This window comes from Fangia hongkongensis FSC776 = DSM 21703 (assembly GCF_000379445.1).
In the GTDB taxonomy this organism is placed as follows: domain Bacteria; phylum Pseudomonadota; class Gammaproteobacteria; order Francisellales; family Francisellaceae; genus Fangia; species Fangia hongkongensis.
The window spans coordinates 57,672-170,993 of record NZ_KB902270.1 but is presented as its reverse complement, the minus strand read 5'-3'; the positions used below and the strand labels follow the sequence as shown (position 1 = coordinate 170,993).

Genomic DNA, 113,322 nt, shown 5'->3' with positions numbered 1-113,322 from the left:
GGTGCAAGGTGTAAGGTCGATTTAAAGGCACTGAATTGAGCATTCAGCTTTTCTATTTCCACATGATTTTGCGTGTTTAAGGAGGCAAAGTTATCTGATAAGTGATTAAGTGCTTCTGATATGGAGCTATGTAAAGCAATAAACTCTGGGTGCTCAGCAAATTCCGCACGCTTTTCTGGATAGGCATGAATATATTCATAGGAAACACAAATATAGCGATAAAGTTGGCGAGTGGCATAATTCAGTGCTTGATAGTCCTTAATTCGCTTTTTTTGATTCTCATACATGATTTCGCTTGTAAGTGTGATTTGTTTATTAAAGTGAGTGAAGATTTGTGCCAGCAGCAGCTCATACTTTCCCCCGTCAACGAGTTCTCTGTGTAGAGTCCTAATTTGAATTAAGCAATCGGAGTAAGAGTGGAATATACGTTTACTTGCATGGATGGGAAAGACAAAGCGCCCTACGATAAAAGCAATAATGATGCCAAGGATAATCTCAAAACCACGAGAGAGTGCAAATTTAATATTTGGGTCGCTGGCAAATAGAATAATGGCTAATGTAACTGCGCCTAGTAAGCCAACATAGGAATATTTGGGGTAGGTTGCAGCAATAAAAGCACCGATATAAATAAATATTAGACAGAGAATAACTTGCATGGCAGGCAAGGTAGAAAAAACAAGCAATATAACAAGTGCAATTAACACGCTCCACAAAGTACCAAGCATGCGCATAATCGATTTATTGGTTAAGCCGCCCATATTAGTTTGTGCTGACATGATGACTAAAATGGTGATAACAATCCAAGAATACATTTCAGGCATATTCATCCAGTCGCCAAGAAAATGCCCAACTAAGAAGCCAATAAAGCTTGCCAGAGTGGTTTTAAAGGCATTAATGAGTGCATATTTATGTTTTTGTAACGTATTAATTAGCATGATTTTAATGGATAAGTTAACACAGTTAGAGTATACCAAGATGCCAGCAAAAACGCTTTAGTTAGCAAGCAAAAGGGTGATAGAATAGAGTGAACTATCATTGAACAGGTGCGGCCTTGAGAAAAAAACGTAAATGGATGCCATCTAAATCCGAAATACAAGAGCATAAATGGCTGAAGTTTCTGCATAGGCATATGCACCATGAGTATTTGTGGCGTTTTGATCAAAACGGCTTGGCCAAAGCAGCAGTCATTGGCATGTTTATGTGTATGATGCCAATGCCATTTCAAATGATTCCAGCAGCAATTTTTGCTGTGTTGTTTCGTGCGAATATTATTCTTGCTGTGGCGCTTGTCTGGGTGAGTAATCCTGTCACAATGTTGCCAATGATGTATGGCTCTTATATTATTGGCTGTTGGTTACTTGGGTCAACCCCTATTTTTCACGATGAAACATTGTCATTGAGTCATATCTTTTCACATTTACACAGCGTATTTCTACCCTTATTATTAGGAAGCGCTGTCATTGGGCTTGTCAGTGGGATCTTATTGGCAGTGCTGATTGTTTTTGGATTTAAAGTGCTTAGATGGACGAAAAAAAATAAAAAAAGCTAAAGAGCAGCTTTCTTGTAAATTGCTTTCTATACTTTGATATAGCTTAAGAGGTGAGTGCGCAAGGAGTCAAAGTTGCAATTCAAAAGTAAATTTAAATTTATTCACTTTATCTATACATGTATGCTCCTTGGGCTGCTTTTGGCTTTTTGGAGTCCGCTTGGGTTTTTATTAGGTGATATTACCGTTGGGATATTAACCTTTTTTTGGCGCGGTATGACAGTTCTTTTTATTTGGGTTGTATTGCTTTTACTTTTTATTATTTCCTCAAAAGGAAAAATGCTGATCGCTGAGAGTTTTTGCGCTTTATCAAAATGGATAAAGCTATTGATCATTGTCTTTTTTATCATCGGGATTCTCTCTGCATCAATCAAAGCATTTAGCCCGCCGACTGCATTTAAAGCCTTGGCAATTGATTTATCAATGTTGCTTTGTGTTTTGTATTTAGCGAGCTACTTTAAGCGTTATCCTGAGGCGATTAACTGGCTTATCGCAACTGTTATCATTTGTGCAATTTTATATTTTCTAATTACAGTCGGTTATTTATATGCAGTGGATTACTTGCTACACGCTCCGATGAATAAAAGTGAATATCTAAGCTTCATACTCAACCAGCTCAATTTTTCCAATAAGCGGTTTTTAGATCATTTTATCAGTTGGTTTTTGCCTCTTTTAGCTCTGCCGCTTATGTCATCAAACTATGTTAAGCTTATGAAAGTATTAAGCTTTATTGCAATGGTTGCGCTTTGGTTTTTTGTCATTGCACATGCCTCAAGGAGCATTCTGGTTGAATATGTGGTAATTCTTCTTGTAATGAGTGTACTCAATTACCGCATGACAATACGTTTTTTCTTTTATCATTTATCTGCAGCTGTTATTGCGGCTCTCCTGTTTATTATTGTCAATAGCTCAGTTGGGCTATTAAGTGTTCTAGAGAGAGATGTGCTTGCCAATGGTGACAGGTGGCTTTTGTGGGCTCGAACCTTAAATATAGCTATTCATAACCCACTTTTAGGTGTGGGAGAGCTAAATTTAGTATTCTATCTTCAAGATTATCCACATAATATTGTATTGGCAGTTTTTGCTCAGTGGGGCGTTGTCGCTTTAGCAGCCTTTTTGCTTGTGGTGCTAAGAAGCTTTATACGCGCAGTTCAGCTTATGAAGGAGTATATACAATCAGAGCTTTATTTTGTCGCTTTTTCTTCGGTATTAGCGGGAATGATTCATGCGCTATTTAGTAATCTATTTAGAATGCCATTAAGTCAAATTAGCCTTATATTTGCGCTTGGATTATTACTGTCATTTATGCGTACAAAAAGTGTGAGTTTAAGAATAGTGCCACTTATTGGCATGAATGTCTTTTTTGTCATATTAATGGCGGTTTTTATTATATTGCCCATGTATTATGTGACCGCAATGTAACTTATCAGTAAGCTAATAGCGCTTTTTCAGTTATCTTAGCAAGCTCATTTAAGGTATGAACCTCAGTGTTTAGTGGTGGCATCCAGTAAATGGTGTTACCAAGTGGGCGTAGTAGGGCGCCAAGTTTTACGGCTTGTTGAAAAACACGATATCCTGATCGGGTAAATTTAGGGGATTTGATATCGGCAGCAATAATGCCACCAATGCTTCGAATATTATGAAGGAGCTTGGTATTGTGAGAGATGTCGTGCATATTCTGAAGCATCGTAGGATGTAGCGTTTGCTGAACATACTCTAAAGTATTTTCCTTTTGAAAGATCTCCAAAACGCTTAAAGCACACGCTGAAGCAAGGGTGTTTCCACTATGTGTATGTGAATGCATAAAGGCTTTATATGTCTCATAATCATCATAGAAAATTTCATATATAGATTCGTGAGTTAGCGTAACACTAAGTGGAAGAACACCGCTTGTGAGCCCCTTTGATAGGCAAATAAAATCAGCTTGAATGTCAGCATGCTCTAGTGCCAGCATTTTACCTGTGCGACCAATGCCTGTCATGATTTCATCTGCAATAAGATAAACATCATTCTCTTTACACCAAAGACCAAGGCGTTTGATAAAATCTTGTGAATAAACAAGCATTCCCCCCGCGCCTTGCACAATCGGCTCAATGATAATGGCATTAAGCATTTGTCTATGCTGATTTAGAAAGCTTTGAGCTTGGAGCCATTCTTTTTCAGCATCATGCCATAAAGGGTCACCTTCCCCTGTAACGTAGGGAATATCAGGAATATATTCACAATCAAAAAGAAGACTTTGATAGGCATTTTTATAAAGCCCAAGATCACTGACACTAAGTGTTGCTGCCGTTTCACCGTGATAGGCATTTTGCAGTGCAATAAATTTGCATTTATCGCTTTGTCCTCGAATCACTCTGGCTTGTATCGACATCTTCATTGCAATCTCAACCGCACAAGAGCCATCACTTGCAAATAATACCTTATCCATTTTAGTAATATCACATAAGCTTTCGGTTAAAGCCTCAATTATTTGATTGGTCGTATTGGCTAAAATAGTATGCTCAAGCGAGTCAAGCTGAGTAATAATGGCTTGTTTGATCTTTGGGTGGTTGTGTCCCAGTGATTTACACCACCAGCTAGAGATAGCATCAATAAGTTTTTCCCCTGTTTGTAAGGTAAGGTAACTTTTTGAAGCGGATTGAATGGAAAGCGGAGTGAAGCTTTCATAGTCTTTCATTTGTGAGCATGGGTGCCATATAGGAGTTGAATACATAGCTAGTAAACTTAATTTAAAAATATTAGTTGACTGATGCAAAAATTATACCTAGATTAAAGCCAATGTAAATAACCGATCAAAAACAATGACAAGCTACACGCTACCTGAGTTACTAGAGATTTATCATCAACCATTTAATCAATTATTATTTCAAGCGCAATCAGTACACCAAAAACACTTTAAAGATGAAGTTGAGCTGTGTACTTTACTCAGTATTAAAACGGGAAGTTGTCCAGAGGATTGTAAGTACTGTCCACAAAGCGGGCATTACAAGACAAATGTAGAAAAAGAAAAGCTGCTCCCTTGTAATCTTATTGTTGCAAGAGCAAAAAAAGCCAAAGAAATGGGCGCAAAGCGTTTTTGTATGGGGGCAGCTTGGCGAAATCCACCGAAGAGTAAAATGCCAGAGTTAATTAATATTATTCAATCCATTAAAGATCTTGGACTGGAAACTTGTATGACACTTGGCATGTTGACTAAAGAAGATTCCGATAAGCTCGCTGAAGCGGGACTTGATTATTACAACCATAATATTGATACCTCCGAGAGCTATTATCCAGAGATTATTACAACACGGACATTTTCATCACGAATTGAGACGCTTAAAAATGTCTCAAGTTCAGGAATGAAAGTTTGCTCTGGTGGTATTTTAGGGATGGGCGAGACAACTGAAGACAGATTAGAGATGCTTATGATGCTTGCCTCTTTAGATACACCACCTGCAAGTGTCCCAATTAATAAGTTAATTCCTGTTCCAGGAACGCCACTAGGGGATGAACTTAAAATGGCTAAAGTGGATAATTTTGATTTTGTTCGTACCATCGCTGTGGCAAGAATATTACTGCCCACCAGTAAAGTTCGCCTTTCTGCTGGCCGCACTGAAATGAACGAGGAGATGCAGGCCTTATGTTTTATGGCAGGAGCAAACTCAATTTTTTATGGAGAGAGGCTATTAACAACGGCAAATCCAGATCAAAATAATGATTTAAAACTATTAAAAAAATTAGGGCTTGGCATCGAAAGTAATATGGAGGCTAAAGCTAAGCGCATTGATCAAATAGACGATGAATCTTTAAATGTACTCTAATAGGCGGGTGTTAGATCAGATAAATGAGATAAACATAATCAAAAAAAAGGCGCTCTATCGACAGCGCCGTGCATTTTATACACAAGAGGCGAGCAAAGAAATTGATGGCCGAAGTTGTATTGATTTTAGCAGTAACGATTATCTTGGTTTATCTCAGCATAAAGCGGTACAAAAAGCGCTGATAAAGGCGGTAAATCACTATGGTTTTGGAAGTGGCTCTTCGCCTGTTGTTAGTGGCTACTCTAAAGCAACAGCAACCTTTGAAAAGGAGTTTGCCGATTTTATAGGGTATCCTTGTGCTATGTTTTTCAACTCCGGATACCAAGCAAACCTTGCGCTTATGAGCTTTTTAGCAAGGAAAGATAAGACAATTATTGCTGATAAGTATATTCATGCATCTGTTATTGATGGGGTAAGGCTTTCAGGGGGAAAGCTTATGCGTTACCGACATCAAGATCTTTTGTCGCTTCAGCGGATATCAGCTAGATCCAATGCTGATTACTGTGTGACAGAAGGCATCTTTAGCATGGATGGTGATATTGCGCCACTTAGCACTATCTATAAAGTCATTCAGGATAAACAACATCTGGTTGTTGATGATGCGCATGGATTTGGCGTTTTAGGTGCTGGAGGGAAGGGGAGTGTGAATGAAGGAGGGCTAAGCTTTAAAGAGGTGCCTATTTGTGTTGTTCCTTTGGGTAAAGCGATGGGGGGAGCAGGAGCGATGATTTGTGCTTCAAAGGAGATCATTGAGATATTGGTGAATACTGCAAGGGCGTATATTTACTCTACTGCGGCACCTCCTTTTATCAGCGAAGCACTAAGAACATCTTTGGAGCTACTTCATTCAGAAGAGAGATTGAGGCATAAATTATTTGAAAATATTCAATATTTTAACGACTTAGCAAAACAGCATAATTTGCCTTTATACAATGATCAAATGACGCCTGTACGCTCTATTTTGATTAAGGATAATGCTTTAACTGTGACACTACAGCAAAAACTATTGTCAAAAGGAATGTTGGTCTCATGCGTCCGCCCACCAACAGTGCCCAAAGATACGGCAAGATTAAGAATATCCCTGTCAGCTACTCACCAGCTATCACACATTGATGAGTTGATCAAACTCTTGGTCATTAGCCTTCAAAAGAGAGAAGCGTTATGTTAAATGGGTTTGTTTCTAATGAAGTTGCCTACTTAAGTGGCTGGGGGTTTTCAGAGAGCTTATGGCAAGGTATTATCTCTAAAGGTGAGGGGAAGGGTGAGAGGTTTACCATTACAGATTTCCATCATTTAGGAAAAGAGCGTATTTTAGATATGCTTGCCCAAGCGCTTGTGCATATTAAGGTGATATATGCTTGGTCTTTCTCTGCGATCGTTATCATGGAGTTAATAAGAACTCAAAGGTTGACTGCATCTAGAATTTATTTCTATGCGCCAGCATTTAAATTGAATCTCACCGAGAAAGAAAAGCTCGCATTTTATCAGGCGTTTGATAAAACCCCCCAGAAACTTACAAGGCATTTTTTCACCTTAGTGGCAGATGGCGATAGGGAAAAAATAAACTGGTTAAGAGCAAATACAACGCTAGGGAATAAAACACAAAAAGAGAGTCATTTATTTGCACTTAAATGGATGTTTGATTTTTCTGTAATACAAGATGAGTTGGCTATTTTACTTGCCTCTGGCAAGGTTAAGATTTATCTCGCAGAGCGAGATCATATTATCGATAACACATTTCTATTAAATGGCGTCACGTTGCCAAATATTATCATGATGAACGGGCATAATCATTTAAGCTTACTTGGAGAGCGTTATGTTTGATGTAGCAACTCATTTTAATCGTGCAGCTCATAACTATGAAAAGGAAGCAAGTGTTCAGGAGTTGGTTGGTAGTTATTTATTGGAAATGATGGCGAAAGAAGAAGGGATACGTTCTTTTAAAGATATTAGCCTTTTGGAACTTGGTTGTGGGACTGCAAGAGATTGTGCGCTTTTGATAAAGCAATTTGCTATTAAAAACTATCTTGGTATCGATGGCGCTAAAAAGATGTATCTGACAGCAAAATCTTATTATCAACATCATGATGCTATTGATTTTTCTTTGCAAGATTTTGATGATGATCTAAGTGCTATTGGAGAGTATGATATTCTCTATGCAAATATGTCTTTGCATTGGTCAAGAGATTTCAAGGATCTGATTCATCGAGTCAAGTTACAGCTAAAACAACCTGGCTATCTCTGTTTTAGTATTCCACTTCAACACACCTTTAGTGAGTTAAGTGATTTTCGTATCAATCATTTTAAAAGCCATGCTTCAACCATAAAGTTATTGGCAGATTCAGGATATGAGCTGTGCTTTAGTAATGAGTTGTTTGAGCAAGTTTCTTTTCCGAGTCAGCTTTGCCAATTAAAACATTTAAAGAAAACAGGTGTAGATACCTATATTGGATCAAAGGCATATAGCTTATCTTCAGTTCGCCAGTATCTTAATATTAATAAGCCTGCGAGTTTAACTTATCATATAGGAGTATATATTTGTGCCATTAGATGATTTTTATGATGAAAGATTGAATGTATTGATCGGCGATAATCCACGCATTGGTATTGTTGGAACCGATACAGAGGTTGGTAAAACCTATGTAACAGTCAAGCTTTTAGAGTATTGTAATCAACAAAATCATGCAACTTTTGCAATGAAACCCATTGCTTCAGGTGCTTTTTTTCACAATGGTAATCTTGTCAATGAGGATGCATTAGCCCTTATGGAAGCATCGTCTGTCAAGCTTCCATATAATTTGGTTAATCCAGTCATCTACCAAAAGCCAATCGCGCCGCATATTGCAGCAGCTGAAATGGGTGACATGCTGAGTGTTGATGCTATACAAAGAGCTATTGAAAATAGCCTTAATGAGGTCAAATCTGATGTGAGTTTGATTGAAGCGGCTGGCGGAATACTTGTGCCATTAAATCATAATGAGTTATACATTGATGTATTTAAAAGCTTGAACATTCCTGTTATTTTGGTCGTTGGTATGAAGCTTGGCTGTATTAATCATGCGCTTTTAACGGTTGATTATCTCAAAATGCATCAGGTTGAATGCTTAGGTTGGGTTGCCAACCAGATCGATCCTAATATGTCTGTATATTATGAAAATGTTCAGACTTTAGAGAAAATGATGGGGGTTAGCAAGCTTGCAGAGTTTAGTTATTCAAGCTCACTTTGTAAGTTCGCCTGAACTTTATTGGCACTTACCATGTGGTTAATCTGCTTGAGTAAAAAAGCGAATATAACCGTAATAATGATTGCCACCACAGTCATTGCTAAGAAAATGTGTGTATAGGTTGGGTTAGTTGCTGCAGGGGATAAGCTACCTGTCTCATTGGCTGCGCTAAGAGCATAGTTTGAGATGGGGCCTGCAAGATTGATACCAAAGGCAACGTTCATAAATAGATACCCTGTAAAAAGCCCTTGATGTTGAGGGCGAATCATTTCTCCAGCCATCGCGTAGTTAACAGCATTAACATGAATTTCTCCCGCTGCAACGATCAGTAAAAGCAAAATTGGGAAGATAACATTAATTGCATTAACACCACCTGTTACCCAGATACCAAGTGGTATCATTAAAAAGGCAAAAATATAAAGACTTAAACCTTTTGTAACAAGATACCCAGGCGAATAAGGGCGATTGAGTGATTGGCGTCTTCTCATCGCATTTGCAAGGAAAATGCCGAAAATAATGACTCCTAAGCTTTCAAATAAATTAACGGTAGCCGGTTGCATTGGAATGCCAAGTAAAGACTTAGTTGTGTTAAATTCAACAAAGTTCTCAAGTGCGGTAGATTGTAAGCCCTGAACACAGGCAAAGATCATGCTTGCAACGCTAAGAATCAAATAAGAGTAGATCTTCGCGCGATAAGTTGCATCTTGCTTGCGTGCAAGGTTAATCATTAATGCTAAAACAACAAAAAATACAACGTAAATAAGAGATGAGCCGATTTCAGGGTGATGCATAAGGAAAAAAGCAAATACTAAACAGGCAGAAATAATAACAGGGGCAATAAAATAATTATGCTCTCCTTTAGCAAAACGCTCAGCAAAGAAAGTTCCCTTGTCAGTAACATACTTCCAAGTGCGCAGGTGAATGCCCATTGAAATAACAATACAAACTGCCGCAAAAATAAAAGCAACACTGTAGAGATTATGTCCTTGTAAAATTCCTGCAACAATAAAGCTTAGAACAAAGCCAATGTTCATAAAACTATAATTGACAGAAAATGCAATGCGTCTTCTTTTATCATTTTGGGAAAATAACTGAGTTAACATCATATTGATGCAGCTGACATTAAGGCCGGCTCCTGTGATGAATACGGCCATCCCAATCAAAATAATGCTGTATTCATGAACAGCAATAAGACAAAGCCCGATAAACTGTAAACAAAGACTGACTGAAAAAAGCGCGCGAAAACTAAGGTATCTGCCACCTACTGTTCCACCTAGGAAGTGAAACAAAAAGTTAATGGCAAAAAAACTTGCGGTTAATGTATTTGCCTCCATGCGGCTCATGCCACCGTGATTGCTAAGGTAAAAGTTTAAAAGCCCCATTAAAACGGCGTAACCTACTGTTGAAAACACTTGTAGTAGGTTAATATTTATCACCCCTTTAGGCATATCTTTATAGCTTAACATAAATTATAAAATTCCCCTGTAAATTGCAAAAGCTCTCCATGGTAACCATTAAAATTGCTTTTGTCACATAAAATCATCTTTAAAAATCTGTGATTAAAGCAGTTTGATGATCATGCCACTTTTAGCTAGGAAGGGGATGTTTGCCTTTAAAATACAAATAGTTCTAGGCGTAATGGATGTGTCTATTTAAATCGATTCGTTTTTTTGTATCAGGGTCAAATGCATGAAGGTGTTCTTTTCGAGCGTGAAGGTGAATCGTTTCACCAACGCTGCCGCTCCAATACCCATTTATTTTCATCGTAATACGTGTCTGGCTGCTTGGAATAAAACCATATAATAGCGTTTCAGCGCCAAGATGCTCGATGGTGTCAACGGTGACGGTAATATCAACATCATTCTTCTGTTCGCTTAGTTGTAGGTGCTCAGGGCGAATACCAATGATGATATCTTTGCCAGCATCATGGTTATCTTCTAAAACAATATCAAGCTCACCACCATCTTCAAGGCAAATGCCATTGTCGGTTGTTTTTGCATTAATAAAGTTCATGGAAGGCGCGCCTATGAAGCCTGCGACAAAAACGCTTGCTGGTTTCTGATAAAGCATTTTGGGCGTATCAAATTGCTCAATGTAGCCTTTGTTTAAGATCACAATGCGATCAGCCATAGTCATTGCTTCTACTTGATCATGCGTCACATATAAGCTTGTGATTTTTAATTGTTGCTGTAGTCGTTTTATCTCAAGACGCATATCAACACGAAGCTTTGCATCCAAATTCGAAAGCGGCTCATCAAATAAAAATAATTTAGGGTTTCGGATAATCGCTCTTCCCATGGCAACACGTTGACGCTGTCCACCTGATAATGCATTTGGTTTTCTGTCAAGTAGATGATCAATTTGTAATAAAGTAGCGATCTTATTGACTCGCTCTTTGATTTCAGCCTTAGGGCGTTTTCTCACTTTAAGTCCATAAGCAATATTGTCATATACTTTCATGTGAGGATAAAGCGCATAGTTTTGAAATACCATCGCAATATCACGATCTTTTGGCTCTTTGTTGGTGACATCCTGATTGTCGATATAGATTGCGCCTGAGCTTGCGCTTTCAAGGCCCGCTATAGTACGAAGAAGCGTTGATTTTCCACACCCAGAGGCGCCAACAATCACAACAAATTCACCTTCTTTAATATCCAAGTTAATATCTTGTAAAACAGGTGTTTTTAAATAGCTCTTTGTAATATCTTTTAATAATAATGTGCTCATTTTACTTATCCGTCTCAATTAAACCTTTAACAAACCAGCGCTGCATAATAATGATAATCGCCACAGGAATAATGGTCGCTAAAATCACCTCTGCCATAATGTAATTCCAATTAGGGATATTGCCAAGTGTATCAGACACCTGCATTAGCCCCATTACAATAGTATGAAGTGCAGGATCGCTGGAGGTGATAATAAGTGGCCATAAAAACTGATTCCAGCCATAGATAAACATAACAATAAATAGAGCAACAATATTTGTTTTAGACAGTGGCAGCACAACATCAATAAAAAAACGAATAGGACCTGCGCCATCTATGCTTGCTGCTTCTGCATATTGTCTTGGAATGGTCATGAAAAACTGGCGAAACATAAAAGTTGCTGTCGCTGAAGCAATTAAAGGCAGTGTTAATCCTGAAAAAGTATTTAGCATTCCAAGATTTACAACGATGTTATAGGTTGGAACAATGCGTATTTCAACTGGCAGCATAAGCGTTAAAAATATAAGCCAGAAAAACACCATGCGAAAGCGAAAATTGAAATAAACAACAGCATAGGCAGAGATAATGGCAAGTACAATTTTGCCAACAGCAATTGCCATGGCCATTAAAAAGCTGTTCCAAAGTAACAATAAAGCTGGGGGAACGCCAAAATGTGTGCTGCCAGTCAGTGCAATTTTGTAGTTCTCTATCATATGTCCACCTGGGAGCATTGGAATAACACCTTTGGCAGAGTTGATCGCTTCCATAGATTGTGTCGAGGTAACAAAGGCAACATAAAGTGGCAAAGCCATAATCAAAATGCCAAGGATAAGCAGGGCATGTGTTATAAATGTTAATAAAGGACGTCGTTCAACCATCATGCGTAATGCACCTTCTTTTCGATATATTTAAACTGGATTGCAGATAAAACGATAACAATAACCATCAGTACGACAGATTGTGCAGAGGAGCTTCCAATTTGTTGACCGATGAAACCTGTGGCATAAACATTATAAACAAGAATGTTGGTTGCATTTGCAGGCCCCCCTTGTGTCATGGTTGCAATAATACCGAAGGTATCAAAAAAAGCATAAACAAGGTTGATTGTTAAAAGGAAGAAGGTTGTTGGTGAAATTAAAGGAAAGGCGATTTGCCAGAAGCGTCTAAAGGGACCTGCTCCATCTATAGCAGCGGCTTCAAACATTGATTTTGGAATGGCTGCAAGTCCTGCTAAAAAGAAGATAAAGTTATAGCTTATTTGTTGCCATGATGCGCCTAGAATAGTAACAAAAAGTGCTTGTGACCCATTGGAGTAATAATTCCAGTCAACACCAAAATGCGCAAGTATCCAAGTGATCACCCCGACAGCAGGGTTAAATAAGAACCCCCATAAAATACCTGTAACAGCGGTTGCAACGGCATACGGCCAGAGGATAAAAGTTTTATATATCCGTGCGCCTCTTAATACTCTCATCACTAAAACAGCGAATAAAAGCCCAAGTGCCATTGCTAAAAAGGCAACAGCAATCGAAAAGATAGCTGTGGTTACAAATGATTGTAAGTAACTTTTATTGCTAAATAGATCAATATAGTTTGTAAGACCTGAAAAGTGACTGATTGTTCCCCAAAAGTTGCTACTATAAAAAGAGCCTATCACACTTTGTATCGCAGGGTAGATAAAGAATAAAATCGTAATAACGAGCTGTGGCAAAATAAGTATATAGGCAAGTGTACTTGAGCGGTAGAAATTTTGTTGTTGCATAGGTTACCTATTTTGTTGATAAAATTGCATGATTAATCTGTTTCCACTTTCCACACCATCTTGAAGCGCATTTTTTGCACTTTGATCACCAGAGAAAATTTGCTCTAGCATGGCATCGTTCACCTGACGAATCAGTGGAAAATTTCCAAGTCTAATCCCTTTTGTATAAGGTTTTGGTGGTAAGTTGTTAAGTTCTTGTAAGGCAACTTCAGCATAAGGGTTTTTTTTGTAGAACCCTTCTTGTTTCAGAAGGTTATATGCTGATTTTGTGGCGGGAATATAACCGGTTGCCTTTGCCCATTCAGCTTGAATGCTAGCTTTGGATAAAAATTGATAAAAAAGAGCAACACCTTTATAAATTTTAGCTTTATTCGGCGTGTCTTTCGGTAAGGCAAATGTCCAAAGTGCACCACCGCCAATAATGGTGTTTTGGGGGTGAGTATTTGTATTTGTTTTCCAAAATGGTATTGGCGCCACGCCAGTTTTAAAGCTCTTTACCTTTGAAAAATCAGCAATCATAGATGAAGACTGCATAGTCATGGCGCACTTTCCGCTGGTGAAAAGTGAATCGGATGAGCCCAATCTGCCACCATACATAAAAACACCCTCTTGTGCCCAGTGGTATAGTTGCGTTAAGAAGTCAACGACAGTTTTGTTATTGAACAATAACTTTGGTGCTAGAGAATCAAAGCCATTATTCTCAGAAGCATAGGGAAGGTTATTCCATGCGCTAAACTCTTCCAATAAGATCCACGAAGGATAGCCGGTTGTGAAAATACAGCTTTGTCCTACGCCTTGTAGTCTTTTTGCAAAAGCGTCCATTTGTTGCCAAGTACGAGGTGGTGTTTTAATGCCGGCTTTTTCAAGTACATTTTTATTATAGAAAAGCACGGGAGATGAGCTGTTAAACGGGAAGCCTGCAAGCTTATTATCAACACTGTAATAACCGCCAACAGCAGGCCAGAAATCATGAGTGTTGATCTTGACACCTGTCATGTTTAGTAGTTTATACAGCGGGATAATGGCGCCACCTGAGTGAATCATCATTGCAGCACCGATTTCATAAGAAAGAAGAATGTTGGGCTGAGTGTGTGAGCGAAAAGCTGTTGCTGCAGAGGTGAGGGAGTTTTCATAGTTAGATTTATTGACAGCAACGACATAGTAAGTGTTTTGAGTGTTATTAAACTCAGCAATAATCTTTCGAAGCGATGCGCCAAGTGAGCCACCAAAGGAGTGCCAAAACACAATTTCAGTTCGGTTTGGATGTTTGTGTTGATTATTAGAAAATACAGCTTTGGCTTGCTGCCAAAAACTTGTATCTGCATAAGCAGAAGATGTCACAAAAAATGCCAATATGCTTATAAGCACGGCCGCTTTTTTCACCTTATTTCGCATCTATCCCCCACGGTTTGGCTCTTCTCGATGTAAAGTAATCTTAATGACTTTAGTCTCAGACTAAAGTAGCACACTAATGTTACAATTATATTACAGCAAAGTAAAATGTTGTCATAAATGAAAGCGACTGAAGTACAAATCAAAATAACTAAAATCACTTTTGATTAGCCAATGAATCGTATAAGTTAGAAAAAAAGGGTAATAAAAGGAGCAGATGTGAGCAAGATCATTATTCACGGTGGCTGCGGACAACGAGAAAGTGCTGAGAGTACCTTTAAAGACTATCATGAGCATTTATTAATAATTATCAAAAAAAGCTATCAAAACTTACTGAAAGAGGATAATGCGCTTAACGCTGCACTGTATGCTGCTAAGCTACTTGAAGATGACCCTATTTTTAATGCAGGCTTAGGTTCGCGTGTCCAGCAAGATGGTCAAATTCGCATGTCTGCTTCTATTATGGATGGGGAGAAAGAGCGTTTTGCAGGTGTGATGAATATTCAAAATATACGTTACCCTAGCAAGGTAGCCTATGCTTTGCTGTCAGAGAAAAACACTGTTCTAGCGGGAGATGAGGCAACCTCTTATGCACAAAAAAAGCTCGGGATGGAAAAGTGCTCTTTGATGACAGAGTCGCGTTATAGGGAGTATTTGCAATTAAAAACAGGCAGAACAGGCACCGTTGGTGTGGTTGTGATGGATAGTCAAAAAAACATAGTGGCATTAACTTCAACTGGAGGAGCAGGATTTGAAATGCCAGGGCGCGTTAGTGATAGCGCAACGGTTGCTGGGAACTACGCTTCAAGTGTTATGGGAATCTCATGTACTGGTATTGGTGAGCATATTGTCAATGCAGCCGTTGCTGCTAAAGTACATACGCGCGTGAAAGATGGAGCCTCATTGCAAAAATCTATTGAGCTTAGTATTAATGAGAGTAATCAAAAAGGGGATTATGTCGGTTTGATTGCACTTGATCAACATGGGAATATACTTTCTGGTTCTACAAAGGTTGCCCAGACACTATATGCCTATTATGATGGCGATAAAGTGCATAGTTTTTATGATAAGCTGAAATCTTGACTATCCAGTAAAGTAGGTTGTAATGCGTAACATAACACTGTTTAAATATAATTCATGTGTGTTTTTAAATGCGTGTGAGTAAACAAGTTCAATATTGTAGCGGTTTCTTTGCTGATAACCGATTCCAATTTCAGCTGTTGGCATCCAAGAGCGAAGATTATTGCCCCCAGTGCCACGTGTTATCCCATAAGTCATGCCAGCACCTAAATGTGCATTAAACCCATTTTGATTGACATACTCTCCATAGAACATCATTGGGAATACTCCAATCACATTGCCGTAGTTTGTGCTACCTGATATCCCACCTATTCGCCGTGCACCGGTTACACCCGCAGTTGCACCCAGTGCAAAGTTATTATCAACTTTTGCCTGAAAGCCAAGATTAATCCCAAGTCCAAAGTTATTCGAGTAGTTACTGCCAACGTAGCCAAGCTGTTGACTTAAAACAAAGCCAGTCAAGGGTTTTTGCGTTAGAATCGTTTGCTCAAGCTGCTTTTTGCTCATTTCATAGGTGATTTCGCGCGTATCATTATTTACATAGTATTTCTCAGTCGAGTAGCTATTAGAGAGCGTCAGATAGAACAGTACCGGGACAGTTGCTGCAAATGTGACTAATCGTTTCATGTTGTTTTTCCTCAATAAGGTATAGTGCAGGATTATAACTGCCTTGCAAAAGTTCTCTAGCGTACTGAATACCTAATGATCAAATTAAGTTTAAAGGGAGGAGTTAAGTGGAAATCAGCAAGAAACACAGGCTATTTTGATCAATATCTGGGCGTATTCAAGTAAAGCTGATACTGCTTTGTACAGACATGAAAAATGTTTAAAAAAGTGCTTGACCCAAAAGGGCAAATCCGTTTTAATAACCGTCATTGGCCAGATAGCTCAGTCGGTAGAGCAAAGGACTGAAAATCCTTGTGTCGACAGTTCGATTCTGTCTCTGGCCACCATAAGTGATTACTCGGAGCATAGCGCAGTTTGGTAGCGCATCTGGTTTGGGACCAGAGGGTCGGGGGTTCGAATCCCTCTGCTCCGACCATGTTTTAACCGTCATCGAGCGGATAGAATATGCGCCCGTAGCTCATCTGGATAGAGCATCGGCCTTCTAAGCCGAGGGTAGCAGGTTCGAATCCTGCCGGGCGTACCATAGAGTTTGTGGTGGGCGTAGCTCAGTTGGTAGAGCCCCGGATTGTGATTCCGGTTGTCGTGGGTTCAAGTCCCATCGTTCACCCCACAAATGCGGACGTGGCGAAATTGGTAGACGCACTGGATTTAGGTTCCAGCGCCGAGAGGTGTGGGAGTTCGAGTCTCCCCGTCCGCACCACCTTTTTTTAAAAGGTTCCAGCCAAGCTTAAATAGCTATATTTCATCATTCAATCCTAGATCGTATGTGTTTTCAAATACAGAATTTAGGGTTCCTGTTTTTATGGATTGGTTTGATTCTCTTAGAAAAATTCATAATTTTACACTATGAAACTAGAGGTAATAAGCTTATTTTGGCTATAAGGGTGGCGTTGCAGAGTATATTAATTCAAAAATGCAAAATAAAATACATTATATTTGGATGGGGTCTTTGATTCCAGAGAAGTATATGCATAATATATCTTACATATGGTCTCAAAGTTCACATGCCATTTATGTGTGGACAGATAGATTGAATGAAAATAAAAATCGATTTTTTGATTACTTAGGAGGGTATAGTAATCCTTTGAGCCTAAGAGCGGCTAAAAATAGATTGATTTTCTGTGATATTCAGGTTCTAGCGGAGTACTGTGGAAGTGAGCTCTGCCAGCGATTAACACTTGCTCAAAGAAGAATGTTGAGCCAGTGCTTGGTTCTAGAGTATCCAAATTACTCTGACCGATATCGTGGTCACTATGATCTTGAGGTCATTGAAAAGTTGGGGAATTATGCAACGTTGAGTGATTTATTAAGACTAATCATCTTATATAAAGAAGGAGGTGTTTATATAGACTGTGATAATGCTTTTAGAGGGCAGCATCTTCGTCCTGATAGCATCAACAAACTTCAGTCAGCCAGATTTGAAATCAATTTGCCTTGTATGGTTGGTTTATATTCTGATCAAAATTATGCTGGAAATAGTATATTAGCCTGTAATGCACATGCTCTTGGTTGTTTATTTTTATTACAAAAAACGTTAGATGTGATGTATAGGCAGAATAAAGGGCGAGAAACTATAAGTAATTTAGAAAAATATAAAGCAATGATTTTTAGTAAGAAGAGCTATCTTAAAGATATATTTGAATATTTTATGTCAAATCAATATATAGAGCGTGATCAAGATTTAAGAAGGCATGGAAAAGATCCCAATGGATATAAGCTGGATTTTTTAAAAAGAAATGGTGGTGTCGTACCAATGATGGTTAATGAAGGGTATCCTTATGCTGGACTTGCGATTGAGATAGGCCCTGGGGCGCTCACAAGTTTTCAGGCGGAAAATCCAAATTTATCTCGAAGGTTTCCAAGTAATGCGGGCAATATTTTTGGCCAAATAGTAATCAGCTCAGATCAGGCGTGGTTGTAAGCTCTAAAAAGAAGTCGTTTATCTACCAAGTTTTGCCAGAGGCATTCCAGCTTTAAGATTAGACTCGATCTGTTCGAGTGAGACACCTTTGGTTTCAGGGACAAATAGTTTTGTAAAGCCGATGCAAACAAGACACACAACGCCAAAGGCAATAAAGGTGTTACCCGGTGCAAATGTCAGCCAAGTTAGTGCAAAATTGCCTAAGATGGCATTACATAACCAATTTGCTGTTGTTGAGGCTGTAATACCAAAATCGCGTCCCTCTAGTGGTTGAATCTCTGAGCATAATATCCAGATAACAGGTCCCATTGAAATAGCAAAACCAAAAATAAACACAAGACTAAAGATCAGTGTGGTCCATTGTAAAACAGGTGATAGAACGATATGGGATTGAACTGCGCCATTGATGATTTCATAAGAGTAATGCGTTTTAAAGACAGCGCCAACAATAAAGCACGATACAAATAAGAGGAAAAGTCCAAAATATAAAATGGGTTTTCGCCCAAAGCGATCAACATATTTAATTGCAAGGAGGGTTGTAAGCATGTTAACAAGACCAATAATGATCGTTGCCACAGCAGGGTTAGTAAAGCCTGCCATTTTAAAAATGTCTGTTGAGTAATACATAAATGCATTCATTCCGGTGAACTGCTGGAAGGCTTGTAATAACACTCCTAGAATCAAAACTTTGATAAAAAAGCCATGACGCAATAGTTTAAATCCACTGGAGTTCACTGAGATAGAGTCGCGAATTTCATTGAGTTCATTTTCAGCTTCAGCTTCAGTATTTCTGATTTTTTTAAGTACCACCTCAGCCTCATCATTTCTACCAACAAGCACAAGCCATCTTGGGCTTTTAGGCAAAGTTAAGCAGCCAATAAGCATGATAATCGATGGAATAGCAATAGCTGCAAGCATAATACGCCATGAACCTGTTTGTGCTAAAGCTGAGTTGCAGAGGTACATTAGAAAAATGCCGATAGTAATCATCAGCTGATACATAGCAATTAAGGCGCCTCTAAAGTGCCTCGGTGCAATTTCAGATAAATAAAGCGGTGATATAAATGAGGCAATACCAACTGCAATCCCAACGATAAAGCGTGAGACAAGGAGAATTTCAAAGTTTGGTGAAAAAACGCCGACGAATGTGAAAATGGTGAAAATGCTCGCAGCAATAATGAGCACGGTTTTTCGTCCCCATTTTTTTGACAAAGCGCCACTGAAAATAGCACCAACTGCTGCACCGATTAAAAGTGTTCCTGCAACATGTTGAGATTCAGAGAGTGTCAGTGTAAATGATTTGACAATAAACTCTAAAGAGCCATTTACATAGGCAATATCCATCCCAAAGAGTAAACCGGCGAGCGCGGCTATGATGGCAACTCGAATGGTAATTGCATTGAGCTTTGTGTCAGCTGTAGATGTCGACATACGTATAGAACCCCTTGTTTTACTTAAGATGTAATCAATATAAAATATCTTGTAGTAATTTTACATTTTTTATGATTGAGAAGCTTAATGTATACAAATTTCATGTAATTGTATAGGAAAAAGTAAAACGGATTGTATGTTATACAAGAAAATTAGGGTGAAAATTACCCTTTAATGATTGTAAAATGAGACTAGATTGTGCGAGTTTATCTCATTATTAGCAAAGGAAAGCGCCTCTTGGTTGGCTAATGTCATATCATAAACCCACATAAACTCATCTTCATCGATGGCGTGTGTATTGATTAACATAATTTGTGTTAAGATAAATTCAAATTCATAGGCATTAATTTCACCCTCAAGGACTCTTTCAGCTAAAAAATCCAAGCATTCATTTGGAATAATCGCACGTTCAGCATCTGAGAAGACGCGAATGGTGTGTGGGTGAAATGAAATAGAAGTATTTTTCTCTGGTAGTTTAGAGAAGCTTTCAAGCCAAACTAACACAAATTTTAGCTCTTTTGAGTTTAAGCCTGCTTTTCTCAGCTGCTGAGAAATCTCTTCAGGCGTTGTGATTTTTAATATGTCTTCATGAATGGCAACATGATTAAAAAGTGACATCAATATTTGCAAAATATTTAGATTTGTTTTCATAAACTTTTTACTAACCTAGCCTTTATACCCGTTGATATCCACCTGGTATCGTCTGTATCAGCGATGCCATTTCAAGGGTAAACAGTATGCCAGTTATTTGTGCATATGTTAAGCCAGTCGTCGAAATTATTTGGTCAATCGTGGTGAGTGATGAGCCAATAGTATGATAAACCTTTTTTTCCTGCTCATTTAAAGCAATGTTGCTATTGTGAGCTTTAGCTGATTCTAGTGGAAGAGAGTATGTGATGTTGTATTCATCCAAAATATCTTGAGCTGAACTAACCGCTTTTGCGCCAAGTTGGATTAAACGGTTACTGCCTTTTGAAGTTTTGGAAAAAATATTGCCAGGGACAGCAAAGACTTCTCTGTTTTGCTCTAAAGCACTAAAGGCAGTAATCAAAGAGCCACTTTTTTTGGCAGCTTCAACTACTAAAACACCTAAAGAAAGACCGCTTATTATACGGTTTCTTTGTGGAAAGTGGTGACGTTTTGGTGGCGTATCAAGTGGAAACTCAGAAACCAGCGCACCAGATTTTAAAATAGTTTCATAGAGCGATTTATTTTGATAAGGATAGCATTTGTTAATACCTGTACCTAAAACCGCAATAGTTTTGCCTTTTGCATTTAATGTACTTTGATGTGCTAAGGCATCAACGCCATAGGCAAGTCCGCTTGTGATTGTTAGATTTTCAGAGACTAGAGCAGGGATAATATGCTCAATCACCTCTTTAGCGTATATAGAGTGTTTTCTTGCGCCAACAACAGCAATTTGCTTACTTTCTAATAGCATTGGATCTCCAATGACATACAGCATTAAAGGAGGCTTGGCAATTTCTTTTAATTGCGGAGGATAAAGTGGATTTGTGATGGTGATAAGGTGGTGACTGCTATTTTTTTGCCAAAGCATTAGCGCTTCAAGTTGAGTCAGATAATCTTTTTGGCTCAAGGAGTCGATGATATGCTCTGGTAAGATTGAACAATAGTTTTTAGGTGCACTGATTACATCATCAAGTTCAATATTAAGTGATTGCAGTTTAAGAAGGTGATCATAAGAGAATTTTGCGAGCAAAGATAAGCTAATGACAGGATCTTCACTATGCATGTGAAAAAGATCTCATCGTCGAGGCAATACTATCAAGCTGAATTTCTTGGTTAGCACGGGTGATTAATGCAATGGCATGATGACTTGCTAAGCGGTAGATAAAACCCTGACCAAGATATCTAGGCTCAATGCTATAGCCATTAATATTCTGCTCTTTTGTAAAAAAATACACTCGCATACCAAGTTTAAGCTCATTCACTTGCCCAATGTTTAAAAGAACAGATTGATAGCGACCAACAAAATCTCCCTCGCCTTGAAGGTAAATTGTTTTACCGCTGATTCTTTTTGAGGAAATAATCTCTTTTTCGGGCAACATGCTATCAACAGCCCTTGAGCTGATGACTAAATCATTAAGATTAATCTCTTGTGTAATGGAATTGACCTTTAGAATAAGCGTGTTTTTATAGGTTTTTTGATAACGCGCTTTACCCAGCTCTTTAAATATATAATCCTGATCATGTTCATCTTCGGAGAGTTTATCTACCTCATTGAAGATATAATACTGAGGGGCAATTGGCGTTTTCCCAGAACGAGAAACATAGATAGTATCTCCAGTGGTGATAAGCGCTTTACCATTAGATGAAGCGATGACTTTTTCCGGGTGTGTCAGTGAGAGATCTGTTAAATAATAGGGCGTGAAAAAGCTTTTATAACGCTCTTCTAGCGTTTTGGCATATGAGCTAAATGGAAAAAAAGAAATAAGCAGTAATAAAAGAATAGATGGGAATAGGGATGAGTAATGACAAAGAGAGACGCTCTTTGCTGTGGTAACTTGTTGTAAGGAGTGTTTGTGCATTTTTTATAAATCCCGTAAAATACTGGGCTAAGTCGCGCATCATTGCATCATATAGTTAAGTGATAGACAAAATTTAAAAAACAGTCAAGGATCCTAAATGAAGATACAAGCAGATAGCTTTGTAAAAATGCATTTTAAAATTCGTCTTAAAGACGGCAGTATTGCAGAAGATACACGAAATTATGATCGTCCATATATTTTTGAAATGGGAAAAGGAACCTTTAGTAAAAAAGTAGAAACGGAGCTTTGTGGTTTAGAGATTGGGTGTAACCGTAAATTAATGTTGATGCCTGAGGATGCTTTTGGTCAAAAACACCCAGCGATGATTTATGAAGTGCCAAAGTCACGTTTTCCACAAGAGATGGAGTTAGAAGAGGGGTTGATTGTTTCCTTTTCTCAAAAAGATGGTACTGAGCTTCCTGGGGTGATTACCAAAATTGAAAACTATGATGTAACAGTTGATTTCAATCATCCGCTCTCTGGGCAGGTGATTTTGTTTGAGGTGGATATTTTAGAAATATCAGATGAGGAAATCGTGTGATGAAAATCATTTTAGCCAACCCACGCGGATTTTGCGCGGGGGTATCAAGAGCAGTTGATGTAGTCGAAAAGGTGCTGTCTTTAGAACCTCACCCAGTCTATGTTCGCCATGAAGTAGTACATAATCGTGCGGTTGTGAATGATTTAAAAGGCAAAGGTGCTGTCTTTGTTAAAGAGCTAAGTGAAGTGCCTGATAATGCGGTTTGTATCTTTAGTGCGCATGGCGTCTCACAAGAAGTTCAAGAGGCAGCAAAGAGAAAAAACCTTCGTATTTATGATGCAACTTGTCCACTGGTTACAAAAGTGCACAGAGAAGTGCAAAAAGCCAGTAAAAATGAAGTTGAATGTGTTTTAATTGGCCATAGAGGGCACCCAGAAGTTGAAGGTACGCTTGGGCAATATCGTTCTCAAAATGCCAAGATTTATCTTATTGAAAATGTCGAAGATGTGATGAATCTTCAGGTGGATAATCCTGAAAAGCTTATTTATGCGACCCAAACAACACTCTCTGTGGATGAAACGCGCGATATTATTGCCGCGTTGAAAGAGAAGTTTCCTGAAGTCGCCGCGCCTAAAAAAGAAGATATTTGCTATGCAACACAAAATAGGCAAAATGCAGTAAGGAATATTGCCAAAATGGCGGATATTCTACTGGTTGTTGGTTCCAAAAATAGCTCAAACTCCAATCGTTTAAGAGAGCTTGCTGAGGTATCAGGAATTGATAGCTATCTGATTGATAACACAAATGATATAGAGCTTAGCTGGTTTGAGGGTAAAAAAAGCTGTGGAATTACCGCTGGCGCATCGGCACCTGAGTATTTGGTTCAGGCAGTTGTTAACCATTTACAAGCACAGTTTGAACATTGTGAGATTGTTGAGTTAAATGGTGTAAAAGAAGAAATTACCTTTCCATTGCCAAAGCTTTTAAAGCAGCGCCAAAAGGCATAAGTATACAAAAGGTATATACTTAAAGTGACCTTAATTGTATTTACTAAGGACAAAATAATATGAAAAATAATCATCAAGACCCGCGTGGACGCGGGATATATATATTGCCAAACCTATTTACCTCAGCAAGTTTATTTGCAGGTTTCTTTGCTATTATTTCGGCTTTCAACAGTCACTTTGTCGTTGCGGCTATTTGCATTTATCTTGCGGCAATTATGGATTCACTTGATGGCCGTGTTGCAAGGTTAACACATACAGAAAGTGCCTTTGGTGCCGAATATGATTCACTAGCCGATATTGTCTCTTTTGGTGTCGCGCCTGCATTGATTATTTATTTTTGGGCAGTCAAGTATATTGATCAATTTGGCTGGGCCATTGCTTTTGTATATTTGGCTTGTGTAGCACTTCGTTTAGCGCGCTTTAATACGCAGCTTGATGATGACTCATCTGTCTCTAAACGTTACTTTACAGGGCTCCCATGTCCAGCGGCGGCGGCGACTATTGCAGGGTTCGTTTGGTTATGTAATCGCTCTGGTTATCAAGTTGCAGAAGGATGGCTTATTTTTTTCGCGGCTATCATTACACTCTATCTATCAGCAATGATGGTGAGCAATATTAAATTTAGAAGCTTCAAGGATTATGATTTAAAGGGGAAGGTTGTCTTCACGCAAGCGGTTATCGTTGTTTTTATTATTGCCATTATCTTTATTGATCCATCAATTACTTTGTTTATTATCTTTATGCTTTATGCGCTATCAGGAAGCTTTGCAGCACTTTTTTTCAAGCGGCGTCAAAAGGCGCAGCTTGAGGCAATGGCTAAGAAAGATGAAGCTTTGAGACAAGCTGAGTAAGCTCTATTTTAAGATTCCCTGTTGCAGCACCTTTAATGATAAAATCAATATGTAAACATCGCTCAATTAGATCGCTATATGCTTTTTTTGAAAAGCGGCTTACCAGTTTAGTATAAAAGGGTTGTTTCGAGCGCCATATGTTGTGTGTGGTAAAGGTTTTTTGGCGCTCAGCTGTACTTTGCAATGACAACTTAATCCATAAGCGTATTTCCTTTAAAATTGCCCAGAGAATAATGGCAGGCTCAATCCCTTCTTTGAAAAGATGCTCTAGAATTTTAAGTGAACGAGGGTGGTTTTGTGCTGTGATCGATTGCGCAAGATCAAACACATCATAGCTCATAAAATCATCGAGACATTGATGAATATTATGACAGTCAAATGCTTTGATGTTTTGCATCGCCAAAAGCTGCAATATTTGCTCTGCAGCTAACATATTCCCTTCAGTCTTTTGTGCTATCAGCATTGTGGCATCTTGCGTTAAACTAAAATTATATTGCTTAACCTCATCTTTTATAATACGAATGGCTTCAGGTATTGAAGATGGCCACAGCTGAATATGTAATGCTGCGCGTGAAACAGACTCAAACCATTTTGCTCTTTGCTGAGAGGCATTTAGTGACTCGAAGATAAATAGATAGGTGTTCTCATCGCTGTGTTGTTCATTAAAAATTTCAACAAGGATTTTTTGTGCTTGTTTATCTGGTGATTTTGAAAATATCAATAGTGATAAGCGTGATTGAGAGAAAAGGCTTGTACTGGTATGAATATGAAATAAAGAATCGTAGCTTTCCTCTGGGAAGTAATGTCTTGTGAGTTCAGCATTTTGTTGTCGATATTTTAAAGTCAGCGCATCTAGAAGCTTTTTCTTTTGAAAAGGGTTGTTTCCCGTAATAATGTAAGATGGAAAGGCTTTAGTATGAATTAAGCCTAAAGCTTCAAAGTAATTTGTTTTCATTATGACTTTATCAAAGTGAGCAAGTTTAGCTTATTTTAAATCAGCGCTGTATAATTGCTAGGTAAAATTTTATCAGATTGAGTCAACGTGTATCAATACGCCAAATAAACCCTTGAAATTATATTCATCACTGGCGCTATTATACAGATGCGGGCCTTCTGCTAATGGTGTTTTTGCTCATTAAGAGCGCTAAGAAAATACATATGGCAAATGATACTATTAAAAGGGTGAAAATATGTTGATAAGCACCGACATCAAAAATAGCATTATCTGTTGTATTTTGTGCACTTAAGTAAGCCCCAACTATTTGAACAAAGATTGCGCCAAGGAGGATTGAGAAAATATTGGTAATGCTAAGGGCTAAACCTGACACTTCTTTGGTAACTAAACTTGCCGATCGTGCATAAGCAGCAATGATGCCACTATTAAAAAGACCATATAAAAAATAACAGGCGCAGAGCGTGATAAGCGACAAATTGTTTTTATAAATAATTAAAAGCGCAAAGATAAGGCAAAAAACAGCACAAATGCGCATTAAAAATCGTTGTGTAACAACACGTGCCGCAACTCCCATAATCGGGCAACCAATCAATAAACCGATGAAAATTAAACTAACAAGCATCGAGGCATCTTTTTCAGAGAGTGAGCGAAAAGCTTCTGTAAAACTAATCCCCCAGCTTTCAGCAAGAACAACGGTTGGTCCATAGAGCATTGAAATGTAGAAACAATTAATCCATAGTTGCTTATTGGTGAAGATACGTTTAAAGGGCGAGTCTTGTTGAGAGCTTAAGGGTAATGTAACTGGTTGTCGCGGCAGTTTTTTTAATAGTACACCCATCAATAGGGCTAAAAGAAGGAATAAAGCGGCAAAGCTTAGCATTACTCCTGAAATCCCAACATGCGATAAATAAAAGCCAAGTGGTGCGCTGCCAAAAGAAGCGCCTAGCATTCCAGCGGCTTGGGTGAGCCCTGCGAGCATAGAGAATTGTGTCGGGGAAAACCAATTAATAGCAATTCTCAAAGTGCCCACAAAAGCAAATGCTGCACAAAATCCCATGATAGCACGGGAGATAATGGCAAGGTTAAAACTGTTTGCAAATAGAAAAATAAGGCAGGCAAGGCCTGTTAAAAAGCTTGCAAGCACCATGACTTTTCGAGGCCCAAACTTATCAGTAATAATACCAACAGGGATTTGCATGATGATGTAAGGATAGTAGAACATAGATGAGAGCATACCAAGGGCTGCAGCACTGACTGAGTATTTGTCGATTAAATCTGGGTACATCACACCAGGTGAGACACGAAGTGCATACTCGCTGAAAAAGAAAAACGCACCTAAAAACCATACAAAAATGGCATAGAGTTTTAATGTTTTGTGATCTTTTGTTGAACTCTCGTGAGTTGGTATGGGCGTAGTTAGAGATGCAGACATTATAATTTAAGCTAGATGCACTGTACTATTTATTTTCAAGTTCAAAAGAATGTATATCAAAGTACTCTAGTCAGCAAGTATAAAAATGGAAAACCGTGTTTAGTACGTAGAGAAGCTCAGTGCTTTAGGGTGATGGGCTTACTTCTTATGATCAATATGTCTAGCAAGGTAAATGCCTTGAAAAATAACAAAGACAAGGGTAATGCCAAGCATCCCAAAGAGTTTGAAGTCAACCCAAAAATTTGTTGAAAAGTAATAAGCAACAACAAGGTTTATAGCACCGAGAAAGAAGAAAAATAGCCCCCAGATGTTATTTAAGCGTTTCCATATAGGGTAAGGCAAGTCAATATTCTCTTCCATTAATCGTTGAATAATTGGTTTTTTCATTAAATATGTTGAGAAAATGAAAATAGCGCCAAAAAGCCAGTTTACAATAGTGACTTTCCATTTAATCAACGCTTCATCATGAAAATAGATCGTAGCGCCACCGAGAATAAGTACAAGCACAAAAGTGATGATATGCATCATAGATACTTTGCGATAGCGTATTAACTCATAGCCTAATTGAATTGCTGTGGCGATAATAAGCGCAAAGGTTGCAGTGAAGATGTCATACATTTTATAGATAACAAAGAAAATAATAATAGGGAAAAAGTCAAAAAGCAGTTTTCTCATGTTCTCTCCGAAAGAGGTTAGTGATACACTAGCGTATCTGTTAAAATTGTGCACCATTATAGTAAAGAAGCTGCCATGAGCCAATATATTGAGCTAAATGCTTATGCGCCAAATAAGAGCGATATAAAGCGCGTTGTTGATGCCTTGAAGGATGGGGATGTTATCGCTTATCCTACAGATTCCGGTTATGCGCTTGGATGCAAAATGGGGCTGAAAAAACCCCTGCAGCAAATAAAGAAAATACGTGAACTAAGTGACAAACATAACTTTACTTTGATTTGTCGGGATTTATCTGAGATTTCAACCTATGCCAAAGTAGATAATACAGCATATCGCTTAATTAAGCGTTTAACACCAGGTGGATATACTTTTATTTTGCCAGCAACGAGTAAGGTGCCATCGTTAACGTTAAATAAAAGTAAAAAAACAATTGGTATTCGTATTCCTTCCCATCCTGTTCCGCTTCTGCTTTCAGAAGCACTTGGCGAGCCTATTTTGAGCACGACACTTATCCTTCCAGAGGAAGTTTCTCCTGTGGTTTATGCAGAGGATTTGTCACAGGCGGAACAAAGTAGTAAAATTGATATAATTTTAGAAAGTGATTACTGCGGTTATGAGCAAACAACCGTGGTTGATATGACAACATTACCAATTGAAATTCTGCGTTTGGGTAGTGGCGATGCTACACCATTTGAGTAAGAGACTAACATGAGTACAGTAATACAAAATCAAGATTATTATTCTATTATCGAAGCACATTTATTAACCCCTTTTCGGCTAACATTAACCAATTTAAATGATGTTTTAGCAAAGTTTCATCATAAAGAGATTGATTTTGGAGATATCTACCTTCAAAAAAGTATCTCAGAGGGCTGGGTACTTGAAGATGATGTTGTTAAACATGGCAGCTTTAGTATTGAGCAAGGCGTTGGTGTTCGCGGTGTTTATAAGGGGGAGACAGGGTTTGCATATTCAGATGACTTAAAGCTTGATACTATCTCCAAGTTGATAGATAACGCGCTTTATCTATTAAAAGATGCGAAAAAAGCAAAAGGACTTTGTACTGGAAATACGATAACAGCACAAAGACTTTATAGTGCAAGTTCGCCTTTAGATTCACTGAACTCAAATGATAAAGTACATTTATTAAAAGAAGTGAATGCTTATGCAAAAGCGAAAGATTCGCGTATTGAAAAGGTCAGCGCATCTTTAAGCGGCAGCTACGAGATTATTTTATTAATGGACACAATGGGGCTTTGCATGATGGATGTCAGGCCACTTGTTCGCATGAATGTTGATATTTTAATGGAAGATGGTCATAAGCGTGAGAGCTTCTCCTCAGGTGGCGGTGGGCGCTATGATTATCAATACTTTTTAGAGAATGATCTATGGAAAGAGTATGTCGATGAAGCTTATTTTGGCGCAAAAACGAATTTGCAAGCCAAGCCAGCACCAAGTGGCGTCATGCCAGTTGTTCTTGGTAGTGGCTGGCCTGCTGTACTCTTGCATGAAGCAGTTGGGCATGGCTTAGAGGGAGATTTTAACCGTAAAGAAACCTCACATTTTAGTAATAAAATTGGTCAAAAAGTTGCCTCAAGTAAATGCACAGTGATTGATGAGGGCTCTATTGCAAATCGCCGTGGATCATTGAGCTTTGATGATGAAGGAACGCCAACTCAAAAGACAACCTTGATTGAAAAGGGCATTTTAAAGGGCTATATTCATGATAGAATCAGTGCTAAAGCCATGAATGCACATCCAACTGGTAATGGCAGGCGAGAGTCATATGCACATCCTCCGTTACCAAGGATGACCAATACCTACATGTTACCAGGAGAGGATCGTTTTGAAGATATGATTGCGTCGATTGATCATGGTGTTTATGCAACACACTTTAATGGCGGTCAGGTTGATATTACATCAGGACAGTTTGTTTTTGTAATGGATCAAGCATATTTAATTGAAAAAGGTAAAATAACACATCCTGTTAAGGGTGCATCTCTTATTGGGCATGGCCCAGAGGTGATGCAACAGATCTCTATGGTAGGGGCAGATTTTTCTTTGGATAAAGGTGTGGGGGTTTGTGGCAAAGATGGTCAGTCAGTTCCAGTTGGGGTTGGGCAAGCAACGCTTAAGGTTGATGCCATTACCATAGGTGGAATGGAAAGCTAAATTTCACTTTGCGCAAGATTTTTGAGTTGCGGTAAATCTAAGATATTAATCGTTTTATTCTGTACGAAGATCACTTCTTTTTTGACCAAGTGATGTAGTGTGCGTGATATTGTCTCAACGGTGAGATTCAGATAATTCGCAAGATCAGAGCGCTTCATTGGTAATGTGAAATTGTTTGCTGAAAATCCATAAGATTTTTGTCGGCAAGAGAGTTGTAATAGAAATGTACATAATTTTTGCTCTGCAGGTTTATTCTGCTCAAGCTGTATAAGGTGCTGATTGAATTTTTTGCTCATCATTTGTAAAAAATGATGGTTCATGGCCTTATTTTGTGTGATTTTGGCAATGAGTGCTGAAAAATCAAATTGACAAACCACACTATCAACCATTGCAATGCTGCTAACAGTATACTGATCCTTTTCAATACCATCTAAGCCAAAAATATCGCCTTGCAGGTGAAATCCAATAATATTACCCTGTTCTGTTATTGATTTAAACGCGCCACTTCTAACACTGTAAATAGCAGAGAATTGATCATCCTTGTGATAGATATACGTACCTTTTTTGACATTAGATGTGTTTGATACAACTTCTTTGAATAATCTATCTTCTTTGGTGTTAATATCAAGTGCATGGCATATTTCATTAAAATCACAGTGAGAGCAAGTAATCGCTTTGGTCATTAAACTTCTTCTTGAATAAAATAGTTACACTAACATCATGAGAAATTGTAACATATGTTCAGTACATATGAAGCATTTTGCGCTGTTTTGTTTAAAAATGACCTGCTTCAGCTAATGATGTGCGCTTTGAGATTGAATGGCTGTAATTGCAATTGTGTAGATAATATCATCTACAGTTGTGCCACGAGATAGATCATTAACAGGCTTATTTAAACCCTGTAGAACTGGGCCAATGCTAAGTGCGTTGGCGCTTCTTTGCACAGCCTTATAGGTTGTGTTTCCTGTGTTGAGATCGGGAAATATAATGACATTTGCTTTCCCTGCAACAGGACTATTAGGTGCTTTTTGTTTGCCAACCTCTAAAACAGTAGCTGCATCGTATTGTAATGGGCCATCGATAACTAAATCAGGCATTTTATGCTTTACAAGTGCGGTGGCCTCTTTTACTTTTTCAACATCTATACCCGAGGCTGAGCTGCCTGTGCTATAGCTAATCATAGCAACTTTCGGTGTGATCCCAAATGCTTGGGCAGTATGTGCACTTTGTATCGCTATTTCAGCCAGTTCGCTCACATCGGGGTCAGGGTTTACCGCGCAGTCACCATAGATAAGAACTTGCTCCTCAAGACACATAAAAAACACAGAAGATACAAGTTTACATTCAGGTTTTGTTTTAATCAGCTTAAATGCTGGAGAGATGGTTTTGGCAGTGGTATTTAGTGCGCCGGCAACAAGACCATCAACATCTCCTCTAGCAAGCATCATTGTCGCAAGTGTAATACGGTCTTCTAAAACATCATTGGCCATGATTTCATTCATACCTTTGTGCTTACGCAGCTCTACAAGTGGGAAAATATATTGTGATTTGATCACTCTAGGGCTGATAATGGTAATATCTGAAGGAAGGCGGATATCATGTTGCTCAGTTGTTTTATAAATAGCATTAGGTTCTCCAAGTAAGCTGATTTCAGCAATGCCTTGTTGTTGGCAATAGCTTGCTGCCTTTAGAATGCGAGGATCTTCAGCTTCAGGGAGAATAATTCTTTGTCTATGGCTTTGAGCTCTTTTAATTAGATAATGTCTAAATGCAGGGGGAGACATTTTTTTATTGGTCGTTTGTTTTAAACAAAGCTCAATAGGCTCCACTTGAATTTGTTTAGCAATGGAGTGTTTTAGATTTTGTAGCCTTATTTGATCATCTTCAGGGATGCCACTGTAATCAATGGTTGCGAGCTTTAAAATGGTAGAAATGCTTTTGTGATTTGTCGCCAAAATTGGCAGGTTGCAATTTTTCATATTATCAAGGCAAAATTGTATGACTTGATCATTTGCCATCTGTTGATAAGCAGTCAATATCAACGCAGAAATTTGCATGCCTTTTTGGGCTGCTAAAGTAGTTGCGATTATAATATCACTTCTATCTGCCGCTGTAACAATCATCACGCCTGGCTTTATCTCATCTAACACATTATCAATGGTTCTAGAGCACATGCTGGCAGTTTTAACCCGAGCGCTAAGTGTATTGTTATTTCCTGATAAAACATTAAGCTTCAGTGTGTTCTGAATATCACAAACTCGTGGATAAGTTAAATCTTCCTGCCAGAAGGTACAACCTAAAAGCATAAGCTTGTTACTTTGAAATAGTGCCAGCTTTTCAATGTCTTTTACTGTTATACTGGCTTTAGGAAAGTTCGCGCTATCATCATCAATTAAACTAAATGTACTATTTCCTTCAGCGTCAACAGGCGCATTTAATTTAGTAATAATAGCACCAATGATATTGTCTTTATCAATGCCTTGTATGGAGAGAGAAAGCTGTGTTTCTATATCATTGGATTCTTTATTTCCATGACGTGCAATCAAAATAACCTTAGCGCCAAGGGCGCGTATTAAGGTTAGATTAAACTCTTTAATAAACTCATTTAACCAGAGAAATGGGTTATTAGGTTTATGCTTAATAAAAACCCCTGTAATAAGCACAAAGTCAGCTTTTTCTGACAGGGCTTCATACTGATTTAACATTAATTCAAAAAAGGCTTTTTCATTATTGTTTTGAAAATAGCTTTCAATTTCTGTTGCTGTACAGTTACTGTCATTTAACGGGTTGAAAAGTGCAACTTTATATCCTCTCTCCATAAGCGCATATTGAAGCCCATGCTTTAATGAGAATAAGCCAACTCCTTGGCCTGTTGGTAAAAGTACAATTGGAACTGCCATTATGATATTCCTTTATGTTATCTAATTAATAATAGGGTGTATTAGACGGTAACAGTCTTGAGCAATATACAGCTCTTCATCGGTCGGGACAATCCAAATAGGATGAGTGCTTTTTTGATGACTAATTCTGCATATCTGCTGCTTTGAAGAGGTGTTGAGATCTGAGTCGATATAAAAACCAAGATTATTCAGTGTGCGGGTAACTTTTTCTCTGACCAGAATACTATTCTCGCCGATGCCACCTGTGAAAATAAGCCCATCAAGTTTAGTAAAATACAGCATGTAACTTGCAATATATTTTGCCAAGCGGTGACAAAAAATCTCAAACGCCTCTAGTGCATTTTTGTTTTGCGCAGCAATCTCCTTTTCAATATCACGCATATCACTAAAACCGCATAGTCCTAATAGTCCACTTTGACGGTTTAACAGAGAATTAATGTCGCTTAACTCAAGCCCACACTCGCTTTGTAAATACGCAAATACCCCAGGATCAATACTGCCAGATCGCGTTCCCATCACCAAGCCATCAAGTGGCGTTAGTCCCATGGAAGTATCAATGCTCTTGCCATCTTTTATGGCGGTAACACTACAACCATTTCCTAAATGCGCACTAATATAATTGCCATATTTAAGATCAAGTTTGGAGGAGAGTTTTTGACTCACATAAGCATGACTAATTCCATGAAAGCCATATTTTCGCACATGTTTTTGCTGATAGAGCTTGCTCGGAATGGCATATCTATGCACACTTGGTGGAATACTTTGGTGAAAAGCAGTATCAAATGAAGCGCTTTGTGGGATATGAGGCAAATGCTGACGTGCAGTTTCAATTCCTTCGAGATTAGCAAAATTATGAAGTGGAGCCAAAGGTGTTATTCTTTTGATTTTTTCAATTGCATCATCATTGATTAAAGTCGCATCACTAAAATAGCTTCCACCGTGTACAACTCGATGACCAATGCCGATAATGCTATCAGATAAGCCTAGCGTATCAATGTGATGTATAATTTTTTGAATTGCTAACTGATAGTCAAGCTGTGGATAGTGATATTGATCTACCTTGGTTTGATAAGAGAACGTCAAAGTGCACTTATCTGTCGACATTTTATCCGCAATGCCACTTAACAGCATCTCTTTTTTTTGAATATTGATAAGAGAGAACTTTATTGAAGAGCTGCCACAATTAAAGGTAAGTATAGATTGCATCATAAGCCTTATATTTGCGATTACACAAAGCTTTTTGTCATCGTGACATCTATGTGTATCAAATCAACGATATCAACAGAATACACATAAATACCGCTAATGTAATTACGATAGCCTCAAAAGTTTGATGTAGATCAATAGATGGTGATTCTTATCAAAGAAGCATTATTTTTGACAGCAGGAGTTATGTTAATCTAATCATATGATTTAAAACTAAGCGCTTATTGTATATGCATGAGTTTTCACTTTGTCAGGGAATCATTGACATCCTTAATAAAGAGGAAGTACTGACAGATGCTACAGCTGTTAGCAAAATTAATCTTTCTATTGGTAAGCTTTCGGGGGTGGATATTGAGTCTTTAAAATTTTGGTTCCCCGTTGCAGCCAAAAACACACCGCTAGAAAGTGCGGAGTTATTAGTGAGTGAAGAGCCTGCTAAAGCAAAGTGTGAAAGCTGTGAGATATGCTATGAAATAGAACAATATTATAGCGCCTGTCCGCTTTGTGGAAGCTATGAAAAGCATATTCTTTCTGGTCAAGAAATGTTAGTTAAAAATGTGGAGGTAGAGTAGATGTGTGGAACATGTGGTTGTCAAGATGCGGCAAATCATGCACATAAGCACGAGCATACAGATAAAACAATTGCCCTGGAAAAAGAAATTATGCAGGTCAATGATGATTATGCTGGAAAGAACAGGCAAGTATTAAAGCAAAAAAATGCCACAGCCATTAACTTTGTTTCAAGTCCGGGTTCAGGAAAAACCTCACTTTTAGAGGCAAGTATTAAAAGACTGATTCACCGCTATAGCATTAAGGTTATTGAGGGAGATCAGCAAACGCAGTTGGATGCTGAGCGTATTCGAAGGGCAGGTGCCGATGCCTATCAGATTAATACCGGCAAAGCTTGTCATTTAGATGCGCATATGATCGGTCATGCATTTGAACACTTGGATATTCAGCAAGATAGTTTTGTTTTTATTGAAAATGTAGGAAATCTTATCTGTCCGGCGATGTTTGACTTAGGTGAGGCCCACCGTGTGGCATTGATATCAACCACAGAAGGGGCCGACAAACCACTTAAGTATCCTGATATGTTTTATCACTCTGATATCGTGGTGATTAACAAGGTGGATTTGCTGCCATATGTGGATTTTGATATGAAATCTTGTATTAAAAACATCAAGAAAATTCGCCCAAATGCGACAATATTTGAGCTGTCTGTTAAAGATGGCTTTGGCATGAGTGAATGGTGTGAGTGGCTGATTAGTACACTAAAAGTGAAAGAGAATGCAGAGGCTTAGCATTCGGGTCAATGGCATTGTTCAAGGGGTTGGTTTTCGCCCTTTTGTTTATATGCTAGCACAACAGCATCATCTATCCGGTCGTGTGCAAAATACTCCAGATGGTGTTGATATTATCGTTTCAGGCATGAACACAGATACCTTTATTAATGATGTGAAAACAAAATTGCCGCCACTTGCTAAAATTGAAAAAATGGACATTTATGCGCTAGATAGCCGAGCACAGATAGAGGAAGGCTTTTTTATTGTAGAGACAAAATCAGGAAGCTCCTCTACTAAAATTCCAGCGGATGTTGCCATTTGTGAAGCTTGTTTAGATGAACTATTTGATCCATCAAGTAGATATCATCTATACCCTTTTATTAGCTGTACACACTGTGGGCCAAGGTATTCAATTGTTGAAAACTTGCCTTATGACCGAGAGCAAACGACCTTATCAGTGTTTCCCTTATGTGAAAAATGCAAGGCAGATTATAAAGATCCATCAAATAGAAGATATCATGCGGAAAGTACAGCTTGTAATGCATGCGGACCTTCTATAAGTAAGGATTTGCCTTTAGTTGTTAAACAAATTAGAGAAGGGAGCACGGTTGCACTAAAGGGTAATGGAGGCTTTCGATTTGTGCTTGATGCAAAAAATGCAGCAGCTATTTTGCAGCTTCGTAGTAACAAAAGAAGACCTGATAAACCATTTGCCTTAATGGTATTAAATGCAAAAAGTGCAAAGCAATATGTCAGTATGACTGATAAAGAGCATGAGATATTAACTTCTCGAGCACGCCCCATTGTGCTAATGGATAAAAAAAAGAATCACTTGCCTGATGCGATTGCACCCTCTTTAAACCAGTTAGGTATAATGCTTCCACAAACGCCACTTGATTATCTACTATTTTATTATTTGCTTGGAAAGCCACAAGCAAAAGAGTGGCTAGATGAGGAAAATGAGGTGGTTTTAATTGTTACCAGTGCTAATCTCTCTGGTGAAAGCATTATTGCAAAAAATGAAAAAGCGCTAAAAAGCCTTCATTCTATCTGTGATGATATCGTGACAGATACGCGTGAAATTGCAATGAAGTCAGATGATTCAGTGGTGATGTGCTTAGATAACAAAATGCATTTCATTCGTCGCTCGAAAGCCTATGCGCCAAATACTATTCCCTTATCTGAATCACTGTCAAGTGTTGTGGCTTTGGGGGCGGAATTAAAAAATACACTGTGCTTTATTAAAGGCTCGGAAGCCTATGTTTCTCAGTATATAGGTGATATGCAAAGTAGTGCGAATGTTGATTATTTTTGTGAAGTTTTTTCACATTATCAAAAATTGTTTGGCGTGAAATACGAAGCAGTTGCTTGTGATTTACACCCTGATTTTTTTACCACTGAATTTGCCGAAAATTTAAATTTGCCGTTATATCGTGTGCAACATCATCAGGCGCATGCCTTTTCAGTGATTGCTGAGCATAACGTACAAGGGAAAACCCTTGCCGTTATTTTAGATGGTTATGGATATGATTCTGATGAGATAGCACGTGGAGGAGAGCTTTTTATTTGTGATACTCAAAGTCTTAATATGCAACGAATCGGTGAATTTTTGCCTATGATTTATGCATCGGGTGATAAAGTGCAAAAAGAGCCTTGGCGTATGGCAATAAGTGTGTGTGAAACATTTGATATGCCTGTTCCAGCACATTTAAAAGCATTTAAGCAAGCAGATGATTATCAAAAGCTCTTAAAAGTGGGAACGCTAAATAATTTGACAACAAGTGCAGGGAGGGTTTTTGATGGGGTAAGTAGTCTTTTAGATATCTGTCATCAAAATACCTATGAAGCTCAAGCGGCAATGTTATTGCAAGCAAAGGCATCAAATTATAACGATAAAGTAGATGGGGTTAAAATCAATTCGAAAAATCAACTAGATTGCAAAGCGTTAGTGGAGAGGGTTTGTCAGTTGGGCAAGGATAATAGTCATAAGGCAAGTAGCATTTTCCATAGCGGGCTATCCCAAGGACTTGTCAAGTGGATTAAACAATCATCAGAGAAGTACAGTGTCAATCAGGTTGTTTTAAATGGTGGCTGTTTTCAAAATAGGTTACTGCTACAACTGGTATGTGATCAGTTGAAAAAAACAAAGATAAAAGTATATCTTCCGAATCAATTGCCATTTAACGATGGTGGTATCAGTTTAGGTCAGGCTTGGTATGCAGCAAAAAAATATCAAAGAGGTGAGTTATGTGTTTAGCGATTCCAGCAGAGGTGCTTGAGCTTTTGCCTGATGAAAAGGCTCTGGTGAGTATTGGTGGTGTTAAAAAAGAAATTTCATTATCACTTTTATCTGAGCGTGTTGAGGTTAATGACTTTGTGGTTATTCATGTTGGCTTTGCTATCGGAAAGTTAGATGAAAAAGAGGCAAGAAAAACACTGAATGATTTCAATACAATGTTAAAAGAGGATAACTAATGCAATATATCCAAGCCTTTAGACAACCAGAGGTTGCGCGTAAGTTCATAGAGCGTATTAACCTAAAAGTAAAAGAGAATAAAAGCTATCGTTTGATGGAGTTTTGTGGCGGGCATACCCATGCGATTTATCGATACGGGATTTTAAATTTGTTACCCAAAAACATTAAAATGATTCATGGCCCGGGTTGTCCTGTTTGTGTTTTGCCTATTGCAAGAGTGGATCAAGCCATTTTTCTTGCAGAGCAAAAGGATGTTATTTTTTGCAGTTATGCTGATATGTTAAGAGTGCCAGGATCGCACCAAGACAGCTTAATTAAAGCCAAGGCACGAGGCGCTGATGTCCGTATGGTGTACTCAATAGATGATGCACTAAAATTAGCACAAAAATACCCACAAAAAGAAGTCATTTTTTTTGCAATAGGTTTTGAAACCACAACGCCACCAACAGCCTGTGCGCTTAATTATGCAAAATCACACCAGTTGAATAATTTCTCTATCTTTTGTAATCATGTCCTTACGCCTGTGGCAATGGAGGGGATTTTGTCAGGAGATGAGGTTGAAATTGATGGGTTTGTTGGACCTTCTCATGTTAGCATTATTATTGGCAGTAACGCATATAAAAAAGTTGCTGATTGTTATCACAAGCCAATTGTTATCTCAGGCTTTGAGCCACTTGATGTGCTTCAGTCGATTGAAATGTTAGTTGATATGATCAATCAAAATGAAACAGGCATCCAAAATCAATATACCAGAGCAGTCAGTGAAAGTGGGAACCAAAAAGCACAAGCGCTTGTTAGTAGCAGTTTGGAGTTAAGAGATACCTTTGAATGGCGTGGTCTTGGGTTCATTGAAAAAAGTGCGCTTAAGATTAATACAGAGTATGGCGCATATGATGCTGAAGAGAAATTTAGTATTCCTGAAGTGAAGGGATTAGAGCATATCTCTTGTGCTTGTCCTGAGATATTGCGTGGCATCAAAACACCTGCTGATTGTAAGCTTTTTGGTATTGCCTGTACGCCAGAGCAGCCTATGGGAGCTTGTATGGTTTCATCTGAAGGTGCGTGTGCTGCACATTATCAATATCAATTTGAAGGGGCGTAAAATATGGCAGTAAAACTGAATTTTAATAGCGCACTGGTTGATTTGAGCATGGGCGCGGGTGGAAAGGCTATGAATCGCTTAATTGATCAATTAATGCGAAAAGCATTTGCCAATGAATACTTAGCACAAAATGAAGATCAGGCAATTTTACCAAAGCTAAATGGTAAGCTTGCTTTTACAACAGATAGTTTTGTTGTTTCACCATATTTTTTCCCAGGGGGTGATATTGGCTCTTTAGCTGTGTATGGAACAGTGAATGATCTATGCATGAGTGGTGCCAAGGCACTTTATATCTCTGTAGGGTTCATTCTTGAAGAAGGGTTACCGTTAAAAGATTTAAAGAAGATAGTCTATTCAATGGCAGATGCCGCAAAAACCGCAGGTGTAAAGATTGTCACTGGAGATACAAAAGTGGTTGAAAAAGGTAAAGGCGATGGCATTTTTATTAACACTTCAGGGGTGGGTGTTATTGATCAAAATGCCAGTGTATCACACCAAAAAGTGCAAGGAGGCGACAAGATAATCATCAATGGTAATATCGCTGAGCACGGGGTTGCTGTTATGTCAAAACGTGCAAATTTAGATTTCATGACAGATGTAGTAAGTGATGCGATAGCACTTAACGGATTGGTTGAGCATTTGTTGTCACAAAACCTTAATATTAAAATGATGCGTGATCCAACAAGAGGGGGAATTGCAGCAACGCTGAATGAATGGGCAGATAAATATCATTGCTCAATTGTTGTAGACGAAGCGACGCTTCCTATTTCACAAGAAGTAGAGTCAGCCTGTGAGTTATTAGGACTGGACCCTTTGTTTATTGCAAATGAAGGCAAGCTTCTTATCGTTTGTAGTAATGAAGACAGTCAATCTATATTAGCGCATTTACGCAAACATCCACTCGGTGGAAATGCACAAATTATTGCTGAAATAAGTGATACAAAGACGCAAGGCGTACAAATGAAAACAGCTTTTGGTGGTATGCGAAGGGTTGATTGGTTAACAGGTGAACAATTGCCAAGAATATGCTAGGAGAAAACAATGAGTCAATATTATTTTTTAGAACATGAACGCTTGGATGATTTAATTTATTATCTGAGGGGAAAAGGTTACCATATTAAGGCACCTGTTGTTGAGGAAGACAATATTGTTTATGGAGACTTAAATAGTGCTAAAGATCTTCCTTGGGGATATATTGATTCTCAGGAGCCTGCGCATTATTTAACTTTGAAAACTGATAAAAAAATGGCTTTTGGTTGGACTTTGCCTGTCCAATCCATCAAGCCTATGCTATTTGAAGAAAAAGAAGTTCTTTGGAAGGTTAAGCGTAATACAGAAGGTAAACTTGTTTTTGAAGCACAAAAAAATGAGAAGTCATATGCAATTTTAGGTGTGCGCCCTTGTGATTTAAGAGCAATTGAAATTCAAGATCGTGTTTTTATTGAAAATGCTTATCAGGATGTACGTTATAAAGCAAGAAGGGAGCGGTTATTTATCATTGCCGCAAATTGCACTAGTTCACATCACAACTGTTTTTGCTGTAGTCTAGGTGATGGGCCTTATGCAGATAGTGGGTTTGATTTGGCGATGACTGAAATTGACAATGGGTTTGTCCTAACTTCAGGCAGTGATAACGGGCGAATTTGTATTCAATCATTGCAGCTTCAGCCAGCAAGTGCAACACAAACACAAAAGGCGCTAAGTGCAATAGAAAAAGTATCTGAATATCAGGAAAAAACCATTCCCGATGTGAAAACAGTTGAAAAAGTCTTGTTTGAGTCACATGATCATAAACGCTGGGAAGAGGTTGCTGAGCGCTGTTTATCTTGTGGTAGCTGTACTCAAGCATGTCCGACATGCTTCTGTCATACAGAAAAAGAAAATCCAAGTTTAAATGGAGATGAGAGTGAGCATATACGAGAGTGGGACTCTTGTTTTGGTCTTGATCACAGCTATACACATGGTGAGCTATATCGTGCTGAGCCAAAATATCGTTATCGTCAATGGCTGACACATAAGTTTTCAACTTGGCGCGATCAATTTCGTACAAAAGGCTGTGTGGGTTGTGGCCGTTGTATTACATGGTGCCCTGTGAAAATTGATGTAACAGAAGAAATCAATGCGATTTGCCATAAAGGAGATGCTTTATGATATATCCTGAAGATGCTTATTTACCCTATGAAGCAGAGATTGTTGAGTTTATCCAAGATGCGCCAGATATTTTCACTTTAAGGTGCTCACTTGTAGATAAAAATTTGCGTCAACAATATCGTTTCGAACCTGGGCAGTTTAACATGCTTTATCTTTATGGTGTCGGAGAGGTGGCGATTTCTATCGTTAATGATAGAGCGTTTTCAGCAGATATATTTGAACACACAATTCAAGTGGTTGGACGTATCACTAAAGGGATGGCTAAGTTAGAAAAGGGTCAGAAGATTGGTATTCGTGGTCCCTTTGGCAGTATGTGGCCAGTTGATGAGGCAAAAGGTAAGGATGTTGTCATTATGACAGGAGGGCTTGGTAATGCCCCGCTGGTTGCTGCATGTGAAAGAATATTCGCTAATAGAGATGCTTATAATAGAGTCTATGTTGTTCAAGGTATTAAAGAAGCAAAGGGACTGATTTATCAAGATAAGTATACTAGATGGAATAATATTGAGAACACAGAGGTGATTATCACCGCTACAGCTGGTGAAAGCTTTGGTCCTTGGAAGTGGTACCAAGGGTTTGTAACCGAAGCGATTCCCGATTTAGCACTGGATTATGCCAATACAATTGTAATGAGTGTTGGACCTGAAATTATGATGAAAAATGTAGCAAAGTCTTTTATTCAAACAGGTGTGCCTAAGGACAATATTTATATCTCTCTAGAGCGTAGTATGAAATGCGCTATTGGTCATTGTGGTCACTGTCAAATGGGGAAAGAGTTTATATGTAAAGATGGTGCAGTTTATGCCTATCCAATGGTTGAATCATTACTGGAAATTAAAGGAGTGTAAAATGTCACATCATGATAAACTCGCAGCGCTACCTCAAAAGCCGACTTTAGCAGTACATAAGTTTAGCTCATGTGATGGTTGTCAATTAGCCTTTATTAATGATGGCTTGAGGCTGCTAGAGCTCGCAAGCTTAGTCGATATTAAGCACTTTGCAGAAGCAGGTCCTGTTGATGAAAATGCTAAAGTTAATGTGGCGATTATAGAAGGAAGTATTAATACTAAACATGATGTTGAACGCATTCAAAAAATTCGCCAAAATAGTCAATATGTGATTGCAATGGGTGCGTGTGCAACTTCTGGAGGAATTCAAGCCCTACGTAATAATACCATAGAGGCTGAGTTTGAGCTTTGGATGAAAGATGTATATCCAGAGCATACCGATGTAATTCGTAAAAATGAACTTGATACTGCTCAAGCGATTGAAGATTATATTGAAGTTGATTTTGAAGTGCGTGGGTGTCCTGTTAGTAGCGAACAGATGTATCATGCCGTGAGGCAACTCTTATTTAAGGTTGAACCTGAAAAAGTTGTTGATCCTGTGTGTACTTCTTGTAAACACCGTGGAATAAGCTGTGTTATGGTTGCAAAGGGCGAGCCTTGCCTTGGCCCTGTCACTGCAAATGGTTGCGATGCACTTTGTCCATTTATTAATCGAGGTTGTTATGGTTGCTATGGTCCTTCTAAATATGCAAATTTTGCAGCGATGACGAAGAAGTTAAAAGAGCTTGGGTTAAGTGATGAGGAAATTGCACATAAATATCACTTTATTAATAATCAGCAAGCAGGCTTTAAAGAAGCAGGGGATTTGAAATGAGCAGCTCACAGATAAATAAAAAAATTGAAGTGCCAATTCTTGCTCGTGTTGAAGGGGAAGGTGCGCTTGATCTTGAGATTAAAGATGGAAACATTACCAAATGTCATGTCAGAATCTATGAACCTCCAAGGTATTTTGAAAAATTTTTAGAGGGGCGAGAACCAAATGAAATTATTGATGCAGTAGCAAGAATTTGTGGGATTTGTCCAATGGCCTATCAGATGAGTGTGGTTACTTTAATGGAGCGTGCATTTGATGTTGAGGTTACGCCATGGGTACATTCAATGCGAAGAGTAATGTATCTGGCTGAATGGATGGAGTCTCATTATTTACATACACATATTTTGGCTGCGCCAGATTTTTTAAAGTATCACTCTGCTATTGAAATGGCCAAAGATTTCCCAAATGAAGTTAAAAGAGGGGTAAGACTTCAGCATTTGGGAAATGATATTTTAAAACTCTTTGGTGGCAGGTCAGTGCACCCAGGTGCAATTAAAGTAGGCGGTTTTTATCGTGCACCTAAACAATCTGAAATTAATGCATTGATTGTACGTTTAGAAGAGGGGCTTGTTGATGCGGAGAATGTTGTTAAGTGGTTCTCAAAACTGCCTTACCCTGATGTAGAGTTTGAGGGCTTAACTCAAGTAGCGCTAAGTGATCCAACTGATGCTTACCCCGTGATTACAGATCAAGTTGTTACCAGTAGAGGCGAGAGATTTCATATTGATCAGTGGGATGAGTATTTTCATGAATTTCATGCTCCACAGTCAACAGCACTTCATTCAACTAAAGATGGAAAGCCTTATTTAACCTCCCCTTTATCGCGCTTTAATTTGAATTTTGAAAAATTACCGAAAGAAGTGAAACTGCTGGCTGAAAGTACGGGTATTCAATTTCCAAGTAATAATATTTTCCATAGCATACTAGCGCGTTCTATTGAATGCTACTATGCTATTTTTGAGATTTTAAGGATCTTAAGGGACTATCAATATCCTGATAAGCCTTATGTCGATGTGACTTATAAGGCAGGGAAAGCGTGGGGTGCAAGTGAAGCACCACGTGGGATACAAATTGACTATTTTGAATTTGATAGTAAGGGAAGAGCAACTAAAATTCGTATTACGCCTCCTACGGCGCAAAATCTAGCTTGCATGGAAGCTGATTTGCGTCAGTCGTTAAGCAAGTTTGGTCTGGATCGCTCAGATGATGAGCTGCGCCAGCATGCAGAGATGGTTATTCGCAACTATGATCCATGTATCTCCTGTTCAGCGCATTTTCTCACCCTTAACATCAAGCGAAGTTAATATGAAAAGAAGTTACTTTATCAAACTTGCTGCCGTTGTCATGATACTTTGGTGTTTGCTATTAAGCCTATTTGCTAACGAATCAGCCTTATTGGGAATGATTCTTATCGCATTTTTGCTGGGTATTCGACATGGTTTTGATGTTGATCATATCATTGCCATTGACAATGTTACACGCCAATTAATCGATACAAATAAAGCATCACCAAATGTTGGGCTTTTCTTTGCACTTGGCCATTCAAGCATTGTTTTTGCTTTAACCTTACTAATCGTTTTAGGTGTTACGCTTGCCGAATCGATAGGCTCAGGGATGATTGAAACAGGGGCGCTTGTTGGTAGCATTGTTTCGATTGTATTTTTATGGCTAACAGGGGTTTTAAATGCAATTACACTCAGCAAGTTTAAATATAATAAAAGTGCAGGGCACTCTCAATCAGCGCTATTTTTGCTGACTAAGCCGATCTTTAAATTGATTAACAGACCCTTTAAGATGTACTTTGTTGGCTTTTTATTTGGGCTTGGGTTTGATACTGCAACAGAAATTGCCTTATTGTCAATGGCTGCAGTGGGACTTCTATCCGGGGAGAGTATTTGGTTGATCTTGTCATTGCCAGTTGCCTTTGCTAGCGGTATGGTCATTATCGATACACTCGATGCGGCTTTAGTTATGAAGCTTTGGAGTACAGCCAATTACGCCGACACATTTAAAAAGCGGATAAATTTTTGTATTTTGCTCATTGTTACAATTTTCTCTTTTGTAATAGGGTTACTTGAGCTTCTTGATATATTAGAGGTTCAAGTGATGCAATTTTTAGCCAATGGCTTAAATAATTATTCATCTTGGATAGGCGGGTGCTTAGTTATTTTATGCATGGTTGCATTTTTTCTCTATCATAATAGAAGGCGCGCTTTAGTCTATCCCAAAAAAGATGCCCAGATAGAATGAATCCGAGAATCATCATAATATTAAGCGTAATAGTTGCATAGTATAGAAGCGGGCCTTGAGTAATGATAATATCAAATATCATAAACAAGGATTGGAGTGCAAAGTTTGCTAGAATGCTGGAAGCAAATAAAGTGCACCCAAAGTAGTAGCGAGCCTTGCCTACAGGTTTATTATAGTAATGAAACACTTTAGCTTTAATTTTTGTAACAACTTCTTTGCCAGCTAATACAGCACCGAGACAAAACAAAATATCAGGCAAACCAATAATGCATACCAAAGATACAAAAATTTTTAATGTGCTTGGCATTGGGACAAAGGTAAGTAAGATCCCAATTATGGGGAGGGTAAGGGAAAGTACAACCATACAGATGCCTAGTTTGTATTTAACGTGCGCTTGTGTATTTGTGATTTTTCCTTTACATGCTGACAATGTGAATCCCCTTATCATTAAATAGCTTTTGGATATGAGTAAACTTTTCCTCACGGTAGAATTGCCTTGCTTGCTGTGGCAAATCCAGTTTGACACCAAGGTGCTTGGCTTTATCCATCCATAGGGGGTTGTTTTTTAAAATGGCCGCTTTCTTAATACCAACTTGCTGATAAAACTCACATATTTGCATAATGTTTTTATCTGTATCAGTAATATTAGGAATAAGTGGGGTTCTGGTTAAAAGCGTAAAAGAGCCTTTTTTACTTCGCTGATGCAGTTTCTGAATATTTTCTAATATTCGCTCATTAGACTGGCCGCAATAATTGATATGATCCTCTTTATCAACAATTTTCATATCAACATAGACAGTATCTAAATAGGGTAAAATGAGTGTTTCAAAACGCTTGAAATTAAACATGCCACATGTTTCTAACAAGGTGTGTATATTATGTTTCTTCAATGTTTTTAACAGGCTTGAGATAAAGGGCATAAATAAAGTTGCCTCACCACCTGTAATAGTTACACCACCACCTGTATTGTCAAAAAATGGCTGATAAGGCAGTATTTTAGCCATAATATCATCAATACTTAAATTTGCACCAACTGCACTGATGGCTTTTGGTTCACAACTTGAAACACATGCCATGCAAGCTGTGCATTTGGCATGATCAAACAGGATTTTTCCATTGACAAGTGTTAATGCCTTTTCGCTGCAATGTGTAATACAATCACCACAGCCAATGCATTGGCTTTGATCATAGAAAATCTCTTGTTTTACATGCTTGCTTTCTGGGTTTTGACACCAAACACATCGAAGTGGGCAACCTTTAACGAAAATCACTGAGCGAACTCCAGGACCATCATCAAGAGAGTTGCCTTTTATATCAATAATTAACGGCTGATGTTCATGCATTTTAATGTTACAGGGGTTCAGTTTATACACCGTACTCACTCCGTCTAATAATTTCAAGTTGAAGGTCTCGCTGCATTTTGGTGAAATAGCCACAGTAGCCAGATACTCTCACCATTAAATCAGGGTATAGCTCAGGATGAGCCATTGCATCTTTTAGTGTGTCAGTGTCAATCATAATGAGCTGAACCTGCATTCCGCCTTGCTCAAAGTAGGTTTTAACATAGGCTGTGAGTCGGTCAATAATTTCTTCATGTGAATCCTTTTTAGAAGGCGCAATACGCACATTAAATGCAATGTTATTATCTAGCGTTTCAGGCGCAAGTTTAGCAACATCTAGAAGATTATCTAAAATATTTTTTGATGCTTTTGGGTTAGGAGTTAATCCTGGTGTAAATGGTTCACCAGCAAGTCTGCCTGAAGGAGATGCGCCACTGACACGCCCATAGACAGTATGATTATTCATCGTCCAATAGCCCGGTGTATATCTTCCACCTCTGAAATTTTGATGCGAATGAAGAAAATTCGCAATCATTAAAGTTACTTTCTTTGCCATATCGGTTGCTTGCTTATTTCCTGAGCCAAATTTAGGAACGGTGTTTTGAATAATCGCTCGAAGTTTCTCATAGCCAACATAGTTCTGATCGATGGCGTGTTTAAGCTCGCTAAGGCTAACCCTTTTCTCATCAAATACAAGTTGCTTAATGCTAAGTAGAGAATCCACCAGATCAGATAAACCAATTAAACTGACTCCAGAGGTATTATACTTAGCACCACCTCTCATCAGCCCACGTCCTTTTTGAATGCAGCTGTCCAATAATGAAGATAAAAGTGGAGAGGGCATATGACGCTGATTGACAACCCCAAGCTCATTATTGCCTTCTATTGCAATGGTATATAAGAACTCAAACTGTTTAACAAATGCATTATAAAAGTCCTCAAAGTTTGTGAATGTTTCTAGCTCTCCTGTTTCAGGTCCAAGTTTCCAGTTTTGCAGGGGATGAGTTCCATTGTTGAGCGTCATTTCAAATGGCGCCATTAAGTTACTAACGATGCTTCCTGTTGTTGAACAATGCATTCCAGGAATGGTAGGCTCAACACAGCCAGTTGGCGTCCAATTGCGAATGTCTTTGATATCCCAAGTTGGATGGTTAGTGCTTAATGCCCTAAGCATCATGTTATCATTATGAATACAAGGTGTTGCGCAGGTAATATAGTTAACTTCGCAAACACGTTTTAAAAAGGCAAGACTATTGACTTCAGGCATAAATCTCGCATGCATATTGGGGTCATTTAGGCGTAACATCTCGGTGACTTTTAAAATGATATAGGACATATCATTAACAGCATCTTTACCTTTATCATCAACACCACCGACGACAATGCTCGTTGTTGGTGGGGCCCCTGAATTTTGCCAAGAGGCAATTTCAGGTGTGGCAATTTGATGACTTGCTAGGCGAAAGAAAAAATCGCCCAAGATTTCAATGACATATTCGATATAGTTTTGTCTTTCAAGTGCTGTTTTAAGCTTTTGTATATCAGAGATAAAATAAGGCTGTAAAATTTGATCTAGCCGAGCCATGCTTGGGCCGTCATCATGGCTTTCAAGTCCCACAGCTATATGCATAATCCATAAACTTTGCAATGCCTCATCTAGGGTGCGAGCAGGGCGCTGTGGCACATGTGATAATCGATCTGCAATTGTTTGAAGCTCTTTTGCTCTAAGTGGATTACTTGTTTTATTTGCAAGCTTGCTAGCCTCTGATTTTAAATTATCACAGTAAGTAAGAACGCCATCAATGGCAATCCTCATTCCTGTAAGTGTGTTGAAGCCTTCCTGGTCATGCTTGGTTTGTTCAAGTGATTGTGAGATTTCATCTTTAAGTCCATTTAGCCCTTTTGTAACAACTTTTTCGAATCCAACAGACAAAGCGCTATGGGAGAAGGTTTTCCAAAAATATAAAGCGAAATATCGACTGTGAATTTGTGAGGCAAGTGAGTGATTAAATTCTGTTTTCCATAATTGCTCAAGATTGCGACTTGCCCAAAAAGGCATTACATATTTATGCCAAGTTTTAGCATCTTCATCTTTGATATGATAAGCATCAAGCTCACGAAACTGAAGTGTATTAAGCTCCCCCCAGATCTGCCAACCAACAGCATAGGGCTGAGTAATAGTGCCTGAAATAGCATTAGGGGTATAGGTGCCTGCAAGGAAACTGTCCTCTCTAATAACAGGCCGTTTATTTTCCATAAGATAGTTAAAGCTTTGTGCTTTACGTAACACAGGATCCCATACGTTACCATCGACTTGATATTCATAGCCATGTTTAATAAAAAAGTCAGTCAGTAGCTTTCCGTGTTCTATGGTCACTTGGGTTTTTGTATTTAGATATTCTTGGCGAAAACGCATTAGTCTTGGAAAGTCATCAAGTGTGTATTTTGATAAATAAGGCTCACCTAAATATTTAACACCTGAATCCACCTCTTTTGCCTTCAGTCTATGCTGAACACGAGAGTGATGAATGCTTCTATCTGGCATTTGGCTTTCTCTGGCCATTTGTAAGTTTTGCGCTTTATGCTCCGCAATTTGTATTGCAGTGGCTTTTTTCTGATCATCAAGTGTGATAAGGCTCGTTAAGTAGTCATAGTAGTAGTAAAGTGCAGCATTGCCTTCAACACGCATTCTTCCCTTTAATATCATACGATAGACATCATCTTTTTTGGCTTGAGTGTAGCGAATGAAGTCTTTTTCACTTAAGAATACCAAGGTTGCATCAGCTTCAGATATGATTGCAGGTGTGATGCTAATAACGCCGTTTTTGATCTCAATAGTTTGCGCTATATGATGATCTTCACTTGTTAAGACAATCGTTGCATTAATCCAGCCTTGATCTCCTTTTAATGCGTCACATAAGTCAGCATCATTATTAAAGCTATCTGCAATCGTTTGTAGTGTTTCAAAAATACGATCATTAGTGGATAAAGTTGTATTGGTATTCATAGCTTAATCTCCTTGATTATTGGGTTAAAGAATTAGATATTAGTTTTTCATAGTGGGATAAATACGTTTTAAATAAGTCTTTTAATAAAAATTAATCTTTGAATCACATTGTAAGTTGACTTGTTGGTGATAAAAAAGCGTACTAAATACGCACAGATTATATTGCTGATCAAAATTTGATATAGATCAAAAAATAATAGCATGTGGCGTATTTGAGTTATAATCAGGTGATTAAAATGTTATGATCAAACTCATCATAAAGCATGTTTGAAACATAAAAATGCAGATTCATAATGTCTAAGTTGCCAATAAAACAAAAGAAGATTACGATTTTTGGCTTTTTCTCATTAACAGCTTCAATGATATTAACGGTATACAGCTACCCTGTGCTTGCAGCCTCTGGGTTTTCGTTAATATTTTTTCTTTTAGCAGCAGCATTATTGTTTTTTATTCCTACAGCGCTTGTGTCGGCTGAACTCGCCACGGGTGAGGGCTGGGAGGTTGGAGGCGTTTATAAATGGTGCTCTGTGGCATTAGGGAAGCGTTGGGGGTTCTTTGCCATATTTTTGCAATGGGCGCAGATTACCGTAGGATTTTTAGCCATGTTATATTTTATTGTTGGCTCTTTATCTTATGCTTTTGATTTGCCCTCATTAAATAGCAATCCTGCGTACAAAACATTAATGGTTATAATTATTTTTTGGCTATTAACCATAGTGAACTTTAAAGGCGCTGCCTTTTCTTCAAAACTTGCAAGTTATGGTGTCATCTTAGGGGTGGTTGTTCCCATGGTAACCCTTGTTATATTGGTGCTTTTATATGTTATAACAGGGCATAATATCAACATTACATTAAGTTGGCGGAGTTTTTTCCCTGATTTTACAGACCCCAATGCATTAACAATCTTTATAACCTTTATTTTAGCGTATGCTGGCATTGAAGCATCTGCTGTGCATGTGAATGAAATGCAAAATCCCAAAAAGAGTTATCCTGTAGCACTTGCTCTTTTAAGTGTATTCGCCATTTTAGTTGCGATATTAGGGAGTTTATCTATTGCGATTGTGATTCCGGGGCAGTCCATTAATATGAGCTCAGGGGTATTACAAAGTTTTGAGGTTTTATTAACCATTTACCATCTAACGTGGTTAACTTATATCTTTGCTTTTCTTCTAGCAATAGGAGCACTTGCTGAGGTCAGCTCATGGATTATTGGCCCCATCGAGGGCATATATGCTGCGGCTAAAGAAAATATTCTTCCTAAGGCCTTATCTAAGACAAATAAAAATGAAGTGCCTGTTAGACTAATTACAATACAGGCTGTGATTGTATCAGGTTGGGCATTTGTAATTACCTTAGGTGGTGGCGGCAGTAATTTGTCTTTTATTATTGCTATGGCATTGGCTGTACTTATTTATTTAGCAATGTATACATTATTGTTTGTTAGCTATTTTATTTTAAAATGGCGTTATGCAGAGGTGAAAAGAAGCTTTATAGTCCCAGGCGGTAAAATAGGCAGGAACTTGATTCCATTAATTGGTCTTGTTACCGTGATTTTAGCCATATACATATCCATCTATCCTCCTTCGCAAATAGCAGCTGAATCATCAATCGCCTATGAAGCTATCCTTTTTAGCTCTTTTATTATCGTTATGATTTTGCCACACATCATTTATAGTTTAACAGCGCCTAAGCACACAAAAGACAAGGCACTTTGGCTGCATTGTTTCCCTTTTAATAAACATCATAGATGGATACATTTACGTGGCCGAGGGGCATTTCAGATAAATCTACACAAGTTTAAGAAATAAGGTTAAGAAGTATGGACAAAAAAATTAAACGCTTAGAAGATGAAATTAGGCACTTAAAGGCATTACTGCTTGAAAAAGAGGTAACATATAAAGATAGTTTGTCAGATGCACTAGTAAAAGCACCTAATAAGATTCCAACGTATGGCTTTGACGCAAGGGAAGTAAAGGCGATTATTGATAATGAATCTATTTTAGATTTTAACCCTAAGCTGAACACCTCATCTTATGTTAATGTGCTTTTGGAGCAAGAAGAGGAAGAGGTTGCCCTTATGGGGCTTAAGGTGAACCTTGCAGATCAAACAGTCTATCCGGAGTCTTATAAAATTCATAATACTTTGGTTAATATGGTCGCAGATCTATGGCACTGCCCTAAAGACGAGGACGAATTTAAAACCTATGGTATGTACGCAGGTGCATGTACGGTTGGCTCAACAGAAGCCTGTTTATTAGCAGGGCTTGCTTTGAAATACCGTTGGCGTAAGTGGTACGCAAAGCATAAAGGATTAAGCGCAGAGGAAGTATTAAAAGTGCGCCCTAATATCGTGATATCAAGTTGTTATCAAGCAGCTTGGGAAAAGCTAATAAAATATATTGATATTGATTGCAAGTTAATCAAACCCTCTTATAAAAGCTTTAGCATTGATGCTGATGATCTTTATGATATGATCGATGAGCATACAATTGCTGTTGTCGCTATTATGGGGAATCACTATGGCGGTCAATATGATCCAGTGTGGGCTATGGATGAGGTTATTGAAAAGATTAATGAGAGATTCCAATATCAAGTGGGAATTCATATCGATGCCGCTTCAGGTGGGTTTATCGCACCTTTTCAAAAAGGGCTGCCTGCTTGGGATTTTCGCCTTAAAAATGTTCTTTCTATTTCAGCAAGTGGCCATAAATATGGTGAATCCTGTTGTGGGACAGGTTGGATTATTTGGAGGCGACGAGAGGGTTTGAGTGAACATGTCGCAACTTCGGTAACCTACCTTGGTGGTCAGGCAGATTCTTATACATTGAATTTCTCGCGTCCTGCAAGTGGTGTTTATGTTCAGTATTACAAGTTTTTAAGATATGGCTTGTCAGGTTATCAAAAGTGTTGTGAGAGTATGATGTTTCATGCAAAAATGATACGTGATGGCCTTAAAAAAATGAGATACAAAGATCAGGATCGCTTTATACTCCTTGACCATGGCGATGAACATTGCTTGCCTGTGGTGACAGCAATGCTGAACCCCGCATGTGGCTTTAAATATAATGATATTGACTTACAACATGCATTATCTTTACATCATTGGTATGTTGGTGGGTACAAAATGGCATTTCATCATCCTGAGACAAAACAGATAGAAGGGCTTTTTCATGATCAACCGCAAACACAGTCCATGTTTCGAGTGGTGATTAAAAGCAATATATCCTCTTTAATGGTGGAGCATTTGCTGGCATCATTTGAAAAGGCAGTGCATTTACTTGATTCAATTGATTTTAAGTCAAAAGAACATTTTCAAACAGAGCTTTTACATCATAAAGAGCAACGGATCAGCAATCACTGTTAGCAATCGCCTTATATATCTCCTCAGCCATAATATCGCATTGTTCTTGGATTTCGGTTGAGATTTTTTCACTCTTTGTATACAAATACTTGCCTTGCACACCGTAAAATTGAATATGCGCGATATGTATTCCAAGTGCCTTTGCCAATGCGATAGAAGGTGCAACGCCAATATTATGCGAAGATAAAAAACCAGTAAACTGACTAATTTGATCTGCATTAAGATAAAAGTGCTTTCCCGGTGTTTCATTGGCATTGACCGTATCGATTAAAATAATTTTACCATAATGACTGTCTTCTAAATACTGAAGTAGATTAAGTCCGGGGCGATCTGTCACTTCGATAATAATGCTTTGAGGGTCAATATCCATTTCTTTGATTTTTTGAGCAACGAGCCAACCGAATTGATCGTCCCCAAAAGGAGAGCCTATCCCAAGAATAAGCGTTTTCATTTCTGCAATAACCTGATTATGTTCATGGATATGATAAGCGTATCATAGCATTGATTTGGGCGGAAATTATTTGCTGTGAACTTGATCTAAATCAATGAAAAGGATGTTATTCCACAGAATTAAGTTTTATGACTATGCGTTTAACTTTTAGAGGATAAACTATGCAAGTTAGTAGAATGAACATTAAGGCTTACCATGCTACCAAGTATGCTATCAGTAGAGCTTGCACGTTGGCAATTTGCTTTTGTTGCAGGGTTTCACTTTATTTTTGTCCCCTTAACCTTAGGACTTACCTGGATCATCTTTACAATGGAATTAATGTATGTGATTAGTGGTAAGGAAGTTTATAAACGAATGACCAAATTCTGGGGAAAACTCTTAGGAATCAACTTTGCCGTGGGTGTGCTCTCAGGGCTAACAATGGAATTTTCATTTGGGCTTAACTGGGCATATTACTCCCAATTTGTAGGTGATATCTTTGGTACGCCTCTTGCTATTGAGGGGCTTGTAGCCTTTATGCTTGAGTCAACCTTTGTTGGTATTTTCTTTTTGGGTTGGAATAAGCTGTCAAAGAAGCAGCATCTTTGTGCCACGTTCTGCTTGGCCATTGGCTCAAATTTATCAGCACTTTTAATTTTAGTTGCAAATGGCTTTATGCAGGTGCCTGTAGGGGGTGAGTTTGTTTGGCAAACAATGCGGATGGAAACAACCAACCTACTGGATCTATTTCTAAATCCAATTGCGCAAATAGGTTTTGCGCATACAGTGATTGCAGGTTATACCACATCAGCCATATTTGTGATTGGTATTAGTGCATTTTTCTTATTGAAAAAGCGAGAGATTGCTTTTGCAAAACGCTCTATGGCTATTGGTCTTGGTTTTGGTGTGATTGCGTCTTTGATGGTGATGTTTATGGGCGATCAGCAAGGTATATTAGCTTATAAATATCAACCGATGAAACTTGCAGCTATTGAGGCTGAATGGGATACACAAAAGCCACCTGCTAATTTCAATGTGGTTGCTTTGCCTTCTCAGGATAATGAAAAAAACTATTTGTCTGTTCAAATTCCAGGTGCATTAGGTATTTTGGCAACACATTCCTTAGATCAAAAAATATATGGTGTGAAAACGATTTTATATGATGGTTATAAGGATATTCATGGTAAGGAGATTCCATCTGTAATCACTAGAATTCAAAATGGTGCAAAGGCTTATGATGCAATGCTTGAAATGAGAGCAGGGCATGACACAAAAGAAAATGTGACGATTTATGATAAGTACAAGCAAGATCTAGGCTTTGGGATGTTATTACTTCGATATGTGCCAGAGGGAGAGAAGCTCACCTCTGCAACACAAAGTCAGATTCTAGAGGCAGCAAAAAGCTCTGTGCCGAATGTGAGCACGATTTTCTGGACCTTTAGAGTGATGGTCGGTTTGGGTGTATTGATGTTTATCATGATTGTGTTTGGATTAATTTTGTTAGCAAAAGATAGTTTGTGGCAGAAAAGATGGACGCTTCGCTGGATGCTTTATATGATTCCTGCGCCATGGATTGCCTGCTTATGTGGCTGGATTGTTACTGAGCATGGTCGCCAGCCTTGGACAGTTTATGATATGTTGCCAACAAGTATTAGCTCCTCCACGATTAATGCGTGGGATATCTTAGCTTCACTTGTTGTGTTTATGTTGTTTTATGCACTACTTTTTGCCGTGGAGATGTTTTTAATGTTTAAATATGCGCGTCTTGGCCCTCAATCAATAGATTCCAAAGTGAAGCACTCAGAGAAGGAGATCCGTTTATGATAGATACATATACCGTAGTGCAACTATTAGCATGGCTAGCGGTTGGGCTTATTATGTTTCTTGCTGCTGCAACTATTTGCTTTGATTTCGGTGCAGGTATGTTAGCAAGATTCGTTGGGAAAAATGAATATGAAAAGCGTGCAGTGATTAATATCGTTGCGCCGACGTGGGATGGCAATCAGGTGTGGCTTATTACGGCAGGTGCGGGCTTATTTGCTATTTGGCCACGTGTATATGCTGGCTCTTTTTCAGGGATGTACCTTGGAATATTAGTGGTATTGTGGGCATTGTTTCTACGGCCAGTTGCTTTTGAATATCGCCATAAGATTCATTCATTAAAATGGACAAATTTTTGGGATTGGATGCTTTGCATCGGCTCTTTGGTGCCAATTTTAGTTATTGGTGTTGCTATTGGAAACTTATTTATAGGACTGCCATTTGGTTTTGATCCTGGAACTTTGCGTTTTTATTATGGCTCAGTAAATCTTCCTCAGGAATCTGCACTTATTTCTTTATTGGGACTATTAAATCCATTTGCTATTGCAGTTGGGGTAATGGCAGTAATCTTATCGATTATGCATGGGGCATCTTATTGTGCTATGCGTACAGAAGGGGTGTTATATGCACGTTTTGTTAAGATACAAAAGCTAAGCATTATCTTATTTATTATCCTATTTGCACTTGTGGGGATTTGGCTTAGTATGCTACAAGGATATCATTGGGCGTTAAGTGATAAGCTAAGCTCATACTCTCAAGCTGTTTTACACCCGCTTACCGGCGGAAAGGTAACGATCACAACAGGTGGCTGGCTTAGTAATTATGCGCATCATACTTGGATGATAATTGCCCCCGTTCTTGGCTTTTTAGGTGCGATATGTGCTTATCTATTTGCACAAAAGCATAAAGCAACTTTGGCTTTTTTCTCCAGTGTGTTGAGTTGTTTTGGTGTCGTATTTTCTTTAGGATTCAGCCTTTTTCCATTTATTATGCCATCTTCTATTTTACCGGAGCAGAGTTTTGTTATTTGGAACTCCAGTAGTTCACTGATCTCATTGATAGGTATTTTAATCGTAGCTGTGATTATGTTGCCTATTATTTTTGTTTATACAACGTACGTGTATAAAAAAATGTGGGGCAGAGGAGTGACACTGACGCCTGAAGAAGTAAAAGAAAGATCACATGAGTTATATTAATCAGAGTCTAAAAGCGTATTTTGAAGTACAAAAAAGAGATAAGAGTTAAGGAATTAATATGTTTTATATTGTTTGGATTATCACTGCATTTGTGGCCGTAGGTGCAGGCTGTTATTGTGCGCATATCGTTGATAAACGTGATAAAAGTAGCATCAATAAAGAGAGGAAATAGGCTAAAGTGTATGGTTAGATACCAAGTAAAGCATCTAGTTGTGATTGATTTATTTGCCCTTCTTGAGCATGGTTATCACGATATTCAATAACATAGCTTTCATCAAAGTCATCAGTATTTGCAATGTTCTTTTTATTGCTATCATTTCGTCCATTTGTTTTATGTTCATATTCACCGACATCAAAGTCAGTAAGAGATTTATTATATCCAAATTTAAACTCTTCGATATTGGTGACGATATCAATTTCTCCAGTATCTAAGTCTTGCACATGAATTTCACCGCCGCTAGCAGGGTTTCCAACTGCTGTTATTAAATATGCCTCTCGTGGTTTTACATAGACAAGCGTATCAGTTTGCTTCCAGTTATCATTTCTTTCTCCACCATCAATTGTATCAGCACCTGATCCACCGTATATAATATCAAAGCCCCAACCACCATTTACAATATCGTCGCCACTACCAGCATCAATATTATCAAAATAGGTGCCAAGCTCTATAATATCATTACCACCTCCAGCATATACAATATCATCAGCTCCTCTTGTATCAATTTGATCATCTCCATCTCCTAGATAAACGATAGCGCCACCATTTCTACCGCCTCCAGGTAAAGAAGTTAAGTTTTGAGGGGTGCTATAGACTAAGGTATTGGGTAGACGCTGGCCAACAGGGGGAGGAACTGCAGCTGGAGCTTCTGGAAATTGTATGGTCTGAGAAGAAATACCATAACCCTCTGGGCAGGTAATACCTGAAGTAGATGCACATAGCCAAACTACAGCATTTTCTATTACCGTTGGCTCAAATAACCAGCGAGGATTTGCGTCATTTGAGTCATCAGAATACTTACTAAGAAGGGCGATAGTAATAATGCCATTTTCAATAGTAAGTGAGCTAATCACATCGCTTACCGTGGATTGTGAGTCAATATCTAAAGAAGTATTATTAGCACCATCAAACGTTCCATTTTGCTGGCGGTAATCAGCAATTTTTTGCTCAACAGCTCCAATTACAGGTAGCGCCCCAGAAAGTTCAGCCTCTTTTGCATAACTGAAGTATACAGGAACAGCAATTGTTCCAAGTATGGCAATAACTGCTATAGTAATCATTATCTCAATAAGAGAAACCCCATGCTGTCTTCTATATTTTCTCATAAAATCTCCCAACTATTTAATATAATAGTAGACAAGAAATAGAAGAAGTTAATATTGAGAATAACTATTTCTAGCTGGTTTGGTTATTGTGATATTTCACCCCTTGTAAGATTACCAAGCAGGGATTGCTGCATTATCTGGATAGACTTTATCTGCAACTTTAGCCACTTCTGGTGACTCATAAGCCTTAACAAACTTAAGAAGAAGTGGATTTTCTTTATCCTTGGTTCTAACTACAATGATATTTGCAAAAGGTGAGTCTTTTGGTTCAACAAACAAAGCTTGTTTTAAGGTAAGATGCGCTTTTGCTAAAAAGTCATTGGTAATGACACCCAATGTTACACTACCAAGATTATTTGGTATTTGATCGGCTTGCAGAGGAATAATCTGTAATTTATAAGGGTTAGAAACAATGTCATTTAAAGTGGCTTTCCAGCTTAGACCCGGTTTTAATTTTATAAGCCCCGCATCTTGAAGAATCATAAGCGCGCGTCCTCTGTTTGTCGGATCATTTGGAATGGCAACTTTATCCCCCACTTGAATTTCATTAAGCGATTTGATCTTATTTGAGAATACGCCCATAGGGTAGATAAAAGTTTTGCCAATTTCTGATATCTTATAACCAAATTGCTTTATCTGATTTTCTAAAAATGGAATATGTTGAAATACATTCGCATCAATATCGCCTGTGCTCAGTGCCCGATTAGGCAGATTATAATCACCAAAGCTGACAAGTTTGACATTCAATCCATATTTATCCTTTGCAACTTTAGCGGCTTCAGCCATGATTTGGTCTTGGGCTGGTGCTTGCATGTAACCAACGGTAATAGCGTTTGTGATTTTTGATGCGCTATAAAGGTTATAGCCAACTTGTGAAACCACACCGAGTGCCAGAAGAATAGTAAGCACCCATACGCTTGTGAGCCTTTTAGCAGAGGTTAAAAACTGCCCATAAGATTGGCAAAGCTGAACAAGAATAATTAGGAGAATAACCCCGCCATAGAGCAAGAAGTAGTTGCCATTATTATAGCCTTGGAAGTAGGTTAAATCACCAAGACCGCCGCCGCCTACAATGCCAGCCATTGCAGAGTATCCAATAAGACCAATTGTGGTTAATGTCGCAGCATCAACTAAAAGTACACGAGACTCAGGTAAAAGAACTTTAAAGATGATTTGCAGCTTTGAAGCGCCCATGGCGTTTGCCGCTTCAATCAATCCTTTGTCTACCTCTGAGATAGCTGATTCAGCGAGCCTTGCATAAAAGGGAAGGGCAGCAATCGCTAAAGGGACAATAGATGCAGTGGTGCCAATGGTGCTGCCGACAATTAATTTTGTTACTGGATACAGTAGAATCAACAGTATAATATAAGGGATTGAGCGTGTTACATTAACAATAAAGCCGACTATCTGGTTAAATAGTTTAATGGCAAGGTTTGATTTATTGCGAGATAAATACAATAAAATCCCTAGAATAAGGCCACCTATAACGGCAATAACAGTTGCAATAAAGACCATATAAATGGTTTGCCATGTGGCAATCGCTAAATTAGAAAGCATTGACTGCAGCATAACCTATGACCTCCATTTTAATGTTTTGTTGATGTAAATATTCAAGTGCATTTTCCCATTTGTCTTTTTCTCCTTGAATGTGGCAAATTGTGATGCCAACAGATTGAGACTGTATTCTTTCAATATTGGCTTGAAGGATATTACAAGCCACTGCAAATTTAGCATTTAAATCTGAAATAACCGGTGTTGTAATAGCATCCCCCAAAAAAGTAAGTTTAATCACAGGAGTTAAATTATCTTGTTGATAAGGATCATGGTAAAGCTTTGATTGTATATCCGCTGGCAGCTTTAAGTGCATACTGCTTTCAGTGAAGCTCTTTGCAATGGCTGTTTTAGGATTTAAAAAAAGCTCAGTGACCGTGCCAATTTCTTGAATGACACCATGCTCTATAATCGCCACTTTATCGCAGATTTTACGAATAACATCCATCTCATGTGTGATAAGAACAATGGTTAATTTCAGCTCTTTATTGAGCTTTTTTAAAAGTGCAAGAATTTGCTCAGTTGTCTCAGGGTCAAGTGCTGAGGTTGCCTCATCACATAAAAGTGCAACAGGATCTGAGGCTAAAGCACGTGCAATGCCAACACGTTGTTTTTGTCCGCCACTTAGCTCATCTGGGTAGGCGTGAGTTTTGTTTTGCAGCCCAACCAGTGAAATAAGCTCTTTGACTTTTTTATCAATTTGAGCCTTTGGCATATGCTGAAGCTCAAGCGGGAAAGCAATATTTTCATAGACAGTTCTTGAGGACAAAAGGTTGAAATGCTGAAAGATCATGCCAATTTTTTGTCTGAACTTTCTAAGCTCATGAGGTGATTTTGTTGTTAAATCATCACCATTGATGGTGATTTTTCCCTCTGTAGGGTTCTCCAGCAAATTAATACAGCGAATAAGCGTACTTTTCCCTGCGCCACTTCGTCCAATAATGCCAAAAATCTCGCCTTCCTCAATGGTAAGGTTAATACCATTAAGGGCGATATGACGAGCGTTTTTGCCAATATATTCCTTTTTTAGATTTTGAATACAAATCATGAATATGCATTCCTTGATTAAGCAACTTTAATACATAGAAAAGTTATAGTAACAAGGAAATAAACAGATGGAAATTATAAATTTAAATCAGTAAACATTAAACTAATAGATTCTTCATTATTTGTGCGTCTGATGGCTTCTGATAACATAGGGGCAAGAGAAAGTGTTTTAATTTTTTTACACTTTTTTGCCTCATTGTGAAGTGGAATGGAGTTTGTAACAACAAGCTCTTCAAGTATAGAAGCCTCAATATTTTGAATGGCTTTTCCTGATAACACAGGGTGAACACAATAAGCAGAAACTTTACTTGCACCGTGATCAACGAGAGCACTTGCTGCTTTACATAAGGTGCCTGCTGTATCAACAATATCATCAACAATTAAACAATGACGATTTTTGATATCTCCAATAATGTTCATAACTTCAGCCTCATTGGCTTTTTGGCGTCGTTTGTCAATAATCGCGAGTTCTGTATTAAGCGCTTTGGCCATGGCTCTGGCACGTACAACACCGCCAACATCAGGAGAGACAACAATGGGATTGTCTAGACGTCTTGAGCGGATATAATCCAACAAGATAGGCGTTCCATATACATTATCAAGTGGGATGTTAAAAAAACCTTGAATCTGCTCGGCATGAATATCAACAGTGAGAAGGCGATCAATTCCCACACCTGTTAACATATCAGCAACCACACGCGCTGAGATCGGTACACGCGATGAGCGAACACGTCTGTCTTGTCTTGCATAACCAAAATAAGGGATGACCGCAGTAATTCTTCCTGCTGAGGATCTACGAAGTGCATCAGTTAAGAACATCAGCTCCATAATGTGGTCATTGGTGGGTGGGCAGGTTGATTGAATGATAAATACATCACGTCCGCGGACATTATCAATAATTTCAATTTGGTTTTCACCATCGCTAAAACTTGAAACAGTTGCCCGGCCAAGTTGTACTCCAAGAAAATGAGAGACTTCCTCTGTAAGCTCCTTGGAAGCATTACCACAAAAAAGCATCAGATCTGACATGTTAGGTTATCCTAAAAGCTTAGTTTGCTAAGTTGCTACAAAATATAACTAAATTTTCAAAAAATTAAAGGATTATTTGCGATTACTTTTGCGAAAGAAATTTCAAATTAGGTATTTAGTACCTTAGATTTTCAAAGTGGGAGTTGTTATACTTTGCATTAGTTTATAACTCGCTTTTAAGCGAATATGTTAGGTATTGAAGAAGTGCAGTGTGCAGGGATAAAAAGAGGTAGAAAATGAAAACAAATGGCTTTAGTTTGCCGGTACGAATCATCCATATGATTGGTTTTGAAGTGATTGCAGTTATTATATTTGCGCCGATTGCTGCGTTTGTGCTGAACAAAGGCATTATGGAAGTTGGTGCGCTTGGCTTGATTATATCTTTGACAGCAATGCTATGGAATTTTGTTTATAATTATTTATTTGATACGGTTGAGACCTCTCTTAAGATGGATCGTTTTAACCGTTCGATTTTAACACGTATTGTTCATGCGCTTTTTTTTGAGCTGGGGTTATTAATCGCAACGATTCCATTGATTGCCTATTGGTTAGATATGACTTTATTGCAAGCATTTATTGTTGATATTGCCTTTGTGGTGTTTTTCTTGATTTATGCATTTGTATATAACTGGGCGTTTGATACCATCTATTTAAAACTTTATCGAAGTGATATAGCAAATGTAAATGCTTGAGCATTTCAGAGGAGGTTTGATACCGTCTCAAGTCCGCATTAGGCGGTTATAGCGTTTTTCAATACACCATTCACCTTTCTTCATCAGTAAAGCTCAAATATAAACCTGATAGAAGTTTATTTAAGCATATTGATCAAGCTAATGGTGAGTGTAATTTTATGAAGACAATAAAAGTTCAGAAATATTATTTCTATAATTCTAGAAACATAGTATATTGTATTTAGCATCCATATTGATGATGCAAAATGAATCAATTGAAATAACTAAAATGGAGAAATCTCATGACAAAACGTGTACACATTAGCTTAGGTGTAGAAGATATTGAAAAATCTAAACAGTTCTATTCCTCCATGTTTTTGCAAACACCAACAAAAGAAGAAGAGGGTTATGTGCAATGGAAACTGGAGGATCCTGCCATTAACTTTGTTATTGAAACGGTGACATCTGGAAATGCTAAGCAAAAAGGCTTAAGTCACTTAGGTATTGAGGTGACAGATTCAGAGGTCTTTGAGAAAATCACAAGCAAAGGCGCTGAAGCCGGCATTCATGGTTCATCACCCGCTGAAGAGCACTGTTGTTATGCCAGAAGCAAAAAGTCTTGGTTTAATGATCCGTCAGATATTAAATGGGAAGTGTTTCATACACATGAACGTGACAAAGAGTATGGAAAGTCAAATGTTGGTAGTGCGTGTTGTAATAAATAGGATGCAATACTGATCTAACTGTAAGGTGAAAATAAATACATGGCTGGGCTGGCAGGATTCGAACCTGCGCATGACGGGATCAAAAAACTTTTGATAATAAATATCGCAATTAACTATTTTATAAAATCCTTTACTTATAGTGCTTTGCTTTAAAAAAGTTTGTATTATGTGATAATACTTTAACTTTTTGCTGCACCCCATACGAACCCCAATGCCAAAATTAAAATTTACTAAAACATTCATAGACGGACTAGAACCACCTGAAAAAAGAATAGATTATACGGATAGCGATTGCAAGGGCTTAATGCTTCGTGTAAACACAAGTGGCGATAAGTATTACGCTATTAGATATAGGAATAATCAAGGTAAATATGTTCGCTATACTATTGGACGTCATGGATCTATTACACTCGTTCAGGCTAGGAATGAAGCAATAAGGTTATTTGGCTTGCTATCTCAAGGTGTAGATATACAGCGAGAGAAAAACAATGCCAAACATGGTAATTCAGATATTTGTACTTTTGGAGAGTATCTTAATGAGTTTTATTTCAACTGGTTTAAACAAAATAGGAAAGGTGATCAGTCAACCATAAACATGCTTAAGAATACGCTTAAAAATTTTCATAAAATGCGTCTAGACCATATTAATAACAAAAAGCTAAATATGTTTGTTGGCAATTACCAAAGTGAAAGGGGAGTTACTAATAAGCGCATTAATCGCATTATTACCGCTTTTAAAGCATCTTTAAACATTGCCGTTGAAAATGGATTTACTGAGTATAATGGTATTAAAGGCGTTAGACTATTGCATGAGGATAGGCACAATATAGTGCGATATCTATCTGCAGAAGAAGAGCAACGATTACTAGATGCTGTAAACGATATTTACTTTCAATATAAAAACATTATCACATTAGCACTTAATACTGGTATGAGATCAGGTGAAATTCTAAGCCTAGAGTTTAAGGATATTAATTTAAACAAAGAATATGTAGCACTCAGAAGTGAAAACACCAAAGCACAAAAAATGCGTTATGTACCATTGAATCAAAAAAGCATTGATGCGTTACAAAGCCAAATTGATAACAAGTTATCTAAGTATGTATTTACCAACCCAAGAACGAAAGAGCCATATACAAAAAATCGTGATTGGTTCAAAAAACTCTTAGAACAAGCCGACATCGATAACTTTAGATTTCATGACTTGCGCCATACGTTTGCTAGTAAGCTTATAATGCGCGGCGTTGATTTAAATACAGTGCGAGAACTAATGGGGCACAGTGATATTAAAATGACGCTTATATATGCTCATTTAGCGCCTGAGCATAAAAAGAAAGCAGTTGATCTGTTGTAACCAGAATTGATCGTTAAAATGAGAGCGACTAGTGAAAGTAATATAAATCCATGCCATAGGTGATATTCTGAGAAAGTCTTCTAGGTCAGAAATGACGGCACCATTTGCTTTCATTTTCTCGTAAGAGCTTTATCAAAATGCGCCGTAAAACACCTTCCTTTAGGGAGGGGAGGATGTCAATGCGATTGCAAGATGATCGAGTTGACTTTTTAAATAGCGATAGACCTAAAAATTTCACTCAGACTGGAATTTAATCAGATTCTTGACTATCATCCAAATATACCAATTAAGGTAAATCTAAATATGGGGATATAGCCTATGAATAATATTTGCAAAAATAAGTTTATACGTTTGATGAAAAAAACCATTTTTAGTATGATTCCATTGGCATTATGTTCGACAGCATACTCATCAAGTAATTTTCTTCAGAAATTTCCTATTGATTCGGCTCATATAAAATTATCATCTGAAACCTATAATGAAGGAGAAGTCTACATGAAAGACTGTAAGTCATACGGTTATGATGATCATCATGATATATTTGATTGTGAAAGAACATTTAAAATGATAGCGAACACGATTTACTCTTCGGGGAATACATTGAAACGCGATGATTATCTGCCAGTTAGGGTTTTAACTTATGGACCAAAAAATGAGTTAATCACATATGCGGAGATCCATCCATATAATGGAGAAACTTATTATCTTTTAAACCCAAATACATTATTAGAAGATCCGGATAATAATGTTAATGAGCCTACTATGCCGCCATCATCAAAAATATCTTATCCTTTCCCTTTAAAGGCTGGAACTATCATAATAACCCGTGGGTTAACTAATGAAGATGACGATATTATTGGATTTACTCCTTATTTTGATTATCATGTGCGATTAGAGCCTAAGAAAACATACTTGCGTAGTAATCGCTCATTTCCTTTGCTGGCAGATGGTTCAGGATTTGTTAGTCACATGAATGATGTAAATGAATTGATTACTGATGGGTATGCTCATCAGTTAATTGTAAATCTATTGAATGTACATGACTATAATGTTGCTGATACAGATACATATCCTGATAAGCTAGCTGCAACGATTGAATATATTAAGTTGTCAGATGAATACCAAAAAGCGCATGCAAAGTTTGTGCAGGCAGGGTGTAATGAAACTGTCACATTTGTTGATCAGGGTCCCGTTGATGCTAATTGTGCAAGTTTACGTCAAGTGTCATTTAATATAACACGCTTAGACACACAAAAGATATTATCATTTACTCAAGATGATGAAAATGAAATACCAGAAACGCCACTTGCTCGCAATACACGATCTTCTTGTATGAAGGCTGTAATGCCTACGGTATCTACAAATGGAACTATGTGTGTTAATGATACTACAGATACGATGGGAAATTATACACCATGTGTTACGGCATCAGTCAAAATAGCCTTGTTGAATACTTGTCTTGCAAGTCTCAGCTCATTAGATTTAGGAAAGCCTGACGATGAAGTTATGATTTTAAATACATCACCTCATTGGTCAGGTAATATGAGTGGCAGTATGTCAGACGCTGTGAAAAACAGGCTTGAGCCAGAAGATAAAACTTATGTAAGACTCTCTGATGGTAGTCCATTATTTGAATTTAAATTACAATGGGATGGTAATGCGGTAATTTACATAATGCAGACTGGCCATGCTCGCTGGGGGAGTGGTACTTTTGTTAATCAGGAACCTTGGTTGCCTACTTTGACTCTTTTAAATAATGGTGATTTAGTTGTTAAAGATAGCAATAGAGATGATGACCTTGTTCTATATTGTGCAGACAGCGGTCAGATTGAAGATCCACAATACACATATGCATTATTTCTAACCAATGATGGAGTGCTTGCATTAAAACGATTAACAATCGAAACAAATAATGTTGTGGTTGTTAATACTACTCATATTGATGATGTAAACAGACGAATAGAATTTCAACCTGGTGCTTGCAGTTAAGTGGCTCCCCTCCTAAGCTGCAACATTTATCACATATAGGGCACGTTTTAAGGTATGTGCGTTGGAGAGGGAATACTTTAAAAACACTTTCTCAAGGGCTCTAGTTTTAAATTTTCTATGATTTCTTGACATCCTCCCCTCCCTAAAGGAAGGTGTTTTACGGCGCATTTTGATAAACTTCCTAATTAAGTCCAAAGGAAATTACGACTATGGATTAAGCAAGTAGAAATGTTAGGTATTGCTAATGTTAGAAAAATTAAAGGTTATCATGATGAACCTTTTTTTTGCACTAGTAAAAATCAAAGATCAGTGAGATTAAAAGCGGTTGATTTACTATAATATCTGTATATCGTTGCTTTACATAACGCTGTTATGCTGTATACTATGGGTATGCATTTGTAGAGCATTTGACAATGATTAAGACATTTAAGCACAAAGGCTTAAAACAGCTTTGGGAGCATGGAGTATCAAGAGGTGTTCAACAAAAACATGTTGAAAAGCTATTAAGTATATTGACAGCACTAGACAACATAAGCAATGAACAAGAAATTTTAACATTGTTTTATAGATTAAGACCTCATCAATTACATGGAAAGAGAAATTCTTGGGCTTTAGATGTTAATGGTAACTGGCGTTTAACATTTGAACTCATAGATGGTGATGTATATATAGTAGATTATAGAGACTATCATTAACTAACAGGAATTATTAAAATGAATAATCAAACGCAACACCCAGGAATTGTTTTTAAAAATCTCATTATAGATGAAGATGTAAATTTAAATATATCAAAAGTGGCTGAAATGCTTGGAATTACTAGAGTGGCATTATCTAGGGTAGTGAATGGCAAATCTAGCCTAACTCCTGATTTAGCAGCTCGCATTGAAAAGGTATTTAATGTCAGCTCATCTTTAATGCTGAAAATACAAGCATCATATAATAGTAAGATGGCAAATAAAAAAATTGATAGCCTGAATTTAACGCCTTACAAACCATCATTTCCGGCTTAAAAAACCTTTTTTTGGAACTTAGAAAAACCAAAGATCAGTAAGGTTAAATGGTGGTTATAGGGCGTGTGTTATTCATAGAGATCACCTTGATGAAAAAGATGTTCAAAAAATTGAACGTTCTGCTAAATCTTATTTTGAAAAGTTTAAAAGCGAAAAGCCCCAATGTATCCATCAAGGCTAAAACGCCGGTCGGGATCGCCCAATCTACTTATTTGTTGTCTCTGATCTTTTTGTGCAAATCAGATGGTGAAATGTAAAGAATATTTTTTTTGTCTTTTGATTTATATAGTAAGCTTTCCGCTGCTAAGTCTTCTAGATAGTTTCTTGCTGTTGGCCTAGAAATACCATAATCACTAGAAATTTCTTTAACTGTGAAAATTCTACCTGGTGACTTGAGTGATTTTTTTAATATATCTTTTTTAAAAAAATTCAGATCTGCATATTTTGAATTATCAAGAGATGATAAAGTATTCTTGTACTCATTCACCTTGTTTTGAACATAGTTTTTCAAGTCATCAAATGCCCTAACTATTATTTCCAGCTGATGATCAATAAAGTATGTCAAATCATAATCATCAGTTTCTACATAAAGGTATGATAAGCCATATTTTTTAGGTGAGACTTTCAGTAATTTGCTAATGGATATATACTCAAAAATATCATATTTATTTTTCAGCATAAACCAATAAAATAGACACCTTGCAGTTCTACCGTTGCCATCCCTAAATGGATGCTCATATCCTATCATGAAATGAAGTATAATAGCTTTTACTACAGGGTTTATAAATAAGCTGCCATCAGTTCCAGAATGGTTTGTATTTGCAAAGTTGCAAAGAAGTTTTAATCTACTATTTAAAAGCTTGCTGCTAGGTGGAGTGTAAATGATATTGTCATCAGAATCTTTTACATATATATCATCTGTTTTGCGAAACTCACCAGGAATAACATTATTTTCAGTAGTTTTTTGCGTTGCTATTTCATGGAATTTCAATATAAGGTCTATGGATAAGTCATCGTGTATATGATCTTTTGCTGCCATTAATAAATGATAGTTATTAAGTATCATTCTTTCGTCTTCGTTTTTTGGCTCAATCTCATCTTGGAGCATTTTTTTTGCATCTTCTCTTGTAGTTGCTGCACCTTCAAGTTGGGCGCTAGTTATTGCTTCCTCCATGATCAATGAGGACAATAGAAATTTTTTAGTTATTTCCTCTGGAGCTATTTCTGTTCCAAAGTTATTGAAGGTTCCTCTGGCAATTGAAACTATATGGTGTATTTTAGCCTCGGATGATGAATGTATTAGAAATTTAAAATTTTCTCCACTTGCTGACTTTAAATCAATGGTCTTAGAGTATGTATTCCTTAGTATTTTAATAGTGTTCCACCTATGTATCTTTGCTTCTTTATTATCGCCAGAAAGTCTCCATCTAAGTTCATCCCAATGAAGGTAAGATCCTTTATGCAGAATTAGATCAGTGGCCCCGTTTAGGCTAACTGTGATTTTTTCTGTTAAAACAGGAGGCTTTTCAATTGGAAATTTAGACATAAGAAAAAAACCAAAAATTTACTTTTACTTGAAACTAATTTAGTTTTTTTGCTGATTAAAGTCAAATATTATATGCACTTATATGTTATAAAGTAAATATTAATATTTTTTCTTTACTCTATAAAATAACATCAATTTCACCAATGTAATAACAAGTGCAAGCATTGAAACAAATATGTTGTAAATTCTTACTTATATGGAGCTATAGCCATTTTTCTACAGAACATCTTTTGCTTTCTCCAAAAACCCTCCTCAAATGTTTGAAGATTAATATTAAAAATATCAGGGTATTCTTGTTTGAGAAGCTCTAATAATTCACGGTTTGATATATATATGTTAACATCATTTCTGCTTAACATATTAATTAGAGCAGCTTCTCTTCGTTGCTGAATTGATGGTTTTATTAATGATTTCATAAGTTGTAAGTCCTTTTAGCGTCAAGGATTTGAGTTCTTATCACATCAAAGCTAGATACTCTCATAACGTGATCTGTTCCAAGAGCGTCGAATATATGCTTAGGTATTTCCGCGCACTCTTTACAATGATAAAAGGGTGGTTTATTAGATTTAAGCCTTTTCTTCATTTGTCTTCTCATTTGCTGTTTTCCGCATAAGCCTCGTCAAAAGCAGCATCCAAATCCATAGTTTGGCTTGGGTGCTCTTTTGGCTTTTGATTACTTACAAACTCATTGTATAATGCTTCAAGAAGGCCAGTATTCTGATTGAGACTACTTAATAGCTCAACGTCATTTACTTCAATATCTGCATGCGTGATGAACGCTTTGTATTCTTCAGCCGTATTAATACCTAGCTTTTGCAGTTTCTTTTTAAAGTCACGCGTTTGTGTTTTAAGCTCTGAATCTGCATCGATGACATTACTTTCTTTTTGGTTAGACTTCTCAATCATCGCAGCATAAGCCTGTGACGTTTCATTTTTTGGTGATTTTGGGGTGATATCTTTGGGTTCTTTGTAGTCGTTGACTTCTTCGCTAACTTGTATCCCTCTAAGCTCAGCAGCAAAAGCATCACGCAATGCGAATGCTCTAGCTCTCATTTGCATCATACGTTTAGGATACTGTTCCCACACGCCTTTCTTGCTCATTAATCCAGCTTTTTTGGCATCACTCTGTGAAAAAGTGCGAACAGTCTCAGGATAACCAACACGTTTTGCGGTACATGTTGCGGTCATTGTATTTTCGTCAAAACTTTCATGTACGTATTCGCAAGATGCTGACCCTTGAGCAATCGCCAATAACGCGTCACCCCATATGGTAGGGCGGCCATTAATAACAGCAATGTTTTGTAATGATTGAATGGGTTTTAATCCTAGTTCTGCGCCCATTTGCATAGCAATTAAAATATCGCCTGGCTTGTTTCTATATTGATTTGGAACCATGCTAGAATTTGCTACCATGTCAGCGTATTGCATGGCTTCTGACATGTTTTGAGGTTGCATGTAAGATAAATTATTGCTATCAGTTTTAGTCAATTTATTTTCCATTTTATTCTCCTATTACTTTATTAAATTTTGCGATATATTTGGCAATATCCGCTTTAGCTCTTTCAACCGCTTTTTTTATGCGTTCAATGTGCAAGTCATCACGATAAAAACGCCATTTATGAATATCATGTTGAAAGTTTGGGTTATAAATAACATAATCACACCAATCACGCTCACAAACCCACATTTGTGTTTGCATTTGAGTTTTGTAAAGCTCTAGTAATTCACGTGGCCCATTAGCAATCTGCTTTAGATAGTTTTTATTTTTTGGGCATTTGGCTTCGAATAATCCATCTTTATTTGCTAGACCATCGGGGCTGACCCCGACAAATTCATCAAGCTCAATAAATCCAACCGTCTCAACTTCAATGCCAAACACCTCACAGTAGCGCATACGTGCCTCATCTTCTAACTCATGACCTCTAGCAGTGTCTTTGCTTGTAAATGTGTCAGAAGTATCCAGAACGCCAGTGATAACCTCAGCAGCTTTGCTTTGTATGATTGATTCGCGCGTATCGCCGTCACCCATTAATATTTGCATGTTTGAAGCCGTAATTCGTCCACATCTAATTTGATGCCATTCATCGCTATTTTGTTCACAATTATGTATCTTATACTTTGGCTTTTTAACAAGATAAGGTGGTAAATATTCTTCTAGGTCTGAGTAATTTAGCTCCAGCATCTTAGCATACCTCAATAGACTTAATATCAGGAACCCCAGCTTTATTCATTAACTGTGTTATTTTACTTTTAATGGTTTCTTTTGGAGTATCACTTGGCGCTTTAACCTCAAATCTAGCTGTTATTGTGAAAATACGTTTGCCATCGTCAGTAATAACAGGCTCACTTATTGGTTTTTCATCATAAGCCTGATAAGCAGGTGTTGATTCTGTGATAGTTTCTTTTAAAGCAGATTTGCGCGCTTCTTCAACAGCCTTTTGTTTTTCTATCTCATATTGTTTGGCTTGCTCAATTTCACGCTGCTTTGCTCTTTCTTCAGCTTCAATGCGTGCTTGCTCGGCTATTTCTCTATCTCGTTTGGCTTTTTCTTCGGCTTCTAATCTTGCACGCAAAATCTCAGCTTCTACGATAGCAATACGTTGCTCTATAGCTTGCTTTGTTTTAGATGAAACGGTGTTGCTAGATGTTACTGCCGTAAGCATTACCAAGTCATCGATAGTTATAGCATTGTGATCTATGCTTTTTTCATCACATAAGATGTTTCGATATTCAGATACAATAAATTTAATACGCTCTAGCTTTTCAGCATCATATTTATCAACTTGAACTTTTAAGCGATTGCGAGAGTCATCGTATAGAGACTCAATGTCCTTTCGCCTAGCTTTAAAGTCCTTGATAGGCTGTTCAACTATTTCTAAAAACTCTTTACACTTATCACTAAAAACCTTTTTATCCTTATTGATACTAGCCATCATCTGTTTTGCATCTTTGACACTATCATCAGTGACAACAACATCATATTTTTTGATAGCTTCTTGAATTGATGCTTTAACTTCATACATATTGTCATCAAGGTCAAAAATATGTTTAACGATTAATTCTTGCATTTTATTACTCCAGTATGCTCTTATATTTTTCAATATTTCTTTCTATACTTGATGGGTATAGATTCATAAGATCAGAAACGCTTATTTCATTGCCATTAAACTTTTTATCGATAAGATCTCCAACTGACTCAATAAGCATTTTTGAGAATTCAGCATGATGGTTAATGTGTTTGAAAATCTCTTTTAATGACTCATTTGCTAGTGACATGTCTTGCTCTCCTCATCAAATTCAAAATCAAGTTTTATCTGTGCTTCATCCACAAGCCTATTAAAATCACTCTTGGCTTTTTTCTTAGCTTTCTTAACCGATGCGCCGATATATCCCCATTTGCTGCCAGCTATCTTAATTTGATCAAGTTTTCTGCTTATCTCATTAATCTGCTCTGTTAGTGAAAGGTCTTTATCGATAGATTTGACTTTCTTTTCACACTCGATAAAGTAGCGTCTGGCTTGTCTACCTTTATCGTTGTTTTCAACCATTGATAGTTCTTTGGCCATATCGATAGTTAGGAAGTAGTCCTTTGATGGTCGGCCACCTTGGGGGTTTTCCCCCGAATTGGTGAAAACTAAAATATAGTCAGCACCTTCTTCAAATTTATACTTTTCAATTCTCCCTTTAATCCAGCTTGAAAAGTCACGTTTGCATTCAAGTAGTTTATGCAACTCTCTGGCATTAACAGTATCAACCTGTATGTTGCTAAAATATTGCTTTACAAAATTAATAAGCTCGCCCATTTATTTCTCCTTGATGACATTAATTGTTGATGGCATAATGTGTTTGATGTTAATTTTAATGTTGGTTATTTATGGCTAAAAATGAAAAATCATCTCCTAGAGTAGCTAGCCTTGCTGGAAAGGTTTTAAGGCAAAAAACTTCAACTAAAACAGCCAAGACTTTAGCAGCTAGCGTTCTAACGCAATCACCAGATAAAAAACCAAAAAAAGTTAAGAAGAAATAGCTATAATCTCTTCAACGCTTTTTATTGGAATAACCATTACGCCAGATGCTTGGTTTCCACTGTCACCAATGTTTTGTGCAATAACTAAATTCGTTTCATCTTTTCTTAAAAGAAACCCGATTGTTTCGCACGCAACAGAACTTTGATTTTCAATTTCATCAATATATTGCCAGCTTGGTATTGGTTGACGGCTGTCAACCCACTTAATTAACACTTTTTCCATCTTCATCCTCTATAAGTTAGTCGTATCTCTTTTCAAATAAACCGTCATGCTGATATGGCAATCATGAGAAGGGCATTTTTTAGTGATGCTAGAAAATTTTATTTGCCCGTCATTCCTATCATGTTTAACAATTGATTGGGTTCGATGTTTCAGTAATTGGTGAGTTAATTGATACATATTGATTTCCTTTTGTTTCCAACCAACATCCGCCAGAAATATAAAATTTCCAGCGGTGTCAGCCCCGCAGCCATCGTACCCCCGATGTTTACATGGAACTATTTGGCAAAACCAAGAGGAGATTTGATCATGCCAAATTCATTCAAGCAGCATTTCTGCTATATAAATATTCTTGCGCCATTAGATCAACATCTACATGATTAATGATGTTTTCATAAAGAACCAAACCAACTTCAGCTCCATTCTGAGATATAAGCTCATCCTTTAGATTGCCGTAATCACAGCAGTTAAGGTCATAATCAATCAGCTCTCTAGATGACATTGAAAAAATATCATCAGCCATTTGATATAGAGTTTCTGAGTATGTCATGTCAATCTCCTTTTTTGCTATGTAGCCATATTTCATCTTTGGCAAGCTTTCTGCACATTAATCTAAATTAAAACTTTTAAGTAATATAAATTAACTATAGTTAATATTAAGGGCAAAAAAATCTATAGTCAAGCTATTTTTCATCTATTAATTCACTTCTTACAATATTTATATTTTTGGGTGCTTCAATTCCTATTTTTACAGCACCATATCTATCATGACCTAAATGGACTATCTTTATGACGCCACCTATGATAATTGATTGACCTTTTTTTCTTGTTAAAACTAGCATTGTATATTTCCTCAAGTAAATTATTTTTTACGTAACCTATGGTTACAAATTTAAATTGTTGTTAGCCATTTTTTAGATTATAATTAGTACAGAAATTTATAGGAGTCGATAAATGGATAAAAAAGAAAACGGTGTTTTAATAACACAAGATAAGATAGTTGACTTGCTTATGCATGCAGCTACACGTGATGAGGTGCAGACATCAACAACAAAGCTAGAGTCTAGAATAGATAGAGTAGAATCTAGAATTGATAGATTAGATAGCAAGATAGACACTGTTGAAGATAAGCTATTATCTAAAATGGATAAGCAGTTTATGTTCTTAATCAGCTTCATTACTGTATCCATAATTTCACCTATTGCTGTTGGTTTTATTAGTCACTACTTTAATTAGTTATTATCAATATGATCTTATTTTGTTATTGAAGGTAAAAATGGTGCATCAACCGCATTTCCAATGATATTATCGAATCCTTTCTCAATATTTGATTTAAAATGAATAAGAAAATCTTCATATGATTTTAAAAAATATCTAAATGACTTTAGTTCATTGTAAAATGGCATGCTGTCTATTTTTCTTTCCTTTAATGTAAGGCACAACTTATCAAGGTTTGTCTCACCAGATAATAGATATTCATAGCTAATGATGCGTTTGGGTTTAAATAGTGGTTTGTCATTAACCTTAATTAATTTTTCTAACTCATTAGGCGAATAGTCATAATCATAAGGTGAGTCATCAACCAATTTACACAAGTCTAAACATTGGCATTGCGTCATTTGATCGTATTTGTTTATTTGATATCTATCATGCAGCCAATCATAAAATGACTTATGCGTATCATGTGCTTTGCCGTATCCAACATTAACTTTACAGATTTGTTGAATGTGCTGCATTTGGGGAGGGGAGACTGTGTTGCGTGTGTAGCTAGACGATTCTAATTTCTTTATCTTATCTTGCTGGGCTTTTAGTTTGGTTTGCAACTCTTCCTGTTCAATCTCCTGCAATCGCTTCGCCATGGCATTAAATGCTTCGATGTATTTTTCTTTAATAGCTGCTGCTTTTTTGCCAGTAAACCCCATAACCAAAAACATAAACCCATCTTTAGTTATTGTGTAGACTTTTGAATTTCTAAAAACAGCTCCAGCCTTTATTTTTTCTGCGTGAGCCGAAAAGTTGGCTGATGCAAAATCACTAGAACAATCAAGTGAATTTATTTTGTCTAACACGTGAGTGTGGCGTTTATTAAAAGTTTCAGCAACAATTAAGCTAGTAGTTACAGGTTGACTATGATTGATTGATACGAGTGTATTTATGTCCATGATTCTATTCCTTTTCTTATTACGATATTTAATGTTCGGGCAGTTCGTAATCCGAAAAGGATGGATTCAACGCTATTCACCATAGGCTATTGTATTCACGTTACTACCCGAAACTTTAAAATAAAGCAGTCGGAAAATTTGACAACCTATGACGTGGTTAAACGTCCAATTCGGGTTACGACACCCACTTGAAAATTTATTATATAATTTAGGTTATGTCAAACGGTTTTTATATTTATTTTGGTGTTTGATAAAGCTATTGATTTCTTTTTTGTATAAATAACTTAATCGATTTAGAGGATATGTCGGGGAATCTAATGTATGTAGCAATAAGCAGCGATGATATTGCTAAAGTTATAATTGCATTGACCATTAACACGGTACCAACAATGTTTTGACTATACTTACTCATAAATCCACTAAACTCATAGTAATAGGTTAAAGCAATGTGCGCAGTAAATATGAATAAGCATATAGACCCAATCCATGTCCTAAACTTAAGATGCTTGTCAGTTAACTCTTTCTGCTTATCAGCGATATCTTTAATGTAATCATATAGTGCTTGATCTAACAAGCTATACTCTTGAGGCTCAGTATCTATCTCATTCACTGCGGCAGTTGGTATTTTCGTAGTATTATTTTCTATCATGTAAAAATCCATTTTCAGGTTGGTAAATTCACTGTATGCCTGGGCGTTTTTCACGAGACCTTTTAGGGCTGATAATTATATCATCAAATTCTTCCATTATAAGATCATGCGATATTTCATAAGCAAGTATATTTTTACCGTTTTCAACGTTATATGCCTTATCCCATGCTGCACCTTGTCTATGAGACCAGTCTGATAGAGTGAAAGCAGAGTGATCTTTAAATGTATTCCAAACACTTTCTAATACCTCAATTGTATCATTATCACTCTCTAGTATGCCTTTTGCATTAATAATGACAGGATCATTTTGTTTTATTGGATTTTTTTTATAATGTGAAAGTTGCTCATAAAGCATATTAATTACAGGTCCGTACTTCCATGCTTGTATGCTGTCACTGAATAGTGCTTCTTGAAAAACGGAAAGATGAAATCCTTGGGCAATATAGCAAAGTTTTAAAACTTTCATTTTAGTTATCTTTACGCCATTATCATTAGCTTTCATGATAAACCATTTGGCAATATCAATAGCCTTATACATAATCTAATCCCTTTAACCAATCCGATAAACTTATGTTAATAATTTTAGTTATTAAAAACCAAATCGTCAATTTGTATATGCAGTTTGACAGTTGCATTTGTTTTCAAAGATTGAGCTAATTGGTATACCTAAAGTCTTAGCAATCACAGACAACGGCACACCTTGCATGTACATATCGTAGCATTGTTTTAGGGTAGGGCATCTCATTTCGATAGTTTGCATAATTTTGACACTATTTCAGCAAGGTTTGAGAATAGTTTTTCAAATTTCTCTTGATTTTCTTTTGATTTTTCATAAACTACACCGCTTTGGTTAAGTTCTTCTTGAGTTAAAGTAAAAACAGGCTTTCTGTTTTCCTGAGCTTTTGCAATTAGTGAATTGAAGTCAGGGATACTAATCAAATTAAATGGTGATTCATCTTTTTGATATTTTCTAAAATCTTCCTCATTTATAACCATGTCGCATTTAGCAAGCTCATTTGCCAATATATTTTTTGATGCATGCTGTATTCTATCAACCCATACTTGGAATGATTTTGCCTTATCTTTATTTGTTGTTTTATGCGGTCTATATCTTTGAGAAATTATACCAAGCATTTTTGGTGGTGTTTTCGATAAAGAATTCTTTACTGTTGTTAATCTAAATGGTTTAAAATCATCATTCCATTGAGGGAGCATTTTAGATAGAGACTGAACTGCTTGATAGCAAAAAAAGTCTGGTGATGTTGGGACAATAAAGTAATCACTACTCATTAAAATACACCTATTTAATGCTGACGCGCTTGGACTCATATCAATAAGTACAACATCAAACTCATGCACTCTACAGGTTTCATTAATAGTAGCATAAAATGCGCCAACAAACTGTTGGGCAAATTGGACAAATCTACCGCCTGCTAAACCTATTGACAAAGACACATCAAGTTCTGCCATAGCAATATTCCCAGCAGCTAAAAACAAATTATCGTGTAAAGTTTTTGCTGGTTTTATTGATCTAGTATCAACAGTTGAACCAGAAATTATTGGCTCAATAGCAGCATATATATCATCATTGTGTTTACTATTGTAAAATGTATCAAATTCATTATTGTCCTGCAGCCCTAGAACATATGCCGTAAGATTGCACTGTGGATCAGCGTCTACTATAAGTGTTTTAAACCCACAGTTAGCCAAACTCCAACCTAAGTTAAAAGTTGTCGTTGTTTTGCTTACTCCACCTTTGTGATTGAATAACGATATTATCTTAGACACTAAATTCTCCATAATGAATTATTATTGTGAATATTATCAGTGATTATATAATATTAAACTAATCATTTTGCATTAACAATATTATTTGCTTTTTAGTATCATATATATAACATGAAGTTTTATATTGTATTAGAAAATCACAATGCTATGGTTACAGATGAGCAAACAATATCGAAAAGTGAGGCTGACAGGGCTGGAAAAGAACTCAGATTAGAGGTAACAAGCAGTGCTATGCAATCCCTATCTAATTGGAGGGCGATGCATGCACAACCTTTGAGTGCTGCTTATAAACTACTAAAGCAAAAGGCGCAATTTTTAGATAAAAATGTTATTCTCAGTCAAAGGTTAAAAAGAGCGCCATCGATTATACACAAGCTAAAACGATTATCAGGGATGAAACTTAGCAGAATGCAAGACATAGGTGGATGCCGTGCAGTGGTTGCTGATACAGGGAAAGCTATTAAGCTTCTTAATCAGCTTACTAAAAAAGCAATGAAATTAGAAAAAGACTATTTTAGATATCCAAAAGAGTCTGGTTACAGAAGTTTGCATTTAAGCTATAAATATAAGCCTATAAAGGAAGAAAACCTTAAGTACAAAGGGTTAACTATAGAAGTGCAGTTAAGAACAAAGGTGCAGCATGCTTGGGCGACTGCTGTGGAGATTGTTGGAATATTCAATCAACAGGGATTAAAGTCGGGTGATGGCGATCAAAAATGGCTAGAATTCTTCGCAAGGGTTTCTGATGAATTTGCCAAGATTGAAGGTCTTCCAACTACAGGACAATTTGATAGTGATGATAATATCAAAAAAATCATTGAGCTTAATGATCAACTTAATGCCTTGTCTACTTTATCGAAGTATCAGGTAACAACACAATTTATAGATAAAAAAGCATCAAACATTGGTGAGTATTATCTGCTAATATTGCAAGATAAAGAAATAAAAATAACACCATTTACTAAAAATAGTTATCAAAGAGCGATTGATACTTACTTGGCCTTTGAAAAACAATTTAATGATGATGAAAATACAGATGTAGTATTAATTAATGCACAGCCATTAAAACAGTTAAAAAAAGCATATCCAAATTATTTTGCAGATAGTCATGAGTTTATTAAATTAGTTAAGGAAGTTCTTAAATAACATCTCATTGCTTTATAAATTAGGAAAATGACAAGAATTAGATCATTTACTATTAATCATCATTTTAAGAAGCACATAAAGATTTGTACCACAAGTATCATATAAATCAAGCACTGAACCGTAGTCATTATTTTCTGCTACTGATATAGCATGGTTAATTTTTTCAATGCCAATGATAGAGCTATCTAAGTTACTATTATAATTTTCAATTAAATTTTTTAATTTGTTCTTACAATCTTGGCTATCAGATATTGACATATCAGTTTTTTTAAAGTGAAGTATTATCCAGTATTCAAAGCATGGATTGCTAAAGCCAACTCCTCTGTTATCAGGGGATTCTCTAACCCATTTATTGAGAGATATTATACTTTCTTTTGTATTGCTATCTTTATCTAAAATTATCCATATATTGTCAGATTTATTAGGCTTTTCTAATCTAATATATTCTTTTGCTTTTAACAGAAGATGCTCAGGTTGCGGGTGTTTTGGCTTTTGTATCTTGATAACAATGTCGTCAAGGAGTTGGTTAATTAACTTGAAATAAGCTATTTCAGTCTTCAACCCCTCAGGAATTATAACAAACAGCTTTTTATATCTTCTATGACCGCTTGATCTTGAAAATCGTCTATTTGGCACTAGGTTCTTCCCTGTTTAAAATTTGTAAGCTATGGTCAATTAAAATTTTAGGGATACCGCCCATTTTCCCTTGCAAGTAGCTTTTTCTGATATCTTTATCATTTCTAACATCTTTAAAATCACTAAAAGAGTATAGGCAAGAGCTTCCATCTATTCCTCTCTCTGTTACCCACATTTCATCCCTCCTCATAAATTTTTGATCCATAAGTAGCAAATCATGAGTTGAAACAATCAGTTGCGATCTACTTTTGTTATTGCATTTTTCAAAATAAAGATCAATTAAAGCTTTTGTTAAAATAGTATTTAAACTTCTTTCTATTTCATCAACGATATAAACTTTGTTAGAGGTTTCTTGTATTGCATCAAGCATAATCGGAAGTAAATCAATTAATCTCCTTGTGCCATCTGACTCATCATTTACATCAAATTTTAATGATTTTCCTGAGTCGTCTTCATGATATGTAACTAATTTATCTAGAACAATTTCTCCATTAGCATCTAGTTTGGCAACATATCTTTGTGTTTCATCAGTAAATTTAACTGATTTATGACGTGAAAGTAGTGTGCTTAATGTCTGTTTAAATTTATCATTTTCAGTACTATTAATATTTATACGGTCGAAGCCAAGTTTGGTTATTCCGGTATCAAGCATTGCTAATATTTTATTCATTTCAATATGTAGCTTACTTCCTTCATCAAAAAAATGTTCAAATAACTCAAACTTTGCTGTCGGTGTGACAATTTCAAGTTTATTATTAAACCAGTCATATACGTTAGCAAATATGTCTATTTGTTGATTTATTGTATTTGTTAAAAACAATCTATTTTCTGCCGTACCATCAGCAATCACTGCAATCCTATTTCCTACTTGATCATCCTTATTTATTTTATCGTGATATGTATATATGTATTTATTATGTTCATCATCAAAGATTCTTTTAAATAAGGTTTTTTCACTTGTGCTATTTATTTCAACAAGCTTTTCACTCATTACTTTGCGATAGTTAAGCGAAAATGAATATTCATATATTACTTCATTAATAAGCATTTCTATTTTGAAACTAGTTGGACTAGATCTTGAGCTCTTATCTAGCTTATATGGCTTAGTATGTGTTACGCTGTTTAATGTCAATTGGTTAACTACAAACTGTTTAACAAAGGCAAGCGCTTCAATTAAGTTTGATTTTCCTGATGCATTGCCACCGTAAATTGAACAAAATGGGAGAATTTTAAACGATTGACCAAATTTTGGCACTTTAGGTATTCTATGACTATGCTGCCTCTCATTGGTGCCAACCATTGTGAAAACGGTTTCATTCTTATATGACATCCAGTTTTTAAAAGTGAAATTTACAAGCACTTTATATTCCTATAGTATTTTTATCGTTATTTGAGAGAGTTTTTCTCTTTTACCAATAAAATATACTATATTTTTTAGCAGTGTAAAGGTTTTTAAGCACAATATTCGTACAAATAAAATTAAAATATACATAGTAATAAAATACAGTGGATTTTAAGCTTCCGAGCAGATGCCACTATTTCTAAAAGGTTTGATAGTATTCCCTATCGCTAGGTATTGTATTTCTATCAATGCTCGGAATTTTTGAAGTTATTAAACATTTTTGCTATCTAGTATTTTGCTATAATTAGTCCTCTTATAGTCATCAATCAAATCAAAAGCAGATTTTGACATTTTAGCAAACTCAATAATATATCCTTGTTCTTTATACCCATTGGTGTCGCCATAATACCCAATGCCTTTATAAACAACGAATTTATTATTAAAGGCACTTAATTTCATACCATTTATAAAGCTTTGATCGCTATCTTTTCTTTTCAGGAATATTTGATCTTGGGTATAGTCATTGACTAAAAATGCTGTGTTTCCAACAATGCTATTTATATAATAAAAATCAGCGTTTCCAGTATAAAGAACACAGTTATCATACTTGTTTTGATTTACTTTTCCTTCTCTTATGCTTGCAATCAGAGTCCTTATTTCTTCATTTAAAAAACAGCTGTAGCCATTTTCTTTAGAGATATACCCAAGTTTTGCAATTAATTCATTATAGGCGTCACGTTTCATTTTAGCGTAATATGCTTGTTGTTTTGCAAAATCCTGCTGTTCTTTTTTATTTTCCAATTCTTGCGCTAAAGCCTTTTGTTTCTGTATTTCCCTTTGCTTTGCGATGTCCTGCTGCTCTTTTTTATTTTCCAATTCTTGCGCTAAAGCTTTTTGTTTTTGTATTTTCCTTTGCTTTGCGATGTCCTGCTGCTCTTTTTTATTTTCTTCTATAAGATTATTGGACTCTTTGATGATCGACTGTTTATAATCAATAATCGCTGAGCGGTATGTAATATCCTGAATTTCTTTACCTGTAAAAGGACTGGTATAATCAGTTTTTTGAGATAGAGCATATTGAACGCATGAATCCTGAGCATTAAGGACCTTATTTGATCTAGCAATTTCGCTATTAGCCATTGCTTTTATACTGTTAGTTGACTCACCTTGCGGGAAAACATTTCTTAAAAAGTAAAAATCATATACATTGTTCATCTCGGGACTTGTTGATGGAGCGCAAAAAAATGCAGATGCTTCATTTTGAAAGTTAGCACAACCACTTATAAAAACTATGGATATAATCGGCAATATTTTTTTAAGCATTTTCCAATACCTTGCTTTTTTCTTTGATAAATTCTTCTTCAGAGATGGCCCCAGAATTTTTCAATTTTGATAACTTTTCAAGAATATCTAGGTGATTATTAGATTGTAGTTTGCTGTTAGATTCATTGTTACGGCTATATTCTTCAACAACGCTTAAATTAAATTCATTAATCCATTTTTGAACTTTAAAGGCATCTATGAGCCACCATATCATTACAGCAAAGATAATTGGAATACCTATAATCATGCCAATAACAGTGCAAATTAGTATCCATGCGACAATTTCCAGCACAAGCATGGTCACGCCATGATTCTTTTTGCAGTAGAATCGATGTGCGCCAAATTGCCCTAAAAAGAACCACAATATATATCCAACAGACATATTCATTTGCTTTGATTCAAGTTTTTTCTGTTCTATGTAGTCCATCTGTTTCATCCTATCATGCTGTTTGTAAATTTAAATTTTGAGCTCTTCTTAAAATGTCCTGAAGTCTGCTTTTCTTAGACTGCAAAAAAGCATAATTACCGTCATTGAACTGAATTTTGAATATGCAAATTAATATGGAGCAAGTGTTTGACCGTTTCTTCTTAAACCCATCAAAGAGTAGCTTGATATTAGAAATGTCATCAATAGAATAAACTATTTTATTAGCGACACAATTTGCAATGACAGCCTTAAATATCAACTTTCTTTTAAACAGATCAGGTATAATATGTTTACCAATACTTCCATATAAATATTTCATCATTCACCAACTAATGTGATTAGCTTTTTGAGTACTGCTCGTCAATAATATTTCCAAGGTATATTAGATCAAATAACTTCTGTTTTAATGATCCAAGCTGAGCAACGTCATGGAGGTACTGATAGTTATGTTGATAGTTAGTAGGGTGGGAATATGTGTCATATAGAACTTCTCCCCACATTTGACAATACTTGCTTATAGTTGTGTATGTTTGATCAGACATATAGATATCCCTTTTTAACGGTGCTGCATAATTAATAATCCCTTTGCCAATTTGAGTTATTCCATCTAATGAACACACCATTGAAGAGGCATATATTGGAGCAGCAGTTGATGGTATGTTATTTTCGGCAATACTTTTATAAACATCTTTCGTCATGGTTTTATCTTCCATATTGTCCGTTATCTTGCTTGCCGTTTCTGCCTCATGGTATCTTTGATAGCTAATATCAAAGTGGCGTATTGCCCACCTTGATTTGTTGGTAATTACTTCTGATGATTCGTTTTCATAAGCGTATAAGTTGCAAGCCGTTAGAAAAAATAAAATTAACATCAGTATGGTTGTTTTGATGAATACAGTGTGATATTGATGGTTAGAATACATTTTCTTCTTCATCCCTGTTTCGTACTTTTTCAAATATTTCACTAATTGGTATGTCCATGGTTATTGCTATATCAGATAGCGATAGGCCATTTGTATACATCTCATAGACTTTTTGTTCTATCATTCTTACTTTCCCATCTCATCACCCGAATGTAACCTAACTTAGGTTGTTCAGTATGCACATTCAGCATGGTATCGATATCTTGCATCCAACAAAAGCGTAAAGGTTACGATGTTTAATGATTGAATCCCAACGTCACACGGTGCATTTGTGCCAACAAACTGCTAAGGATTGTATGACGATGGGAAGCCTGATAGTATTTTTGTTGCCAACAAAATGTAACTAAGGAGTGATTTGTGTCAACTGGCGGCCATCAGCTTTACTGGACAACCAATATAAATATAGAAACTGGCGCAATAATAGAGCCAGGCGGACATAAAGCAAAATATATCAACTCATTCGTCATGAATGACAATGTTTACTTCATGTACTATGAAACAATTTTAGAACTAGTTAGACAAAGAAATTTCCCAGATAAACCTTCAAGGTATGACAGTCTTTTTGTCTGTAAAAGCCTTGATGATATTCATCATTTTATGAAGCAGTATAATAGGATTGGTCATTTCATATATAATATCAAACCAAAATCGCAAGAATTCAAAATACATCATGGAAATTTCAAATCTGTTAGCCCTCATAGATCATCAAAATTTTGCAATAAAAACGCTATAGGTTGTTATACGCATCAAGACTATCTTGATAATGCTTTTGATTATTGGTCTGGTGATAACATTGAAGACAATTGCATGGAAGTTTGCATAGCTTCTTCAATAATTCTTCTTGAAAAGATATCTTAAAATAATATTGATTTGTGTTTTTGACGTCTTCATATTTATTATCCTTAATTGAAAAATATACAGCTAGGTTTATAGTCATGTTTCGCAAATCAGATTCATTGACATTACTTAGAAGGTAATGCATATCAATTTCATTTGTTGTCATTTTAAATTTACCTTATTCAAAATTTCAGATTATTCAAAATATACTTTGTTAATTATTTCTTTAAGCATCTTTTCGCATTCTAAAAATTTACTGTTCGAATATAATAATTTATCAGGCAGTAGAAACCTTTTTTTCATGACTCCATAATTTGAAGCTTCTTGGTAAGGGATGGGCGGAAATGTTTTTATGTAATATCCATATGTCTCTCTGCATATTGACTGGTAAAATACATCCGACCTTGGTATTTCAGGTCGTTTTTTAGGTTGTGTATCTATTCTAACTTTCTGATCAACAATACCAGCATTAAAGTTATCAATGTGTTCCAGTGATTCTTTTGTTATCATCTCATCTACCGCATTATTAAATTAACAAATTACTAAACTAATACTTGACTTAAAGGTTGGTTTTAGCATTTCAATGTATCGATGGGAGTTTAGATTTTTGCATGTTTATGATGACCGATGTCATTTCATTTTTGGTTATCATTTGTTCCTTAAAAATTAATTCATGTTAACATTAATGTCAATAAAAATTTAATCGTAGTTTTAAAAAAAAATATAAATTAAGCTAAGTCATGATTAATATTGGCACTATTCTGGATGATAAGACCCAATAACTTTGCCTAGTATTTTAAAATTACCTTCTATAATTGGATATCTTGTATTTAATGGCTTAAGTATGTTTTTACCTCTATGGTTAGCAAAGTTTGCAAATATGATCTCGCCATCTTCCATCTCAGCTACAACATTATCTCCAAGATTAGCTTTTTTTTGTGTATCGCAATATACTTGAACTCCTTTTGGGTATGTCTTACCCATAGAGGACTCCATAGAGTCAGAATCAACCGAAAATGCAAATGTTTTATCACTGTGATCAGCTGGGCATATTATATACTTATCGTAAGAATTTATCTTATCCATCCGTAAAAATTCCTTAACATTGGTTAAATATATTATAGGCACTTTTTTAATTCCAATTTCAAGCATGTTGCTTATTTTTTTTGTTGTCTTCTTTTTTTCTATGAATTCATAAGGGTCAACATCAAGCATCTCACATATCCTCATAATATTTTCACTGTTGGGTGTTGTCTCTTTTTTTTCCCATTTATGAACGGCTACAGTTGATACCCCAGCGTATTCAGCGATTTCTTTTAAAGTCAATTTTTTTTGCTTTCTTAGCAATTTAAATTTATTTGAATCAAACATATCATGCCTTATTAGGTTATTTGTTTACTACTGTAGTTTAAGTTAAGTTAATAGATTATGGAACTATTTATATTTTTCTGTTGACTTTGCAAATTAACCAATGTTAAATAAAATTAACGAAAATAGATAACTAAAATTAAATGAAGAAGAAGGATGTTTTAGACTTTTTTGGCAAGGGGATAAAAGCAGCTGAATACTTTGGGATAAGTCCTGTAGCTATAACAAACTGGGGCGATATTATTCCAGAGAAAAGAGCCAGACAATTATCGATGAATTTCCCCGGATATTTTAAATTTGATCCAGAAATGTACCAAAGAAATAGTAGAGTATATCACCATGAATGTTAGGTGGATTAAAATATGCACTGACATTTTTGATGATGAAAAAATAAACTTAATTGAGTCATTGCCAGAATCAGATTCAATAATTGTCATATGGTTCAAGTTACTATGTTTAGCTGGCAAAAACAATAACAAAGGTGTTTTTACTCTCAATGAGAGAATACATTACACGGAAGAGATGTTTGCAACGATATTCAGGCGCAATATAAACACAATTAGACTGGCTTTAACAACATTTGAAAATTTTGGAATGATTGAGATTGTAAACAATGTTGTGACTATACCTAATTGGTCAAAGCATCAGAATCTAGATCAGATAGAAAAAAATAATGAATATCAAAAAAACTACATGAGAAAGTACCGCAGCAAACAAAAAGAAATCGCAAAAACTAACAGTAAAACTAACAGTAAAACTAACAGTAAAACTAACAGTAAAACTAATGTTAGCTCCCTAGAAAGAGATATAGAATTAGATAAAGATATATTAGAACCTAAAGGTTCTTTGTCGGGCAGCCCCGACGATGTGAAATCAAAAAGCTACCCCTATGCTGAGATTGTTAACTATCTCAATCAGAAAACTGGTAGTAATTATAAATCAACCAGTAAAAAAACACGTGAGCTAATACGCGCACGTTTTGCAGATGGACATGATCTAGATTCGTTTAAGCGCGCAGTTGATAATCAAGTAGCGCTTTGGTGGCATGATTTCAAAATGCGTCCTTATTTGCGTCCAGAGACTTTATTTAGCCCGAAAATGGACGGCTACGCCAACGCCAACGTGACGATAGAGCAGATAGCAGCAGCTCAGGGTAGTAAGTCAAATGGTTGCCCAAGAACTGGGCTGAATAACGACAATGGTCGATATGACATACCGGAAGGAGTTTATTACATTGATGCTGCGGAAAGAATGGGAGGTGAATAATGAAAGCACTAAATGATATTCAAAACAAACTTGCAGCAGCAAAAGAAAAGGCGATGAACATTTGTGACAAACACAAAAAAGAGTTTAGATTCGATTGTCCTGAATGTACAGGAGAAAGCGATGCATTGGCAGAACATCAAGCAAAACTTGATAAGCGAATCAAAGAGAGCGGAATGCATAAACGCCATCTGGAAGCAAGTTTTAACAACTTCAAACAGCAACAGGCAAAGCAGCAGTACAATATTTGTAAAAAATTTGCTGATAATTGGCAGCAGACAATGGAAGATGGTAAAGACCTTTTGATGTTCGGCAGTGTAGGAACGGGCAAAACGCATCTTGCCTGTGCTATCGCCAATCAAATCATGATGAAACACTATGCCCATGTTAAATATACAACTTTCATGATGTTGACTTTTGCGATGCGTGATGCTCAAAACCTACGTCAAAGCTTAACTGGGGCAATTAGCCAGCTTACAAAACCCGACTTGTTGATTATCGATGAAATTGGGCTAAAGGGCTTCACAGAATATGAGTTTTCACTCTTAAATGAAATTATAGATTTTCGTTACAGGGAAAAAATGCCAACAATTCTCGCAAGCAATATGAACTGGCAAGAAATTGTGTCAACACTTGGTGACAGAGTTGTTTCACGCATCTTTGAGTCGGGTGGTGGCTTAAGATTTAATAACGAAGACTACAGAAAAATAATTGCCAAAGGTGCTTAGCAATGAGACAGCAGATATTAGATATCCCAACTTATGAAGATTATGAGAGATTGAATGACAAGCTCGATAGCCTTCTAACCTATGTCAAAGTGATCGCTGAAAATGATGATGTTTTAATCACAATATCACAAGCAGCGCAAATAGCTGGAAGAGTGCCGAAATGGGTTCATGACCATATAGATGCTGGGAATCTAGAACTTGAACCAACAGAAGGCGTTAAAAAAATGAAAAGGTCTGTGTTTTTAGAGTTTTTTGCTAAGTACAAGCGTGGTGAGTTTAAAAACAAGAAAGGGAATTTATAGAAATGTCATTTAGGAAAGCAGTTAACGAAAAGTGTAAAGATTGTATCTATGACCCGCTAGACAGTGGCTCAGGAACTTGGAGGCAACAAGTGGAAAATTGCAAGTGCGTTGATTGTCCGCTATGGGAATTGAGACCAAAGTCTTCATCAAAAATAAACAGCAGCATGCTGGATGATGCCAAAAACACCCAATTTTCAGAGTAAAAAACAAAATATAGGCAAACGTACATCCAAATAATAAAAAATCAACAGATGGCTTTAAAACGCAATAAATGAGATAGGTGAAAAATGAAAACTTTAGAACTAACGAAAGAGCAAATAGAAGAACTATCACGTACAGGGCGTATAGAGGTAGGTTTAGACTATAGCGATAACTTAATGTGTAATTTAGAGATAGTAAAAAAGAATTGGGAGCCTAGAGGGGGAGCTTATCAGATCGGGTCGGATGGTTTAACTTTTTACGGGTATAAAGATAACCCAGAAGTTTGTGATTTTGGAATGTCTAGAAGAACTAAAGAGAATGCTACGAAAGCAGCTAAAAAGATGCGTACATTTAATAGATTGTTGGCTTATGTTGATGAATTTGATCCTGATTTTGAGTTCAAGCATGTAGAAAATGACGTTGAACATAACTGGTTAGTGTTCTTCGATCAAAATGAAAATAAATATGATTGTTATTACTATCCTGAAAAATTTTTAGGCGCTGTTTTCATGTCAAAAGAAGTAGCAAGAGAACTATGTAGAAAGCTTAATAGTGGTGATGTTGAGCTATGAAAATAAGCGAACTTGTGAAATATCTTGCCGAACAAAAAACAAAACATGGGGACTTAGATATTTTTGTGAACGAAGGATTTAACCAGTGTGAACCAGTGAATGATGTCATGGTCGTTAATTTTTCTGATCGTAAAAAGGGGATTGAGATTAGATGAGAATATCGGAGCACGATCATCAAAAAACAGTAGTATCGTACTGCAAAGCTAAAAAAATACCAGTGGTGGCAATTCCTAACGCTCAGGCGCTTAGCTTCTTAAATCGTGATGCAGCAATGAGAGTAGTTGCCAAACTTAAAGCTGAGGGAATGGCAAAAGGGTTCCCAGATATCCTAATACCCCTAGTATCAAACAATAAAAGCGGCTTATTTATCGAAATGAAATCAAGCAATGGCAGAGTATCACCAGAACAGAAAGAGTGGATATATCAACTTAACAACTCTGGATACAAGGCAGCTGTTTGTTATGGGGCAGATGAAGCAATTAAAACAATTGATGAGTATGTGAAAAATGCTTGAAATTAAATCACCAAAAGACCAATGGAAAGCAGCAAGAGCCATAGCAAAAATGGATAAAAATGGAGATATAAAACCACTTGATTGGCTAAAGATACCTAATTCAATTATCAAAAAATATTTTATGACAATAAACAAACGAGGGTGAAGAAGTGGGAAAAGGTACAGTAAACAAAGTCATAATCTTGGGTAGATTAGGTCAAGACCCAGAAATAAGATATACACAAAATGGCTCACCAATTGCTAATGTTAGCATTGCAACAAATGACGGATACAAAGACAACACATCAGGGCAATATATTGATGTTACAGAATGGCACAAGGTTGTTGTATTTGGCAAGCAAGCAGAAGTTGTCCAGCAATACTGCAAAAAAGGAAGCCAAATATATGTTGAAGGTCGTATTCGCACCAACAAATGGCAAGATAAAAATGGTCAGGATAAATACACAACAGAAATTCTCGCAAACAGTATACAAATGATTGGCGGTAATTCGCAAAGCAATGGCCATCCTCCTATCGATAGTTATGAACAAAATCAAATACCAAGACCATCAGATAAGCCAGTTACAAACGAATACGAAAAAGCAAAAGGAGGTAGCCCATCTCAACAACAAGTAAATGAATTCAAAGATGATGAAATACCGTTTTGATCTGTTGAAAATTAGGAGCAACTGCAATTATGAACACAAAATTAAAAATAAGTTTAATTACTGCAATGATATTATTTATATCTGGATGCTCCTTCCTTGGATCTGCGCTTGATTTAATTTCTTCTATGGGGTCCTCATCAAATAACAGTGGATCTCAAAAAACGCTTACAGTCGACACCGACCTAAATAATCAGCAGGGGGATAACAATTATACCGGACAAGGCGGAAAGGTTACAACAAAAAAAATTCAAAGAAGCAAAGTAGCTGGTAATGATCAAAATAATTTTCAAGCTAACACAATAACAATAAAAAAAGATAGCTTTTGGGAAATCCTAATATCGTTAATTATTGGCGTGGTTATAACAGTATTTATCTTTTGGATGATGCCTCAGCATCCACAGAAATTGTCGAAATGGGTTAAAAGCAAAATTGATAATGTAAAAGCAAAAAAAGCTAGGGGGTAAACAAATGGCTAGAATGATTAATAGCTATAAAATTGTAAAAAATAAATACAATATGGAATTACCAACTTTCTTAGTAAAGTGCATTCGACAAGGGATGACAAAAAAACAAATTGCAGTTTTAATAGGGTGTAATGACAGAAATATTTCTTATCTATGCAAGAAATATCAAATTACCATTAGATCTAAGGACTTTCTTAAAAAAAATAAGATTGAATCCATTAAAAGTCAGATTATGCGCTGTAAGAAAATTAACTCACTTACTGCTTTATATCGTGTTTGGAGATAGCTAAACGTCTTAAATAGTTGGGGGTTTTGATAAGCGTGTAGATATATATTAATATCAAAAAATAACTAACTTCTTTAAAATTATATGCTCAGATTCAGATTTGATGGTTCAAGAAAACATATAAAAATTGTAAGAGATGCTGCTAGGAAGGCGGATTCTATGCAACAGTATTGTGATTTATTAGGAATAACCACAGTTACTCATTATGATTGGATTAAGAAAGATTCAGAATCTAAGTATTTAAACGCTTACCGCGAGGGCATTACAGAGCGTCGACAACAGCTGGTAGATCAGTTAAATGAAGTTACCAGAGAAATGAGTGAAAAGTCAACATCTGCTCGTCTAGAAGCCATAAAATATTTGCTTGAGCGTCAAGATAGAATGTACATAGCAAATTTAAAAAGTATGGGAATAAACTTATCAGAAGGAACAGATCAAGAAAAAATTTCAAAAATATACGACTGCTATCACCAGGGGCTTATAAACAACGATACAGCAAAGATGTTGCTATCAGCATTAAAAACTAAGTCAGATATCGATAATCCTAATGCTGGAAATCAGCAAATAATTTTAAAGATAGATAAAGATGACGGAAAGCTTTGAGAAGACAGCTAAACAAGTTGAGGCTACAAAACTTCATGCGTCAGATGCTTTACATGTCATGCTTTACGGTGGTTCTCGAAGTGGAAAAACTTTTATTTCAGTGAGAAATATAGTTTTGAGATCTTTAAAATGCAAAAGCAGACACGTCATACTAAGGCTTAGATTTAATCATGTTAAAACTTCTATTTGGCATGATACACTTCCAAAGGTTATGGATAAGTGTTTTAAAGATGTTCAATATAAGCCAAATAAAACTGATTTTTATTATGAGTTCTCAAATGGTTCTCAACTTTGGTTGGGTGGTCTTGATGATAAAGCCAGAGTTGAAAAAATATTAGGTAATGAGTATTCAACAGTGTATTTAAATGAATGCTCACAGCTAAGCTGGGAAAGCGTAAATATTGTACTAACAAGGCTTGCTGAAAAAACAGCTCTTGAAAACAAAATGTATTATGACTGTAATCCACCAAGCAAATCGCACTGGACCTATAGATTGTTTATTGAAAAAGTTGATCCTATAACAAGAAAAAAACTATCTAATCCCAATGATTATTCTTCTTTAATTATGAATCCACGAGACAACCAACAAAATATTGGGAAATCATATATTGAAAAGGTATTAGGTAGCTTAAGTGAAAGAGATAGACTTAGATTTGAAAAAGGACAATTTTTAAGTGATGTCGATGGCGCATTATGGAATCAAGATTTAATTATACAAGCTCAAGCGAAAGAGAAATGTGAAGAAAAAGTGACAGTGGTTGCAATTGATCCTGCAGTTACAAATAAAGAAAATTCTGACTTAACTGGAATTATAGTTTGCTCTGGTAATGGCAGAGAAGGAAATATTATCGCTGATTATTCAACAAAGGCATCTCCTGATACCTGGGCGCAAATAGTCGTTAATGCATATGATAAGCATTGTGCTAATTATGTTGTTGCTGAAACAAACCAAGGTGGTGATTTAGTTGAGGCAATTATTAAAAATAAAAGAAGTAATATCATGGTTAGAAAAGTGCATGCTTCAAAAGGAAAGTTTTCACGTGCAGAGCCCGTATTAGCTTTATATGAACAAGGTAAAGTGAGTCATTTTGATGGTCTTGGAGAATTGGAGCAAGAATTGACTGAATACGTTCCAATGAAAAGTGATAAATCTCCAGATAGATTAGATGCCATGGTATGGGGTATGACGGAGCTTGTTTTAAACTACAAAGAACAAAGAGTATTAGTTCTATGATTTTTTTTAGCAGAAAAAATAAAAAACAAAAGTTAGAGCAGAAAAGTTATGATGCCCTTTCAAATTTTTGTGAAGAATCTTTCTCTAATTATTTATTTTCAGGCAGTAATTATGATCTTGGTTTTATCTTACTGAACTCTTACTACAAAAAATGTGGTCCAGTTAATGATGCGATAGATAGAATTGCAAAGGAATTTTCAAGTATTGAGCCAAAGCTGTATGACAAAGAAAAAAAAGAATTCATTGACACAAATATTTTGAGTATTCTAGACAATCCAAATGTTTCAATGAATAAATGCCAATTTTTAAAAAACATAGCAATCACATACCTTGTTACTGGCAATATTCTATTAACAGCATCAGGAGTTACTAAAATACAAGAGTTAAGCTATATTGAGCCACAATATGTCACTATACAGTCTAATAAGCTAAACGATATAGATTATATATTAGTGAATAAGGATTATTATTCAGATAAATTTACGGTAAAAGAAACAAGTGATTCTAATTTTCTTATTTCTCAAAATCAGAATAAAATAGGGGTGTTTTTAAGAGAATATAACACCTCTTATAACTATTCAAATCAATTTGGATTATCTAGATTATTACCAATAAGTGAAGATATTGAACAATATTTACTATCGGCTGATCACAACAAATCGATACTAAAAAAGGGGGCAAGATTAAGTGGTACTTTGACAACGGAAAACGCCCTGAATGATGATCAAGTAGAAAGATTAAAGGAACAAATTTCAAGGTATTATTCTGGAACTGCTAATGCTGGTAATGTCATGGTTCTTGAAAGTGGCTTGAAATTTACTGGCACAACGATGACAAACGTTGATATGGACTATAAATCCATGAGAGATTCAGTTGTTACGATGATTTACAGAAAGCTTGAAATTCCTTTGGCATTAATTTCGGAAACATCAATGACATATAACAACTTAGCAGTTGCCAATTTAATGCTTTATGACAACGCTGTTTTGCCTTTGGCTAAAATGATATACAGCCATCTTGAGGACCTTATTTTTTATCATACAAATACTGATAGTGATAGATATCAAATAACATATGATGAAAATTCAATTCCAGCTCTTGCATTTAGAAAGTCTCAAATTATACAACAGAAATCAGACTCAAATGCTTATACCTTTAATGAAATAAGGGCTATGAGAGGCGATCCAAGACTAGATAGTGGGGGAGATGAAATTTATATGCCATCAAACAATATCCCCGTTGCTGATAATACTTACGATAGTTTGAATAATAATGAAGAAACCAACGAAGAATCAGCTGATAATAAGGCACAATAAAGAGCTTGGTAAAAAACACAAGCAGGAAAAAAAGCTGTCCTATTTGCTTTTAACTTTGTATAAAAAAATACTTTCTGATTTAGTTGATCAATATAGGAAGGCTAAAACTGGGGTAAATGCTTTTAATTATGCGAGCAATTTCACTAATACTTTGCTGAAGAGCTATAATGAGACTGGTAAATTATTTTCTACTGGAATTATTAAACCTCTCAGCCTAGACGGGCCACAAAAAAAAGCAGTAAACAAGAAAACAGATGATGATTTTAAATTACAATCAACAAAAGAAATAGCTATCGTTATTCCACTCATACTTGAGACATTGCAAAAAGATATAAATAATGCAATACATCATGCAGTAAATAAAAAATCTCAAATTAAGGAAATATCAAAATATTTTAATTCTATATCAAGATCAAGAATACAGAACATATCAACAACAGAAACACAAAAATCAGCAGAGCTAAAAAAAGAGGTCGAAGCATTATCACTTCAAAATCTAGAATATTATGTAGCAAGAAAAACTTGGGTTACTATCTTAGATGGAAGAGAAAGGGCTTGGCATGGCGATGTTTTTGGGCAAACTGTCCAATCTGGAGAGCTTTTTATCGTTAAAGATCAATTGTTGTCAAGACCAGGTGATATTTCACATGGAGCCACCGCAGATAATGTCTGTAATTGCAGGTGTTCAGCTATTTATTATTGATAGGGGATTTAAATAGTAGTAATGATTACCGTAAATAATGATCATATTAAATGATAATGTCTAAAGTGTGTGGTTCAGTTGCATCGAAAAATACAATCAATATCAACAAAATGGGGATTTTATGATGATTAAAAAAATACTGTTAGGATTAGCATTTTTAACTCCAGTTTTATCGTTAGCGGCAGATAATCAAAATGTGATGTCTTATCCTTATGTCCATATTCAAAATACGACTGATTATGGAGTTGATGGAACTGTGCATTATGCTAGCTTTATGTGTTCAAATGATAGTTTTCATATAAAAGCACACTCATCTTGGACTGCCAGTTCTCGTGGTGTTTGTCTTGTAACAAAAATAAATGCTGAAAACACTAATACAGATAAGTCTGGAACAGCATATGAAAGTTCAGGAACAAGCTACAGTCAGTTTGTTGTTTATGATAATAATGGAGTCCCTTCTGTTACAAGAAAAACTGACCTTGAATAGTTGAAAACTCTAATTTCTTTCAATTAAAAATTGTATCATTCTCACTTATTTCAATAAAAAATCATTCTATATATCCAACATACTAATTAGTATGTTGGGGTTCTTGATGTAGTTGTATATCGTGATAGATTTTATATTAATAATGCTACATTTATGCCAGTATGCTATATATTACAAAAAACTGCTCTTTCAAACTTGAAACTAAAAGCGATGATCAATACTATCATATCAAAGGTTATTCATCTACATATGGTAATGCTGATAGAGATGGTGACGTTATTAATAAAGGGGCATTCGATGAATCTTTATGCTCTGAAAAACCAATAGCTTTATGGCAACATGATCAGTCTCAGCCAATTGGTATAGCTAATGTTGTAAGTGACAATAAAGGACTTAACACTGAACTGCTATTGCCAAAAAATGATCAGTTTGTAAATTCAAGAGTTATTCCACAACTTGAAATAGGTGCGGTCAAAAGCTTTTCTATTGGGATGTCTATTCCAAAATCAGGAATATCTTATAAAAATAGATTGAGATACATTGAAAAAGCATTTTTAAGAGAAGTTTCTTTAGTCAGCATCCCTGCAAATCCAAAAGCTATTATTGAAAGTATAAAGTCAGTGGATCCATATAAAAGTCTTCCATTAGCAGATGACGATACTTCGTGGGATTCTTCACAAGCAGTTAAATCAATAAGGCACTATACAAATTCAAAAGAATCACCCAGCGCTGATTATAAAAGAGCATTTATGTGGCTTGACCCAGAGAATGATGATAATTTCACATCTTATAAAATGCCGTTTGCAACAGTAGTTGATGGTGAATTAAAAGCCGTTCCAAGGGCTTTAAGCGCAATAGTCGGTGTCCTGAACGGTGCTAGAGGGGGAGTTTCAGATATCAGCGAAAGTGATATTTCAAAGATTAAATCTGTAGTATCTAGTTATTACGAAAAAATGGGCAAAGATGATCCTTTTAAATTGGATAAGCAATTTACAATTGAAGAAGTTAAGAAAGTAAAAAGTAAACGCGATCTTGAATATATCTTGAGGGAGTCAGGAATGTTTTCTAAATCTGCGAGTTTATATTTAGCATCACTAACTAATTTATCTCAGAGTGAATCTGAAGACAATTATCAGGTGAAGCTATTCAATGAATTAAATAAATTAAGTAAACAATTAAGGGCATAAAATGAGTTCAGAGCAATTTGATTTAGAAAAAGCACTTCATGATATCAGAGATATTAATGATAAGTTGAAAGACAGAAACTTTGCCACTGTAGACGATAAAGTAAATCTAGAAAAAAAATATGATGCTTTATCTAAAAAACTTGAGGAACAAGAAGAGGCAAATCAAAAGCTTACCTTGGAGGTAAAGAAAAGTGAGCAATTAAAAGATGAGTTAACGGGGCAAGTAAATCTTTTAGAAAAGCAGATTTGTAGAATTGGATCTGGAAATTCAGAGTACAGGCAAAAATCAGATAGCATTAAAGCTCTAGAAAGTTACGTTGCATACGGTGAAATGAATGACGTTGTAAAATCATATCTTAGAACAGATAACAATGTCCAAGGTGGGTTTTTAATGAAACCAGAAGATGTTGATAATATGATTATCAAGCCAATTACGGAAACAAGCCCAATTAGGCAGCTTGCAAGAATGAGGAAAGTAAACACCCTCAAAGCTGCTACAGTTACCCGAGATATATTGTTGACTGCATATTGGACAGGTGAAGGTGAAAATAGAACATCAAGCAATAGCCAGTATGGGAAAAAAGAAATCTCTGTTAATTCAATGACAGGAAAGGTTGAAGTCACTAATGAAGCTTTGCTTGATTCAATGTTTGATATTGAAAATGAAATCATGAGCGACATGAACGAATATTTTGCTCAAGCAGAAGGATCAGCCTTTGTCAATGGAGATGGAGTTAAAAAGCCACTTGGTTTTATGTCAACATCAGCTGGTCTTACAAGATTTAACTCTGGAAGTGCTGCTACTTTTGATTTTGATGCACTTATTAAACTTGCTGGGCAACTTAAAACTGGTTACAACCCGATTTATGGTATGAACAGACAAGTTGCCGCATTTGTAAGAACCTTAAAAGATGGTAACGGTCAGTATGTGTGGCAAATGGGTAACATGGCTGCTGGTGTTCCAAATTCAATTAATGGATATGCATATGTTGAACTACCTGATATGTCAGCAACTATTGGGGCAAATTCTGAAAATGTCATTTTTGCAGATTTCTCCAAAATGTATGAAGTAGTTGATGCATTTCAAGCAATTGTTACTCGTAATCCATATATTTTGCAAGATGAGGGTAAAACGGTCACATATGTCCAGAGATTCGTTGGTGGCGGTGTTCTGTTGAAAGAAGCTGGTGTAGTGCTTAAGTGCGCAGTATAAAATATAAAATATTGAGGAAAAATAATTATGGCTAATCAAGATTTTGCAAGTTTAATTAAAGCAGAGGAATTGACGCTAGATACAACTATTGTCGATATGCAGGGAGCTAATGCATTAACATTTGTCTTTAACCATGCAAATAATAGTGTTGTAACCGTAACTGATGGTGATGAATCAAACCTGTCAGACGGTGCAACTGTTGATGCAAAATGGCTAATAGGCGATACAACATTTACAGCAGCTGGAGTAGGCGTTATTGGATATGTCGGTAAAAAAAGGTATATCAAAATCAATATGACAAATCCAGTTGCTAATACATCAACGTATGGAATTAAATCATCTCTTTATGAGCAGCCGGCATCTTAGGTTGATACTATGTATAGTATTAAAAAAGATTTCAGCTTTCTTAATAGGGATGATGGCAAGATAGTTCAATATTTTCATGGTTCTAAAGAGCATGATTTAAAAGACTTGGACAATTTGTTGATCAAAAAACTGATTGATACTGGATTCATATTTAAAATTGATAAAAAAGTAAAACATGATGATGAATCTGATAATAAAAAATCAGGCAGTAGTTCTAAATTAAATTCTTCCATAAAATCTAAAAAAGGCAGTGAAAAATGACCAATAATAATGCTGGGGTAGATATAACATATAACTCACCATCACCGTTTTTATTTTGCGCCAATGCTGATGACTATTTATCTAGTTCGTTTGGTAATATTAAAATAACGTATGGTATGAACTGTGATGATATCGACACCAGCCTTATATTCAAAGGAGTCATGAGTAAAAAAATAATTTATAATATCTGTGATCAATCTGATTATGAAGAAGCTAAAAAAAGAGTTAACCTCGGGTGGAAAATTTCATATTTTTTAACAATAGATCAGCTTATAGAAATGAAGATATTATCTCCATGGATGAAAGATAATGAGTTGATAAAAAAACATGAATATTTACATGAAGCCATTAACAGCAATGCGAAAATATTTTGTGATTGCTGGACAAATAAAACAATATTTGAACTTGAAGAATTTCTTAAAAACAGAAAAAAAGAAGATACTAAAATAAAAAAACACAAATCAAATAAAAGTGACGGTTAGAGGTAGAAATGTCTAGGGCATATACTTATAAGGCGATCACAACACCAACAGAATTACCTATATCTTTAGCAGATTTAAAACTTTATCTAAGAATTGATGATAACGTTGAGGATGCACTGCTAACGTTGATGATTAAATCTGTCACAAAATATATTGAAAACTATATCAATAGAATTTTAATTAGCACACAGTATGAAACTTACAGAGATAATTTTTTATCGTGTTATAACGAATATTGGGAGTTGAAAAGATCAATTCTTAATACTGTAGATAGCATTAAATATATTAACACAAACAATGTAGAAACAAATGTTGATCCAAGCATTTATTATAATACTTTAGAGAGAGACTATAGTAAAATTTTACTCGTAAACAATAAAACTTTCCCAAGTGATTTATCAAGAAGATTACAAGCTATTACTATTACTTTCACAGTTGGTTTTGGAGAAGATAGCGCATCAATACCAGATGATATAAAAAATGTATTTTATCAATTAATTGCAATGCTATATGAGAATAGAGGGGATTGCTTTAATTCATCACAAATAAATTGCGCATGTGGTCAGTATTTAAATGCTACATCAAAATCAATACTAGATCACTATAGGGTATTGAATATATGAGTTCATGCAAAAAAATAATTATTCAAAAAAGGAAAGTATGCATTGGCGATTTAAATAAATATATTGGCCTTTACACGAGGTCTCTAACAAGCCCCCTTAACCCATCATACTCATCAGTAGATTATGATTTGAATTTTACCTTAATAAGAAATGTGTGGGCAGCAATTGAAAATGTTAAAGGGATAATGTCTTTAGATGGTGTGACGGATGAAGAAATACCTACGCATAACATTTATATCAGGTATAGGAATGACATTACGAGTGAAAACTGGATAATTTTTAACAATAAGAATTACAAGATAATTAGAGTTGAGAATCTTGAAGAAAATAACATTTTTTTATGTCTTGTTTGTATTGAAACTGGGTCAACTAGCAAAGGAGCAAGCAAATCATGATAAACATAAAAATGAATTTAGGAGATTTAAAAGAGTTTAATCGTCTTGAAAAAATCAACAATATGACTAAAAAGGGCATTGCTTCAGCTTTTCATGCTCTAGGAAAAGATTTAAAAGAAGAAAGCATAAAGTTGATGGAGACAACAGAAAGAGATGTATCAAAGGCATATCTTGTTAAAATTAATGGCATATGGGTAAAACATCACCCATCAAGAGCAAATCATCCAGCAGCAATAATGACTGGAAAACTTAAAAAGACTGTAAATTATAACGTCAATGGTTCAGACACATTAACTTTTGGTGCAGGAGATAAGAAAAAAATTAACTATGCAAGACCTCTTGAATTAGGAAATCCAAAAAATAATTTAGCACCACGACCATATCTAAAACCTTCAATAAAAAATAATGAGGGAAATGCTTATACTCATCTCAAGACACAGATATTAAAGGAGCTAAATAAGTGAAAACGGCTCCAATCGTCAATGTATTGTCACAACAGCTACCATTTTATAGTGACAAATTTTCAGACAAAAAAAATATTACAAGCATTGTGGCAACTGGAGGAATAGCTACCTCTACAACATCGGAAGACCATGGCTTACAAAACGGAGAGTATGTTGTAATAACAGATGCAATTATTAGAGTTGATGTAGCGTCTATTTCAGTCGTTAATGGGGTTGCAACATGTAGAACCAGCATTGATCACGGAATGATTGAAAATTTTAATTTTAAAACACAAAAAAAAGAAAATATATGTTATTTAACAGGGTTTAGTGAAGCCGGATTAAATGGAGAGTTTGAGCTAATACAAGTTCCAAACAGATTCGTATTTACATTCAAGACAAGTCTATCAGACGGGGTTTATACTCCAGATGGATATGTTTTAAATTATTCATCAAATGAACTTAATGGAACTAAGGTAGTAACGGTTACAAGCTCTACTACGTTTACATACGCAATAGAATCATCTTTAACGACAACAACGGAAGATGCATTTATGCATGCAGGGTTGCGAGTATCAAGAGCATACGATATTGATAGAGCAGAAGAATCATATACAAAACTTACAAATGGTTTATATGAATATAGTAAGTTTTGGCTCTTTGTTATACATGGCAATACAACTTCAAGTAAAAATAGAAATGTCCTAAGTGATGCTGTAACAACGCATACTCAATCAACAGAGTATAGATTAAGAACGATTGAAGATTTTGATATTGTTATTTTTGCTCCATCGTCAAATGACATATCTGGAGCGGTAATAAGAGATCAGTTGGAAGATGTTAAGTTGGCTTTATTTAAGTCATTACTTCGCTTAAAGCCAATAAAACAATATGATTCGTCAAATACATTTTTATTAGATTTTATAAGTGACCTAAATATTAAATATGATAGATCCCATATTGTGCATGGCTATAAGTTTTTTGCTCAATTTGACGTAACATTCAGTGACACGCATATAGTTACACAGTTGGGGCCATTTCGTAACATTGATATGTCAATTAAAATAGGCGATATAGAAATGAACAATGATATCAATTTAGACGTTAATCCAGATTTCTAAGGAGAAAAATTAAATGTCGATAGTATCAAAGCCAGATGTCACATTCAACATAGTTTCAGCTGCTCAGGCGGTAGAGAATGCACCTCAAAAAGTATTATTTATTGGACAATTAAACGGTGGTAGTGCTACGGCTGGAAATCTTGTTGAAGATATTGGCACAAACTCAGAAGAGAACACATTGTTCGGTCAAAGATCGATGTTGGCAACTATGATTAGAGAGTTTAGAAAAATAAATTCAAAATCAAGAGTTGATGCTATACCTTTAGCAGATCCAACTGGAGGAGGCGCTGCAGCAGCAACAGCTACTATAACTTTAACCGGATCATCTACAGAAGCAGCAAATTATAAAATTGCTATTCAGTCAGAAACGCTGCATACATTTACCGTTGGAGTAAGCAATGGGCAATCAAATACCGCAGTTTTAACAAATTTGCAAACAGCAATCAATGCAGATGATTCTATTCTTTGTACTGCAAGCGTTGCAAGCAATGTTTTAACATTAACTGCTACACATACTGGCACAGATGGTAATGATATAAAAATAAGGTTAATTAATGGTGTGGCTGGAATTACCACTGCATTAGTTGGTTTTACAGGTGGAGTCGGTGATGTCACAATTCCAGATTTACCAACCACATTAGGTTCAACAAGATACCAAACTGTCGTGTACCCATCTGTTTATACACTAAGCACAATAGCCACTTACTTAAATAATAATTTTAATTTGTCAAATGCTATAAGGGACGGAGTTGCAATTGTAAGCGCGTCAAATGATACAACAGCCAATGCTATTTCGGCAATAAGCACAATAAATTCTCAGTCAATGGTTTATATATCTGATAAGAAAAAAAATGAGAGCGACCTAAAAGGTGGCGCTTTATTAGAATATAACCCTGTCATTAGTTCTATTTTTTCAGCAGTCAGGAGCCTTAGATTGACAGATGGCGCAGATATTGCTTCATATCTTGTCGGTGGTAATGTAACAAATACATTTGGCGGAACATTTAGAGCAGCAACGCCGTATCACGAAACACCATTGTCGAATCTTCCAGTAATCGTTAAAAATTATGGTTGGTCATCATCAGAGCAAGATGCTTTGAATGAAGGTGGTGTTTCTTTAATGGGTAATAATTCAGCACTTAATAGAATAGTCTGTGGGGATATTGTAACAACTTACCTTACAAATGGAGCAGGATCACCTGATACAACTTTTAAATATTTAAACTACGTAGATACTGCATCAGCTATAAGAGAGTATTTCTTTAACAATAATAAAGAGCAATACGCTCAAACTGTCCTAACAACTGGAGATATTGTGCCAGGAATAAGAATGGCAAACGCAGAGTCAATAAAATCATTTCAATACGGGCTGTTTGACACGTTATCTGGAAGAGGATATGGATTGATTCAGGCTGGTTCACAAGCATTTAAGTTTTTTAAGCAGAATTTAGATGTTCAAGTAAATGAATCAACAGGAACGGCAACTTTAAGCATGATAACGCCAATCGTTAGCCAACTAAGAGCTATGAATGGAACCATGCAAATTGGGTTTGATATTAATACAAATACATAGAGGTGTATAAATGAGTCAAGTAGCAGTAGTAGCGCCAAGTCTCATCATTAATGGTGAAGTTGTATCAATTGTGCCTAATTCTCTTAGTGTTAAATATGGAACAGGGGAGAGAAAAGTAAAAACTCAATCACAAGGCGGAAAGCAAGTAGAAACAGTGATAATGCAGGATGTTGAATCAGCTTTCGGCACTATTAAATTTAAAATATACAACACAGAAGCAAATGTCAGTCAGGTAAGAACTATTATTGATAATTTAAATAATAACCTTGTTCAGTTTGTCAGCTCTGAAGGAATTTCTGGAACAATGCAAAGATCAATAGTTACAAATGATCCAGAATTTGGTTTTGGGTCAGACCAAGAAACTGAAATAGAAATGTCTGGAAATCAAATAGCAGGTTAACACTTATGAGCATAATAGAAACAAATAGTTTTGAGTTTAAACTTAAAAACAAAATTGAATATTCATTAAATGGAACTCAAGCGTTCGCGGATACTTTATACTTGCATGAGCCAAAGACTATTAATTATACAAATATGATGAAGCTAAGATCACATTTAACGAAAGCATTCTATTCTGAAGTGATGCCAATGATAAATAAGTTATCAGATAAGAAAACAAGTGAAGTTATTTTAGATGATGATAGTAAGTATGAGCAAGAGAAAAATATTGTATCTATGATTATAGATAATCTTGGCGATGATTATGAAAAATACATCAATGAGTTTAAATCATTAATGTGCAAATCTGGTATCTGCTATCTTAACAAAGAACACAATATTAACATTAAGGATGGTTGGGTTAAGTCAATATTATTTGATGATTTGGAAAATATGGCAATTGAATATAGTGCAAAATATATTTTCCCAAAGCGACTATTGGGCTAGAACATTTTGATGACATGGTTTGTGAAATAATTAAATACTATGAGGGAGGTATAACTCATACAGACATTAAGAGTATGACTTTATCATCAATGCTTAAGTATTATCGTTTTGCTATTAAAAAATCAAAACAAGAAGAGCAAGAAATAAAAAAAGCAAGTAGAGGTTAAATGTGTCTAAATTCAACATTTCATACAACATTATTGCAATAGACAGATTTAGCAACGTTGCAAATAGAATAAAAAAACAAGCAGAGTCTATCAAAAGATCAGTCAGTGGTGTATCTGCAAATATATCTAAATCAAACGCTTCATTAATTAAAAGTTTTGAAAATACAAAGTCAAAAATTGGAAAGCCTATTAATGCACCTAGAATAAATTTCAACCCAGCAAGAAATAGCATTAATAATTTTAGCAGATGGGCATCGAATTATGCTTTCAAAGGGTTCATTAACTCAATGAATGTAATAATGCCTTTAATGATGATATTTGCAAAACCATTTAAAGATATGATGTCACAGCAACAAGCTATGTCTTCTATGAAAATCAATGGTGTTAATGCATCAGCAATGAAATCTCAAGCAGAAAAACTATCAAAATCAACAGCATTTTCAGCCACAACTACTATGTCATCTCAAGCGATGCTTGCATCTAAAGGTGCGACAACTGCTACAATACAGAAACTTATTCCAGCAATTCAAAATATTGCAGCAGCTAATCATGAAAGCTTAAAGCAAGCAACTAGTGATGTTATGAAGGCTATTTTTAATACTGGAAAGACAAGTTCAGTTGGAAAACTAACAATAACTGGATCAACGCAAGCAGAAAGAATTAATCAAATAACAAAAAAAGTACGTGATACAATTGGTAGTGCAGCAAAAGATCAAGCATCTACACCAACTGGTAAAATAAAAGTTGCATTAAACTCTCTTAGTGAATCTCTCACTAAAGTATTACAAGCAGCAACACCTGTTTTTAGTATTTTAGCAAGCGGGATGAAAAAGTTATCATTAGTCATAGATAACTTAGTGACAAAGCATAAGACATTCGTGAAAATCTTGATTGGAGTTACTGCTGCAGTTGTTGCATTGGTTGCAGCGCAAGTGGTATTCGGTGCTATAGCTGTTGGAGCATCAGTTGCTATGAATGCTTTAAACATTAAGTTAATTGCGAATAAAGTAATAACTAGTGCTTCTAGGGCAGCAACAATAGCATGGACTGTCGCTATGTCTATTGCAAAGGCAGCAATGATAGCTTTTAAGATAGTAACCATTAATACTGCTGATATACAGGCTTTATGGGCAAAAAGAGCAGCAATTTCAACTGCGGTTACCAAAGCATGGACAGCATCAGTGTTAGTAGCTAAAAGTGTTACAAGAGGATTATCTTTTGTTTTTAATTCATTAAGGTATAGTTTGGTAGCAGATATTGTAAAAGTAATTGCCATGAAAACTGCATTTATTGCAGCAAGAACAGCAATGATAGCATGGAAAGCAATTGTAATGGCTGCAAGAATTGCAACTTTGGCATGGACAGCTGTTATCTGGGCATTTAATACTGCACTGTATGCAAACCCAATTGGGGTAGTGATTTTACTTATTGTAGCGTTAATTGCAGTAGTGATTGCTGTTATTTCGCATTGGAAAACAGTTAAGAAAGTATTTTTTGAGGTTTGCAATTCAATCCATAACTTTATTCATACATACATAGTAAAACCATTAAAAGATGTCATTACATTTATAGTAGGTAAAGTGCTTGGAACAGTTGCCAAACTCTTGCATTACTTGTCTTATGTGCCAGGCATGGGTTTTGTTGACAAATACTCTAAGGAGCTAAATAAATATGTTTCTGCTATGGATAAAACTGCAAAAAAACGAAAAGAATTGTTTAAGAGCGGATCGTCATTAAATCTTAAAGATTTTAGTTCATCTTTGACAGCAAATATTATTCCAAAGCAATTGAAAAGCGGTCAAATTTCTAACTCAAATATGAACATTAACCATAATCACAATGTTGTTAATGTCCATACTCCTGATGGAAAAACAAAAACCATTAATTCCGATAATGGTGGTACTGTTGATCTCTCAAAAGGTCTTTCAACTATGGGGTATGCGTATTGAGTATTTTAGACGGGTTGCTTCAGGGGAAGTATAATGGTGTAGATTTTTTATTTGTTGAGTCAAGTAGGCAAGATGGTAAAAAGCTTGCCGTTCATGAATATCCTCAGAGGAATACGAGGACAGTAACAGAGCTTGGCAATTTGATGCCAATATACAGCCTTGAAGTTTGGACAACAGGTGATGAGCAAACCTATTTTGAAAGAAGACTAAATTTAATCAAAGCATTTAAAAAGGAAGGTTTAGCAACATTTGTTCATCCGATTGATGGAACAATGAAGGCGACAGCTAAAGATTTTACTGTTAACGAAGAAATGTCTTCTTCTGGAGTAGCTAAATTTTCTGTTACCATCATTCCAAACACTGAGCCTGATTATCCTAAATCAGTATCATCTGGAAAATCAAATACTCAGCAAGTGTTTAATGATACAACAGAAAAGATAAATAAATCATTTTCCAGAAAATGGAATAGTACTATAAAATTTCAGAATTCAATTAATAAATACACAAACTACATTAATCAATATACAAATAGTTTAAGAGAAGCTCTATCACTCATTTCTGTTACTGCAAGTGCACTAGCGCCATTTTTTAATGCTCTAGAAAACTTAGAAAATGAAATTGTTGAAAATATACTTAATCCATCGAAACTAGCAAATTCTATTTTAAGTAATTATAGCAACGTGCTTAATTTATCTGCTGTTACTGTAGGTAAAAGCACCCTTAATAAAAACTTTTTTAATTATTCCACTTCTGGAGAAACTGCAGTTAACACCCCTTCAAGAGTCGCAGCAGAAAGCAACAGAAAATCAATTGATACATACATTAACTCACTATCACTAGTTAATGAATTTCTAAATACAACCAATACTAATTATACGAATGAAGATGATATTAGGAAGCAATCTGACTCTCTCAACGAGCAGTATAATAACCTAGTCATCAATAATTTTTCACTTGACCAAAGCGGTAATAGAAATCAACTTTTCGATCAAGATACGGTTGACAGTATAACATTCATGAGAGATCAAGTTAGCGCATATCTTGAAGCACAGCTGACTAATGCAAAGAGAATAGAAACAATTAGAGTCAGCAGAAACTCATTGCTTCCTCTTGTTTATCAATATTACGGAAGTTTAGATTTATATGACACAATTTCAGAGCTTAACAAGGTAGGAAATCCTAGTGATATAACTGGCAATATTAAGATTTTAGTATCATGAGTGATAATATTAAACTTTACATAAATGGACAAGGTTATGTTGGATTTACCAATATAAATGTGAAAAAAACTTTTTTGGATTTATGTGGAACCTATAGTGCAAGTGTGCCCATAACAAAAGTACATGAAAATTATCCTATAAAACTTGGCGATAAATGTCGAGTTGAAGTTAATGATTCTGCATTTTTAACTGGATATGTTGAAAAAATATCAATAAATCAAGATTCTTCAACTGCGATGATAAACATATCAGGCAGAGATAAAACATGTGACCTTGTTGATACTACAATAGACCAATCAATCATATCCCAATTTAACGGGGTCATTTATTTTGATGATTTGTGCAAAAAAATTATCAATAAAATCAAAGCTCCTATTGATGTGGTTTTAGAAGGAGATCTTGCGCCATTTTTCGAACAAAATGAATATATAACACCACAAATTGGAGAAAGTGTTTACAATTTTCTTGAAAGGTATGCAAAAAGCAAATATATCTTTTTAAATACAACGGGAGAAGGAAAATTAAACATTGCTAGTGCCGCTAATTTTCAAACTATTGACAACAAACTTCTTCTCGTTTTAAACGGAGATAACAACAACATCTTAAAAAGCAATGCCACATACGATTATTCAAAAATATTTTATCAATACATATGCCATGCTCAGCAACAAAAACAAAGCGTATTTAGTCAGATAAAAAATGAACTTGGTTTTAAAGAGCAAATTGTTGGCGTTATTGGATCATCTATAGATAGTAGCGTTAGAGAATCTAGAGTTTTAAATTTTGTTTCTGATTCGTCTATTAATAGAGTTGGCGCTGAAAAAAGAGCAATATGGCAACAAAATTACAATAGGACAGAGTATTTTTGTTATACGTGCACAGTTCAGGGTTACACATATAATGGAAGTGATATTTGGTCACCAAATATAAAAGTTCATGTTCAAGATAGTTACGCAGGTATTGATGCTGTTTTGCTCATAAGCGAAGTTGAGTTTATTCTATCTTTAAATGACGGCGTAATAACTAATCTTAAACTAGTATATCCTGATGCTTTCCAGTTGTTAGCACAGCGTAATGCACAAGAAAAAAAATCACAAGAGGTTGGAAATGCTTTCGGTTCTGATCAATAAGTTAAGGCAAATTGTAAAAAATAGCATTTTGATTGGAGATCAAAAAGACAATGACGTATTTTATTCAGCATCGATACAGTCGTTTAATAATTTAACAGTATCACAAATTTACTACCCATACGGTTATTACGCTGTTGCTCCTAAAAATTCACAAGGAGTTACATTTAGCATTTTAAGCCAAGAGGATAATCAAGTAACTTTTCCATATGACGCATTCACAAGATTTTCTGGATTGCAAGCTGGAGAAATTATGCTCGGGCATCAAATAAAAAGAAGTTATCTTAAATTCACAAATGACGCAAATATAGAACTAAAAACGCCAACAGGGAATATGTTGTTAAATGTAGACTCTGGAACAGCAACAATCAATGTAAACTCATCAATATCTGTTACCACACAATCAACAGTTAATGTTAATTCTACTGGGAAAATAACAATTCAGTCGGATGGAGATATAGAACTTAATTCTAATGGGGCAACGCTAATTCTTAGCAGTTCTTCTTTAGTAAGTAGTGTTCCAATTTCAGCTCCATCATTTACAGGTTCAGGAGGTGGGGCTGCAGTGATGACGGCAGGGATAAATATGTCTAGTCAAAATATTACTAATGCTGGTGATATTACTGCTGGAGGGGTTAATTTAACAACACATAAACACACTGATTCTGAAGGCGGTGATACGTCTGGTCCACAAAATGTATAGGTGAAGTATGTCAGAAGCAATTGACGTTAAATTAAATTATGAAAATGGTTATTATGATATATCAATTGGAAGCGATGGCGACTTAAGTAAGGTAAGTGGACTTGATACTTCTCTTATTGTTTCATTGTTTGCTAATAAAAGAGCAAGCGATAGTGAAGTCCCAACAAAACAATATCAAGAGGGATGGTGGGGAAATTTATTTAGTGATGATGATTTTGAAATTGGCTCAAAAGTGTGGATAGCATTAAATTCATCGATAGAGCAATCAACTATTAGTCAAATCAGAAAATATGTAGATGATTGTTATCAATGGCTTATTGATGATGGTTATGCTGATAGTATTTCAGTTAGTGTTAGCTCAAGAGATTCCTCAATTGTTGGGGTTGTTATAAAATTCTCTAAAAGCAATATAATAACTGAAAGAGTATATGAAATATTAAATAACACTCCTGATGTCTAGGCCAAATCTTTCTGAAATAATAACAAGAATGCAAACAGATGTTTCTGAAGAGTTATCAGGGTCTAATCCAACCATAAAAAATTCATTTTTGAGCGCGATAATAAAGAGTTTAGCTGGAAGATATAATGAGTTTTATGGTCAACTTGATCTTTTAGAGCAAAGATTACTTTTGCTTAACTCTGAGGATGATTTTTTGGATGCTTGGGGCTCTGTTTTTAGAATAACAAGAAATTCCGCAACAAATGCTACTGGTAATATTATAATATCTGGAGATGTTGGAACAAACATCCCTGCCTCAACTGAATTTCAATCTAGTGAAGGAAATCAATATACCTCAACATCATCGGTTAATATTACAGCTTACAATCAGGTAGGTGTTTTAAATGTAACAGGTCTAACAGTGACAGTTACATTGTCATCTCATGGATTAGCCAGCGGTATGCAGGTTCAGGTTGTTAACGCATCAAACCCTGCGCTTGGTGGAACTTTTACCATTACTGTAATAGATGCAAATAGCTTTATCTACACTATTACTGACTCAATAGGTGATGGTAATAAAGGGAATGCCAATATTGTTGCAAACTTTGCAACTGTTAGTGTCAAGTCTAGTGGTTTTGGCTTGGAATATAATTTGGTAAGCGGCTCAATATTGACTCTTACAAATGCAATTTCTGGATTAGATAATAATGCATACACATCGCTCGGTGGAATATCTGGAGGTGCTGATGTTGAAAGTGATGAAAGTTACAGATCAAGAATATTATTTAGAGTTAGAAACCCCATATCTGATACCAGCATTTCTGGATTAGAAAATATTTTATATGCTATTAATGGAATTACTAGAGTATGGGTATTACCAATAACTCCTGCAATTGGGCAATGTACAATATATTATGTTAGAGATGGTGAAGATGATATTTTTCCAAGCCCAACTGATATAACAAGTGTTAGAGCTAAAATACCAACACCAGCCTATATTCAAGAAACAGATATAATTGTTGATGCTCCAACTGAACAGAGTATTAATTTCACATTTGCTAGCATCTCACCTGATACTTTTAGCATGAGGAAAGCTATTGAAGATAGTTTAAAACAGTTTTTTGAAGAGTCTATTGATATTGGGGCAAAACTATCTCCAGTTAATACAATTACTGAAAACCAATATATAAAACCCATACTTAATGCAGTAGATAGTGAGACTGGATTGTCTTTGACTGATTTTACCTTAAATTCTCCATCAGGGAGTATTACTGTCGCCAATGCAAATTTGCCGACGCTTGGAACAATAACTTTCTTGTAGGTACACTATGTCAGCTAATATTGAAGATTTTAAAATCAACCAAGAAGACATAAGAACACAGAGTCTTGCTGACTTGTTTCCAACAGGGAAAGTATTTGATTGTGTGAATATTGAAAGATCAACTATGCGTAGTCTATTGAAAGGCTTATCACAAGAAGTTGGTAGATGCGAAGGTCAAATTTCAGCATTAGCACGTGATTATATACCAAATAATACTACAAGCTTCTTGGAAGAATGGGAAAAATTTGTTGGGATACCTGAAGGTTGTTTCGATTTAGAATTTACAGACTTAGAAAGAAGAATAAATATCTTAATTAAATTAGGGTATTTGAATTTACAGGTTGAGCAAGATTATCGTGATCTTGCTGATATATTAAATGTTGAAATCGTAAGCTTTGATAATTCTGTTTATGGAACGATAACCATAACAATAGTAGATCTTGTTCCCGATACTTTTGATTTGCTGTTTGACCCTGTCCTAAACCCAACATATGGAGCTTTTATTTTTGGTTCTAAAACTGACACACTTTACCAGTGTTTAATACAAACCTACAAACCAGCATTCATTAATGTTGTTTTTGTTGAACAGCAACAATAATAGGCATATAAAATGAAAAATGTACCAAATAAAAATATTGGAGATACATTAACATCGCAGGAGTATAATGAGGGGACCAATGAAGAGTTAAGAAACTTTATTGGTGAAACTGGTCAGTCGTTTAATGACTCTGATAGTAATCAATTAATACAGGCTATCAATATTATGTCATCAAATAGAATGACATTCAAAGAAACTGTTGGATCTACTGGGTCAGCATATGAAGTTACCTCTTTTTTAGCTGGCGTAGAACCTTTAAAGTTTCTACAGGCAGGGGCATATTTTCATGTCAAAATAACAAATGAAAACACTTCAACAACACCGACAATTTCATTTGATGGGTTTGCTGGAACATTTAATATAAAAAATAAAGATGGTTTAAATATAGCATCGGGGTTTTTTAAACCAAATGACATCATAACATTTATGTATGATGGGACGGATGTTTTAATAGCAAGCGATAATAAAAATGTTGATGAAAAAAGCGTAAACGAGGGTAACTTTTACACTGTATCAAACTTTTCAAGCAATGTTTATACTTTAGATTCTGTTATAGGAAATCCATCATCATATTACTCAGGTCTGGTAGTTAGATTTAGTGCTACCAATAAAAACACTGGAAATGTTAGTCTTAAAATAGGTGCTCTAGCCACCACTCAGTTGCTTGACTCTGATAATCAATTAGCAGAGGGTGATATCAATGAGAATGATTTAATAGAAGCCATTTATGCGAATGCTAAATTTAATATTGTTAAGAAGACTTCTCAACTGTTATTAGATTCTAATAATAAGCTAAATGCTAAAAATTTACAAAATGTATATAGGCCATTTTTTGACTTATCAAATATCATAGTAGTCAATAATCCGTCATCATCATATCAGTTAGAGGCTGCACATGATAAATCAATAATTGTCATACACCCTAATTCAACAAATCTTTTTACAATTAATTTACCCCCATTATCGTCGGTTATTGATACATACAGCGTAAAAATATTAAATATGAAAAAAGATGAAGAAATGGGAATAGAACCTCACGAGTTACATCCAACAGATCAATTTATGCGTGATGGTATCTTAACACCAAACTTTTCAACTATTGGTGCTCCAAATACTGTTGTTGATATATATAAGGGAGATCAGTATTTTGTTGTTGGTGGCGTTGGTTATGCAAGTAATGAGATAGGCGGTATATCTCGAAAGGCAACTCAAACAGAAGTAAATGATGGAGAAGATGATAATTCATTTGTCACCCCATATACTTTACACAATAAAAGTTCATTGTTATCAGCTAGTCAATATCATCCTATTGGAACTATTATTTTTAATGGAGATAGTCAATTTAACCCAACTGAATTACCAGGGGTTGGTAGTGGGTTAATTTGGACCCAGCTTCCAAATGATGTTGTTATAAGGCTGGTTAGTTCATCTGGTGATGTTGGAATTATAACACAGGGTTCACAAAGCATTGATGGTGGAAGTACAGATGGTCATGCAATAGATATTAATGAAATGCCTAGCCATACCCACACAATTAATCAAAGTGTCTCTGGATCGGGTGGTTCTGGGAGCGGTTTTGATTCTGGTTCTGGTGCGATAACTAATGCTACAGGTGGGGGACAGCCACACTCCCATAACGTAGATTTTAAACATATAAATTTAAGAGCATGGGTGCGAACAGCTTAGGAGCTTCTATTATGAAATTTACACTGACACAAGCAAATCCAGAATCTGAAATTTTCAGTCATTCAGGTGGAGAAATACAAGTTCAATCAGCTGGTACTTACGGTGGAGCAACAATTAATATGAGCGTGGCTCAAGATGACTTAACTTTTGTGGTATTAGATGATTTTAGTATGACTAAAGATGATGTTCTTAATGTCAATATTAAGGCAAACAGTAAGTATAAATTTTCTTTAACTTCTGCCACTGGTTCAACCAATATTGAGGTTAGTATCATATGAGTAATTTAGTTATAAGACCAGGTGCTGGAGGCGTTACTCCAGATGAAGTTAATCAAATCATTAATTCGTTAAAAGGAATTGCAAATGGAATTGCCTCTTTAGATGGAACAGCAAAGGTTCCAGTGGAGCAGTTACCAGTAAGTTTTGTTGATTTAAAAGGTGTTTGGGATGCAGCTACGAATACTCCAACTTTGGCAAGTGGTGTTGGAACAAATGGTGATATGTATTATGTTAATGTTGCTGGATCAACTAATTTAGATGGAATAACGGATTGGAAAGTTGGAGATTTTGCTTTATTTGTTGGAGGTGCTGAGAATCGATGGTATCAAATTGACAATGAACTATCACAAGCAGAAGTACTTAACTTTGTTGAAAAAGTAAATTTAGCGACAGGATACACTTTAGCAGGCGGTACTTCTACTAAAACACTTACTGTTTCTGAAGATTCGACAATAGATCAGAATTTAGCTACTACGGCAAGCCCGACACATGCTGACCTTACTTTAACAAATCAACAAAATCATACTTTATTGTCATCAAATGGAAGCGGACAAATTATAGGTGCCACTTTAACAGATGCAAATGTTTTTATTGGTGATGTATCTAATGATCCTGTTTCAAGAACCATTAGTGGAGATGCAACACTATCAAATACAGGTGTTTTAACGGTTAATCAAGCTTCTGATACTGTGGCAGGTAAAGTTGAGTTGGCGACTAGTGCTGAAACCGTTACGGGTACAGATACAACAAAAGCAACTACCCCCGCAGGCGTAAAAGCCGCTATTGATCCATTATTTTCTTTCAACAGGCAGATATATTGGGATGGTACGGATAACCCAAATTCCTCTGTTTGGTCTGTGGCTGGCACACTTGGCGGAACTGCCGCATATAATGCGACTGATGACTATGTTAGGCTTACCCCAGATGCGGGCGGTCAAAGTGGCACGCTACATTGGGTAAAAGAACAAGGATCGAGATTAAAAATAATATTTGAATTTAGAACAGCGAGACCAAATCCCAGTGCTGACGCTGTTTATTTATTTATAAATTCTACATCTTTACCAGATAATGAAG

General features: G+C 36.1%; 125 protein-coding genes and 5 tRNA genes (2 of these 130 running past the window's edge). 83 read left to right on the top strand and 47 right to left on the bottom strand.

Annotation, left to right across the window (positions count from 1 at the left end; all coding sequences use genetic code 11):
• A protein-coding gene (locus tag A37Q_RS0110500; RefSeq protein ID WP_018300228.1) for an FUSC family protein crosses the window boundary here: on the bottom strand, positions 1 to 935 show its 5' portion. The gene continues 100 nt to the left of window position 1, outside the view; only the first 935 of its 1,035 coding nucleotides appear in the window; the start codon lies at positions 933 to 935; its stop codon lies off the left edge, out of view.
• A gap of 116 nt (positions 936 to 1,051) precedes the next feature.
• Between A37Q_RS0110500 and A37Q_RS15280 the strand changes: the two genes are divergently transcribed.
• Both A37Q_RS15280 and A37Q_RS0110490 read left to right on the top strand, forming a co-directional pair.
• Positions 1,052 to 1,549: a DUF2062 domain-containing protein gene (locus A37Q_RS15280; protein WP_154648677.1), complete on the top strand. Its 498-nt coding sequence runs from the start codon at positions 1,052 to 1,054 to the stop codon at positions 1,547 to 1,549.
• Between the two features lie 72 nt (positions 1,550 to 1,621).
• Positions 1,622 to 2,968 carry an O-antigen ligase family protein gene (locus A37Q_RS0110490; protein ID WP_026196639.1) on the top strand — a complete coding sequence of 449 codons (1,347 nt, stop codon included), beginning with the start codon at positions 1,622 to 1,624 and terminating at the stop codon, positions 2,966 to 2,968.
• 4 nt (positions 2,969 to 2,972) lie between these two features.
• On the opposite strand, the gene bioA is transcribed toward A37Q_RS0110490, so the two are convergent.
• Complete coding sequence (gene bioA, locus A37Q_RS0110485) at positions 2,973 to 4,262, bottom strand: adenosylmethionine--8-amino-7-oxononanoate transaminase (protein ID WP_026196638.1); 1,290 nt, start codon at positions 4,260 to 4,262, stop codon at positions 2,973 to 2,975.
• Between the two features lie 88 nt (positions 4,263 to 4,350).
• Between bioA and bioB the strand changes: the two genes are divergently transcribed.
• The 5 genes from bioB to bioD are packed head-to-tail and all read left to right on the top strand — an operon-like array spanning position 4,351 to position 8,591.
• Positions 4,351 to 5,352 carry a biotin synthase BioB gene (gene bioB, locus A37Q_RS0110480; protein ID WP_018300224.1) on the top strand — a complete coding sequence of 334 codons (1,002 nt, stop codon included), beginning with the start codon at positions 4,351 to 4,353 and terminating at the stop codon, positions 5,350 to 5,352.
• On the top strand, positions 5,342 to 6,520 hold the full coding sequence (locus A37Q_RS0110475; RefSeq protein WP_018300223.1) for an aminotransferase class I/II-fold pyridoxal phosphate-dependent enzyme: 1,179 nt from the start codon (positions 5,342 to 5,344) through the stop codon (positions 6,518 to 6,520). The genes bioB and A37Q_RS0110475 overlap by 11 nt, the downstream gene beginning before the upstream one ends.
• On the top strand, positions 6,514 to 7,176 hold the full coding sequence (locus A37Q_RS0110470) for a hypothetical protein (protein ID WP_018300222.1): 663 nt from the start codon (positions 6,514 to 6,516) through the stop codon (positions 7,174 to 7,176). The genes A37Q_RS0110475 and A37Q_RS0110470 overlap by 7 nt, the downstream gene beginning before the upstream one ends.
• The gene (locus A37Q_RS0110465; protein ID WP_018300221.1) at positions 7,169 to 7,906 is read left to right on the top strand and encodes a class I SAM-dependent methyltransferase; all 738 of its coding nucleotides are present in this window, start codon (positions 7,169 to 7,171) and stop codon (positions 7,904 to 7,906) included. The genes A37Q_RS0110470 and A37Q_RS0110465 overlap by 8 nt, the downstream gene beginning before the upstream one ends.
• A complete protein-coding gene (gene bioD / locus A37Q_RS15275) occupies positions 7,893 to 8,591 on the top strand; it encodes a dethiobiotin synthase (RefSeq protein WP_018300220.1) in 699 nt (232 codons plus the stop codon). Before A37Q_RS0110465 ends, bioD begins: the two co-directional genes overlap by 14 nt.
• Here the strand turns inward: bioD and A37Q_RS0110455 are convergent.
• The 5 genes from A37Q_RS0110455 to A37Q_RS0110435 form a co-directional block, all read right to left on the bottom strand.
• Positions 8,561 to 10,042 carry a POT-type proton-dependent oligopeptide transporter gene (locus A37Q_RS0110455; protein ID WP_018300219.1) on the bottom strand — a complete coding sequence of 494 codons (1,482 nt, stop codon included), beginning with the start codon at positions 10,040 to 10,042 and terminating at the stop codon, positions 8,561 to 8,563. The genes bioD and A37Q_RS0110455 overlap by 31 nt on opposite strands.
• A 163-nt stretch (positions 10,043 to 10,205) precedes the next feature.
• Positions 10,206 to 11,303, bottom strand: a complete 1,098-nt coding sequence (locus tag A37Q_RS0110450; RefSeq protein WP_018300218.1) for an ABC transporter ATP-binding protein — start codon at positions 11,301 to 11,303, stop codon at positions 10,206 to 10,208.
• Between the two features lies 1 nt (position 11,304).
• Positions 11,305 to 12,162 carry a sn-glycerol-3-phosphate ABC transporter permease UgpE gene (ugpE, locus tag A37Q_RS0110445; protein ID WP_018300217.1) on the bottom strand — a complete coding sequence of 286 codons (858 nt, stop codon included), beginning with the start codon at positions 12,160 to 12,162 and terminating at the stop codon, positions 11,305 to 11,307.
• Positions 12,159 to 13,043, bottom strand: coding sequence for a sn-glycerol-3-phosphate ABC transporter permease UgpA (gene ugpA, locus A37Q_RS0110440; protein ID WP_018300216.1), 885 nt, complete (start codon positions 13,041 to 13,043; stop codon positions 12,159 to 12,161). The genes ugpE and ugpA overlap by 4 nt, the downstream gene beginning before the upstream one ends.
• Before the next feature lie 3 nt (positions 13,044 to 13,046).
• On the bottom strand, positions 13,047 to 14,438 hold the full coding sequence (locus tag A37Q_RS0110435) for an extracellular solute-binding protein (protein ID WP_018300215.1): 1,392 nt from the start codon (positions 14,436 to 14,438) through the stop codon (positions 13,047 to 13,049).
• 216 nt (positions 14,439 to 14,654) lie between these two features.
• On the opposite strand from A37Q_RS0110435, the gene A37Q_RS0110430 reads away from it, so the two are divergent.
• Complete coding sequence (locus A37Q_RS0110430) at positions 14,655 to 15,518, top strand: isoaspartyl peptidase/L-asparaginase (RefSeq protein WP_018300214.1); 864 nt, start codon at positions 14,655 to 14,657, stop codon at positions 15,516 to 15,518.
• Here the strand turns inward: A37Q_RS0110430 and A37Q_RS0110425 are convergent, their stop codons facing one another.
• A complete protein-coding gene (locus tag A37Q_RS0110425; RefSeq protein ID WP_018300213.1) occupies positions 15,519 to 16,142 on the bottom strand; it encodes a hypothetical protein in 624 nt (207 codons plus the stop codon).
• A gap of 250 nt (positions 16,143 to 16,392) precedes the next feature.
• Between A37Q_RS0110425 and A37Q_RS0110420 the strand changes: the two genes are divergently transcribed.
• From A37Q_RS0110420 to A37Q_RS0110395, 6 genes are all read left to right on the top strand, one after another.
• Positions 16,393 to 16,468 (top strand) — tRNA-Phe (locus A37Q_RS0110420).
• Between the two features lie 12 nt (positions 16,469 to 16,480).
• Positions 16,481 to 16,557 (top strand) — tRNA-Pro (locus A37Q_RS0110415).
• Positions 16,558 to 16,588: 31 nt separating this feature from the next.
• Positions 16,589 to 16,665 (top strand) — tRNA-Arg (locus A37Q_RS0110410).
• Positions 16,666 to 16,676: 11 nt separating this feature from the next.
• Positions 16,677 to 16,752, top strand: a tRNA-His gene (locus A37Q_RS0110405).
• 5 nt (positions 16,753 to 16,757) lie between these two features.
• Positions 16,758 to 16,842 (top strand) — tRNA-Leu (locus tag A37Q_RS0110400).
• Positions 16,843 to 17,109: 267 nt separating this feature from the next.
• Entirely contained in the window at positions 17,110 to 18,063 is a 954-nt protein-coding gene (locus tag A37Q_RS0110395; RefSeq protein WP_240402941.1) for a glycosyltransferase, read from the top strand.
• Positions 18,064 to 18,081: 18 nt separating this feature from the next.
• On the opposite strand, the gene A37Q_RS0110390 is transcribed toward A37Q_RS0110395, so the two are convergent.
• From A37Q_RS0110390 to A37Q_RS0110375, 4 genes are all read right to left on the bottom strand, one after another.
• A complete protein-coding gene (locus A37Q_RS0110390) occupies positions 18,082 to 19,494 on the bottom strand; it encodes a sugar porter family MFS transporter (RefSeq protein ID WP_018300211.1) in 1,413 nt (470 codons plus the stop codon).
• Positions 19,495 to 19,665: 171 nt separating this feature from the next.
• Positions 19,666 to 20,145 carry a DUF494 family protein gene (locus A37Q_RS0110385; protein WP_018300210.1) on the bottom strand — a complete coding sequence of 160 codons (480 nt, stop codon included), beginning with the start codon at positions 20,143 to 20,145 and terminating at the stop codon, positions 19,666 to 19,668.
• Positions 20,146 to 20,167: 22 nt separating this feature from the next.
• Positions 20,168 to 21,247, bottom strand: a complete 1,080-nt coding sequence (gene dprA / locus A37Q_RS0110380; RefSeq protein ID WP_018300209.1) for a DNA-processing protein DprA — start codon at positions 21,245 to 21,247, stop codon at positions 20,168 to 20,170.
• A complete protein-coding gene (locus A37Q_RS0110375; RefSeq protein WP_018300208.1) occupies positions 21,240 to 22,043 on the bottom strand; it encodes a hypothetical protein in 804 nt (267 codons plus the stop codon). The genes dprA and A37Q_RS0110375 overlap by 8 nt, the downstream gene beginning before the upstream one ends.
• 97 nt (positions 22,044 to 22,140) lie before the next feature.
• Here A37Q_RS0110375 and fkpB point away from each other — a divergent pair, with 97 nt between their 5' ends.
• Genes fkpB through pssA form a run of 3 tightly spaced genes read left to right on the top strand, consistent with a single transcriptional unit; the run spans position 22,141 to position 24,382 of the window.
• Entirely contained in the window at positions 22,141 to 22,584 is a 444-nt protein-coding gene (gene fkpB, locus A37Q_RS0110370) for an FKBP-type peptidyl-prolyl cis-trans isomerase (RefSeq protein WP_018300207.1), read from the top strand.
• Positions 22,584 to 23,531 (top strand): 4-hydroxy-3-methylbut-2-enyl diphosphate reductase, encoded by a 948-nt coding sequence (gene ispH / locus A37Q_RS0110365; RefSeq protein ID WP_018300206.1) that lies wholly within the window; start codon positions 22,584 to 22,586, stop codon positions 23,529 to 23,531. Before fkpB ends, ispH begins: the two co-directional genes overlap by 1 nt.
• Before the next feature lie 59 nt (positions 23,532 to 23,590).
• Positions 23,591 to 24,382 carry a CDP-diacylglycerol--serine O-phosphatidyltransferase gene (pssA, locus tag A37Q_RS0110360; RefSeq protein WP_018300205.1) on the top strand — a complete coding sequence of 264 codons (792 nt, stop codon included), beginning with the start codon at positions 23,591 to 23,593 and terminating at the stop codon, positions 24,380 to 24,382.
• Here pssA and holA read toward each other — a convergent pair.
• From holA to A37Q_RS0110345, 3 genes are all read right to left on the bottom strand, one after another.
• Entirely contained in the window at positions 24,348 to 25,337 is a 990-nt protein-coding gene (gene holA, locus A37Q_RS0110355; RefSeq protein WP_018300204.1) for a DNA polymerase III subunit delta, read from the bottom strand. The two genes, pssA and holA, sit on opposite strands and share 35 nt — an antisense overlap.
• 139 nt (positions 25,338 to 25,476) lie before the next feature.
• Positions 25,477 to 26,769, bottom strand: coding sequence for an MFS transporter (locus A37Q_RS0110350; RefSeq protein ID WP_018300203.1), 1,293 nt, complete (start codon positions 26,767 to 26,769; stop codon positions 25,477 to 25,479).
• A 138-nt stretch (positions 26,770 to 26,907) separates the two neighbouring features.
• A complete protein-coding gene (locus A37Q_RS0110345) occupies positions 26,908 to 27,444 on the bottom strand; it encodes a septation protein A (RefSeq protein ID WP_018300202.1) in 537 nt (178 codons plus the stop codon).
• Between the two features lie 75 nt (positions 27,445 to 27,519).
• Here A37Q_RS0110345 and A37Q_RS0110340 point away from each other — a divergent pair, with 75 nt between their 5' ends.
• Together A37Q_RS0110340 and tldD are read left to right on the top strand one after the other, a co-directional pair.
• Complete coding sequence (locus A37Q_RS0110340) at positions 27,520 to 28,143, top strand: L-threonylcarbamoyladenylate synthase (RefSeq protein WP_018300201.1); 624 nt, start codon at positions 27,520 to 27,522, stop codon at positions 28,141 to 28,143.
• Positions 28,144 to 28,152: 9 nt separating this feature from the next.
• Positions 28,153 to 29,616 (top strand): metalloprotease TldD, encoded by a 1,464-nt coding sequence (tldD, locus tag A37Q_RS0110335; RefSeq protein ID WP_018300200.1) that lies wholly within the window; start codon positions 28,153 to 28,155, stop codon positions 29,614 to 29,616.
• On the opposite strand, the gene A37Q_RS0110330 is transcribed toward tldD, so the two are convergent.
• The 3 genes from A37Q_RS0110330 to A37Q_RS0110320 all read right to left on the bottom strand — a co-directional run bounded on the left by A37Q_RS0110330 (position 29,613) and on the right by A37Q_RS0110320 (position 33,722).
• The gene (locus A37Q_RS0110330; protein ID WP_018300199.1) at positions 29,613 to 30,299 is read right to left on the bottom strand and encodes a helix-turn-helix domain-containing protein; all 687 of its coding nucleotides are present in this window, start codon (positions 30,297 to 30,299) and stop codon (positions 29,613 to 29,615) included. The two genes, tldD and A37Q_RS0110330, sit on opposite strands and share 4 nt — an antisense overlap.
• Positions 30,300 to 30,410: 111 nt before the next feature.
• Positions 30,411 to 32,516: a phosphate acetyltransferase gene (gene pta / locus A37Q_RS0110325; protein WP_018300198.1), complete on the bottom strand. Its 2,106-nt coding sequence runs from the start codon at positions 32,514 to 32,516 to the stop codon at positions 30,411 to 30,413.
• A 21-nt stretch (positions 32,517 to 32,537) separates the two neighbouring features.
• Positions 32,538 to 33,722 carry an acetate/propionate family kinase gene (locus A37Q_RS0110320; protein WP_018300197.1) on the bottom strand — a complete coding sequence of 395 codons (1,185 nt, stop codon included), beginning with the start codon at positions 33,720 to 33,722 and terminating at the stop codon, positions 32,538 to 32,540.
• A gap of 230 nt (positions 33,723 to 33,952) precedes the next feature.
• On the opposite strand from A37Q_RS0110320, the gene hypA reads away from it, so the two are divergent.
• From hypA to A37Q_RS0110265, 11 genes are read left to right on the top strand one after another with little or no spacing between them, the layout of a single operon-like run.
• Positions 33,953 to 34,294 carry a hydrogenase maturation nickel metallochaperone HypA gene (gene hypA / locus A37Q_RS0110315; RefSeq protein ID WP_018300196.1) on the top strand — a complete coding sequence of 114 codons (342 nt, stop codon included), beginning with the start codon at positions 33,953 to 33,955 and terminating at the stop codon, positions 34,292 to 34,294.
• Complete coding sequence (hypB, locus tag A37Q_RS15270) at positions 34,295 to 35,023, top strand: hydrogenase nickel incorporation protein HypB (RefSeq protein ID WP_018300195.1); 729 nt, start codon at positions 34,295 to 34,297, stop codon at positions 35,021 to 35,023.
• Positions 35,010 to 37,262, top strand: a complete 2,253-nt coding sequence (gene hypF, locus A37Q_RS0110305) for a carbamoyltransferase HypF (protein ID WP_018300194.1) — start codon at positions 35,010 to 35,012, stop codon at positions 37,260 to 37,262. The genes hypB and hypF overlap by 14 nt, the downstream gene beginning before the upstream one ends.
• Positions 37,253 to 37,480, top strand: a complete 228-nt coding sequence (locus A37Q_RS0110300; RefSeq protein WP_018300193.1) for a HypC/HybG/HupF family hydrogenase formation chaperone — start codon at positions 37,253 to 37,255, stop codon at positions 37,478 to 37,480. Before hypF ends, A37Q_RS0110300 begins: the two co-directional genes overlap by 10 nt.
• The gene (gene hypD, locus A37Q_RS0110295; RefSeq protein ID WP_018300192.1) at positions 37,480 to 38,583 is read left to right on the top strand and encodes a hydrogenase formation protein HypD; all 1,104 of its coding nucleotides are present in this window, start codon (positions 37,480 to 37,482) and stop codon (positions 38,581 to 38,583) included. Before A37Q_RS0110300 ends, hypD begins: the two co-directional genes overlap by 1 nt.
• Before the next feature lie 3 nt (positions 38,584 to 38,586).
• On the top strand, positions 38,587 to 39,615 hold the full coding sequence (gene hypE, locus A37Q_RS0110290; RefSeq protein ID WP_018300191.1) for a hydrogenase expression/formation protein HypE: 1,029 nt from the start codon (positions 38,587 to 38,589) through the stop codon (positions 39,613 to 39,615).
• A 9-nt stretch (positions 39,616 to 39,624) separates the two neighbouring features.
• Positions 39,625 to 40,734 (top strand): 4Fe-4S dicluster domain-containing protein, encoded by a 1,110-nt coding sequence (locus A37Q_RS0110285; RefSeq protein WP_018300190.1) that lies wholly within the window; start codon positions 39,625 to 39,627, stop codon positions 40,732 to 40,734.
• The gene (locus A37Q_RS0110280) at positions 40,731 to 41,582 is read left to right on the top strand and encodes an FAD/NAD(P)-binding protein (protein WP_018300189.1); all 852 of its coding nucleotides are present in this window, start codon (positions 40,731 to 40,733) and stop codon (positions 41,580 to 41,582) included. Before A37Q_RS0110285 ends, A37Q_RS0110280 begins: the two co-directional genes overlap by 4 nt.
• Before the next feature lies 1 nt (position 41,583).
• Complete coding sequence (locus tag A37Q_RS0110275; RefSeq protein ID WP_018300188.1) at positions 41,584 to 42,396, top strand: NADH-quinone oxidoreductase subunit B family protein; 813 nt, start codon at positions 41,584 to 41,586, stop codon at positions 42,394 to 42,396.
• The gene (locus A37Q_RS0110270; protein ID WP_018300187.1) at positions 42,393 to 43,700 is read left to right on the top strand and encodes a Ni/Fe hydrogenase subunit alpha; all 1,308 of its coding nucleotides are present in this window, start codon (positions 42,393 to 42,395) and stop codon (positions 43,698 to 43,700) included. The genes A37Q_RS0110275 and A37Q_RS0110270 overlap by 4 nt, the downstream gene beginning before the upstream one ends.
• Position 43,701: 1 nt before the next feature.
• The gene (locus A37Q_RS0110265; RefSeq protein WP_018300186.1) at positions 43,702 to 44,646 is read left to right on the top strand and encodes a HoxN/HupN/NixA family nickel/cobalt transporter; all 945 of its coding nucleotides are present in this window, start codon (positions 43,702 to 43,704) and stop codon (positions 44,644 to 44,646) included.
• Here A37Q_RS0110265 and A37Q_RS16615 read toward each other — a convergent pair.
• Genes A37Q_RS16615 through A37Q_RS0110250 form a run of 3 tightly spaced genes read right to left on the bottom strand, consistent with a single transcriptional unit; the run spans position 44,561 to position 48,990 of the window.
• Positions 44,561 to 45,094, bottom strand: a complete 534-nt coding sequence (locus tag A37Q_RS16615) for a transporter suffix domain-containing protein (RefSeq protein WP_154648676.1) — start codon at positions 45,092 to 45,094, stop codon at positions 44,561 to 44,563. The two genes, A37Q_RS0110265 and A37Q_RS16615, sit on opposite strands and share 86 nt — an antisense overlap.
• Positions 45,063 to 46,019 carry a glycyl-radical enzyme activating protein gene (locus A37Q_RS0110255; RefSeq protein WP_018300185.1) on the bottom strand — a complete coding sequence of 319 codons (957 nt, stop codon included), beginning with the start codon at positions 46,017 to 46,019 and terminating at the stop codon, positions 45,063 to 45,065. The genes A37Q_RS16615 and A37Q_RS0110255 overlap by 32 nt, the downstream gene beginning before the upstream one ends.
• Positions 46,012 to 48,990: a pyruvate formate lyase family protein gene (locus A37Q_RS0110250; protein ID WP_018300184.1), complete on the bottom strand. Its 2,979-nt coding sequence runs from the start codon at positions 48,988 to 48,990 to the stop codon at positions 46,012 to 46,014. The genes A37Q_RS0110255 and A37Q_RS0110250 overlap by 8 nt, the downstream gene beginning before the upstream one ends.
• A gap of 293 nt (positions 48,991 to 49,283) precedes the next feature.
• On the opposite strand from A37Q_RS0110250, the gene A37Q_RS0110245 reads away from it, so the two are divergent.
• Both A37Q_RS0110245 and A37Q_RS15945 read left to right on the top strand, forming a co-directional pair.
• The gene (locus A37Q_RS0110245) at positions 49,284 to 50,798 is read left to right on the top strand and encodes an amino acid permease (protein ID WP_018300183.1); all 1,515 of its coding nucleotides are present in this window, start codon (positions 49,284 to 49,286) and stop codon (positions 50,796 to 50,798) included.
• Positions 50,799 to 50,809: 11 nt separating this feature from the next.
• Positions 50,810 to 52,354, top strand: a complete 1,545-nt coding sequence (locus tag A37Q_RS15945) for a pyridoxal-dependent decarboxylase (RefSeq protein WP_018300182.1) — start codon at positions 50,810 to 50,812, stop codon at positions 52,352 to 52,354.
• On the opposite strand, the gene A37Q_RS0110235 is transcribed toward A37Q_RS15945, so the two are convergent.
• On the bottom strand, positions 52,338 to 52,802 hold the full coding sequence (locus tag A37Q_RS0110235) for a hydrogenase maturation protease (RefSeq protein WP_018300181.1): 465 nt from the start codon (positions 52,800 to 52,802) through the stop codon (positions 52,338 to 52,340). The genes A37Q_RS15945 and A37Q_RS0110235 overlap by 17 nt on opposite strands.
• Positions 52,803 to 52,997: 195 nt before the next feature.
• On the opposite strand from A37Q_RS0110235, the gene A37Q_RS0110230 reads away from it, so the two are divergent.
• The 3 genes from A37Q_RS0110230 to A37Q_RS16295 are packed head-to-tail and all read left to right on the top strand — an operon-like array spanning position 52,998 to position 55,970.
• The gene (locus tag A37Q_RS0110230; protein ID WP_018300180.1) at positions 52,998 to 54,605 is read left to right on the top strand and encodes a cytochrome ubiquinol oxidase subunit I; all 1,608 of its coding nucleotides are present in this window, start codon (positions 52,998 to 53,000) and stop codon (positions 54,603 to 54,605) included.
• Positions 54,602 to 55,798 carry a cytochrome d ubiquinol oxidase subunit II gene (cydB, locus tag A37Q_RS0110225; RefSeq protein WP_018300179.1) on the top strand — a complete coding sequence of 399 codons (1,197 nt, stop codon included), beginning with the start codon at positions 54,602 to 54,604 and terminating at the stop codon, positions 55,796 to 55,798. Before A37Q_RS0110230 ends, cydB begins: the two co-directional genes overlap by 4 nt.
• Before the next feature lie 58 nt (positions 55,799 to 55,856).
• Positions 55,857 to 55,970 (top strand): hypothetical protein, encoded by a 114-nt coding sequence (locus tag A37Q_RS16295; protein WP_018300178.1) that lies wholly within the window; start codon positions 55,857 to 55,859, stop codon positions 55,968 to 55,970.
• A 14-nt stretch (positions 55,971 to 55,984) separates the two neighbouring features.
• Here A37Q_RS16295 and A37Q_RS0110215 read toward each other — a convergent pair whose 3' ends face one another.
• The 4 genes from A37Q_RS0110215 to A37Q_RS0110200 form a co-directional block, all read right to left on the bottom strand.
• On the bottom strand, positions 55,985 to 57,121 hold the full coding sequence (locus tag A37Q_RS0110215) for a pilin (RefSeq protein ID WP_018300177.1): 1,137 nt from the start codon (positions 57,119 to 57,121) through the stop codon (positions 55,985 to 55,987).
• Positions 57,122 to 57,232: 111 nt separating this feature from the next.
• Positions 57,233 to 58,690 (bottom strand): MetQ/NlpA family ABC transporter substrate-binding protein, encoded by a 1,458-nt coding sequence (locus tag A37Q_RS0110210; protein ID WP_018300176.1) that lies wholly within the window; start codon positions 58,688 to 58,690, stop codon positions 57,233 to 57,235.
• Entirely contained in the window at positions 58,668 to 59,720 is a 1,053-nt protein-coding gene (locus tag A37Q_RS0110205) for a methionine ABC transporter ATP-binding protein (RefSeq protein ID WP_018300175.1), read from the bottom strand. The genes A37Q_RS0110210 and A37Q_RS0110205 overlap by 23 nt, the downstream gene beginning before the upstream one ends.
• Positions 59,721 to 59,794: 74 nt before the next feature.
• Positions 59,795 to 60,748 (bottom strand): ribose-phosphate pyrophosphokinase, encoded by a 954-nt coding sequence (locus tag A37Q_RS0110200; protein ID WP_018300174.1) that lies wholly within the window; start codon positions 60,746 to 60,748, stop codon positions 59,795 to 59,797.
• A gap of 236 nt (positions 60,749 to 60,984) precedes the next feature.
• Between A37Q_RS0110200 and A37Q_RS0110195 the strand changes: the two genes are divergently transcribed.
• The 6 genes from A37Q_RS0110195 (at position 60,985) to A37Q_RS0110160 (ending at position 66,497) form a co-directional block, all read left to right on the top strand.
• Positions 60,985 to 61,440 carry a PACE efflux transporter gene (locus A37Q_RS0110195; protein WP_018300173.1) on the top strand — a complete coding sequence of 152 codons (456 nt, stop codon included), beginning with the start codon at positions 60,985 to 60,987 and terminating at the stop codon, positions 61,438 to 61,440.
• A 281-nt stretch (positions 61,441 to 61,721) separates the two neighbouring features.
• Positions 61,722 to 62,144, top strand: coding sequence for a VOC family protein (locus A37Q_RS15260; protein ID WP_018300172.1), 423 nt, complete (start codon positions 61,722 to 61,724; stop codon positions 62,142 to 62,144).
• Between the two features lie 211 nt (positions 62,145 to 62,355).
• Positions 62,356 to 63,498 carry a site-specific integrase gene (locus A37Q_RS0110180; protein WP_083907044.1) on the top strand — a complete coding sequence of 381 codons (1,143 nt, stop codon included), beginning with the start codon at positions 62,356 to 62,358 and terminating at the stop codon, positions 63,496 to 63,498.
• Positions 63,499 to 63,816: 318 nt separating this feature from the next.
• The gene (locus A37Q_RS0110175) at positions 63,817 to 65,487 is read left to right on the top strand and encodes a hypothetical protein (RefSeq protein WP_018300169.1); all 1,671 of its coding nucleotides are present in this window, start codon (positions 63,817 to 63,819) and stop codon (positions 65,485 to 65,487) included.
• A 413-nt stretch (positions 65,488 to 65,900) separates the two neighbouring features.
• Positions 65,901 to 66,182, top strand: coding sequence for a type II toxin-antitoxin system RelE/ParE family toxin (locus tag A37Q_RS0110165; protein ID WP_018300167.1), 282 nt, complete (start codon positions 65,901 to 65,903; stop codon positions 66,180 to 66,182).
• Positions 66,183 to 66,200: 18 nt separating this feature from the next.
• A complete protein-coding gene (locus A37Q_RS0110160) occupies positions 66,201 to 66,497 on the top strand; it encodes a HigA family addiction module antitoxin (protein ID WP_018300166.1) in 297 nt (98 codons plus the stop codon).
• A gap of 208 nt (positions 66,498 to 66,705) precedes the next feature.
• Here the strand turns inward: A37Q_RS0110160 and A37Q_RS0110155 are convergent, their stop codons facing one another.
• From A37Q_RS0110155 to A37Q_RS0110120, 7 genes are all read right to left on the bottom strand, one after another.
• Positions 66,706 to 68,043, bottom strand: coding sequence for a Fic family protein (locus tag A37Q_RS0110155; RefSeq protein WP_018300165.1), 1,338 nt, complete (start codon positions 68,041 to 68,043; stop codon positions 66,706 to 66,708).
• 188 nt (positions 68,044 to 68,231) lie between these two features.
• Positions 68,232 to 68,459, bottom strand: a complete 228-nt coding sequence (locus tag A37Q_RS0110150) for a hypothetical protein (RefSeq protein WP_018300164.1) — start codon at positions 68,457 to 68,459, stop codon at positions 68,232 to 68,234.
• Positions 68,460 to 68,634: 175 nt separating this feature from the next.
• Complete coding sequence (locus A37Q_RS15940; RefSeq protein WP_018300162.1) at positions 68,635 to 69,543, bottom strand: hypothetical protein; 909 nt, start codon at positions 69,541 to 69,543, stop codon at positions 68,635 to 68,637.
• Between the two features lies 1 nt (position 69,544).
• Positions 69,545 to 70,225: a lambda exonuclease family protein gene (locus A37Q_RS15250; RefSeq protein WP_018300161.1), complete on the bottom strand. Its 681-nt coding sequence runs from the start codon at positions 70,223 to 70,225 to the stop codon at positions 69,545 to 69,547.
• Between the two features lies 1 nt (position 70,226).
• Positions 70,227 to 71,111, bottom strand: a complete 885-nt coding sequence (locus tag A37Q_RS0110130; RefSeq protein WP_018300160.1) for a DUF1351 domain-containing protein — start codon at positions 71,109 to 71,111, stop codon at positions 70,227 to 70,229.
• Positions 71,112 to 71,115: 4 nt separating this feature from the next.
• Complete coding sequence (locus A37Q_RS0110125; RefSeq protein WP_018300159.1) at positions 71,116 to 71,319, bottom strand: hypothetical protein; 204 nt, start codon at positions 71,317 to 71,319, stop codon at positions 71,116 to 71,118.
• Complete coding sequence (locus tag A37Q_RS0110120) at positions 71,310 to 71,846, bottom strand: antA/AntB antirepressor family protein (protein WP_018300158.1); 537 nt, start codon at positions 71,844 to 71,846, stop codon at positions 71,310 to 71,312. The genes A37Q_RS0110125 and A37Q_RS0110120 overlap by 10 nt, the downstream gene beginning before the upstream one ends.
• 71 nt (positions 71,847 to 71,917) lie before the next feature.
• Between A37Q_RS0110120 and A37Q_RS16390 the strand changes: the two genes are divergently transcribed.
• Positions 71,918 to 72,070, top strand: coding sequence for a hypothetical protein (locus A37Q_RS16390; protein ID WP_018300157.1), 153 nt, complete (start codon positions 71,918 to 71,920; stop codon positions 72,068 to 72,070).
• Here A37Q_RS16390 and A37Q_RS0110110 read toward each other — a convergent pair.
• The 3 genes from A37Q_RS0110110 to A37Q_RS15245 all read right to left on the bottom strand — a co-directional run bounded on the left by A37Q_RS0110110 (position 72,057) and on the right by A37Q_RS15245 (position 73,132).
• Complete coding sequence (locus tag A37Q_RS0110110) at positions 72,057 to 72,293, bottom strand: hypothetical protein (protein ID WP_018300156.1); 237 nt, start codon at positions 72,291 to 72,293, stop codon at positions 72,057 to 72,059. The genes A37Q_RS16390 and A37Q_RS0110110 overlap by 14 nt on opposite strands.
• Positions 72,294 to 72,612: 319 nt before the next feature.
• Positions 72,613 to 72,840, bottom strand: a complete 228-nt coding sequence (locus tag A37Q_RS0110105; protein ID WP_018300155.1) for a hypothetical protein — start codon at positions 72,838 to 72,840, stop codon at positions 72,613 to 72,615.
• Between the two features lie 133 nt (positions 72,841 to 72,973).
• A complete protein-coding gene (locus tag A37Q_RS15245; RefSeq protein WP_018300154.1) occupies positions 72,974 to 73,132 on the bottom strand; it encodes a carbon storage regulator in 159 nt (52 codons plus the stop codon).
• 112 nt (positions 73,133 to 73,244) lie between these two features.
• Here A37Q_RS15245 and A37Q_RS0110095 point away from each other — a divergent pair, with 112 nt between their 5' ends.
• Positions 73,245 to 73,526, top strand: a complete 282-nt coding sequence (locus A37Q_RS0110095; protein WP_018300153.1) for a hypothetical protein — start codon at positions 73,245 to 73,247, stop codon at positions 73,524 to 73,526.
• 17 nt (positions 73,527 to 73,543) lie between these two features.
• Here A37Q_RS0110095 and A37Q_RS15935 read toward each other — a convergent pair whose 3' ends face one another.
• From A37Q_RS15935 to A37Q_RS0110075, 4 genes are all read right to left on the bottom strand, one after another.
• Positions 73,544 to 74,452 (bottom strand): Rha family transcriptional regulator, encoded by a 909-nt coding sequence (locus tag A37Q_RS15935; RefSeq protein ID WP_018300152.1) that lies wholly within the window; start codon positions 74,450 to 74,452, stop codon positions 73,544 to 73,546.
• Between the two features lie 256 nt (positions 74,453 to 74,708).
• Positions 74,709 to 75,101 (bottom strand): hypothetical protein, encoded by a 393-nt coding sequence (locus A37Q_RS0110085; protein ID WP_018300151.1) that lies wholly within the window; start codon positions 75,099 to 75,101, stop codon positions 74,709 to 74,711.
• A gap of 28 nt (positions 75,102 to 75,129) precedes the next feature.
• A complete protein-coding gene (locus tag A37Q_RS0110080) occupies positions 75,130 to 75,639 on the bottom strand; it encodes a Panacea domain-containing protein (RefSeq protein ID WP_018300150.1) in 510 nt (169 codons plus the stop codon).
• Between the two features lie 203 nt (positions 75,640 to 75,842).
• Positions 75,843 to 76,889: a ParA family protein gene (locus A37Q_RS0110075; RefSeq protein ID WP_018300149.1), complete on the bottom strand. Its 1,047-nt coding sequence runs from the start codon at positions 76,887 to 76,889 to the stop codon at positions 75,843 to 75,845.
• Between the two features lie 111 nt (positions 76,890 to 77,000).
• On the opposite strand from A37Q_RS0110075, the gene A37Q_RS0110070 reads away from it, so the two are divergent.
• A complete protein-coding gene (locus A37Q_RS0110070; RefSeq protein ID WP_018300148.1) occupies positions 77,001 to 78,035 on the top strand; it encodes a RelA/SpoT domain-containing protein in 1,035 nt (344 codons plus the stop codon).
• A 42-nt stretch (positions 78,036 to 78,077) separates the two neighbouring features.
• Here A37Q_RS0110070 and A37Q_RS0110065 read toward each other — a convergent pair whose 3' ends face one another.
• The 5 genes from A37Q_RS0110065 to A37Q_RS0110040 all read right to left on the bottom strand — a co-directional run bounded on the left by A37Q_RS0110065 (position 78,078) and on the right by A37Q_RS0110040 (position 82,698).
• A complete protein-coding gene (locus A37Q_RS0110065) occupies positions 78,078 to 78,671 on the bottom strand; it encodes an RloB family protein (RefSeq protein ID WP_018300147.1) in 594 nt (197 codons plus the stop codon).
• Positions 78,661 to 80,031, bottom strand: a complete 1,371-nt coding sequence (locus A37Q_RS15235; protein ID WP_018300146.1) for an AAA family ATPase — start codon at positions 80,029 to 80,031, stop codon at positions 78,661 to 78,663. The genes A37Q_RS0110065 and A37Q_RS15235 overlap by 11 nt, the downstream gene beginning before the upstream one ends.
• A gap of 252 nt (positions 80,032 to 80,283) precedes the next feature.
• A complete protein-coding gene (locus A37Q_RS0110055; RefSeq protein ID WP_018300145.1) occupies positions 80,284 to 81,336 on the bottom strand; it encodes a hypothetical protein in 1,053 nt (350 codons plus the stop codon).
• Positions 81,329 to 81,763, bottom strand: a complete 435-nt coding sequence (locus A37Q_RS15930; RefSeq protein ID WP_018300144.1) for an NINE protein — start codon at positions 81,761 to 81,763, stop codon at positions 81,329 to 81,331. The genes A37Q_RS0110055 and A37Q_RS15930 overlap by 8 nt, the downstream gene beginning before the upstream one ends.
• 338 nt (positions 81,764 to 82,101) lie before the next feature.
• The gene (locus tag A37Q_RS0110040) at positions 82,102 to 82,698 is read right to left on the bottom strand and encodes a hypothetical protein (RefSeq protein WP_154648675.1); all 597 of its coding nucleotides are present in this window, start codon (positions 82,696 to 82,698) and stop codon (positions 82,102 to 82,104) included.
• Positions 82,699 to 83,043: 345 nt separating this feature from the next.
• Here A37Q_RS0110040 and A37Q_RS15925 point away from each other — a divergent pair, with 345 nt between their 5' ends.
• Entirely contained in the window at positions 83,044 to 83,544 is a 501-nt protein-coding gene (locus tag A37Q_RS15925; RefSeq protein ID WP_018300140.1) for a DUF2441 domain-containing protein, read from the top strand.
• 174 nt (positions 83,545 to 83,718) lie between these two features.
• On the opposite strand, the gene A37Q_RS0110025 is transcribed toward A37Q_RS15925, so the two are convergent.
• Together A37Q_RS0110025 and A37Q_RS0110020 are read right to left on the bottom strand one after the other, a co-directional pair.
• The gene (locus tag A37Q_RS0110025) at positions 83,719 to 84,033 is read right to left on the bottom strand and encodes a hypothetical protein (RefSeq protein ID WP_018300139.1); all 315 of its coding nucleotides are present in this window, start codon (positions 84,031 to 84,033) and stop codon (positions 83,719 to 83,721) included.
• A gap of 246 nt (positions 84,034 to 84,279) precedes the next feature.
• Positions 84,280 to 84,894: a LexA family transcriptional regulator gene (locus A37Q_RS0110020; protein WP_018300138.1), complete on the bottom strand. Its 615-nt coding sequence runs from the start codon at positions 84,892 to 84,894 to the stop codon at positions 84,280 to 84,282.
• A 140-nt stretch (positions 84,895 to 85,034) separates the two neighbouring features.
• Here A37Q_RS0110020 and A37Q_RS0110015 point away from each other — a divergent pair, with 140 nt between their 5' ends.
• The 38 genes from A37Q_RS0110015 to A37Q_RS0109825 form a co-directional block, all read left to right on the top strand.
• Positions 85,035 to 85,241, top strand: a complete 207-nt coding sequence (locus tag A37Q_RS0110015; RefSeq protein WP_018300137.1) for a Cro/CI family transcriptional regulator — start codon at positions 85,035 to 85,037, stop codon at positions 85,239 to 85,241.
• Complete coding sequence (locus A37Q_RS15220) at positions 85,231 to 86,157, top strand: phage replisome organizer N-terminal domain-containing protein (protein ID WP_018300136.1); 927 nt, start codon at positions 85,231 to 85,233, stop codon at positions 86,155 to 86,157. Before A37Q_RS0110015 ends, A37Q_RS15220 begins: the two co-directional genes overlap by 11 nt.
• Positions 86,157 to 86,882 (top strand): AFG1/ZapE family ATPase, encoded by a 726-nt coding sequence (zapE, locus tag A37Q_RS0110005; RefSeq protein ID WP_018300135.1) that lies wholly within the window; start codon positions 86,157 to 86,159, stop codon positions 86,880 to 86,882. Before A37Q_RS15220 ends, zapE begins: the two co-directional genes overlap by 1 nt.
• A gap of 2 nt (positions 86,883 to 86,884) precedes the next feature.
• Complete coding sequence (locus A37Q_RS0110000; RefSeq protein ID WP_018300134.1) at positions 86,885 to 87,184, top strand: hypothetical protein; 300 nt, start codon at positions 86,885 to 86,887, stop codon at positions 87,182 to 87,184.
• A gap of 287 nt (positions 87,185 to 87,471) precedes the next feature.
• Positions 87,472 to 87,957, top strand: coding sequence for a hypothetical protein (locus A37Q_RS0109995; RefSeq protein ID WP_018300133.1), 486 nt, complete (start codon positions 87,472 to 87,474; stop codon positions 87,955 to 87,957).
• The gene (locus tag A37Q_RS16290; RefSeq protein ID WP_018300132.1) at positions 87,954 to 88,112 is read left to right on the top strand and encodes a hypothetical protein; all 159 of its coding nucleotides are present in this window, start codon (positions 87,954 to 87,956) and stop codon (positions 88,110 to 88,112) included. Before A37Q_RS0109995 ends, A37Q_RS16290 begins: the two co-directional genes overlap by 4 nt.
• Positions 88,109 to 88,471 carry a VRR-NUC domain-containing protein gene (locus A37Q_RS0109985; RefSeq protein ID WP_018300131.1) on the top strand — a complete coding sequence of 121 codons (363 nt, stop codon included), beginning with the start codon at positions 88,109 to 88,111 and terminating at the stop codon, positions 88,469 to 88,471. The genes A37Q_RS16290 and A37Q_RS0109985 overlap by 4 nt, the downstream gene beginning before the upstream one ends.
• Positions 88,464 to 88,616 carry a hypothetical protein gene (locus A37Q_RS16285; protein WP_018300130.1) on the top strand — a complete coding sequence of 51 codons (153 nt, stop codon included), beginning with the start codon at positions 88,464 to 88,466 and terminating at the stop codon, positions 88,614 to 88,616. The genes A37Q_RS0109985 and A37Q_RS16285 overlap by 8 nt, the downstream gene beginning before the upstream one ends.
• A gap of 4 nt (positions 88,617 to 88,620) precedes the next feature.
• Positions 88,621 to 89,118 carry a single-stranded DNA-binding protein gene (locus tag A37Q_RS0109975; RefSeq protein WP_018300129.1) on the top strand — a complete coding sequence of 166 codons (498 nt, stop codon included), beginning with the start codon at positions 88,621 to 88,623 and terminating at the stop codon, positions 89,116 to 89,118.
• Positions 89,119 to 89,147: 29 nt separating this feature from the next.
• Entirely contained in the window at positions 89,148 to 89,582 is a 435-nt protein-coding gene (locus A37Q_RS0109970; RefSeq protein WP_018300128.1) for a hypothetical protein, read from the top strand.
• Positions 89,583 to 89,586: 4 nt separating this feature from the next.
• Positions 89,587 to 89,868, top strand: a complete 282-nt coding sequence (locus tag A37Q_RS0109965; RefSeq protein ID WP_018300127.1) for a hypothetical protein — start codon at positions 89,587 to 89,589, stop codon at positions 89,866 to 89,868.
• A gap of 159 nt (positions 89,869 to 90,027) precedes the next feature.
• Positions 90,028 to 90,471, top strand: coding sequence for a hypothetical protein (locus A37Q_RS0109960; protein ID WP_018300126.1), 444 nt, complete (start codon positions 90,028 to 90,030; stop codon positions 90,469 to 90,471).
• Complete coding sequence (locus A37Q_RS0109955) at positions 90,455 to 91,705, top strand: phage terminase large subunit (protein ID WP_018300125.1); 1,251 nt, start codon at positions 90,455 to 90,457, stop codon at positions 91,703 to 91,705. Before A37Q_RS0109960 ends, A37Q_RS0109955 begins: the two co-directional genes overlap by 17 nt.
• On the top strand, positions 91,702 to 93,021 hold the full coding sequence (locus A37Q_RS0109950) for a phage portal protein (protein WP_018300124.1): 1,320 nt from the start codon (positions 91,702 to 91,704) through the stop codon (positions 93,019 to 93,021). Before A37Q_RS0109955 ends, A37Q_RS0109950 begins: the two co-directional genes overlap by 4 nt.
• A complete protein-coding gene (locus A37Q_RS0109945) occupies positions 92,978 to 93,724 on the top strand; it encodes a phage minor head protein (protein ID WP_018300123.1) in 747 nt (248 codons plus the stop codon). Before A37Q_RS0109950 ends, A37Q_RS0109945 begins: the two co-directional genes overlap by 44 nt.
• A 121-nt stretch (positions 93,725 to 93,845) precedes the next feature.
• Positions 93,846 to 94,211 (top strand): hypothetical protein, encoded by a 366-nt coding sequence (locus A37Q_RS0109940; RefSeq protein WP_018300122.1) that lies wholly within the window; start codon positions 93,846 to 93,848, stop codon positions 94,209 to 94,211.
• 161 nt (positions 94,212 to 94,372) lie between these two features.
• Positions 94,373 to 95,398: an HK97 family phage prohead protease gene (locus A37Q_RS15920; RefSeq protein WP_018300121.1), complete on the top strand. Its 1,026-nt coding sequence runs from the start codon at positions 94,373 to 94,375 to the stop codon at positions 95,396 to 95,398.
• 1 nt (position 95,399) lies between these two features.
• Positions 95,400 to 96,611 carry a phage major capsid protein gene (locus tag A37Q_RS0109930; RefSeq protein WP_018300120.1) on the top strand — a complete coding sequence of 404 codons (1,212 nt, stop codon included), beginning with the start codon at positions 95,400 to 95,402 and terminating at the stop codon, positions 96,609 to 96,611.
• A gap of 27 nt (positions 96,612 to 96,638) precedes the next feature.
• A complete protein-coding gene (locus tag A37Q_RS0109925) occupies positions 96,639 to 96,977 on the top strand; it encodes a hypothetical protein (protein ID WP_018300119.1) in 339 nt (112 codons plus the stop codon).
• Between the two features lie 9 nt (positions 96,978 to 96,986).
• Positions 96,987 to 97,238, top strand: coding sequence for a hypothetical protein (locus A37Q_RS0109920; protein ID WP_018300118.1), 252 nt, complete (start codon positions 96,987 to 96,989; stop codon positions 97,236 to 97,238).
• Positions 97,235 to 97,720: a hypothetical protein gene (locus A37Q_RS0109915; RefSeq protein ID WP_018300117.1), complete on the top strand. Its 486-nt coding sequence runs from the start codon at positions 97,235 to 97,237 to the stop codon at positions 97,718 to 97,720. The genes A37Q_RS0109920 and A37Q_RS0109915 overlap by 4 nt, the downstream gene beginning before the upstream one ends.
• Positions 97,721 to 97,728: 8 nt before the next feature.
• The gene (locus A37Q_RS15915; RefSeq protein WP_018300116.1) at positions 97,729 to 98,343 is read left to right on the top strand and encodes a head-tail connector protein; all 615 of its coding nucleotides are present in this window, start codon (positions 97,729 to 97,731) and stop codon (positions 98,341 to 98,343) included.
• Complete coding sequence (locus tag A37Q_RS15200; RefSeq protein ID WP_018300115.1) at positions 98,340 to 98,738, top strand: phage head closure protein; 399 nt, start codon at positions 98,340 to 98,342, stop codon at positions 98,736 to 98,738. The genes A37Q_RS15915 and A37Q_RS15200 overlap by 4 nt, the downstream gene beginning before the upstream one ends.
• Positions 98,735 to 99,202: a hypothetical protein gene (locus A37Q_RS0109900; protein ID WP_018300114.1), complete on the top strand. Its 468-nt coding sequence runs from the start codon at positions 98,735 to 98,737 to the stop codon at positions 99,200 to 99,202. The genes A37Q_RS15200 and A37Q_RS0109900 overlap by 4 nt, the downstream gene beginning before the upstream one ends.
• The gene (locus A37Q_RS0109895; protein ID WP_018300113.1) at positions 99,199 to 100,302 is read left to right on the top strand and encodes a hypothetical protein; all 1,104 of its coding nucleotides are present in this window, start codon (positions 99,199 to 99,201) and stop codon (positions 100,300 to 100,302) included. Before A37Q_RS0109900 ends, A37Q_RS0109895 begins: the two co-directional genes overlap by 4 nt.
• A gap of 13 nt (positions 100,303 to 100,315) precedes the next feature.
• A complete protein-coding gene (locus A37Q_RS0109890; protein WP_018300112.1) occupies positions 100,316 to 101,875 on the top strand; it encodes a hypothetical protein in 1,560 nt (519 codons plus the stop codon).
• A 10-nt stretch (positions 101,876 to 101,885) separates the two neighbouring features.
• A complete protein-coding gene (locus tag A37Q_RS0109885) occupies positions 101,886 to 102,275 on the top strand; it encodes a hypothetical protein (protein WP_018300111.1) in 390 nt (129 codons plus the stop codon).
• Between the two features lie 5 nt (positions 102,276 to 102,280).
• Positions 102,281 to 102,760 carry a hypothetical protein gene (locus A37Q_RS0109880; RefSeq protein ID WP_018300110.1) on the top strand — a complete coding sequence of 160 codons (480 nt, stop codon included), beginning with the start codon at positions 102,281 to 102,283 and terminating at the stop codon, positions 102,758 to 102,760.
• Positions 102,761 to 102,929: 169 nt separating this feature from the next.
• Entirely contained in the window at positions 102,930 to 104,876 is a 1,947-nt protein-coding gene (locus tag A37Q_RS0109870; RefSeq protein WP_018300108.1) for a phage tail tape measure protein, read from the top strand.
• Complete coding sequence (locus A37Q_RS0109865; protein WP_018300107.1) at positions 104,873 to 106,096, top strand: DNA circularization N-terminal domain-containing protein; 1,224 nt, start codon at positions 104,873 to 104,875, stop codon at positions 106,094 to 106,096. The genes A37Q_RS0109870 and A37Q_RS0109865 overlap by 4 nt, the downstream gene beginning before the upstream one ends.
• Complete coding sequence (locus tag A37Q_RS0109860) at positions 106,093 to 107,226, top strand: phage baseplate assembly protein (RefSeq protein ID WP_018300106.1); 1,134 nt, start codon at positions 106,093 to 106,095, stop codon at positions 107,224 to 107,226. Before A37Q_RS0109865 ends, A37Q_RS0109860 begins: the two co-directional genes overlap by 4 nt.
• Positions 107,204 to 107,926 (top strand): hypothetical protein, encoded by a 723-nt coding sequence (locus tag A37Q_RS0109855; protein ID WP_018300105.1) that lies wholly within the window; start codon positions 107,204 to 107,206, stop codon positions 107,924 to 107,926. Before A37Q_RS0109860 ends, A37Q_RS0109855 begins: the two co-directional genes overlap by 23 nt.
• A 7-nt stretch (positions 107,927 to 107,933) precedes the next feature.
• Positions 107,934 to 108,386, top strand: coding sequence for a phage GP46 family protein (locus A37Q_RS0109850; protein WP_018300104.1), 453 nt, complete (start codon positions 107,934 to 107,936; stop codon positions 108,384 to 108,386).
• A gap of 28 nt (positions 108,387 to 108,414) precedes the next feature.
• The gene (locus tag A37Q_RS0109845) at positions 108,415 to 109,686 is read left to right on the top strand and encodes a baseplate J/gp47 family protein (protein WP_169710297.1); all 1,272 of its coding nucleotides are present in this window, start codon (positions 108,415 to 108,417) and stop codon (positions 109,684 to 109,686) included.
• Between the two features lie 7 nt (positions 109,687 to 109,693).
• Entirely contained in the window at positions 109,694 to 110,284 is a 591-nt protein-coding gene (locus A37Q_RS0109840; protein ID WP_018300102.1) for a DUF2313 domain-containing protein, read from the top strand.
• 12 nt (positions 110,285 to 110,296) lie between these two features.
• Positions 110,297 to 111,970 (top strand): phage baseplate protein, encoded by a 1,674-nt coding sequence (locus A37Q_RS0109835; RefSeq protein ID WP_018300101.1) that lies wholly within the window; start codon positions 110,297 to 110,299, stop codon positions 111,968 to 111,970.
• Positions 111,971 to 111,981: 11 nt separating this feature from the next.
• Positions 111,982 to 112,248 carry a hypothetical protein gene (locus tag A37Q_RS0109830; protein ID WP_018300100.1) on the top strand — a complete coding sequence of 89 codons (267 nt, stop codon included), beginning with the start codon at positions 111,982 to 111,984 and terminating at the stop codon, positions 112,246 to 112,248.
• A protein-coding gene (locus A37Q_RS0109825; protein ID WP_018300099.1) for a phage head spike fiber domain-containing protein crosses the window boundary here: on the top strand, positions 112,245 to 113,322 show its beginning. Its footprint extends 1,370 nt past the window's final position; 1,078 of the gene's 2,448 nt are visible here — the first part of the coding sequence; its start codon is at positions 112,245 to 112,247; its stop codon lies beyond the right edge, outside the window. The genes A37Q_RS0109830 and A37Q_RS0109825 overlap by 4 nt, the downstream gene beginning before the upstream one ends.

Excerpts from the sequence above, each read along its gene's own strand:
- A37Q_RS0110130 (WP_018300160.1), bottom strand. The coding sequence starts at position 71,111 with ATGCAAGAATTAATCGTTAAACATATTTTTGACCTTGATGACAATATG.
- A37Q_RS0110275 (WP_018300188.1), top strand. The coding sequence starts at position 41,584 with ATGTCACATCATGATAAACTCGCAGCGCTACCTCAAAAGCCGACTTTA.
- A37Q_RS0110245 (WP_018300183.1), top strand. The coding sequence starts at position 49,284 with ATGTCTAAGTTGCCAATAAAACAAAAGAAGATTACGATTTTTGGCTTT.
- A37Q_RS0110320 (WP_018300197.1), bottom strand. The coding sequence starts at position 33,722 with ATGCAATCTATACTTACCTTTAATTGTGGCAGCTCTTCAATAAAGTTC.
- A37Q_RS0109840 (WP_018300102.1), top strand. The coding sequence starts at position 109,694 with ATGTCAGCTAATATTGAAGATTTTAAAATCAACCAAGAAGACATAAGA.
- A37Q_RS0109845 (WP_169710297.1), top strand. The coding sequence starts at position 108,415 with ATGCAAACAGATGTTTCTGAAGAGTTATCAGGGTCTAATCCAACCATA.
- A37Q_RS0109945 (WP_018300123.1), top strand. The coding sequence starts at position 92,978 with ATGAAGAAACCAACGAAGAATCAGCTGATAATAAGGCACAATAAAGAG.
- A37Q_RS0110160 (WP_018300166.1), top strand. The coding sequence starts at position 66,201 with ATGAATAATCAAACGCAACACCCAGGAATTGTTTTTAAAAATCTCATT.
- A37Q_RS0110055 (WP_018300145.1), bottom strand. The coding sequence starts at position 81,336 with ATGCTTAAAAAAATATTGCCGATTATATCCATAGTTTTTATAAGTGGT.
- A37Q_RS0110020 (WP_018300138.1), bottom strand. The coding sequence starts at position 84,894 with ATGTTTGATTCAAATAAATTTAAATTGCTAAGAAAGCAAAAAAAATTG.
- A37Q_RS0110125 (WP_018300159.1), bottom strand. The coding sequence starts at position 71,319 with ATGTCACTAGCAAATGAGTCATTAAAAGAGATTTTCAAACACATTAAC.
- A37Q_RS0110470 (WP_018300222.1), top strand. The coding sequence starts at position 6,514 with ATGTTAAATGGGTTTGTTTCTAATGAAGTTGCCTACTTAAGTGGCTGG.
- A37Q_RS0109860 (WP_018300106.1), top strand. The coding sequence starts at position 106,093 with ATGAGTGATAATATTAAACTTTACATAAATGGACAAGGTTATGTTGGA.
- A37Q_RS0110205 (WP_018300175.1), bottom strand. The coding sequence starts at position 59,720 with ATGATTTGTATTCAAAATCTAAAAAAGGAATATATTGGCAAAAACGCT.
- A37Q_RS0110155 (WP_018300165.1), bottom strand. The coding sequence starts at position 68,043 with ATGTCTAAATTTCCAATTGAAAAGCCTCCTGTTTTAACAGAAAAAATC.
- A37Q_RS15930 (WP_018300144.1), bottom strand. The coding sequence starts at position 81,763 with ATGGACTACATAGAACAGAAAAAACTTGAATCAAAGCAAATGAATATG.
- zapE (WP_018300135.1), top strand. The coding sequence starts at position 86,157 with ATGAAAGCACTAAATGATATTCAAAACAAACTTGCAGCAGCAAAAGAA.
- A37Q_RS0109880 (WP_018300110.1), top strand. The coding sequence starts at position 102,281 with ATGAGCATAATAGAAACAAATAGTTTTGAGTTTAAACTTAAAAACAAA.
- A37Q_RS0110105 (WP_018300155.1), bottom strand. The coding sequence starts at position 72,840 with ATGACATACTCAGAAACTCTATATCAAATGGCTGATGATATTTTTTCA.
- A37Q_RS0109940 (WP_018300122.1), top strand. The coding sequence starts at position 93,846 with ATGATGATTAAAAAAATACTGTTAGGATTAGCATTTTTAACTCCAGTT.
- A37Q_RS0110395 (WP_240402941.1), top strand. The coding sequence starts at position 17,110 with ATGCATAATATATCTTACATATGGTCTCAAAGTTCACATGCCATTTAT.
- A37Q_RS16285 (WP_018300130.1), top strand. The coding sequence starts at position 88,464 with ATGCTTGAAATTAAATCACCAAAAGACCAATGGAAAGCAGCAAGAGCC.
- A37Q_RS15220 (WP_018300136.1), top strand. The coding sequence starts at position 85,231 with ATGAATGTTAGGTGGATTAAAATATGCACTGACATTTTTGATGATGAA.
- A37Q_RS15945 (WP_018300182.1), top strand. The coding sequence starts at position 50,810 with ATGGACAAAAAAATTAAACGCTTAGAAGATGAAATTAGGCACTTAAAG.
- A37Q_RS15940 (WP_018300162.1), bottom strand. The coding sequence starts at position 69,543 with ATGGAAAATAAATTGACTAAAACTGATAGCAATAATTTATCTTACATG.
- A37Q_RS15915 (WP_018300116.1), top strand. The coding sequence starts at position 97,729 with ATGTCTAGGGCATATACTTATAAGGCGATCACAACACCAACAGAATTA.
- A37Q_RS0110250 (WP_018300184.1), bottom strand. The coding sequence starts at position 48,990 with ATGAATACCAATACAACTTTATCCACTAATGATCGTATTTTTGAAACA.
- A37Q_RS16390 (WP_018300157.1), top strand. The coding sequence starts at position 71,918 with ATGGCTAAAAATGAAAAATCATCTCCTAGAGTAGCTAGCCTTGCTGGA.
- A37Q_RS0110040 (WP_154648675.1), bottom strand. The coding sequence starts at position 82,698 with ATGAAGAAGAAAATGTATTCTAACCATCAATATCACACTGTATTCATC.
- cydB (WP_018300179.1), top strand. The coding sequence starts at position 54,602 with ATGATAGATACATATACCGTAGTGCAACTATTAGCATGGCTAGCGGTT.
- A37Q_RS0109885 (WP_018300111.1), top strand. The coding sequence starts at position 101,886 with ATGAGTCAAGTAGCAGTAGTAGCGCCAAGTCTCATCATTAATGGTGAA.
- A37Q_RS0109850 (WP_018300104.1), top strand. The coding sequence starts at position 107,934 with ATGTCAGAAGCAATTGACGTTAAATTAAATTATGAAAATGGTTATTAT.
- A37Q_RS0110215 (WP_018300177.1), bottom strand. The coding sequence starts at position 57,121 with ATGAGAAAATATAGAAGACAGCATGGGGTTTCTCTTATTGAGATAATG.
- A37Q_RS0110085 (WP_018300151.1), bottom strand. The coding sequence starts at position 75,101 with ATGATAGAAAATAATACTACGAAAATACCAACTGCCGCAGTGAATGAG.
- A37Q_RS0110450 (WP_018300218.1), bottom strand. The coding sequence starts at position 11,303 with ATGAGCACATTATTATTAAAAGATATTACAAAGAGCTATTTAAAAACA.
- A37Q_RS0110180 (WP_083907044.1), top strand. The coding sequence starts at position 62,356 with ATGCCAAAATTAAAATTTACTAAAACATTCATAGACGGACTAGAACCA.
- hypD (WP_018300192.1), top strand. The coding sequence starts at position 37,480 with ATGCAATATATCCAAGCCTTTAGACAACCAGAGGTTGCGCGTAAGTTC.
- A37Q_RS0110210 (WP_018300176.1), bottom strand. The coding sequence starts at position 58,690 with ATGCTGCAGTCAATGCTTTCTAATTTAGCGATTGCCACATGGCAAACC.
- A37Q_RS0110195 (WP_018300173.1), top strand. The coding sequence starts at position 60,985 with ATGAAAACAAATGGCTTTAGTTTGCCGGTACGAATCATCCATATGATT.
- A37Q_RS0110300 (WP_018300193.1), top strand. The coding sequence starts at position 37,253 with ATGTGTTTAGCGATTCCAGCAGAGGTGCTTGAGCTTTTGCCTGATGAA.
- A37Q_RS0110465 (WP_018300221.1), top strand. The coding sequence starts at position 7,169 with ATGTTTGATGTAGCAACTCATTTTAATCGTGCAGCTCATAACTATGAA.
- A37Q_RS15920 (WP_018300121.1), top strand. The coding sequence starts at position 94,373 with ATGCTATATATTACAAAAAACTGCTCTTTCAAACTTGAAACTAAAAGC.
- A37Q_RS0110080 (WP_018300150.1), bottom strand. The coding sequence starts at position 75,639 with ATGTATAAGGCTATTGATATTGCCAAATGGTTTATCATGAAAGCTAAT.
- A37Q_RS0110000 (WP_018300134.1), top strand. The coding sequence starts at position 86,885 with ATGAGACAGCAGATATTAGATATCCCAACTTATGAAGATTATGAGAGA.
- hypB (WP_018300195.1), top strand. The coding sequence starts at position 34,295 with ATGTGTGGAACATGTGGTTGTCAAGATGCGGCAAATCATGCACATAAG.
- A37Q_RS0110015 (WP_018300137.1), top strand. The coding sequence starts at position 85,035 with ATGAAGAAGAAGGATGTTTTAGACTTTTTTGGCAAGGGGATAAAAGCA.
- A37Q_RS0109835 (WP_018300101.1), top strand. The coding sequence starts at position 110,297 with ATGAAAAATGTACCAAATAAAAATATTGGAGATACATTAACATCGCAG.
- A37Q_RS15245 (WP_018300154.1), bottom strand. The coding sequence starts at position 73,132 with ATGCTAGTTTTAACAAGAAAAAAAGGTCAATCAATTATCATAGGTGGC.
- A37Q_RS0109915 (WP_018300117.1), top strand. The coding sequence starts at position 97,235 with ATGACCAATAATAATGCTGGGGTAGATATAACATATAACTCACCATCA.
- A37Q_RS0110390 (WP_018300211.1), bottom strand. The coding sequence starts at position 19,494 with ATGTCGACATCTACAGCTGACACAAAGCTCAATGCAATTACCATTCGA.
- tldD (WP_018300200.1), top strand. The coding sequence starts at position 28,153 with ATGAGTACAGTAATACAAAATCAAGATTATTATTCTATTATCGAAGCA.
- A37Q_RS0109930 (WP_018300120.1), top strand. The coding sequence starts at position 95,400 with ATGAGTTCAGAGCAATTTGATTTAGAAAAAGCACTTCATGATATCAGA.
- A37Q_RS0110340 (WP_018300201.1), top strand. The coding sequence starts at position 27,520 with ATGAGCCAATATATTGAGCTAAATGCTTATGCGCCAAATAAGAGCGAT.
- bioB (WP_018300224.1), top strand. The coding sequence starts at position 4,351 with ATGACAAGCTACACGCTACCTGAGTTACTAGAGATTTATCATCAACCA.
- A37Q_RS0110280 (WP_018300189.1), top strand. The coding sequence starts at position 40,731 with ATGATATATCCTGAAGATGCTTATTTACCCTATGAAGCAGAGATTGTT.
- A37Q_RS0110165 (WP_018300167.1), top strand. The coding sequence starts at position 65,901 with ATGATTAAGACATTTAAGCACAAAGGCTTAAAACAGCTTTGGGAGCAT.
- A37Q_RS0109960 (WP_018300126.1), top strand. The coding sequence starts at position 90,028 with ATGCAACAGTATTGTGATTTATTAGGAATAACCACAGTTACTCATTAT.
- A37Q_RS0109995 (WP_018300133.1), top strand. The coding sequence starts at position 87,472 with ATGAAAACTTTAGAACTAACGAAAGAGCAAATAGAAGAACTATCACGT.
- A37Q_RS0109955 (WP_018300125.1), top strand. The coding sequence starts at position 90,455 with ATGACGGAAAGCTTTGAGAAGACAGCTAAACAAGTTGAGGCTACAAAA.
- A37Q_RS15260 (WP_018300172.1), top strand. The coding sequence starts at position 61,722 with ATGACAAAACGTGTACACATTAGCTTAGGTGTAGAAGATATTGAAAAA.
- A37Q_RS0110070 (WP_018300148.1), top strand. The coding sequence starts at position 77,001 with ATGAAGTTTTATATTGTATTAGAAAATCACAATGCTATGGTTACAGAT.
- A37Q_RS0109855 (WP_018300105.1), top strand. The coding sequence starts at position 107,204 with ATGCTTTCGGTTCTGATCAATAAGTTAAGGCAAATTGTAAAAAATAGC.
- A37Q_RS0110435 (WP_018300215.1), bottom strand. The coding sequence starts at position 14,438 with ATGCGAAATAAGGTGAAAAAAGCGGCCGTGCTTATAAGCATATTGGCA.
- hypF (WP_018300194.1), top strand. The coding sequence starts at position 35,010 with ATGCAGAGGCTTAGCATTCGGGTCAATGGCATTGTTCAAGGGGTTGGT.
- A37Q_RS0110230 (WP_018300180.1), top strand. The coding sequence starts at position 52,998 with ATGCTACCAAGTATGCTATCAGTAGAGCTTGCACGTTGGCAATTTGCT.
- dprA (WP_018300209.1), bottom strand. The coding sequence starts at position 21,247 with ATGCATAGTGAAGATCCTGTCATTAGCTTATCTTTGCTCGCAAAATTC.
- A37Q_RS0110330 (WP_018300199.1), bottom strand. The coding sequence starts at position 30,299 with ATGACCAAAGCGATTACTTGCTCTCACTGTGATTTTAATGAAATATGC.
- A37Q_RS0110095 (WP_018300153.1), top strand. The coding sequence starts at position 73,245 with ATGGATAAAAAAGAAAACGGTGTTTTAATAACACAAGATAAGATAGTT.
- A37Q_RS0110425 (WP_018300213.1), bottom strand. The coding sequence starts at position 16,142 with ATGAAACGATTAGTCACATTTGCAGCAACTGTCCCGGTACTGTTCTAT.
- A37Q_RS0110285 (WP_018300190.1), top strand. The coding sequence starts at position 39,625 with ATGAGTCAATATTATTTTTTAGAACATGAACGCTTGGATGATTTAATT.
- A37Q_RS0110385 (WP_018300210.1), bottom strand. The coding sequence starts at position 20,145 with ATGAAAACAAATCTAAATATTTTGCAAATATTGATGTCACTTTTTAAT.
- ugpE (WP_018300217.1), bottom strand. The coding sequence starts at position 12,162 with ATGATGGTTGAACGACGTCCTTTATTAACATTTATAACACATGCCCTG.
- A37Q_RS0110235 (WP_018300181.1), bottom strand. The coding sequence starts at position 52,802 with ATGAAAACGCTTATTCTTGGGATAGGCTCTCCTTTTGGGGACGATCAA.
- A37Q_RS0109925 (WP_018300119.1), top strand. The coding sequence starts at position 96,639 with ATGGCTAATCAAGATTTTGCAAGTTTAATTAAAGCAGAGGAATTGACG.
- A37Q_RS15250 (WP_018300161.1), bottom strand. The coding sequence starts at position 70,225 with ATGCTGGAGCTAAATTACTCAGACCTAGAAGAATATTTACCACCTTAT.
- pta (WP_018300198.1), bottom strand. The coding sequence starts at position 32,516 with ATGGCAGTTCCAATTGTACTTTTACCAACAGGCCAAGGAGTTGGCTTA.
- A37Q_RS0110175 (WP_018300169.1), top strand. The coding sequence starts at position 63,817 with ATGAATAATATTTGCAAAAATAAGTTTATACGTTTGATGAAAAAAACC.
- A37Q_RS15935 (WP_018300152.1), bottom strand. The coding sequence starts at position 74,452 with ATGGACATAAATACACTCGTATCAATCAATCATAGTCAACCTGTAACT.
- A37Q_RS0110265 (WP_018300186.1), top strand. The coding sequence starts at position 43,702 with ATGAAAAGAAGTTACTTTATCAAACTTGCTGCCGTTGTCATGATACTT.
- A37Q_RS0110350 (WP_018300203.1), bottom strand. The coding sequence starts at position 26,769 with ATGTCTGCATCTCTAACTACGCCCATACCAACTCACGAGAGTTCAACA.
- holA (WP_018300204.1), bottom strand. The coding sequence starts at position 25,337 with ATGAAAACAAATTACTTTGAAGCTTTAGGCTTAATTCATACTAAAGCC.
- A37Q_RS16615 (WP_154648676.1), bottom strand. The coding sequence starts at position 45,094 with ATGATAAGGGGATTCACATTGTCAGCATGTAAAGGAAAAATCACAAAT.
- ispH (WP_018300206.1), top strand. The coding sequence starts at position 22,584 with ATGAAAATCATTTTAGCCAACCCACGCGGATTTTGCGCGGGGGTATCA.
- ugpA (WP_018300216.1), bottom strand. The coding sequence starts at position 13,043 with ATGCAACAACAAAATTTCTACCGCTCAAGTACACTTGCCTATATACTT.
- A37Q_RS0110270 (WP_018300187.1), top strand. The coding sequence starts at position 42,393 with ATGAGCAGCTCACAGATAAATAAAAAAATTGAAGTGCCAATTCTTGCT.
- bioA (WP_026196638.1), bottom strand. The coding sequence starts at position 4,262 with ATGTATTCAACTCCTATATGGCACCCATGCTCACAAATGAAAGACTAT.
- A37Q_RS0110025 (WP_018300139.1), bottom strand. The coding sequence starts at position 84,033 with ATGATAACAAAAGAATCACTGGAACACATTGATAACTTTAATGCTGGT.
- A37Q_RS0109965 (WP_018300127.1), top strand. The coding sequence starts at position 89,587 with ATGGCTAGAATGATTAATAGCTATAAAATTGTAAAAAATAAATACAAT.
- hypA (WP_018300196.1), top strand. The coding sequence starts at position 33,953 with ATGCATGAGTTTTCACTTTGTCAGGGAATCATTGACATCCTTAATAAA.
- A37Q_RS0110150 (WP_018300164.1), bottom strand. The coding sequence starts at position 68,459 with ATGAAATCATTAATAAAACCATCAATTCAGCAACGAAGAGAAGCTGCT.
- A37Q_RS0110375 (WP_018300208.1), bottom strand. The coding sequence starts at position 22,043 with ATGCACAAACACTCCTTACAACAAGTTACCACAGCAAAGAGCGTCTCT.
- A37Q_RS0110345 (WP_018300202.1), bottom strand. The coding sequence starts at position 27,444 with ATGAGAAAACTGCTTTTTGACTTTTTCCCTATTATTATTTTCTTTGTT.
- A37Q_RS0110455 (WP_018300219.1), bottom strand. The coding sequence starts at position 10,042 with ATGTTAAGCTATAAAGATATGCCTAAAGGGGTGATAAATATTAACCTA.
- A37Q_RS16295 (WP_018300178.1), top strand. The coding sequence starts at position 55,857 with ATGTTTTATATTGTTTGGATTATCACTGCATTTGTGGCCGTAGGTGCA.
- A37Q_RS0109970 (WP_018300128.1), top strand. The coding sequence starts at position 89,148 with ATGAACACAAAATTAAAAATAAGTTTAATTACTGCAATGATATTATTT.
- A37Q_RS0110120 (WP_018300158.1), bottom strand. The coding sequence starts at position 71,846 with ATGGGCGAGCTTATTAATTTTGTAAAGCAATATTTTAGCAACATACAG.
- hypE (WP_018300191.1), top strand. The coding sequence starts at position 38,587 with ATGGCAGTAAAACTGAATTTTAATAGCGCACTGGTTGATTTGAGCATG.
- A37Q_RS0110200 (WP_018300174.1), bottom strand. The coding sequence starts at position 60,748 with ATGTCAGATCTGATGCTTTTTTGTGGTAATGCTTCCAAGGAGCTTACA.
- A37Q_RS16290 (WP_018300132.1), top strand. The coding sequence starts at position 87,954 with ATGAAAATAAGCGAACTTGTGAAATATCTTGCCGAACAAAAAACAAAA.
- A37Q_RS0109985 (WP_018300131.1), top strand. The coding sequence starts at position 88,109 with ATGAGAATATCGGAGCACGATCATCAAAAAACAGTAGTATCGTACTGC.
- A37Q_RS0110110 (WP_018300156.1), bottom strand. The coding sequence starts at position 72,293 with ATGGAAAAAGTGTTAATTAAGTGGGTTGACAGCCGTCAACCAATACCA.
- A37Q_RS0109950 (WP_018300124.1), top strand. The coding sequence starts at position 91,702 with ATGATTTTTTTTAGCAGAAAAAATAAAAAACAAAAGTTAGAGCAGAAA.
- A37Q_RS0110475 (WP_018300223.1), top strand. The coding sequence starts at position 5,342 with ATGTACTCTAATAGGCGGGTGTTAGATCAGATAAATGAGATAAACATA.
- A37Q_RS15200 (WP_018300115.1), top strand. The coding sequence starts at position 98,340 with ATGAGTTCATGCAAAAAAATAATTATTCAAAAAAGGAAAGTATGCATT.
- A37Q_RS0109890 (WP_018300112.1), top strand. The coding sequence starts at position 100,316 with ATGTCGATAGTATCAAAGCCAGATGTCACATTCAACATAGTTTCAGCT.
- A37Q_RS0109920 (WP_018300118.1), top strand. The coding sequence starts at position 96,987 with ATGTATAGTATTAAAAAAGATTTCAGCTTTCTTAATAGGGATGATGGC.
- A37Q_RS0109900 (WP_018300114.1), top strand. The coding sequence starts at position 98,735 with ATGATAAACATAAAAATGAATTTAGGAGATTTAAAAGAGTTTAATCGT.
- pssA (WP_018300205.1), top strand. The coding sequence starts at position 23,591 with ATGAAAAATAATCATCAAGACCCGCGTGGACGCGGGATATATATATTG.
- A37Q_RS0109830 (WP_018300100.1), top strand. The coding sequence starts at position 111,982 with ATGAAATTTACACTGACACAAGCAAATCCAGAATCTGAAATTTTCAGT.
- fkpB (WP_018300207.1), top strand. The coding sequence starts at position 22,141 with ATGAAGATACAAGCAGATAGCTTTGTAAAAATGCATTTTAAAATTCGT.